The sequence below is a fragment of the Noviherbaspirillum sp. Root189 genome, from assembly GCF_001428545.1.
Taxonomy (GTDB): Bacteria; Pseudomonadota; Gammaproteobacteria; order Burkholderiales; family Burkholderiaceae_D; genus Noviherbaspirillum.
Genome location: NZ_LMHZ01000010.1, coordinates 1 through 114,893, shown reverse-complemented (window position 1 = coordinate 114,893; position 114,893 = coordinate 1). Strand labels below are relative to the sequence as shown.

Genomic DNA, 114,893 nt, shown 5'->3' with positions numbered 1-114,893 from the left:
CGCATCACCACCACCGGCGTGGTGTTGGATGAACGCGCCAGTCCAAAGCCATCCGCATATTCGACCCGCAAGCCATCGATGGTGACGATCTGCTCGGCATCCGGAAACTTCGCGTCCTGCTGCAGTTTGGCAATCAGTGCGACGTTCTCGCCCTCTTCCAGGTGCAGATGCAACTCCGGCGTACTGCTCGCCTGCGGCAAGGCATTGAGCTGTGCCGATGGATCGCGCATGCGCGACAACAGTTCCAGCAGTCGTGCGCCGGCGTACAAGCCATCGTCAAAGCCGTACCAGCGGTCCTTGAAGAACACATGCCCGCTCATCTCGCCGCCCAGCGGTGCGCCGGTTTCGCGCAGCTTGGCCTTGACCAGCGAATGACCGGTCTTCCACATCARCGGCACGCCGCCATGCTGCCTGACCCACGGCCCGATGTGGCGCGTGCATTTGACGTCGTACAGGATTTCCTTGCCCGGATGCCGGGTCAGCACATCCTGCGCAAACAGCATCAGCTGGCGGTCCGGATAAATRATCTGGCCATCCTTGGTCACCACGCCGAGGCGGTCGCCGTCACCGTCGAAGGCCAGGCCGATTTCGGCATCGGTCTCRTTGAGGCAGCGGATCAGGTCTTGCAGGTTTTCCGGATGGGCCGGATCGGGATGGTGGTTGGGGAARTTGCCGTCGACTTCGCAAAACARTTCGAYGACCTCACAGCCCATCTTGCGGTACAGCTCGGGCGCGAAAGCACCGGCCACGCCGTTGCCGCAATCGACGGCRATCTTCATCGGGCGCGAGACCTTGACGTCGCCGACGATGCGTTCGAGGTAGGCATCCTTGATGTCGTGGGTGGTGTAGCTGCCGTTGCCCTGGGCAAAGTCGCCCTTGACGATGGCCTGGTACAAGCCCTGGATCGCGTCGCCGTAGATGGCTTCACCRCCGAGCACCATCTTGAAGCCGTTGTAGTCGGGCGGATTGTGGCTGCCGGTGACCATGATGCCGGACTGGGCGTCGAGCACGTGGGTGGCAAAGTACAGCATCGGGGTGGCGACCACGCCGAGGTCGATCACATTGATGCCGGCGCGTTGCAGGCCCGAGGCCAATGCGGCCGACAGTTCAGGNGGTGGCAAAGTACAGCATCGGGGTGGCGACCACGCCGAGGTCGATCACATTGATGCCGGCGCGTTGCAGGCCCGAGGCCAATGCGGCCGACAGTTCAGGGCCGGACAGGCGGCCGTCGCGGCCGATGACCACGGTTTGTTCGCCTTTGCGGGCTGCAGCGGTGCCAAATGCCTGGCCGATCCCGGCGGCAACATCCGCGTCGAGTGTTTTGCCCACGATCCCACGGATGTCGTAGGCCTTGAAGATGCTTTGAGAAAGAGAAGCCATAATAAACAGAGCCACAAAAACATAGAACTATACGGAAGACCGGCCGATGCTGCAGACGCTGCGTTCGCCTGAGGTGCGTTCGTCCGGAATGCTTTCGGCCGGACTGGCTGGTCTACTTGTCACGCCGGTTGCGTTGTGACTTTTTTTTTCTGCGAACAATCATCCAGCGCGGCGACCGGAAACGCACAATACGCGCATACAGCCAGACGTAGCTGACAATGAAAAGCATGCATAGCGACATCAATGCCCAGGTATGACGCCATAACAGCGTCGCCGGAATCACTGCCATCAGGGACAGTAGCCACAGATAGGGGGAGGTCATGGCGTTGCGCAAGTTCAATGCGCGCGCATCGCGCCGGCCCACGGCCCACAACACCACGCGACGGAAAATCAGGCTGTGCAGGTGGATGCCATCTGGCGTTCCGGGCGACTGGCCGCGCAGGAAGAGCCGGCGGTATGCGGAAAACAGGGTCTCGAATACCGGATAAATCAGCAGCAGCACCGCATACCAGGTCGACACCTCCGGATTGCGCATGACCAGCAGTACCGACAGTTCGCCCAGCATGAATCCAAGGAAATACGCGCCACCGTCGCCCAGGAAAATCAGCCCGGCCGGATAGTTCCAGACCAGGAAGCCGGCTGCCGCACCAGCCACGACCAGCGCCGCCACGACGATGAAAGTATCGTTGACCTGCAGCGCGACATAGCCAAGCGACAGCAGCATGCAGATGCTGACGACAGTGGCCAGGCCATTGAAGCCGTCGATGATATTGATGGCATTGGCAATCCCTGCGACGGCCAGCACCGTCAGCGGCAAGGCGATCCAGATATAGTTCAGCGACCAGACCGAATCGATCCAGTCTATCCGCTCGATGCGCGCATTGAGTAGGTAAAAGCCCATGACCGCAGCCACCATGGTCATCAGCAACCGGCGCGCGGGACTGACCCTTTTGGTGAAATCCTCGATGATGCCGCCGGCGAAGGCGACGGTCGAACAAAGCAGAATCAGCAGGATGCCCTTGCCGATATCCGGCGTGCGCAGCATGGCGATACCTGCTGCGATCACCACCGCCAGGAAGATGGCCGCGCCGCCAATGCGCGGCACGGCGCGGGCGTGCACCTTTTGTACGCCGTCGAGGTCGTTGTCGAGCGCCGATCCATGCAGCCGGGCCTGCTTGATGATGAAGAGCGTCAGAAAGGCGGAAACAATGAAACTGATGAGAAAAGACGACATGAAAGATTAACAATGGCTGCACAGGCCGACGCTCTCAGACCAGATATTCATGGCATGGAAGACGGCGTTGCTTAGCCGGGGCGAAAGAAGGTGACAGTCTAAATTATTGCCATACGTTTATCACCTGATTTGGGAATTTTTTACTAATCTTTCATGGACTTATCTGATTATCAACTCGGTGGCGAGGACGACGCAAGACCTCGTTCCGGTCTTGCGGAGAAAGGAATTGCATCCAGCCAAGACCCAAGCCTGTGAGGATGGCGACCATGCAGACGACGGCACGCCATGGCCACGGCAGCATGGGGTGGGAACATAGTCCCGCTGCAATGACCAGGGTCATGCCGGCCAGCAAGGAAGGAACGGCGGGACGAAGCCCTGTCCGCCCGGCACAGGAAAGTAAGAGCAAGCAGTCGACCGTTACCCGCACCGTCCACAACGCTGCCGCGCCGACGATGCCGTTGGTGACGGCGGCGACATACAAACCGGCTGCATACAAGGGTAATTCGATCAGATGGATACGGGCGGTCAGGTTCGAGCGTCCGGTCGCCTGCAGCCAGGCAAACGGCAGAGTGGCAATGGCATTGACGAAGATGCCGACTGCAACGATTTCCACCACACGATAGCCATTGATTGCGAAGTCTTCGCCCAGCCATAAGCGCAGGCCGTCATAGGCGCCGGCAGCAGCCAGCGCGCACAGCGGAAGCATGAGTGCGGCCGCCACACGGATGCCTCTTTCGTAGAGCCCGGTCAGCGCCGCCTCGCTCCGTGCGTCAAGCTTGCCGGCGAACTTGGGAAACAGCACGCCCGTCAGCGCAGCGGGAATCACGAGGGTACGCAGCATCACCTCCTGCGAGGTGACATACCAGGCGACCGCTTTTGGCGGCAGCAAGGCAGCGAGGACGAAGCGATCCGAGTACACCATCAGCGGGCCGATGATATTGGACACGGTGATCCATCCGCCTTCCTGAAAGAAAATCCGCATGCTGGATGGGCGGGCCGCCCCCAGCAGAATGCCCGGTTCGGCGCGCAGACTGGCGAGTGCATGGGCGAGCAAGGCCAGCACGCGTCCGATGACGATTGCCGCGATCAGGCTATCCAGCGTCGGCGAGACCAGCGCTGCCACGGCCGGCGCGGCATAGGTCCATGCACCGAACACAGTGCGCAGCAAGTTGACCCGCGCGAAACGGTGCACGCCCTCCAGCGCGCCGCGCAACCAGTTGGTCGCCAGTGTGACGGGAATGCTCCACGCGATCCACACCCACCCGGCGGTAATTTCACGACCCAGGTTATCCGGCGGCAGGTAAGGCTGGAACAGCGGACGCAACAGCCACAGCACCGCTCCGATAGCCAGCAGTCCGGGAAGCGCCCGCCACCAGAAAAAGCCACGCAGGATCGTCAGTTCTTCAGCCAGGTTTCCCTGGTCGGCCGCATTGGCGACGCGTCGCGTTACGACACGGCTGAGACCGAAATCGAGAAAGCTGAAGTAGCCGACCAGCGCCCAGACGATGCCGAGCGCGCCGAGGCGCTCCACGCCAGCCGCATGCGCAATCACCGGCACCGATACCAGCGCAACCACCATGGGAAGCACGTGCCCAAGCAGGTTGAAGGCAAAGAAGCGCAGGGTGTGCATGAAGAAGACAGCTCAGGCCACGATGGCCGATGGCGTGACGACCTGATCGTAAAACGCGAGCGAGGTGCTGGTCATGTTTTCCCAGGTAAAGTGGCGGCTTTGTTCCAGTCCCCGAGCGGCGAGCGCCGCCCTCGCCTGCGGATCCGCCAGCAGCCCATCGATCGCCTCGGCAATTCGCGCCGGCTGATGCGGGTCAACCTGCAGGGCGCCGTCGCCCGCCACTTCGGGCATCGACGACAGGTTGCTGGTAATCGTCGCGACGCCGGCCGCCATGCCTTCCAGCACCGGAAGACCGAAACCTTCGTAAAAGGATACATAGGTGAACAGCAACGCGCCCTTCAGCAGCGCATGCTTTTCGGCTTCATTGATGTAGCCGGTCAGCACGATACGTTCGCGTAAGGGCGATGCCTGCACATAGTGCAGCAGCGTGTCGTAATCCCATCCAAGCTTGCCGGCAATGACCAGCTTGACGGCAGGATGGCGCGCGGCGATGCTTTCAAAAGCTTTGACCAAGCCCAGGATATTTTTACGTGGTTCGATCGTGCCCACATACAGGATGTACTGGTCGATCGCGAAGCGCTGTCGCAATCCGTTTAGCAGTGCCGGGTCGGGCGGACTGGCGAGACGTGCCGGATCGGTGCCGAGCGGAATGATCTCTTCCGGTACCCGGCTGGATGGGAAGTAACGATGAAAGTCCTTTTTCGTCGATGCCGAAATGAAGAGCAAGCCATCGGCGCGCGGCAGGTGACGGATAAAGAACTGGAAGAACTTGCGCTTGACCGGCACATGCAGTTCCGGAAACAGGAAGAACGACATGTCGCAGACGGTCACGATGCGCTTGAAGCGACCGAAGGATAACAAGGGAAAACTGTAGTGCAGCGAATGAACCGCGTCGATGCCTCTGGCAAGCGCATAAGCCGGAATCAATAGCTGTTCGAGCAGCACGCGAAAGGCGATGCGGCGAAACAAAGCCGCTTTCAGAGGCAGCACGACCACAGCGGGAATGGCACGCGTCTCGGCCAGCAATTCGCTGTCATCGTCCTGCACCAGGAAATAGAGTTGCCGGTTGCCCGCCATGCTTTGCAGTCGGCGCACGTAGTTCACCGCATAGATGCCGACACCGGTTCGCTGCAGCGGCAATTGGGTGAGGTCGATCAGCACCTTTTTCATGGTCGCGCCCGGCTCAGGGTTTGCGGTCGAGCAGCGAACCCGATGCGGCCGGGAGTTCGGCACCGTGCTGCAAGTTGTTCAGCGCACGGCGGTTGACCGCAACGCGTTCCGCATCGAACAACCAGCCCCACTTGCCAAAGTACTGGACCGCGGAACGAATATGCCTCAGCAGCAACGCGCTGTTCTTGTACGAACCCTTCTGGTAGGCATGGGTGATCGACACGCCAGGGAAGTACACGGTACGGGCAACGCGGCCGACACGACGCGACAGGTCCACATCTTCGAGGTACATGAAGAAGCGCTCGTCGAAGCCGCCGACCTGCTTCAGCACTGAACTGCGCAAAAACATGAAGCAACCGGACAGCGCCGGTACTTCCATGACGCGGTCATAATCGCCGCCTCGCATTTCATAGTGTTCAAGCCTTCCGCTCAGCCGGTACAGCCCCGGCAGGAAGCGTCGCACTGTGAGATCGACCGGATGCGGCAGCAACTTGCATAGATGCTGGCGGCTGCCGTCGGGATAACGGATGTCAGGCATGATAAGGCCGATATCCCGGTGCTGTTCCATGTAAGCAGACAGGGCAGGCAAGACTTCGGGGCCGAACGAGATATCCGGATTCAATACGACGTGGTAGTCGACACCCTGCTCCAGCGCGGCGGCAATCGCAAGATTGTGTGCCACGCCAAAGCCGGGATTGTCCGGGCGATGGATATAGTGGGCGCCGAATTCCTGCGCGACAGCGGCAAGCTGGTCGTTACCTGAATTATCGACGAGGTACAGCGCAATATCCATCGGCGTCGACGCGACGCTGCGCAGCACCTCGGCAATCTGCTCGGGGTCGTTGTGGTAACTGACGACGGCACAACTAAGGCGCATGATGCTGACTCGCTTGCAAAAACAATCTCGGGACTCGTGTTATCGGCATGAAGTTTTGCCGTCGTTCAGGCAAGCACCTTACGGTAAATAGCCAGTGTTTCCAACGCAAATTTGCGCCAGGTAAAACTTTCGGCACGCTGGCGGCCTGCCGTGCTCAGACGCGCATGCAAGGCATCGTCTTCAATCAGCGATCGCATGTGCGTGGCGATCCTGCCATCATCAAGCGGTTCAACCAGCAGGCCGGCGTCGCCCACCACTTCGGGCAGCGATGCTCGGTTCGATGCAATGACCGGCACACCGCAGGCCATCGCTTCCAGCGGCGGCAAACCAAAACCTTCATACAGCGACGGGTACACGAACAAGCGTGCGCCGGAATACAGGGCCGGCAGATCGGCCTGTGCGACGTAACCTGGCAAGCGCACTTCGCCGCGCTGAATCATGTGTTTCAGACTGTCGGAAAAGCGTTCCATTCCCCAGCCGTTCATACCGACGATGACCAGAGGATAACGCTGTCGCACCGCGTCGGGCAACTGGGCATAGGCGGCGATCACGGTGGACAGGTTCTTGCGCGGCTCCAGGGTGCCGACTGCCAGCAGATATTGACCGGGTTGCAGGTCAAACTGCTGCAGCACTGCTGCACAATGGACCGGCGCCACCGGCTGGAATTCAGGCGACACGCCAAGCAGGACCGTCGTCACCCTCTCCGGCACCACGCCGTAGTAGTCGATCACTTCACGTCGCACAAATTCGGAATCGACCATGATGTGACTGGCGCGATTCATCACCGAAGGCATCACCCGGTTCATTTCGCGCACCCGGTCTTCCGGATGCGTCTCCGGATGGCGGATCCAGGAAATGTCATGCACGGTGACCACCGTCGGTCCCTTGAAGCGGAAAGCCAGGTAAGCCGGTTCATGGTACAGCGTGATGCCATTAGCCTTCACCCCCGCAGAAAACCGTGTCTGCTTGAGAAAACGCGCAATCACATGCGGGCGCGGCAACAGTCGCTTGATCGCATTGTTGACCTGACGGACTGCCGCCGGCGCCGCCGTACGCACCCTGGTATCCCAGGAAGTGCCGTAGAACAGCCATGGCTGCTGCGGCATCAGTTGCTGCATTTCGGCAATCAAGCGGTACGTGTACTGACCGACACCAGTCAACGGTCCCAGCAAAGGCACGGCGTTGATGCCCAGTCGCACACCAGCGAACGTGTCCGTGTGAAGCTGCTCCCGGGCAGGGAGCGCTTGCTCGTCCCGGAACGGCGCGCCGGTTTTGTCACACAGGGTATGCACGCTTATTGTCCAATGCCAGCCGCATACATCCAGCGTAAGGTCTCTTGCAAAGGGATGGGGTTGAGGTCGGGAACGATGCTGCGCAGCTTGTCGGGCGATCCGACCAGGGTCTTTACTTCGGACTGCCGCACGAAGGCAGGATTGACCCGAACTTCGATTTGATAGCCGGCGATGTCCTGCATCATCTCGATGATGGATCGCAGCGAATAAGGCTGGCCGGTGCAAACATTGACGGTTTCGCCGGCGCAATCGTTTTCCAGCAAGCCGTGGTAGGCATGCGCCACCATGCGCACGTCGGAAAAATCCCGCTCCACGTCGAGGTTGCCGAGTTCGATGACCGATGCATTGCTGGCAAAATGCGAGACGATCTTGGGCACCAGGAAATTCGGCTGCTGGCCGACGCCGGTGTAATTGAACGGACGCGAAATCACGATGGGCAAACGATCGGACCAGGTCCGCACCAGGTGTTCCATCGCCAGTTTGCTGGCCGCGTAATGATTGACCGGTTGCGGCGGCTGCGTTTCGGCGATCACGCCCGCAGTCGCGTTGCCATATACATTCGCACTGCTGGCGACCAGCACGCGCTTGACCGGCGCACCGGTATCGCTAATGGCTTGCAGCAGGTTCATGGTGCCGATGACATTGACCCGGTAGAACGCATCGGCATCAGCATGGGCGACGAAGCTGATCGCCGCCAGGTGCACCAGAAAATCCGGGCGCACCTTGTCGATCACGCGCCGGCAATCATCCAGCGAGGTGATGTCGAGTGTCGTTTCATGCGATCCGCGCGCGGCGCCAACCAGCGCGCCGCACACCGAATAGCCGGCCGCCTCCAGTTCCGCCCGGACGTACTTGCCGGTGAAACCGTTGGCGCCGGTGAGCAGCACGCGGCCGCGATGGCCGTCTGCTGCCTGATCCTGATTAGAAGGAGAACCCACGCTCGTTTCTCCGCAAGTCGGCCTGTACCATCATCTGGCACAACTGCTCCAGCGTTGTTTGCGGTTCCCAGCCCAGCTTCTGCTTGGCCTTCTCGGGATTGCCGATCAGCAGATCGACTTCCGCGGGACGATAAAACTTCGGATTCACACGAACCATGATCTTGCCGCTGGAGGCATCGACCGCGGTTTCATTCTCGCCCGAGCCACGCCATTCGAGCTGCATGTCAGCCGCCTTGAATGCCATGGTGACGAAATCGCGTACGGTCTCGGTACGGTTGGTGGCCAGCACGAAAGTATCCGGCTCATCGGCCTGCAGCATGCGCCACATGCCTTCCACGTATTCCTTCGCATAGCCCCAGTCGCGCTTGGCGTCCATGTTGCCGAGTTCAAGCACGTCCTGTTTGCCGAGACGGATCTTGGCGACGGTGTCCGTGATCTTGCGGGTCACGAATTCGCGGCCGCGCAGTGGGGATTCATGGTTGAACAGGATGCCGCTGCAGCCGAAGATATCGTAGGACTCGCGGTAGTTGATGGTGATCCAGTGCGCGTACAGCTTGGCGACGCCGTACGGGCTGCGTGGATAGAAAGGCGTGCTTTCGATCTGCGGAATCGCTTGGACCTTGCCGAACATTTCCGAGGTGGATGCCTGGTAGAAACGCACCTTCGGATTGACGATACGGATGGCTTCGAGCAGGTTAAGCGGGCCGATACCGGTGATCTCGGCTGTGGTGGCCGGCTGGTCGAAGGAGACGCCGACGAAGCTCTGTGCGGCGAGGTTGTACACCTCGGTGGCGCCGGTTGACTGCAGCAGGCGGATGCTGGCACTGAGGTCAGTCAGGTCGTATTCGACGAGGTGCAGTTTGGGATGCTTTTCGATGCCCAGTTCTTCAATACGCCAGAAATTGACCGAACTGGTGCGGCGATAGGTGCCGTAGACGGTATAGCCCTTGTTGAGCAGAAGTTCGGCGAGATAAGCGCCATCCTGTCCGGTGATACCGGTGACGATTGCGGTAGATGGTGTAGTCATTGTTAAGCTTTATAAGGTCTGGAAATGAAAAGGGAATACCAACTCAGGTCGGCAAATCTGCTCGTCATTGCATTTTAGAAACAGTACTCGGAGCATCTGCACAAATTAATCGAGTTCAATGTTGTCGGTGATAACGGAAATCAAAGTTGCTTCAGAATTGACGCAGCAGTTTCATTCCATGAGGTTGTTTTGTACCGGCTCTTGATGGCATGCACCTTTGCTTCCAGCGCAGCCGGGTCGGTCGAGTAGGTCTTGATCTTATCAGCCCAGCCCAGCACGTCCCATGGCTCCAGATACTCAAGGATATCACCGGCGATTTCCGGAATCGACCCCGCATTGGATGTCAGACAGAATTTTCCATGCGTCAGGCTCTCTGCGACCGGTAAGCCCCAACCTTCATACAGCGACGGGTACACGGTGAATGCGCAGCTTTCGTAGAGCAAGTCCAGGTCGGCGTCCGTGACGCGGTTGAGCACGATGATCTTGTCGCGCACCCGTTTGTCTTGCTGGATGGTAAAAATGAAGTCGTTGACGCGCCATCCCGGCATGCCGACAAACACCAGTTTCGGCAGGTCGGTCACGCCCTGCTCGATCAGGCGTACATAGGCGTTGTACAGCACCTGGTGGTTCTTGCGGATTTCAATGGTCGACACCATCAGAATGAAATGCTCCTGCGCGACGCGCTTGACCGCATCCGAATGCTGCTGTTCGTGGATGACCGGCAGCATGTCGCCCAGGCGCACGACCGACATGTTGGGCACAGGCGTGCCCAGCTCGACCAGCAGCTTGCGCAGATCCTTGCGCGTGCATTCCGAAATGCAGAAGATGTGGTCGGCAATCCATGCCATGTTCGAAAAATAATGCGCAAAGAACTGGTCCGCGCCTTCCGAATAGAAGTGCGGGAACAGCACCGGAATGATGTCGTAGGCAACGCAGTTGATGCGGAAGCCGATTTCCTTCTTCAGGCGATACAGGAACTCGATCTTGTTGTGATCCCAGTCCAAGCCCATGGTCAGGTAGGTATCGGACTTGCGGATATTGGCCTTCGGATAGCTGGACGGCTCGTTCGCGACGCCCGCATTCGACTGCAGCGCCGGGGCAATGGCGTCCGGCGTCTTCCATTCACGGTAGGCGTACGCGGCGATGCGGCGCATCTTCATCAGTTTGGCCTTTGCCGCGAGCTGCTGGCGCACCGGCAAGGCGGAAACGCACTTGCGAGCGATACGGCGCAATACCTGTTCGCTGCGACGGGCAAAACCGACTTCGCCCGAGGCTGCCGCAACCGGGGCGGCGACCGGCGTCACTGTCGGCGCATCGGACCACACGCGGTTGAGGATGCGCCAGACTTCGTCCAGCGGCAATTCATAGTAGGACAGCGTGCGCTGATCGAAAATGCAGGCACGCATCCGGCCCGGCACCATATTGAGCAGCGCGCGGCAGCACTCCTGCTCCATGCGCACGATGCCCACCGCCGGCCGGGTCCAGTTGAACGAGGTCGTGAAATCGAACCAGATGGTTGGCTCAGTCTGAGTGGACGCGGCGTTAGCGAGCATTGCAATCTTTCAGAACAACTTTGGAAATTTCCTTCAGGGTGTTTTCCCACAACAGGCTTTCGCGCCTGCTGCGGCTGTCTTCACTAACCTTGTTGGGCGGAAGGCTGAGCAACGACACGAGGCGGCTCCTGAATGCCTGCGGGTCATCTTCGATGAAGACGCCGGCTTCATTGGCAAAATGTTCGAAGCCGCGGAAAGCGGTCGAAGTGCCGAGCACATAGGCCCCCGTCACCAGGGCTTCGGCGGTCTTGATGTTGGAGCCGCCGCCGGTCGTGATCGGCAGCACGAAGACTTGCGTAAACTTGCGCAGCGCCGCAACGCCGATGTTATCCACCGGTCCGAACAGGATGCTGCGCGAGCGGTTGATGCTGATCCACTTGTTGAATTCCTCGGAACGTTCGATGAGCTGACACACGCCTCCGGCCACAACCATTTTGCGATCGGGCGGCAGGAAGGCCAGCGAATTGCCGAGCAGCGAAAAGAAACCGACCGCATTGGGCAGGTGGGCGCTGCTGATGTAGGTGGCGAAGGGTTCCTTCGGCACGATCGCGCGCCAGCCTTCGACCGACTGCGGATCGACATCCAGCTTGCCGACGCCATTGGGCAGCAGCACCACATCGTCGCGCCCGCCAAGTTCCTGCAGTTTGACGCGATCCTGCTCGGACACGGCAAAAGTAATGTGCGCGCTGCGCACCAGTTCGATTTCGATCTGGCGAATGCTGTCGCTGATGAGGCTGACATAGTCCTGCGGCGCCTTGATCTTGTGCAGCACTTCTTCCTTCATCTCGTATTCGATGTTCTGCGACGAGAAGATGACGCGCGGCGCAGTGCCTGCTGCTTCCGATGGTTGAGACGCAAGGATTTTTTTTACGACCGGCCAGAAATACGGCTGCTCCAGCTGCACATAGTCGTAGCCGCCGGTACGGATTTTCGACGCGAGCTTGTCGTAAATGACCGGATCTTGTGCGACGTGCAGCGCCGACAGGTAGTCGTAGACTGCGTAGTCGAATTCCTTGTTGATAGTGACGGCCAGGCTGCCCGGCAGCGGAATGTCGGTGCTTTCGTAGTACTGGTAGCCGCCTTCCTGGAAAAACGACACCAGGTCGACCTCGATCCCTGCTCTTGCGTATTCCTGCTTGATGTGGAATGTCCGAAGCTGTCCGCCATGGCGTGGCTCGACGATCGGATAGTTCGCCAGCATCAGTATTTTTATCTTCTTCATCGTATCCCGATTGATCTTGTACGAGCCTGAATCTCAGTCTGAGTCACAGCCTGAATCAAAGCCCCTATCAATTCAATACTGCTCCCTGCCTGCCTTGGCCGGCAAGCCTCTCTGTCCTGCACACTATGTGCTGCTATTTTGTTGCTATTTGTGTTGCCATCTTCGCGGCAACGTGCGCAGCGCCCGAACCGGGCCGCGCGATGCTGATTTGCGGGTTGAGCCATGTGCAGCCGACGAACTCCGGCTTGCTCAGGTTGGTCACCGAAAAGACCAGTGCCAGATCGCGCCATTCATAATTATGGACGAGGTGCGTATCTGTACTTTCCAGTGCGGTCGCAATCGAATAGGTGCCCGGTCCCAGGTCCAGCGGGAACTCGACACGGTATGTGATCACTTCGCCCGCCTCGACTTCATGCAACGGCTGCTTCGTCAGATCGGTATTGGTCCCGTAAATCTCCTGGCCCAGCCTGTCCTTGATCATGAAGCCCAGCACCAGGCGCGGAATCGCGGCATGGATCCTGACCTTGATCTGCAGCGCCACCGGCACGCCAACATCGAACAGTTCCTGCGGTTCGCCACGCTCATTGAGCAGGGCAATATCCATGACGGTTGCCTCGCCGGTCCCGGAAACCGTCTGCACCTTGCCATCCGCGAGTATCTGCTGCTTCAGGTTCAGGTTGGCGTTTTCCCGCTCCGCCAGCCGGGCGTTATAGTAATCCATCACCTCTTCCGGCGCACCTTCCTTTACCAGCCGTCCGCCGTCGAGCAGGATGGCCCGATCACAGATCGACTGGATCGCATTCTTGTCGTGCGAGACGATCAGCAGCGTGGTGCCAGCCTTGCTGTACGAGCGGATCCGGTCAAAGCTCTTGTGCTGGAAATACGCATCGCCGACCGACAGGGCTTCGTCAACGATCAGCACATCCGGCCGCTTGGCGGTGGCGACGCTGAAGGCAAGCCGCATCTGCATGCCGCTTGAATACGTGCGTACCGGCTGATCGATGTAGTCGCCGATTTCGGCAAACGCCTCGATGTCCGGCATCAGCCGGGCAATTTCCTCGACGCTCAGGCCGAGCAACTGGCCCGACATGAAGACGTTCTGCCTGCCGGTAAAATCAGGATGGAAGCCCATGCCGAGCTCCAGCAGCGCAGCCACCCGTCCGGTGATTTCAACGCTGCCGGTAGTAGGCTGCGTGGTCCCGGTAATCATCTTGAGCAGCGTGCTCTTGCCGGCGCCGTTGATACCGATGATGCCGACCGCCTCACCCTGCTCCAGGTTGAAGCTGACCTCGCGCATTACCCATTTCAGGCGATGCCGTGGCCCGCCGAACGGAAACACCCATTCTACGAGGCGCGACCAGTGATTGTGGTATTGCTTGTAAGCCTTACCAAGGTTTGAAACGCTTATCCGGCCCATCAGAGTTCATCCACGATTTCGCCGACGCGCTTGCGGAACAGGCGCATGCCGACAATACACAGTATCGCCGCCAGTACCGCAGGTATCAGCAGCGAGCCCCACTCGGGCCATTGTCCATGCACCAGGATTTGATGGTAGGCGCTGACGAGAGGCGCCATCGGATTCAGGTTCAGGTAGGGACGCACTGCGTCCGGCAAAATGGATTCCGGATAAACCACGGGCGTAAACCAGAACCAGAACTGCAGCAAAACGGCGAAAAACTGACCTACATCACGAAAAAAAACATTCAGTACGCCGACAATGATACCAAGGCCAATTGCGAACGCGATCTGGATCGCAAGCACAGGAAAAATGGCGACGAAACTGATCCCTGGAAAAGTGCCGGAAAACAGCAGGAACAGCACGAACAGGCTGAAAATGATCGTAAAGTTGATTCCGGCATTGAGCAGCACGATGATCGGCAGGCAGATGCGGGGAAAGCTGATCTTCTTGATCAGGTTGGCATGTTCGAGAAAGACGTTTTGCGCCCGGCTGACAATTTCGGCAAACAATCCCCAGGTGAGGATGCCCGCGCACAGGTAGATACTGTACGCGAAGCCGTTATCGACACCCGGCAGGCGGGTCCGCATGACCTGGGAAAAGATGACCGTGTACACCACGATCATCGCCAGCGGATTCAGAACCGTCCATGCTGCGCCCAACAGCGAATTGCGGTAACGCGACTGAAACTCCCGCTTGACGCTGCCCGATATGAAGCCGCGATAGCTCCATATCGAACGCAACATGCTTACTGCCATTATTGAACCCTGCCGTATATATCTTCAAAACGGACGATGTCATCCTCGCCCAGATAGGAGCCGCATTGTACCTCGATCAGGGCCAGTTCCGTGTCGCCGACGTTGGTCAGGCGATGCTTGTTGCCAGCCGGGATATAGGTGGACTGGTTGGCTTCCAGCGTGACGGTCTGTTCGCCATTGATGACTTCGGCCTTGCCGGACACCACGACCCAGTGTTCGCTGCGGTGGTGATGCATCTGCAGCGACAGGGAAGCACCCGGCTTGACCGCGATGCGCTTGATCTTGAATCCCGGCGCATCCTGCAGCACCGTGTAAGTACCCCAGGGACGAGCGACCGTGCGGTGGTTCTTGTGCGCTTCATGGCCGCTGGCCTTGAGGCGGTTGACCACTTCCTTCACTTCCTGGCTGCGCGACTTGTCGGCCACCAGCAGCGCGTCGGGCGTATCGATCACCAGCAGGTTGTCGAGGCCGATCACCGCGACCAGGCGATCGGTGGTCTGGATATGGGTATTGCGGCTGTCGATGACGATGGTCTGGCAATCATTATTGGTATTGCCCTGCGCGTCCGCCGGGATGGCTTCCGCCACGGCTTTCCAGGCGCCGATGTCGCTCCAGTCGAAATCGCCGGGGATGACAGCGAGGTTCTTCGCCTTTTCCATCACCGCGTAGTCGATCGAAATGTTTTCCAGCGCAGTGAAGCCGGCGGGCAGTTCCATCTTGTCGCCGTCCGGTTTGGTGCTGTTCCAGACTTCGCGCGCCGATTCAAGCAATGCCGGGTTGTAGGTCGCAAATGCCTCGAGGATGGTGCTGGCCTTGAAACAGAACATGCCGCTGTTCCACACGAAGTTGCCTTCGGCCAGCATGCGGGCTGCATTCACGGCGTCCGGTTTCTCGACGAAGCGCTGAACGACCTGTGCGTGTTCGCTGACCTTGTTGCCCATTTCGATGTAACCGAAGCCGGTTTCCGGGCCGGTCGGCTTGACGCCGAACAGCACGAGAAAACCATCCTTCGCGAGGTTTTCCGCATGCCGTACCGAGGTGTAGAAGGATGGCGTGTCCTTGATCAGGTGATCGGCCGGCATCACCAGCATGCAGGCATCGGGTTTCTGCTGGACCGCCCACAGCGCGGCAAGCGCAATCGCCGGCGCGGTATTGCGGCCGGACGGCTCAAGCATGTACTGCGGCTTGACCTGCTGGTCCGCCAGCTCATCCTTGGACAGAAAATAATAATCCCGGTTGGTGACAATCAGCGGCGGGGTATTGCCCGATACTTCGAGCGCGCGCTCATGCGTCTGCGTGAGAAGACTCTTGCCGCCGCCGATACGCATGAAAGGCTTTGGATGCGCTTCGCGCGAAACAGGCCACAGTCGGGTGCCGGCGCCGCCGGAAAGAATAATGGGGATCAGCATAGTTTTTTTCTCACAGTGTTAATTCGTTGAGGCTGACGACAGAACCGGTAATTGAAATTCAACGCCATCCGGCATCGCCATAAATCATTCCAGGCACAGTTTCAGCGCCTCGTCCCATGCGGGCAAACGGCAGAACCGCTCCGTCAGCAGCTTGCAGCACAGCACTGAATTTGCGGGCCGTTTTGCGGGTAGCGGATACTCGTGCGTACTGATCGGCGTGACCATTGGCTTTTTATTTAATGACCAGTGCGCAACAATAGTCTGGGCAAAACCGTGCCAACTGGTTTGACCTTGCGCAGCAAGATGATAGACACCGCTGTTTTGGCGCCACAGGTCATGATCCAACCCACCTTTGCCGCCGGCAGTCTGTAGGTTTGCCACAACAAGGGCGCTCGTGTCCGCGATGGTACGACACCATGTCGGCGCTCCGTGTTGATCTGCGACAATACGGAGCTCTTCCCGCTCCTGCGCCAGTCGCCGCACGGTCAGCAGGAAATTCTTGCCGCGCATCCCGTACACCCAGCTGGTCCGCAAAATCAGGTGCGGTATGCCGCTGGCCTGCACGGCTTGTTCGCCGGCCAGCTTGGTGCGGCCATAGACATTGGCAGGCGACGGCAAGTCATCCTCGCTGTACGGTCCGTCCTTGGAACCATCGAACACATAATCGGTTGAATAATGGACCATGGCGGCGCCCAGCTTGCGCGCTTCGTCGGCCATCACACCAGGGGCCTCGCCATTGATGCGCATTGCCAGTTCCGGTTCCTTCTCGGCCTGATCGACGGCCGTGTAGGCAGCCGGATTGACGATCAGGTCGGGCCGCTGCGCCCGCACGACATCGCGCACCTGGCCGAGGTCGGACAAGTCCAGTTGACTGCGGTCCAGCGCGATCACCGTTCCCAGAGCTTGCAGGCTGCGCTCGAGCTCGTAGCCAACCTGGCCGGTCCTCCCTGTCAGCAGGATCTTCATGGATATACCTCGGCATCCAGCAGCAGACTGCCGTGACGGTCCTTCTCGGACAATACCGGGGCAACCTCAATCGGCCATTCGACAGCAATCGACGGATCGTCCCAGGCGATGCAACGCTCGTATTCCCTGGCCCAGTAATCGGTGGTTTTATACAAAAATTCGGCGGATTCGCTAAGGGTCAGAAACCCATGCGCGAAGCCGGCCGGGACCCACATCTGCACCCTGTTTTCCGCAGACAGCAGCGCTCCCACCCATTGCCCAAAGGTGGGTGAGCTGCGCCGAATATCGACGGCCACGTCGAATACTTCACCCGCAACCACGCGCACCAGCTTGCCCTGTGCCTGGCTGATCTGGTAATGCAGGCCGCGCAACACATTGCGCGCGGAACGAGAGTGGTTATCCTGCACGAAGCGTACCGACTGGCCGCCATTGACCAGCGCGGCAAACGCGCGTTCGTTGTAGCTCTCGAAAAAGAATCCGCGCTCGTCGCCGAAGCAAGCCGGCTCAATGAGCTTCACATCAGGAATAGCTGTCGAAATCACACGCATGGTCAGAACACCTTGTCGTTAAGAATATGCATCAGGTATTCGCCATAACTGCTCTTGCGAAGCGGCTGTGCGAGCGCTTCCAGTTGCGCGGGGCTGATGTAGCCCTTGCGAAACGCGATTTCTTCGGGACAAGCGACTTTCAGGCCCTGCCGCTTTTCCATGGTCGCAATGAACTGCGCGGCATCGAGCAGCGATTCATGCGTGCCGGTGTCGAGCCAGGCCATGCCGCGCCCCATGACTTCCACGTTCAGCTGACCGAGATCGAGATAAGCCTGGTTGACATCGGTGATCTCGAGTTCACCACGCGCCGAAGGCCGGATGCCGGCCGCAATATCACAGACCTGGTTATCGTAGAAATACAGTCCCGTCACCGCGTAATTCGATTTCGGCAGCTTGGGTTTTTCGACGATGCTGACCGCGCGACCGGCACCGTCGAACTCCACCACACCATAGCGTTCCGGGTCTTGCACGTGATACGCGAACACCGTCGCGCCTTGCACCTGCGCGGCGGCTTTGCGCAACTGTTCGTCGAAGGCATGGCCGTAATAGAGGTTGTCGCCCAGAATCAGCGCAGACTGCGCATTGCCGATGAATTGACGTCCGATAATGAACGCCTGTGCCAGACCTTCGGGCGCGGCTTGGACCGCATACTCGAAATTGATGCCCCACTGGCTGCCATCACCCAGCAGTTCCTGGAAGCGCGGCGTATCGGCCGGCGTTGAAATGATAAGGATCTCGCGTATCCCTGCCAGCATCAGGGTGCTGAGCGGATAATAGATCATGGGCTTGTCGTACACCGGCAGCAGCTGCTTGGAGGCTGCCAATGTGACCGGGTAGAGGCGCGTGCCGGAGCCGCCGGCCAGGATGATGCCTTTGCGTGCCGTCGTCATGCGCGCACTCCTTCCCCGTCAACTGTCTCGGCAACCCGGGATGCTTGATGCAGGTAAGCGCCGGACAGGACATTCTGCAACCAGTCGCCGTTGTCGAGATACCACCGCACCGTCTTGCGAATGCCGCTGTCGAAGGTTTCCGCCGGTTTCCAGTTCAGTTCACGCTCGATGCGGCCGGCGTCAATGGCATAGCGCCGATCATGTCCTGGCCGGTCTGCGACAAAGGTAATCTGGTCACGGTAGCTGGCAGGCTTTGCTGCGAGCTGGTCGAGGATGTCGCACAGCGTATGCACCACCTCAAGATTGGTTTTCTCGTTCCAGCCGCCGATGTTGTAGGTTTCACCCGTGACACCCGCTGCCAGCACGCGACAGATCGCGGCGCAGTGATCGCCGACATATAACCAGTCGCGCACGTTGGCGCCATCGCCATAGACCGGCAGCGGCTTGCCGGCCAATGCATTGGCGATCATCAATGGAATCAGCTTTTCCGGGAACTGGTAGGGACCGTAATTGTTCGAACAGTTGGTCGTCAGCGTCGGCAAGCCATAGGTGTGGTGGTATGCGCGCACCAGGTGGTCCGATGCGGCCTTCGATGCGGAATACGGACTGTTGGGCGCATACGCGTCCGTTTCGCGGAAAGCCGGGTCGGCCGGACCAAGCGAGCCATAGACTTCATCGGTCGACACGTGCAGGAAACGGAAACTGTCGCGCTGCGGGGCCGGAAGTGCGGCATGATAGGCGCGCGCGGCTTCGAGCAAGGTGAAGGTGCCGTTGATATTGGTGTTGATGAAATCCGCCGGACCATGGATGGAACGGTCGACGTGGCTTTCTGCGGCAAAGTGAAGGATCGCCCGGGGCTGATATTGCTGCAACAGGCCCGACACCAGACTTGCATCACCGATATCGCCTTTGACAAAGATGTGACGAGGGTCCTGCCGTACGGACAGCAGGTTATTGAGATTACCGGCATATGTCAGCTTATCGAGGTTGACGAGAGGTTCGTCACTCGATGCCAGCCAGTCAATTACAAAGTTGGAGCCGATGAAGCCGGCACCACCCGTCACTAAAATCATGCAGAATCCCGGAAGTGGGTGAATTTGAGTAAACCCATGATTTTACTTGAATTTAATTATTAAAATCGTATTTGGGCAGCGGGTATTTAAACAGGATTCGCTCGTTACTTGGGTAAGGGATTGTTACGACATCCCTCCTTTGCTCCACTTTTGACCGCTTTTTGCAGCCATGTGGCCAGTTGTGCGTGTGGTGCCTGTGGCGCATGTTGCACGCGGGAAGCAGACCGATTTCCCTATAATGCGAAGCCGAAGCACGACCAAAGTGTGGTCGTTCCCGCTCATTTTGCCAATCAAACAACAAAGTACTATGCCAACTTATGCAATCGGTGATCTTCAAGGATGCCGCCCCAAACTCACCGAACTGCTGGACAAGATCCGGATGTCCTGCCCGGACCCTCGCCTGATTTTCGTGGGCGACCTGGTTAACCGGGGTCCAAATTCACTCGAAACTCTACGCGAAGTACGTGCTCTCGGCGATACCACAAATGTGGTACTTGGCAACCATGACTTGCACCTGCTGGCGGTTGCCAACGGAATTCGTCCGCAGCATCGCTCGGACACACTGGACGATATCCTTGCCGCACCCGATCGCGATGAACTGCTGGACTGGCTGCGGCACCGCCCGCTTGCCATCCTCGAAAACAAGCACCTGATGGTGCATGCCGGCGTGCTGCCGCAATGGACCGCGGAACAAACCGTTGCCTTGTCACGCGAAGTGGAAGCCGTACTGCAGGGACCGGACTGGGTGGAATTTTTGCGCCAGATGTATGGCAACCAGCCGGCACGCTGGGACGACAGGCTCGACGGTGCGGACCGCTTGCGCTGCATCGTCAATGCGCTGACACGTATCCGATTCTGCGACGCCGAAGGTACGATGGATCTGACGACCTCCAAGGGGGCCGAAATCGAACTGCCGGGTTTCATGCGCTGGTTCGACGTCCCGGGCCGCAAGACGGAAGATGTGACGGTGGTTTTCGGACACTGGTCCACGTTGGGATTGATCATGCGGCCCGATGTCATCAGCCTTGATACCGGGTGCCTCTGGGGCGGCAAACTGAGCGCGGTCTGCCTGGACGACCGCAGCATAGTGCAGGTCGATTGCCCGCAATATCAGAAGCCGGGTTCGATTTAGAAGAATGTCCGGATGGATTCGATGCGCTTCCAACAAGCGCCGTCGGATTCCCTCTGCGCATTCATCTGATTGATCTACTAATACTTCTCCGTCTGGCCCAGCTCAACGGTCTCAGCCGAACTCCACTGCCGCAAGGCGCCGGCAACAGCACGATGCGCCAATTCGGCAATGTCACGTCGATGCGAACCCGGCGGTGTTTCAATCGGCGGCAGCATGGTCAGGTGTGCCGTCATGCCGCCGGACTTGAGGACGGTCACCATGCTTTGCACAAAGGTCATCTCGCCAATGAAGTTCGCTGCGGGATGCAGACGCCCTGCGCTGTCGGTGTAACGCACCGCATAGGGCTGCACCGGTACTTGCGCTTCAATCGCGGCCTCAAACAGGTTGGCATGAAAAGGCAACACCTGCCCTTGCGCCGATGTCGTCCCTTCGGGAAAAAAGGCAACGCGCTCGCCCGAATGCAGGCTGTTCACCAAGCCTTGATAGATTCTGCGCACATCACGCAATTTGCCGCGCGATATGAAGATCGTTCCGGTTTTTTCGCATAGCCACCCGATCAGCGGCCAGTCACGGATATCGGATTTGGCGACGAAGCGGCAAGGCTCCAGCGAATTGATGACGAAGATATCGAGCCAGGACACGTGATTGGACACAATCAACGCACGTGGCGCGGCGGTGACGGCATGCGGCTGCTCGATGATGACGCTGATTCCGGACAGGCGAACCAGCCTGGCGGACCAGCGCTTGATGCATACCTGGCGCCCGGCATGATCCAGAAAGGGGAACACGAACGCGCACGTGGCGAGCCCCTGGAACAGGTGCAACACCACGCGCAGCAAACGCAGACCGAGCATTCCGGCGGACCGTCAGCGACTGAACGCGATATGGCCACCAACGATGGTCGCCCTGACCTGGCCCGTCATTTCGTAACCAAGGAAAGGCGTGTGTTTGCCCTGACTGGCCAGCGCCTTTGCATCCACCTTCCAGCGCGCCGTGGGATCGAATATGCAGATATCCGCGGCACTGCCTACCGACAGCTTGCCGCAGGACAGTCCAACAACGCTGGCCGCATCCGAGGTCAGTTTTGCGATCGCACGCGATAACGGACGGTCTGATTTGTCGAGACATTCCTCAGCCCACTTCAGCGCCAGCGGCAGCAGCAACTCAAGCCCGGTTGCACCCGGCGATGCCTCGCCGAATGGCAACAGCTTTTCATCGTCGTCGACCGGTGTATGGTCGGAGCAGATGACATCGATGGTGCCGTCACGCAGCGCCTCGCGAATGGCGTCGCGGTCGCGTGTCGAGCGCAATGGCGGGGTCATGCGGGCATTCGAATCAAAGAATCCGATGTCCACATCGGTCAGGTGAATATGGTGCGCGCCAACGTCGCAGGTGACTGGCAAGCCTTCCTTCTTGGCCGCCCGCACGAGGTCGAGGCCGGAAGCCGAGGACATGCGGCACAGGTGAACGCGCGCGCCGGTGGCGCGCATCAGTTCGAAAATGGTGTGCAAGGCGATGGTTTCGGACATGACCGGCACGCCGGACAAGCCGAGGCGCGAAGCCACCGGTCCGCTGTGGGCAATGCCGCCGATGCTGAGGTGCGGGTCCTGGGGACGCAGCCATACCGTGTAATTGAAGGTTTTCGCGTACTGGAGCGCCCGGAGCAGCACGGTGGTATCGACAATCGGCTCTTCGGCCTGCGAAAAACCGATGCAGCCGGCTTCGGTCAGTTCCGCCATCTCGGTCAGCGAATGGCCTTTCAGGCCCATGGTCAGCGCACCGAGCGGGTAGACGTTCGCCTGGTTCAGGCTCTTGGCCCGGTACTTCAGCATTTCGACCAGGCCGGGCTCATCGAGTACCGGGTCGGTATCCGGCGGGCAGATCAGGCTGGTCACACCGCCCTGCATTGCCGCCTGCATTTCGGATTCGAGTGTGGCCTTGTATTCGTAGCCTGGTTCGCGCAAGCGTGCGCTCAGGTCGACGAGGCCGGGCGCCACGATCATGCCTGTCGCGTCGACGCTCTTGTCTGCGGTGAAGCCCTCAGGTGCCTGTCCAATCGCAGCAATCCTGCCGTTATCGATATAGACATCGTTTTGCGCGTCAATGCCGTTGGCCGGGTCGATCACGCGGCCATTCTTGATCTGGAGTTTCATGAATTAATTTCCTGCCAAAATACTCATCACCGCCATGCGCACCGCAATGCCGAAGGTCACCTGCGGCAGGATCACGGCCTGCGCGCCATCGGCAACCGCCGAGTCGATTTCCACACCACGATTCATGGGACCCGGGTGCATCACGATGGCGTCCGGCTTGGCAAGCGCGAGACGCTCCGGAGTCAGTCCGTAGCTCTTGAAGAATTCCTGTGCGGAGGGCAGCAATGCGCCAGTCATGCGTTCGTTCTGCAGGCGCAGCATGATGATGACATCGACACCTTTCAAACCTTCATTCATGTCGGTGAACACCCGCACACCGAGCTGCTCGAGCCCGCCCGGCAGCAAGGTGCGCGGACCGATGGCACGCACTTCCGGTACGCCCAGCGTGGTCAATGCATGAATGTCGGAACGAGCGACGCGGCTGTGCAGGATATCGCCGACGATCGCCACCGTCAGGTTGGTGAAATCCTGTTTGTAATGGCGGATGGTGTACATGTCGAGCAAGCCCTGCGTCGGATGCGCATGGCGTCCGTCGCCGGCATTGACCACATGTACATGCGGCTGATTGGTGTCGATCAGGTGCTTGGCAATCAGGTAAGGCGCGCCGGACTGCGCATGGCGCACGACGAACATGTCGGCATGCATCGCGGCAAGGTTGTCGATGGTATCGAGCAGCGATTCGCCCTTGCTGGTGCTGGATGCCGAGATATTGAGATTGATGACGTCGGCGGACAGGCGCTTGGATGCAATCTCGAACGTCGTGCGGGTGCGCGTCGAATTTTCGAAGAAGAGGTTGAAGACACTCTTGCCCCGCATCAGCGGCACCTTCTTGACTTCGCGGTCGCTGATGCTGACGAACGACGACGCGGTATCGAGAATATGGTTGACGACTGCTTTCGGCAGGCCTTCAATGGTGAGCAGGTGCTGCAGCTCGCCGTGTTTATTCAATTGCGGGTTATGCATGGTCCACCGTCAGGGAAAACCGGCCGTCGTCGTCGCGGCCTAATACGAGTTGCTGGTCAGAAGTCAGGGTTACGGTTTGCGCGACAAAATCAGCTGCAATCGGCAGCTCGCGCCCACCGCGATCGACCAGCGCGGCAAGGCGGATGCGCGCTGGACGTCCGTAGTCGAACAGTTCATTGATCGCGGCGCGCGTGGTGCGCCCCGTGTAAAGCACATCGTCGACCAGGAGAATGGTCGCGCCTTCTACCTCAAACGGGATCTGGGTCGGTTTGACCTCGGCATGCAAGCCCTTCTCCGCATAATCGTCGCGATAAAAGGAGACATCGATGAAACCAAGGCGACCTTGCCCCTCAAGATTCAGTTCCGTCGCAAGGCGTTCGGCGAGCCATGCGCCGCCGGAGTAGATGCCCACGATGGCGACATTGTCGGCGTCGCCCAGGCCGGCTTTGACACTTTCAGCCAATTGCCGGTACAGGGCTTCCGCGTCGAGATTAAGATTCGGCATATTCGTCAAAGTATTGTTGCAAAATGATTGCGGCAGCGGCATCGTCGATCACGTCTCCACGACGCTGCGATAGGACGGCGGAAGAGTAACGCTCATCCACAAGCACGACGGGAAGGCCGAAGCGGCCATGAAGTTGATTGGCGAAACGGCGGCAGCGCGCCGTCATCTCATGCTCGGTGCCGTCGGGATGCGTCGGCAGTCCGACCACGCAGCGTTGCGGTTGCCACTCCCGGATAAGCGCTTCGATGTCGGCAAACCTGGCGTCGTTGGTGGCGGACGTGATGACAGTCAGCGGCTGCCCTTGCTGAAGCAAGGTATTGCCGATGGCAACACCGATCCGCTTGAGGCCGAAATCAAACGCCAGTACCGTTTCCACAGTCAGGCATGCCCCATGTCGCCGGTCAGCATCATGGGATCGATGCCAAGCAATTTCATGGCAGCGAAGAAACGTTGTTCCACCGGAAGGTCAAAGATGATATGGGAGTCGGCGCGGACCGTCAGCCAGCCGTTGCGCGCAATTTCCTCTTCCAGCTGCCCGGCGCTCCAGCCGCAGCAACCCAAGCTGACTAGCAGGCGGCGCGGGCCGTCACCGGAGGCGACCGCTTCCAATACATCTTTCGACGTCGTCAGCGCGATCTCTTCGTTGACCGGCAACATCGATGAAAATCCGCCGTGCGGCGAATGCAGTACAAAGCCGCGTTCCACCTGGACCGGTCCACCAAACATGACCGGCTTCTTGTCTACCGAAGCAGCACCGAGTGCATATTCAGGATCGAGTTCAATGCGCTCCAGCAGCACGTCCATGGTCATGTCGGTCGGCTTGTTGATGATCACCCCGAGCGCGCCATTATCGTTATGCTCGCACAAGTAGACGACCGTGCCGCCAAACACTGGATCGAGCATGGAAGGCATTGCGATCAGGAAATGGTCAGCAAGATTGAGCCCGGTATCGGCGCCTGTTTCGGGCGCATCCGAAAATTCGGCCGCGCTCCGGGCAGCCCGGGCTCTGGAGGACGATATGCGTGCTTTACTGGGTTTCACCATGATGCGCATTTTACCAGTTTTGCCGTATGCTCCATCCCGGTCGGTCCTCAAAAATCTTCCCCTGTACGATCAAAGGTCTGCAATGCAAGAGTTCAACAAGTCTCTGGTATGGTTTCGCCGCGACCTGCGCAGCTTCGATCACGCGGCGCTCTATCATGCACTGAAGCAAAGCCGCAGCGTCTATTGCGCTTTCATTTTTGACAAGGACATTCTGGACTCGTTGCCCCGGCAGGACCGACGGGTAGGCTTCATTCACGCCAGTATCGTCGAACTGGACACCGAACTGCGTCTTCTTGGCGGCCACCTGATCGTACGGCATGCCCCTGCTGCACAGGACATCCTTGCACTGGCTAAGGAATTGCAGGTTGATGCGGTGTTTGCCAACCATGACTATGAACCGGCTGCGGTGGCGCGGGATGCCGCTGTCGCCCACGCGCTGGAGCGCGACGGAAAGGTTTTGCGTACTTACAAGGATCAGGTGATATTTGAAAAAGATGAGGTGCTGACCTTGTCCGCAAAACCATTCTCGGTCTTTACACCGTACAAGAATGCGTGGCTAAAGAGATTGCATGCAGCCGATGATGGTTTTTACCTGAAGGCCTATCCGGTCGAAACGTATGCCTCCCGGCTGGCACCACCCGATAAGCATGCGCGGCCGGAGACGCCATCGCTGGCGAAGCTCGGTTTCGCACCGGTCGATCTTGCGCAATTCGGCATTCCACCCGGCATGTCGGGCGGTGCAGAGTTGTTTGCAGAATTTCGGGACAAGCTGGGCTATTACGATGAAGCCCGGAACTTCCCCGCAGTCGAAGGCACTTCGTATCTTTCGGTGCATTTGCGTTTTGGGACGGTGTCGGTACGCGGGCTCGCCAGACAAGCGGTGGACGCGATGCGACAACCCGGCACTGGCAACGGCGCGGCCACCTGGCTATCGGAACTGATCTGGCGGGACTTCTATTTCATGATCCTGCATCATCATCCACGAGTGGCGGAGCGATCGTTCAAACCGGAATACGACGCTATTCGCTGGGAAGACGGTGAAGCGGGCGAGGAACTGTTCCACGCATGGTGCGAGGGCCGCACCGGATATCCGCTGGTGGACGCGGCCATGCTCCAACTGAACCGAACCGGTTTCATGCACAACCGTCTGCGCATGGTCACGGCCTGCTTTCTGATCAAGGATCTGGGCATAGACTGGCGCCGTGGCGAGCGCTATTTTGCGGAGCAGCTGAATGACTATGACATGTCGGCCAACAACGGCGGCTGGCAGTGGGCATCGTCGTCGGGCTGCGACGCCCAGCCGTACTTCCGTATTTTCAATCCAGTTACCCAATCAGAAAAATTCGATGCGCAGGGCAAGTTCATCCGGCGTTACCTGCCGCAGCTCTCACGTGTCCCGGACAAGTGGATCCATGCCCCATGGCTCGCACCCACGGCGGTCTTGCGTGACGCCGGCCTGGTTCTTGGTACCGATTACCCTTTCCCTCTCGTGCAGCACGACGAAGCGCGGCAACGCACATTGCAGCGGTATGCGGTTGTGAAGAAAGTGAAGACTGAGCTTACTCCGATAGAAGAAGACGAGTGAAGGCGTTGCGACCTATGCTGTTTAGTTGCATCGCTGATCAGCGGGCGCCACGCCGCACCTGGCATGTTGAAAGGTGCGCCAAACAAAAAGGCCCGCATAAATGCGGGCCTTTCTTCACTTGCACCAAGCAGCACGGTTACAGGTGGCGCTTATACCAATCCCAACCCATCACGCACCATGAGATCGTGTCTTTTTCCGCCTGCCGGCGTTGCACTCGTCGTCAATAGCCCGCTATTGACTCCTCCTGCGCCTTGCCAGTCAAAAAAATCCATCGATCTCATTCGTTACGTTATAGGTTGGGATTGGTATTACCTCAGGAAACTGTCACATCCTTCTTCACAAAACCCGCGATCAGTCCAAGCAACTGGTCTTCCTGATAGGGCTTGCCGAGATACTCATTGACACCAAGTTCCAGCGCATAGTTACGATGCTTGCCCGCAGTACGCGAGGTGATCATGATGATAGGAACATGCCGGGTGCGTTCGTCGCCGCGCACATTGCGTGTCAGGTCGAAACCATCCATGCGCGGCATTTCGATGTCGACCAGCATGACATCCGGCGTGATCGACTGCAGGTGCTCGAGCGCATCCACGCCATCCTTTGCCAGCACGACCTGATACCCTTCGCGGGTCAGCAGGCGCTGCGTGACACGACGCACCGTGAGGGAGTCGTCGACCACCATCACAATGTTTTGCGTACGCAAGCCCTGTACCGGTCCACTCTTGGGCGATGACGGTTCGTGTGCGGACATTTCCGCAACCGCACCCATCGCTTCAGGAACGTCGGTCGCCATGATGCGCGGCGCGCGGATGTTTTCCAGCGCCGCACGCTGTGCCAGCGGAACCGGATTGAGGATCAGTACGATGTCGCCGGAACCGAGCACGGTTGCGCCCGCGATGCCGATCATGCGTGATAGCTGGGGACCGATGTTCTTGACCACGACCTCGCGGTTACCCATGATTTCATCGACGTGCACTGCGACCCGGTCATTGCCGCTCTTGAGGATCAACAAGGGTGAATAGTGCTGCGACACGGGCGATGCCTGCTTATTACCGAGCAGCGAGGACAGGTAATGCATCGGCACGCGCTGACCCTGCCAGATAACAGCGCCTTCGTTATAGGCGGCAGCCAATGCATTGGTCTTGAGTTGCTGTACCTGTTCGACCAGTCCCGATGGCAGGGCATACGTGAGGCCACCGGTCGAGATCAGTACTACCTGTGTTACCGCCAGTGTCAGCGGCAGGCGGATCGTGAACTGCGTGCCTTTGCCAGGTTCGGTCCAGGTGGTCACCCGTCCGCCCAGCGCAGCCGCTTCCGAGCGCACAACGTCCATACCTACACCACGTCCGGCGAGTTCGGTGATTTCTTCGGCGGTCGAAAAGCCGGGATGGAAGATCAGGTCGGTCACTTCGTCATCTGACAAGGGCGCCTCGTTGGTCAGCAAGCCGATCCGCTGAGCCTTGTCGCGAATACGACCGACGTTGAGTCCCTGGCCGTCATCCGAGAACTGGATCACGACTTCATTACCTTCCTGGCGCACTTCCACCAGCAGTTCGCCGGTTTCGTTCTTGCCCGCAGCGCGGCGTGCGTCGCGTGTTTCCACGCCGTGCACGATCGCATTGCGCAACAGGTGTTCGAACGGGCCGGTCATCTTTTCGAGAACGCCGCGATCGATTTCAACGGCACTGCCGCGGATGTCGAGGTTGACGCGCTTGTCGACTTCCTTGGCGGCCTGGCGGGTAACGCGGAACAGACGCTCCGAAATGCTGGCGAACTGCACCATGCGCACACGCATCAGGTCCTGCTGCAGGTCGCGTGTCAGGCGTGCCTGGATCGACAGGTCGCCAACGGCGCTGTCGAGCGTGCGGCTAAGGTTCTGGTGCACCGAGCCGACGTCATTGACGCTCTCGGCCATCATGCGGGTCAGTTCCTGCAGGCGCGTGAAGCGGTCGAACTCCAGCGGATCGAATTCGCGATCGCCGGAAAGGGCCATGCGCGAGGTAATCTGGGTTTCCGCCTGCATTTCGATTTCACGCAGCTGATCGCGCAAACGGCTGACGTTGTCGGTCAGTTCCGACAGCGATTGCTTCAAGGTCCCGACTTCCGTTTCGAGCTTGGAACGCGAGATCGATACTTCACCGGCCTGATTCACAAGGCGGTCGAGAATATCGGCCCGTACACGGACCAGCGGAGCGGGAACCGCAGCGGATGGTGCGACGGCCCGGTTTGCCAGCGGTGCAGGCATCGCCGGATTGACGGACGGAACCGGCATCAGTGGCGAAAGCACGACCGGACCAGAACTGGCGGCATGTGCCGCAGCAACCGGCGTCATGTCTCCGACGGGCGCCTCGGCCACCTGTGTAGCGGCAGGTGCTGCGGCAGAGGGATTCTGCAGCAGTTCGAACATATGCTGTGCCTGGTCGTAGCGGATCAGCAGGTCTTCCAGCGCAAGCGGCTCGGGAGTACCCAGATGCATGATGTTCTCAATGCGGGTCTCCATATCGTGCAGGTGCTGGCCGAGGTTCATCGCACCGGCCATGCGTGCACTGCCCTTCAGCGTATGCAACAGGCGCAGCACCGACTGCGGCGCGGCGATGCTGCTGCCCTGCTCCTGCCAGCCGCGCAATGCGGTACCCATCTGCGGGAACATGTCGCGACCTTCTTCCAGGAAAACTGGCAAGAGGTCGGCATCCAGTTCATCACGAATGGCGAGCGATGGATCGGCTGCCAACTCCGATTCGGCGCTGGTGCCTGCCAGCGACGCAACGGGCTGAGCGGCTGCGGCCAGTATCAACACGTCCTGCGTTGCCGCAGGCTGCATATCAACTACGCTGTCAATGACGTGATCAAGTTCGGGAATCAGCGCGCTGTCGCTGTCCTCCAGCGCCGAAATATCTGCAAAGGCGTCCGCATGCGGCAATTCGAGTTCAGCGACAGGAAGCACATCGGGGGATGTGGACGGCAGATCCTGCGTGTCCGACAGTTCAGCCATCTGTGAGCGCAGCTCGATATCGCGCCGCAGGTTGTCCAGGACGCGCACATAATGCGGTTCGTCCGCCGGCATGTCGCCGAGAGCAAACTGTTGCAGCATGGCTTTGAGTCGCTCGATAGTCTGCTCAAGCGTGTCGTATTCGTGCAATTGCAGGTGCACCGGGCGGCGCATCAGGAATTGCAAGACCTTTTCCAGCGCGTGGGCGACTTCATGCAACGACATGAAGCCAACGGTCGCGGAGCTTCCCGCGAGCGAGTGTGCGGCGTGGACCGACTGCACGCTGACTTCACGGTCCGGCTCATGGCGCCATTCGGAAATATCGTGCGCGAGAACGCGGACCAGCTCATCGGTTTCGGCCAGATAGATGTTGTGCAGCGGCACGCTGATTTCGAGGTCGCCGATACGCTTGACGTTATCGTTGACGCGTACTTCGGGCGCATGCATGGTCGGAAATTCGATGACCTCGGCAATGGCCGGTGTCGCTGGGGGCGGAGCCAGATGCGCTGTCTCAGTCTGCTCGTCCACGGCTTCCAACTCTGACAGGACGACAGCTTCGGACATGAGGTCTTGTTGAGCGAATTCGTCTTCGGATAACAGTTGTACGTCGGCAAGCAGGTCGGTATCGGCGTTCTCTTGCGTCAGCGCTTCAACGGCTTCACTGACTTCACTGGCTTTGTCGGCCTCAGTGATTTCATCGACCTTGATGGTGTCAACCTCACTTACTGGTTCAACGAAGTCAGCCACAGCTGCCGGTCCCGGCGCTTCAGCAATATCACCAATATCCGCGCTGTTTGCATTACCCGTATCCATGTCCAGCGCTGGCAAGTTATCGCTAGCCGACAGTTCATTCGCCGAAGCGATCAACTCATCCCTGCTGCCCGGCACGGCGAACATCGCCATATCGGCATCGGACATTGGCAGTTCTTCAACCAGTGGCAGGTCGGAAGGCACGACGACTTCTTCCGCTTGCGCATCTGAGACCGATGCTTCCCCAGACTCCTGCTGATGGATCTCGGGCAAGGGTGGAAGATCGAATTCAGATACGAAGGGGACAGGCGTTGCCGCGGCAGCCTGTTCAGCCGCAGGCGTTTCGCTTGCGGCTTCTTCTTCGTAGACGAACTGGCCGCCTGCCTTGACGCGTTCAGCTGCCCGTACCAGGGCATCCGGCGTTCGGTTGGAACGACCAGTTTGCGTGAGATCCTGAACCCAGTCGCCCAACACGACTACCGCCTTGTCGAGCAGTGCATACAGTTCATGGTCGCCGCCGCGCGATTCTGACAGGCGTAGGTTCAATACCTGCTCGATGCTCCACGCCGCTTCGCCGAACGCTACAAGACCGACCATACGGCCGCTGCCCTTGAGGGTATGGAAGGAGCGCCTCAGGGTCGTCAGGTGTTCCTGGTTGTGCGGCTGGTTGCGCGAGTCCGGCAAGGTTTGCAATACCGTGCCGAGAACCTCTTCCGCTTCGAGCAGAAAGATTTCCAGCAGTTCGGCATCGATTGCCTCGTCGCTTGTCGGGGCAACCATGGGTGGCAATACCTCCACCGCTTGCACCGCCGGTACCGTGGCGGTGATGATCTCTGCCAGCGCCTCGCTGGAGGACGAAAAATCTGCCCGCTGCAGGATGTCAATACCGGCTTGTGCACGATCATTTGCTTCAGGATTGTCGACCAGCGTCGCATCCTGACGAATCTTTTCCAGCGATTCCTTCAGCTGTTCCTGGAGCGCATGGTTATCCGGCTGGGCACTGAGGGACATTGCCAGTTCTGCCGATTGTTGCTGATGAAAAGCGAGTTCGTCTTCGACAGTCTGTACGGACGCTACGGCGGCGGGCGAGGCGGATTCAGCGGCAATTTCCGTCTCGCCCGCGCTGAAATCCGTCACGACCGGCTCATTGATTTCCGGGTCGCCGGTGCCGCCCGGTTCGATCAGGTTTGCACGAAACAGGCCCTGTCCTTCGTCGAACGAGAAACGGTCCTTTGCACTATCGGGCTGATGCTGCAGGGTTTCAATGAAGAAGCTGAGTGCGCCGACGTTCTGGGCAACATGCTGGAAGTCCTCGACGGCTGGCGTGCCTTCGTCGGATACCAGGAAATTCTGCACGGTCTTGCGGGTGTGCTGGATGGTGCGCATTGCGTCATCCTGGTCAAGGACCGCCATGGCGCCTTCGATCTGGTGCAGAACGTGGTCGAGCTGCCCAAGTGCATTGCGCTGCGCGGGGTCGCGGAAGTATTCATCCAGCATCTTCTCGACCTGACGCAGACTGTTCTGCATTTCACCGGCCAGCGCGGTCATGGTCTGGCGCTGCTGCGCCTCGCGTGACATATCGTCCAGCCAGGGCATAGCCTGTGCGGGTTGGTCGCCAGTGACGACCGCCAGCAGACGGGCCGTCATGGCGTCCGCCCGTTCCGTGAAATTCTCTGGCAGGCGACCGATCTGGTTCAGCGAGTTTTCTATGAACAGCAGGCTGGTTGCCATTTCGAGGCCGAGAATATCGCCCGGCTTCGCATGGGCAGCATGACGTGCAATGCCTTTGAGCTCACGCAGCAACTTTGTGAGCGGCGGAGAATTGAGCCGCGATCCGGCCTCGGCCAGCACACGCATTTCATGTTCGAACGATTCAGCAACACTGGCGTCACCGCCGACGATGCGATTCCACATAGTTTTGGCCTGGGACAGGCGGTCCTTGGCCAGCGCAAGCGCGTCGCCGTCGATCTGACCATAACGCTTGCGGTCGTAGTCCTCGGGAACGAGGCCGTCGAGCTGGTAGACGCGACGAATTTCGCGTGCACGCGGCGAAGGATCTTTGGCCTTGGCGATAAAGAACAAGGCATCCCGCAACAGCCGTTCGGCAATACTCGACGATCCCTGGCAGAGCCGGCGAATTTGCAGGTTGATGCGCGCAAACAGCTGCTTGACGTAAATTTCGTTTTCGATCTGGCCGCCGGCAACCGCTTCCGTCAGGCCATGCATGACCCACCAGAATGCCCGGATCTGCTGATTGGTTTGCAGACTTTCTATTTCACCGACGATATCGCGCATGACCGCCGCATTGGCCAGTTCGGCATCGCGGTCGCTGCTCTTCAGGAACGGCAGCAATGCCTTTTCGAAGCGCTGGCGCAATCCGACGTAACGGGCAGGCTTGACCTCCTCAACCGAGGCCGGCACCGGCATCTTCGGGCGCACCGCCAGATTGGGGAAGAACAAGTCGGCCGGATGGATCCGCTCGGCGCCACGTACTTCCAGCAATGCACGGTAATACGGGAACAACCGGACCGGCTGGTGAGACATGCCGGCCAGCAGTTCATCGAGATACTCGGTCAGGGCCTGATAACCGGTCGCGATGGCTTGCGCAAGCTCGGCGCTCAGGGTCAGCTGTCCGGCATCGACCCGATCAAGCAGATCTTCGACGGTTTCAGTGATGATCGCAACGCCGTCGACGTCAACAATCTGCAGCGCGCCATGCGCCTGGTGCAGATAGCTCTTCGCATGACGAATCGCGGTCGCTTGCGTTTCGGCGTCTTGCGTGACGGCTTCCTGGACAGAGGTCTTCGAGCGGTTAAGGGATTCTCGGATTTCCCCCATTACCCAGGAAAGCGGGCCGGTGTCGAAGGTCTCGCGAGCACCGTGCGATGAGGTGGAAGATGGGGTGGTCATGACTGCCTCGCGGGGTCAAAAGGCAGCGCACCAGACCGGTGCGCTGCCTGGTATAACGGTAGAACTACAGGGACCGCGTACGGACGCGGCCCGTGACGTCTGGTTCGGCGTCAAGTGATCACGCGGTCACCCGGAAGCGGGATACCGAGTTCTTGAGCTCTTCGGCCAGCTTGGACAGTTCGCGAATTGACTGCGCGGTCTGCTGGGTACCCTGTTGCGTCTGCTCGGTTACCGTCAGGATGTTCTGGATGTTTTGAGCAACGCCGTTGGCCGAGGTCGCCTGCTGTTCGGTCGCTGCGGAAATGCTCTGGATCAGGTCCGCGAGGCGATTCGACACGCTACGGATTTCAGACAGCGCCGCACCGGCCGCGTCGGAGAGTTTGGCTCCTTCAACGACACCCTGTGTGGATTTTTCCATCGCGGCGACCGCATCGTGGGTATCGGTCTGAATCGTACGCACCAGCGCGCCGATCTGCTTGGTCGCCTCGCCGGAACGTTCCGCGAGGCGCTGCACCTCTTCCGCAACCACCGAGAAGCCGCGGCCTGCTTCACCTGCCGAAGCCGCCTGGATCGCCGCATTCAGCGCCAGCACGTTGGTCTGTTCGGTAATGTCGGAAATCAGTTCGGTGATTTCGCCAATCTCTTGCGAGGATTCGCCGAGGCGCTTGATTCGCTTGGACGTTTCCTGGATCTGTTCACGAATTTCGTTCATGCCCTTGATTGCGTCTTCCACCGCCCTGGCGCCTTCCTCCGCAGCGGACACTGACTGGCGGGCAACTTCGGCGGATTCATTCGCGGACTTGGAGACGTCGGTAATCTGCACCGCCATTTCGAGTACCGCCTGGCCGGTTTCCTGAATCTCGCGCGACTGTTTCTGCGACGCGTCCATCAGGCCATTGGAAATTTCCTGCGCCGTGTTCGATGCGGCGGTAACCTGTTCCGCAGTCTTGGTAACCCGGCCTACCAGGCCACGCAGTTCTTCCACCGTGTAGTTAACCGAGTCGGCGATCGCACCGGTGATGTCTTCCGACACGGTAGCCTGCACGGTCAAGTCGCCGTCCGCCACTTCCTGCAATTCGTTCATCAGACGGAGAATCGCAGCCTGATTCTGATCATTGGCGCGCTTGGCTTCATCTTCCTGACGCATCGCCTGCAGACGCTGCTCGTCCGCTTCCTGGCGACGCTGGTCAGCCTCCTTGGTACGGTTGCGGCTGTCCTGCAACAGGACCAGCGCAATACCGACCGCGGCAAGCAACGCACCGGCGGCGCTGGCCATCATCAGCCATGCCGACCAGTGCTGGGAATCTTCCTCTGCGCGGTAGGCTTTCTGCAGGTTGGTGATGCGTTGCTTGAGCGTCTCGTTTTCCGCAAAAATCAACTGTTCGGATTGTTTTGCGGCAATGAAGTTTTGCAGGTTGCCGAGAATGCTTGCCACCGACTGCTGGTATTCCGCAAAGGTTTTCTGCAGTTCGAGCAGTTTTTCGCGGGTGTCTTGATCCGTGGTCGCGGTCAGGCGCAGCACCTCGCTGCCGTTCAGGAAGCCTTCGGTAATGTCGCGGAAAGTATTGGTGTCCTTGCCGAGCAAGAACGCCGTTTCCGGGTTCACACCTTCCGATGTCAGGAATTCATTGGCGCTTCGGCCGAGACGCTGCGTCAGCATCACCAACTGGCCGGCAGCGGAAATTTCACGTGGAGATGCGCCGCCCTGGGCTTTCAGCGTCGCGATCTGCTCGGTCAGCTCCAGCAGGACTGGGGAAAGCGTGTTGAGCTTTTGCAGTGTGGTACCGAAGCCGGTCAGCTCTTTCTTGAGCTTGAGAATCGTGTCCGAGGCTTTGTCGGAATTGATCCAGATCTTCTGCGTTTCCTTGAGGATCGCTTCCATCTGCGCATCCGGTGTCGCAATGTCACGGCCCTGATAGTCACCGCCATTGAGCAGCACGTTCAGGTCACGGTTGAATTCCTTGCGGCTTTCCGCGAGCTGCTTGAACGCTTCCAGGTTACCCTGAATCGCATTCGGTGCTGCCTTACCGATACGCTGCGAGTGCATCAGCGCGTCACCGGCGATTTGCGTCTGGGTCGAAGCCAGCGAGGAGTGGCTGTTATTGACCCAGACGAAGCCGGCACCCATCACCAGCGATGCGCCCAGCATGCCGAGCAGGATGCGGACCTGCTGCTGCAGCGGCAGGTTGCCGATCAGCGGCAGGCGGATATCGCCGCCTTTTTCGAGCGCATCGCCGAGGAACGTCGCATTCAGGTTACGCTGCGGATCGGCAGCCGGCGCTGCAGCAACTTGAGGTGCGGCAGCGCGCGTTGCCGCCTCGGTGACTTTGGTGACGGTATCGCCGCCCAAAGATTGCTCGGGAGTGTCGAGAACGACTGCGTCGCCCGCAACATTGGCTTCCTCAGCAAATGCTTCTTTTTTATCGTTAGCCAAGAACGGTAATTTAAACGCCATTACTGAGTCTCCTCGTGATTCTATTTACGGTATGTGCGGCAAAGGAACCGGGCGGTTCAGATACCGACTTGCAGGAACTGCGGATCCTGCACAATTAAAGATAAGTTGAGTTCGGTCCAGACCTGGGAGTCGCGGTCGGCATAGCGCCGCGCAACCCATGGGGTATTGCCGGCATGGCCAGTGTCGTCCGTATCGTCCTGCTGGACTTCCATTTCGGCGACATTGCGCAAGCCCATTACGCGCGACACCAGTAATCCGCTATTGAAGGACAAGGATGGTCCAAATGCCACGATCCTGCTTTCCTTGTCTACCGGAGTTGCAGGCATGCCGCAGAATCGTGCAAGGTCAATGACGCTGATCAGGTTACCCCGGATATTGGTGAGGCCGAGGAACCAGTCCTGGGTAAGGGGCACCTGGGTGATGGCGCCCACGGATACGATTTCACCGGCTTCCTGCAGGTTGATCAGCCAGCGGCTCTGCCCGATCATCACGCCGAGCTGGCTGGACTGCGCTTGCGTCCCTGTACTGGCGGCCTGCATGCGCTCGACGAGCTGCGCCTGGAACTCGCGCAGGCGGTTTCTGCGGGCGCCGCTGTCCTTCTCTTTCACGGCGATGGATCCGGGATCCAGGGATGGCGGGCTCATGATGGGATCAGCCGAGCGCAGCGATCTTCGACAACAGCTCCTGGGGATCGACCGGCTTCACGATGTAGTCGCGTGCACCCTGGCGCAAACCCCAGATGCGGTCAGTTTCCTGACCCTTGCTGGTGCAGATGATGATCGGCACTTCCTGGGTTTCCGGATCGCGCGAAATCGCACGGGTAATCTGGAAGCCATTCTGGCCGGGCATCACCACGTCCATCAGGATGAGTTGCGGTTTGTCGGCCTTGACCTTGAGGAGTGCCTCTTCCCCGTTTTCGGCAGTAGAGACGGAAAAACCATTCTTGATCAGAATGTCCGTCAGGAAGTAACGCTCTGTCGGAGAGTCATCGACAACGAGGATTTTTTGAATGGGCATCTTGAACCTTTACAGCAAAAAAATCACCGGGGAACGGCTTGAACGGCTTGGGCGGCGTGCTCGCGCACGGTCTTGAGCAGGCTGTCCTTGGTAAATGGTTTAGTGAGATAGGCATCGGAACCGACCATGGCGCCGCGCGCACGATCAAATAAGCCGTCCTTGGAAGACAGCATGATGACCGGTGTTGAATGAAACTTCGCGCTCTTCTTGATCAGGGCGCAGGTTTGATAACCATCCAGACGCGGCATCAGAATGTCGCAGAAAATCAGGGCGGGCCGATGATCGTTCATCTTCGCCAGTGCATCGAACCCATCGTCGGCAAGCACGACCTGATAGCCTGCCTGGCCGAGAAAGATTTCAGCTGACCGACGGATTGTGCTGCTATCGTCGATCACCATAATCTTGAGACTGCCGTTATCCAAAGATGTTGTCATGACGTAATCTCATTTGCCTTCGTGCAATATACGATTCAACTGTAACAAAAAGCAAGATGCTTTAATACAAGTATCGAATTGACGCAGATCAACCTAATATTTCTGCGGAAAAATTTTGGACACTTGTGTCGATCTTAGCATTGCCGTGAAGAATGATGCACGAACGTTGCAATTTTTGCAACACGCTCTTTCTGCAAGTGTCTTTAAATTGCCACCATCTCGAAGTCTTCCTTGCGGGCGCCGCATTCCGGGCAGGTCCAGTTGATCGGCACATCGGCCCATCGGGTGCCGGGAGCAATGCCTTCGTCCGGCAAACCGGCTTCCTCGTCGTAGATCCAGCCGCAGATCAGGCACATCCAGGTTTTGAATTCTTCGTTCGGCAATGTAGCGGTATTACTCACAGTTGACTGCCCTTCAATCAAGTAAAATGCAAAGTCGGATATCTTAATCTACCAGCCGTGCAAAACCAAACTTCTCCCCTGATTCTGACCTTCGGCGCAACGGACCCGGTCGGCGCTGTTGGTATCCAGGCCGATCTGGCAGCCTTCGCGGCAATGGGTTGTCATGGTTTGTCTGTCATCACCTCCATCCTGATCGCCGACACGGCGCGCATTGAAGACATTCAAGTGATCGATGCCGACTGGGTTGCCGACCAGGCCCGCGTGATCCTTGAAGACATGCCGGTGGCGGCGCTCAAGGTTGGCGCGGTAGCAAGCATCGAGAACGTGTCGGTCATCGCCGAGATCGTTTCCGATTACCCGGACATTCCACTGATCCTTGACCCCTTCCTGTCCGCGATGCCGGACCAGGGACAGGACAGCGAGGACATGCTGATCGCAATTCGCGAACTGCTGATCCCGCAAACAACCTTGTTCGTGGCGTCGGCCGTTGAACTATCCCGCCTGGCTGAAACATGGCGCGAACCTTCCAGTGACGACATGCTTGCCGTTGATGCGATGCGCATCATCGAAATGGGATGCGAATACTTATTGGTGACGGGAACGCCGGGCGATGTACATGCGATCAACAACACGCTGTTCGATGAATCGGGTGCGGTGCGCAACGATGCATGGCCACGGCTACCCGGGTCGTTCAGCGGCGCCGGCAGCACCTTGTCGGCAACCATGGCAGCGATGCTTTCCAGTGGCGTCGATGCACCCGAAGCCGCCTTCGAGGCACAGGAATTCACCCATGCCGCGCTGACCAACGCCCATCGCCTTGGCATGGGCAAACTGGTTCCGGATCGCTACTTCTGGGCACGCGAACAAGATGAAGACCCTACTCAATAACCCTCTTTCTTTTCTCGTATGACTTCCAGGAACGAAACCCTTTTTACCCGCGCGCAGTCCAGCACACCGGGCGGCGTCAATTCACCCGTTCGCGCATTCCGATCAGTCGGCGGCACGCCGCGTTTCATCACGCGTGCGGATGGCCCCTACTTCTGGGATGCCGATGACAAGCGCTATATCGATTACATTGGATCATGGGGTCCGGCGATTGTCGGACACGCACATCCGGAGGTAATCCGGGCCGTGCAGGAAGCCGCCGCCCGCGGCCTCAGCTTTGGCGCGCCGACCGAAGGCGAGATCGAGATGGCGGAAGAAATCTGCCGCATCCTGCCATCGGTTGAGCAGGTACGCCTGGTCTCCAGCGGTACTGAAGCGGCGATGAGCGCCTTACGTCTCGCACGCGGCGCCACCGGCCGCGACAAGATCGTCAAATTTGAAGGTTGCTATCATGGCCATGCCGATTCCCTGCTGGTCAAGGCAGGCAGCGGCTTGCTCACTTTCGGCAATCCGACCTCGGCCGGCGTGCCGGAAGACTTCGCCAAGCATACGCTGGTGCTCGACTACAACAATCCGCAGCAGCTCGAAGAAGTATTTCAACAGTTGGGCGATCAGATTGCCTGCGTGATCGTCGAGCCGGTTGCCGGCAACATGAACCTGGTGCGAGCCACACCGGAATTCCTGCAAGCCATGCGCCGCCTCTGCACACAGCATGGCGCAGTCCTGATTTTTGATGAAGTGATGTGCGGCTTCCGCGTCGGTCTGACCGGTGCGCAAGGCATGTATGGCATCGCGCCGGACCTGACGGTATTGGGCAAGGTGATCGGTGGCGGCTTGCCGGTGGCGGCCTTCGGCGGCCGTAAGGATCTGATGAAGTTTCTGGCGCCGCTGGGACCGGTTTATCAGGCTGGCACGCTGTCGGGCAATCCGGTTGCGGTCGCTGCCGGCATGGCTACCCTGAAGCTGATTCAGCAACCCGGATTCTATGAAACGCTGGCATCCCAGACGGACAAGCTCGCACGCGGCCTGACGAAAGTGGCGAGGGCAAATGGCGTGAGCTTCTGCGCGGATTCGGTGGGCGGCATGTTCGGCCTGTACTTCGGCGACAAGGTGCCGGGCAGTTTCGCTGAAATCATGACGTGCGACAAGGAGAAGTTCAATATCTTCTTCCACGCGATGCTCGACCTCGGCGTGTATCTTGCACCGTCCGCATTCGAAGCGGGATTTGTATCGGCGGCGCACGGCGACGACATCATTGATGCAACACTGACCGCAGCCGGCAAGGCATTCGCGTCGCTGGGTTGAACCTATCCGTCCGTGTTTGATGCGCCTTGGGGTGCTCAGCCAAATCAGCCAAATGACCTCGATGCGCCACTATCCCGATGCAGGCCTGGGATAGTGGCGTCATAGCCACCTTCAGTTGAGCCAGCCGCGCCGGCGGAAATACAGGAAGGGCGCAACCGCACTGCCTATCATCAGGGTCAGCGCGAACGGATAGCCAAGATCCCAGTTCAGTTCCGGCAGGAGGCGGAAGTTCATGCCGTAGATACTTGCAATGAGCGTCGGCGGCAGGAAGGCCACGCTCGCCACCGAAAAGATCTTGATAATCTTGTTCTGGTTAATGTTAATGAAACCGACGGTTGCATCCATCAGGAAGTTGATCTTATCGAACAGGAACGCGGTGTGGCCGTCGAGTGATTCGATATCGCGAAGAATCTGACGCGCCTCTTCAAATTGTTCCGCGTTGAGCAGTCGTCCACGCATCAGAAAGCTGACCGCGCGGCGGGTATCCATCATGTTGCGGCGGATACGTCCGTTCAAGTCCTCTTCCTGGGCAATCGCATTCAGTGCGCCTGCGGCGTCCTGGTCGGTCAGTTCCTTTTGCAGTACGCGGCGGCTGACTTCTTCCAGGCTTTGGTAAATACCTTCCAGCGCGTCCGCGGAATATTCCGCATCGGTTGCATACAGGTCGAGCAGGACATCCTTGTAGTCACCAATGGAGCCGGGGCGCGAACGGGCGCGCATGCGAACCAGACGGAAAACCGGCAGGTCGTCGGTGTGGACGGAAAACAGCATATTGCGTGCGAGGATGAACGCAACCGTCACGACGCGCGATGGCCCGTCGTCCTCTTCAAGCAGGAAATCGGTACGCAGGTGCAGGTCACCATTTTCCGCCTCGTAATAACGCGCAGATGCTTCAATGTCCTTTACCTCATCTTCGCCAGGCAGTGTCACGCCGTAGATGCTTTTCACCCACGCGCGCTCGTCATCATTTGGATCGGTCAGGTCAACCCAGACCGGTGCAGCATTTTCCAGGTCGTGCCTGGTTTCAATGTTGACCTGGTTCAGGCGTCCGTTCTGCAAGACGAATACATTAATCATGTGCTCTCCCGGCCATGGCCTTTGTATAGGTCACGGCCGCCTGCGAAAGAGTTCCGCAGGCAGATTGATTTTTCAGGGAACGCGGCCACGGGATTGGCCTGGACGCGTCCGCCCACCAGAGTATGGCGAGAAGACGCTTGCCGATGCTGGGTAGAGCGTTATCTCGCCGGTCGACTGTGTGTCGACGGTTGACTGTGTGTACTAGGACTACCCAAGACGGGTCTCCGGAAACGAAAACTTCGCAAGTGTACTGAGATAGGCGACGGCAGGCAAGCGGGTTTGTGTGCCGCCTGCACACTTTCTGCGGAGTCGGTCAGCCGACAGGAAATTCGTGGATACATGCTTGCTCCACTGGCCACTCGTGCAACCCGGCTTGGCTCGCCGGTGCCCTATAAACAGGGGTTTCGACACGCCTTCTTTGCAATGCCGCATCCTGAGGTCGGCCTATTTCAATGCGGCGGCCATTTTTCACCTGTCAGGCGCCTTTCTGCCAGCCTCCATGGAACCATGAGCAAGAATTTTTCACTTATCAGGTAATTCGTTCGCTTACGTAATACCGATCCCAAGCTGTAACGTGACAAATGAGATCGATGGACTTTTTTGACCGGCAAGGCGCAGGATGCAGAACTGCCTGACCCACATGGCGTTGGACGCAAATTTACTGGAGAAAGCAGCATGAACGCCATCGATGATTTTTTATTGGGCGACAGCGCCTTGCACGCACGTCTCTGCGTGATGACCGAAGTGCTTGGCCAGTTCGTGTCGTGCGCGCCGCGTTCCCTGACTCTTGACCAGTTGAAGCGACAGACCCGCATGCCGATCAGGGACTTGCTGAAACTGTGCGCGACGCTGTGCCGCGAACAGGTATTGCGTCGGCATCCCGAACAGCCGCAATGCTGGGCGCTGGCCTGCGAGACCAGTAAACTAACGCTGGAAGATGCGTTCCGTTGCGTCGTGTCCGAGCAACTGGAGTGCGCCCGCGCCGCGAAACGCCGCCCATTGGCAGCGCAGCCACTGGCCGATACCGTCCATCGCGAAGTCGACATGCTGGTCATGCAGGCCACGATGGGAATCAATCAGAGCGTGTTCCAGCACCTGCGACAGTTTTCGCTCGACCGCCTGAAGGTGACAACAGCCGGGACGTTTCCTTCGCGGAGCGCCAGTTATGGTGCGCCGCGTGGGTGGCCGCCGACCCGGCTGTCTTTTTCCTGAGTCTACTGTTGCTACCGATGTTCAAAGCGAACCGAGATCGTCGCGGTAGAACGCTATGAAGCGGCGCACCGTGGCCAGGACAGGCCGTCCCGCGGGATATTTCTGCGCCTGACCCTCATGGGCATGAACATGCTCAGGGAAGTTCTGCGGCCCCCATGCGCCGCAAGATCAGGTTGGTACGACGGGAAAGATAAGTGGAGTTGCGATTCTTGTCATAGAAGCGCGGTTTCGGCAACATCACGGCAAGCCGTGCCGCCTGCGCTGGTCCCAGGGCGGCGGCCGATACGCCATAGTAATGCTGGGCAGCGGCTTCCGCGCCGAACACGCCCACCCCCCACTCGACCACATTCAGATAGATTTCGAAGATACGTTCCTTGTCCATCATGGATTCGAGCATGTAAGTGATGATCACTTCCTGCCCTTTGCGCAGATAGCTACGCTCTCCGGAAAGAAAAAGATTTTTCGCAAGCTGCTGGGTGATGGTCGATCCACCAGCGATCACCTTGCCCTTCCTGGTATTTCTTTCGTAGGCTTTTTGCATCGCCTGCCAGTCGACACCTTCGTGCCCGGAAAAATTCGAATCTTCGGCAGCGATGATGGCGCGCTTGAGATGATTTGATATGCGGTTGTACGGCACCCAGGTATGCTTGAGCTGGGCCTTGGGGTCCTTTTCACGTAGCACGGAAAGCTGCCGGCTCATGAAGCTGGTGGAACCGGGATTGTGGTCGACCCACCACCAGATCTGCACAAAAAAATACAGCTGCAAGACAAGGACGAGCGCTATCGGCGCGACGATCAGCCACAACAACAACTTGCGCAAGCGTTTCATCATGCTTATAGCCGGGAACGCAATGCCGCGAATACAGACGCCGTGGCGGGACGCACGCCACGCCAGAGCATGAAGGACTCGGCCGCCTGCTCAACCAGCATGCCCAAGCCATCGCGCGTCGATGCGCCGTGGCGGGACGCGAACTGCATGAATACCGTCGGCTCCTTCCCATACATCATGTCGTAGGCGAGCGAGTCAGCACCGAACACCTCGGCGGCAACAGGCGGCAAGTCGGCGGACAGGCTGGCGGAGGTAGCATTGATGACCACGTCAAAGGGTTCATGCAATGCCCCGAAGTTGCTCGCGGACACCCTTCCCTTCGCTGCGAACTGCGCAACCAGTTCTTCCGCTTTCGACACTGTGCGATTGGCAATGACAAGTCGTTCCGGCGACTCTGCCAGGATGGGAAGAATGACACCGCGCGCCGCGCCTCCGGCACCGAGCAACAGGACCCGGCGGCCACGCAAGGCGATCCCCGCATTGACAACAATATCGGTAACCAGACCGACCCCATCGGTGTTGTCACCGATGATGCGGTCGCCATCGAACTTCAGGGTATTCACGGCACCGGCAGCCTGCGCACGTTCCGTGAGGGAGGTCGCAAGCGCATGTGCGTCCAGCTTGAACGGCACGGTGACGTTCGCGCCCTTGAAGCCCTGCCCGATCAATCCGTGAACGCTTGCTGCAAAGGCATTGACCGGCGCGAGTATGCGCTCGTACACCATGTGCTGCGCGGTTTGCCGGGCAAATTCCGCATGGATGTCCGGGGACTTGCTATGCGCGATCGGGTTGCCGATCACACCGTAACGCTCTGGCGACAGGCTCAACTGCTTCCTCCCTGCAGATTGGCTTCGAGTTCGTTGTCACGCGTGAACTTGAAACGCGTCGTCATTACCCAGACATCGTCCTTGTCGCTCGATCGCATGTTCTTGGCAAATGCACCGAACGGCGCCGAGCGGCGCACGATGCGGCGCGCCGCTTCATCGAGCGAAGGATTGCCGGACGAGCGCTCGACTGTCACGCCTTCATCCTTGTCCTTTGCATAAATGCTGCCGTCCTGGAAGATGGAAATCGACAGCGTCAACTCGCCATACAGCTTGCGGCCATCCTTTTGCGGAAAGTTGGTGGTGCCCAGCTTTTCGATTTTCTGGCGCACGCTGTTGAAGTACATCGCATAGCCGACCTCACGCGTGCTCGGCGAGATAAAGGTTTTTTTCGGACGCTTGTTTTCATCTTCGATGCGCTTGGCAATCTCGGCTTCACGCCGCAGGATTTCCTTGGCGCTTTCGCTGGCATCGGCGGCATCGGGACGTGTCGGGTTGACTTGCGGCTTGTTGTGTTCCTTGGTCGGTGCAGTGGCAAGCGGCGATTTCTTGTTCATCTGGGCCAGCATGCGCTGCTGGCGTTCCAGTTCTTCAATGCGCTTTTGCATGGTCTTCATGCCATCGCCGTCTTCGCTGCGACGCATGTCGGGCAGCGGTGACTTCGAACGCCCGGCCTCGGCATTGCCGCCGCCATCCAGGTTGGCCTGGGCAAGCGCCTCTGCCTTGACTGGCTTGCGGTCATGCTTGGCATTGACGAGGATGACTTCGAGGCCCGGGTCCGCCGGTTTGAACTTGAAGGAATCCGGCGCAGCAAACCGCACTGCCAGCAGCGCGCCGTGCACCAGCACCGATGCCGCAATGGCAATCGTCAGGGTACGGTTATCAGGTAATAGTAGCTTCACGCGGCAGGAAACGAGCGGTTGTAGAAGCCTAGGATTTTACGATAAAGCCCGGTCTTGTTTGCCGGACTTTTTCACTCGGAAACAGACTCGGCCCCTGCTTCGGTCTCGGTTGTAGCGATTTCGTCATCGGGCGCCTCGACTTCTTCGGCCTCCTCGGGTGAACCTGTTGCCATTTCGAGCAGACGCGCTTCGATGGTGAGCTCGACTTCATCCCAGCGAATCAGTTCGAGCCGGACCTGCGTGCCGCGTGCGGCTTGCGGCATGCCCGGCAGACGGATGATTAATGGAATATCAACCAGACGCAGCACTTCATCTTTCAGCACCACGGCTTCGACATGGCGGAGGTTCTCCTGGGCGAGCCAGCGCAGGCACCAGTAGCGTTCCATATTGCCCTGGAAATCCGCATACGCGCCATAGGCCGCGTCGAACGCGGAGACCACGGCGAACAGGTCGGCGTCCTTGGGCTTGAACTGCGCGGCCAGAGGCGCGGTAACGCCGTGCTCGACACACGCGAGAATCTGCCACTGGTTGACGAGGTCCGTGTAGCGGCGTAGCGGCGACGTGCTCCATGCATACTGGTCGACGCCAAGTCCCTGGTGCGGCGCCGCGTGGGTCACCATGCGCACCTGCATTTTTGCTGCCCATCCGCCGCTGCCGCCACCCTGAGCGCGATAAATGCCGGGCACGCCATGGTCGTGCATCAGCTTGCCCCAGGTGCTGTTGGCAAAAATCATCAGCTCCGCGACAATCTTGTCGAGTGGTGCACCACGTTTGCGGCGCACGATGCTGACGACATCGTCAACAACATAAAAATTGAAATCGACACGATTGGTTTGCTCGGGCTTCAGGCCAAATCCTTCACGTTTGACCATGCGGCTTTTTTCCAACACTTGAGCCCATTGCCATAGCAAAGCGATATCGTCCTTGTGCGCATAGTCGCCGCTGCCATCGGCAAGTGTTTCCTCGGTCACCAGTGCGTCGAGATCGTTGTGACGCAAGTTGGCGGCAATCGGCACCGCTTCGGCCTTGGTCTCGGTGGATAGTACCGACCAGTCGCTCGTATCAAGAGTTGCATACAAGGACAGTGCGGGGCAGGTGCGGCCTTCGCCCAGCGTAAATGCTTCAACCAGTTCATCGGGCAGCATGGTGATCTTGTCGCCCGGCATATAAACAGTCGACAGGCGCTGGCGTGCGATTGCATCAATGGCGTCATTGCGCTTGATGCCTAGGCCCGGCGCGGCGATGTGAATGCCGACACGGATTCTGCCATCGCCGAGCGGCACGATGGAGAAGGCATCGTCAATCTCGGTGGTGGTCACATCGTCAATCGAGAAGGCGCGGACATCGGCCACCGGAAGTGCCGGCACCTGCGGCAAGGTAATGGCTGGAAAACCGGTCCCCTTCGGAAAGTATTCATGCAAAAAGCGCGTCAGGTGCAACTGCTTCGGCGATGGAATGCCACCGACCGTCAGCATCAGGCGCTGCGGAGAAGTGCGCAATTCCGAGCATGCTGCTTCCAGCGCCTTGTATTCGATGCTGTTCTTGTCCGGCTTGAACAAGAGTTGCATGACGATAGGCTTGAACGCCTCGGGCAAGCGATTGGCCTTCAGTTCTTCCACGTATTGCGCCTGCATCAGCGCTTGCTGCTTTTTCTTTTCGATACCGGCAAGCGCCGCTTTCAATGACTCTTCCGGCGCCGCCTTGTAACGCCCTTTGCCCTTCTTGTAAAAATAGACAGGCGCATGATGCAAGCGTAGCAACAGGCCGGCTGCTTCGTGCGGTTTGGGGTCATGGCCAAAATATTCCGTCCCGAGTTCCGCGAATCCGAACTCTTCCTGTCCAGCCACTTCCCACAGGAAATCAAGGTCGATGTCATCCGCCACTGTCTTCGCATCAGTCAATAATTGCGCCGGCTCGGGCGAGGAAAATTGAAACAGCACATCGCGTGATTTGACCTTGGTGCGTTTGCCGGTCTGCATTTCAACCTGATATGCCTCACCTTGCTGGGAAAGGACTGCGCCGGCCTTGAAATCGCCGGACTCTTCAAAGAATAGATTCATGGATGCTTCGCTTTTCAGCGTGTTGATTCGTTAAGCCGCGCGCCTGGGCGCGAATGCGACGTGAGGTCGGACAGTGCGGGTAGGAATAACTCCGTGACCAGCAATACGCCCTTCTTTCTTTGATACAAGCAGCGTCGTGCGAACAGCGGCGCCGTGAATTCCTTGCCAATTGCCATGCCTGCCCTGCGTGCCAGCGGGTGCTGCAGATGCAGGCGCGCGTATTGCAATGTCCCCTGCACAACACGCGGATCACCGAACAATGTTGTTCCCAGCGAACGATTGCCGAGTGTGCCGAAAAAAGGCCAGTCTGCCGCCGTTGCGCCTGTCGGTACTATGGTATGCCCAAACACGACTGGCAGTTCATCGCATCGCAGCAGCACTTCCCGCTCTTGCACCCTGGCCTGACGAGGCAGCCCGATCATGCGGAACTCGTCAGAGAGACACCTGGACTGCTCCTGGCGCAAACGCTCGACCCGAAACTGGCGGCTATGCAAAGTCAGCTTGCGTGTGAGCGAACCGTTGTCCGACAGCCAGTCACGCATGACAGGCGATGGAAAAACACCATTCACATGCGTGCACCAGCGCGCATGTTTTACCTTGAGCGGCGTCACTGACGGTTTCCTGTCTCAATGCCGCAAAAGGCCAGTACCTCGTCCTGATATTTGGCAAAATCGGAGATGCCATGATCGCTGCCCTCGATGACGATTTGCCGGGACGCGGGATAGTGAGCAACCATTTCGCGCCAGTCAAGGACTTCATCACCGGTCGCAGCGACCAGCAGGTAACGTTCAGGATGCGTCACCTTCGATACCTTCAGTGCTTTCAGCTCGTCGATATATTCACGCTTGAATTCGAAAGGTTCGTCGGAATGGTAAGCCGTCATCACACCGACATACTTTTCCAGATCGCGCGGCGGCGTAATCGCCGGATTGAGCAACACCGCCCTGCATCCCAACCGCTCTGCAAGATAGGTCGCATAGTAGCCGCCGAGCGATGATCCGATCAGCGTCAGAGACTGGGATGTTTCCTTGCTCGCAATGTCCTCCGCCAGGGCAATCGCTTCACGCGGGGATGCCGGCAGCTGGGGGCACTGGTACGCGGATGCATGCCCAAGCTCTGTCATCCGCTGCTGCAGCATGCGCGCCTTGAATGACAGCGGCGACGACCGGAAACCGTGCAGGTACAGGATCATTGCGCGAGGGCGTCGAGAATTTTTTGATGCACGCCGCCGAAACCGCCATTGCTCATGACCAGCACATGATCACCGGGGCGCGCAGCCCGGGTGATGGCTTGCACCAGCGTATCGAGCTCGTCATAAGTAGAGGCATTCCGGCCTAGTGGCGCCAGCGCTTCGGACAGGTTCCAGCCAAGCGCATCCTTGCCTGCCTTTGCGCCGTAGCCGAACACCAGGTCAGCATCGGTCAGGCTGCCGGGCAAGGCTTCCTTCATCGTGCCAAGCTTCATGGTATTGGAACGCGGCTCAAGCACCGCGAGGATGCGTGCATTGCCGACTTTCTTGCGCAGGCCTGCTACCGTGGTGGCTATCGCGGTCGGATGGTGGGCGAAATCGTCGTAGACCGTGATGTCCGTGACAGTGCCGCGCACTTCCATGCGTCGTTTGACGTTCTCGAATTTCTGCAATGCCTCGATGGCCACCGCCGGCGTCACGCCGACATGCCGGGCTGCGGCAATCGATGCCAGCGCGTTCATGCGGTTGTGTTCGCCGGTCAACGACCAGTTCACGGTTCCCTGCAGGGCGCCATTGAAGATCACATCAAAACTGTCATCCTCATGGGTTTTCAGCGCCCAGCCTGCAGCGCCCTCTATGACATTCGTGGCATCCGTACCGAACCATTCCTTGTCGCTCCAGCATCCGCGCGCGACGACGCGGCGCAGCGATTCTTCACGGCCGTTGACGATCAGGCGGCCGACACCGGGCACGGTGCGAACCAGATGGTGGAACTGGGTTTCGATGGCGCCCAGATCCGGAAAAATATCCGCGTGATCATATTCCAGGTTGTTCAGCACCGCGGTTTTGGTCCGGTAGTGCACGAACTTGCTGCGCTTGTCGAAGAAGGCCGTGTCGTATTCATCGGCTTCGATAACAAAAAATGACGACTCCTTGCCCTTGCCGGACAGGCGCGCCGAAATGCCGAAGTTCATTGGCACGCCACCGATCAGGAATCCAGGATCGTAACCGGCATCTTCCAGTATCCACGCCAGCATGGATGACGTCGTGGTTTTGCCGTGCGTACCGGCGACCGACAACACCCATTTATTGCGCAGGATATGTTCTCCTATCCATTGCGGACCCGAAACATAGGCCAAACCCCGGTTCAGGATCTCTTCCATCAGGGGATTGCCACGCGACACCACGTTGCCGATAACAAAAAGATCCGGCTGCAGATTGACCTGATCAGGCGCGAAACCTTCGATGAGTTCAATTCCCTGGGCCTGTAGCTGGGTACTCATCGGCGGGTAGACGTTGGCGTCGCAACCGGTAACCTTGTGGCCGGCTTCTTTTGCCAGCACCGCGAGTCCGCCCATGAAGGTGCCGCAGATGCCGAGAATGTGGATATGCATTGTGCTGTTTCAAATGAAAGAGAGATCTGACCGGTCTGCCTGGAGAAAGGTCCAACTTCTATCGGTCCAATCAGGCAGGATTCGGCGAATCCGGAATTTTACCTGACCGGCGACCGCCTGCCTTAGGGAGTATCATCGACACCATGAGCAATTTCACAAGCAATATCGACATGCTGCGTGCGGAAATCGCCGCCGCAGCCGCCCGCCTGATCGCCGAAGACGGCGCAGATTATGGAACGGCCAAGCGAAAGGCTGCCAAACAAGTCCTTGGAAATACCAAGGTGCGCGGCGAATACATGCCCGACAACGCCCAGATCGAAGATGAAGTACGTCTATATAACGAGTTGTTCTTTGCCGACACCCAGCCAGAACGTTTATTGCATTTGCGCAAACTCGCTCTGCGCCTCATGACCGATCTGGCCGGTTTCTCGCCATATCTGACCGGGGCTGTGCTCAACGGCACGGCAGGCGAGCACTCGGACATTCATTTGCAGCTTTTTGCGGAAAGCGCCAAAGATGTCGAAATCTTCCTGATCAACAAAAATGTGGATTTTGAAGTTTCCGAGACGCCGCACTTCAAGGGACGCGGGGAACCCGTCGAAACGGTCAGCTTTATGTGGCACAACGAGGGAGTGCATCTCAGCCTATACGAGACCGATGATTTGCGTGGCGCAATAAAAGTGTCGTCTGACGGTAGAATAACGCGCGCCGATACCGAATCGGTGCGTGCGCTGATCGCAGAAAGCGAAGAGGAATGAAGAAAAATATAGCTCTGTTTGCCGTAGTTGCCGTCTTGTTTGCCGGAATTGGTGTGTATTTGGGCGTTCGGCAAACCTCGCCGGCACCTGCCGAAGCATCTGCCGTCGATGCTCTGCTCGCCGAATCAATGGCCGATGCATCCGGAAAAACGCAAGCGCTGTCGCAGTGGAAGGGAAGGCCGCTGGTCATCAATTTCTGGGCAACCTGGTGCGCGCCCTGTGTTGAAGAAATGCCGGAACTGTCTGCGTTGCAAAGCGAACTCGATACTGGCAAAAAAGCACAGATTTTAGGCATCGGAATTGATTCCCCAGCCAATATCGCGCAATTTGTCTCCAAATACCAGATTACTTATCCAATCTATGTGGGGGGCATGGGCGGTAGCGAATTGTCCCGAAAGCTGGGCAATCAGGCTGGCGGGCTGCCGTTTACGGTGCTGGTGAGCAGTGACGGCCAAGTGAAAAAGACTTACCTCGGGCGTCTGAAAATGGATGAATTGCGCAAGGATCTTGAACAGTTGTAGTGTTTACCTGATCTTTTTCCTTGCCAATCAGCATCATTTGGCGGCAAAATGCGCCATCCTCGTCAAACGGAGTCAGAACTCCCATGGCAAAAAAGCTTCTTCTGGTCAATGGCCCGAACCTGAATCTGCTGGGCACACGTGAACCAGAAGTCTATGGATCGACCACGCTTGCTGATGTCGAGCAAGCGGCAACCGCACAAGCTGCGGCTGCCGGTGCCGTTCTTACCTGCTTTCAAAGTAACCATGAGGGCGAGCTGATCGACCGCATTCACGCCGCACGTTCCGAAGGCGTGGACTGCATCGTCATTAATCCGGGCGGCCTCACACACACCAGTGTGTCGCTGCGCGATGCGCTGGCTGGCGTCGCCATCCCATTCATTGAAGTGCATATCTCTAATATTCACAGGCGTGAAGAATTCCGTCACCACTCTTATCTGTCAGCAGTCGCCGTCGGCGTGATCTGTGGTCTGGGTGTCGACGGCTATCGTGCCGCAATCGATTTCGCACTCAAAAAGCTTTAATTTTCTCTATCTCGCCGCGAACACTTATAATCGTGGCGGCTCCAATTGCAATAAAAATACTATTCTGAGGGATTTCATATGGATCTACGAAAACTCAAGACGCTGATCGACCTCGTCGCCGAATCAGACATCGCCGAGCTCGAAGTCACCGAGGGCGAAAGCAAAGTCCGTATCGTCAAATCCTCCGGAGCACCGCAAAGCCAGGTCGTCATGATGCAGCCGCAGTCGATGCCGCAGCAGACGCTGTCGGCCCCTGCTCCCGCCGCAGCGTCGGCCACAGCAGGCATACCGGCTGCTGCACCGGAACCGGAAGGCCATATTGTCAAGTCGCCGATGGTTGGCACCTTCTATCGTGCATCCGCTCCCGGCAACCCTGCTTTCGTTGAAGTCGGCGCCACCGTCAAGGAAGGCGATACCCTCTGCATCATCGAAGCAATGAAGCTGCTCAATGAAATCGACGCCGACGCTTCCGGCGTGATCAAGCAAATCCTGGTTGAGAATGGCCAGCCGGTGGAATTCGGCCAGCCCCTGTTTGTGATCGGTTAAGCGTTTCGCGGCCGGCTCTCGCTTGCCGGCCACACCACTAGACAGCTCCTGCACGCAAACCAACGCATCACAACGTAACTCAACCGCCATGTTCGAAAAAATTCTTATCGCCAATCGTGGTGAAATCGCGCTGCGCATTCAGCGTGCATGCCGCGAAATGGGCATCAAGACCGTTGTCGTCCACTCCGAGGCCGACCGCGAAGCCAAGTACGTCAAGTTGGCCGACGAATCGGTCTGTATCGGTCCGGCGCCATCATCGCTGAGCTATCTGAATATGCCGGCGATCATCAGCGCAGCGGAAGTGACCGACGCTGAAGCAATTCACCCCGGCTATGGATTTCTGTCCGAGAACGCCGACTTTGCCGAGCGTGTCGAAAAATCCGGTTTCGTGTTCATCGGCCCCCGCCCGGAATCGATTCGCCTGATGGGCGACAAGGTCTCCGCCAAGCAAGCCATGATCAAGACCGGCGTACCGTGCGTTCCGGGTTCGGAAGGCGCATTGCCGGAAGACCCGAAGGAAATCATCCGTATCGCGCGCAAGATCGGTTATCCGGTCATCATCAAGGCCGCCGGTGGCGGTGGCGGGCGCGGCATGCGTGTCGTGCATACCGAAGCTGCGCTCCTCAACGCGGTCACCATGACCAAGAGCGAAGCCGGCGCAGCCTTCGGCAATCCCGAAGTCTATATGGAGAAATACCTGGAAAATCCGCGTCACGTGGAAATCCAGATCCTCGCTGATGAATTCAAGAACGCCATCTGGCTGGGCGAACGCGACTGCTCGATGCAACGCCGACACCAGAAAGTGATCGAAGAAGCACCGGCACCCGGTATTCCGCGCAAGCTGATCGAACGCATCGGCGACCGCTGTGCGGAAGCTTGCCGCAAGATCGGTTATCGCGGTGCGGGTACATTTGAATTCCTGTATGAAAACGGCGAGTTTTATTTCATTGAAATGAATACTCGTATCCAGGTGGAACATCCGGTCACAGAAATGATTACCGGCGTCGACCTGGTGCAGGAGCAGATCCGTGTTGCCGCAGGTGAAAAGCTGCGTTTTCGCCAGCGTGATATTGAACTGTCCGGCCATGCGATCGAGTGCCGCATCAATGCGGAAGACCCGTTCAAGTTCACCCCGTCGCCAGGTAAAATCGTTTCATGGCATGCCCCCGGTGGCCCGGGCATTCGCGTCGATTCGCATGCTTATGCCGGTTATTTCGTGCCGCCGACCTATGATTCCATGGTGGGCAAGGTGATCGCCTATGGCGCCACCCGCGAACAAGCGATCCGTCGCATGCAGATCGCCCTGTCCGAAATGGTGGTCGAAGGCATACAGACCAACATTCCGCTGCACCGCGAACTGATGGTGGACGCACGCTTCTTTGAAGGCGGCACCAACATCCATTATCTGGAACAGAAACTGGCTGCGAAGCCCGATTTGCCCAAGGCGCTGGCCAAGGGTGGGAAGTAAACAAGGAAGACCATGAGCTGGACTGAAATCGTCATCGAAGTTGCACGCGACCATGCGGAGGCGCTGTCCGATGCATTGATGGAAGCGGGTGCGCTTTCGGTGTCGGTGGAAGACGCTGATGAAGGCACGGAAGCCGAACGTCCGCTGTTCGGCGAGCCCGGCATGGAGCCGACCGAAGCCGCCTGGGAACACAGCCGCGTCGTTGCACTGGCTGATGAAGAGGCCGACCACGCGGCGATCGTGGTGGCCGCCGCAGCAGCTTGCGGCGTCACGCCGGTACCGCAATTTACCTTGCGTCCGGTTGCGGAACAGGATTGGGTCAGGCTGACCCAATCGCAGTTCGATCCCATCCATATTGGCAAGAATATCTGGGTCGTACCCAGTTGGCACGATGCACCGGACCCGAACGGACTGGTACTGGAACTGGATCCCGGCCTGGCGTTCGGCACCGGCAGTCACCCCACTACGCGCCTGTGCATGGAGTGGCTTGAAGCGCATCCGCCGCAAGGTTCGACTGTGCTTGACTACGGCTGCGGATCCGGCATCCTGGCCATGGTGGCCAAAAAACTGGGTGCGGCGGAAGTGGTCGGCGTGGACATCGATCCGCAGGCGATCGAGTCCGCGCGCTACAACAGTGAACGTAATCACTGCGACATCGATTATTACGTGCCTGAGGAGTTTGCCGGTGCAGCGCATCCGCAAACCTATGGCGTGGTTGTCGCCAACATCCTTTCCAGTCCGCTGAAACTGATGGCACCGATGCTGTCATCACGCGTCGCTCCTGCTGGCATGCTGGTGTTGTCCGGCATCCTGACCCGGCAGTCTGACGAAGTCGCTGCCGCCTACGCGCCCTTCATCAAGATGGCAGTATGGGCTGAACATGACGGCTGGGTTGTCTTGGCTGGCCAGTCTGCCGCCAAACCCTAAAAAGCAATGGCCCTCGCAACCCAGTGTCCGCATTGCCATACGACATTCCGGGTCGCGCATGACCAACTTAAACTGCGGGCCGGACTGGTCCGCTGTGGCTCCTGCAAGCAGATTTTCAATGGCATAGAAAACCTGCTCCGGCCGGAAGAGCTTGCTGCTGGTGGAACTGATGGTGCTGCCACGCTTGCATCGACGCAAGCGCCTGCGGGTACGCCTTTTCCATTGTCCGAAACGCCCTCCGGTACTACGGTTCCAGTTTCCCCTGCCTCGACTGGTTCAGAAGGACCGCCCACTTCAGTTGCCAGCGTGCCATCCTCCGACGCGGGGAAACAAGTCATGCCGGATCATTCTGCGACTGGCTCCGGTACAGGCGAATACACCGAAGCGGATGCATCCGCTTCCGCCACAACCGACACGACGGGCGCTGCAAGACAGAAAGACGATCCCTTGTTGCGCATGACGCTGATGGACATTGCGCATGTGCCACGCAAACCTTCCGCCGATGAGCCTGCCGATAGCAATCGAAAAAGCGGCACCGGAGATGATTTTGTGGAACAGGCCATCGACGACCTGCAGACGCGGCCGTGGCGGCGCAAACCCGATGCGTCAGTGGAAACCGGAGGCGATGCGCTCGATCAGGCGGATGCGGCCGACTATGAGGAACCGGGGTTTGTGCGACAGGCGCGGCGCCGCGAAACAATCGGCCGGGCGCTGACCATATTCATGGGTACGGCTTCGGCCTTGCTGCTCGGCGTGCTGATTGCGCAGGCGGCTTACATATTCCGCAACCAGATCGCCGCCCGCCTTCCACAGGCACAACCTGTACTCGCGGCCGCCTGCGAGCGTAGCGGATGTCAGGTCGGCTTGCCGGCGCAGATTGATTCGGTCTCAATCGAGTCAAGCGAATTGCAAACGCTGGCACCGGATTCGAATACTTTCAGCCTGACAGTGCTGCTTCGCAATCATAGTCTGGTTGCCCAGGCATGGCCGAGCATCGAACTGACTCTCAACGATGCGAGCGAAAAACCGCTCGCGCGCCGGGTATTCATGCCACGCGAGTATCTCGTATCAAGCAAGGAGCTGGAACGTGGTTTCGCCGCCAGTTCCGAACAGCCGCTGAAACTGTATTTTGAATTGTCGCAGCTCAAGGCCGCAGGCTACCGGGTCTACCTGTTCTACCCTTAATGCCAATGCCAACCCATAACGCACGATTGGTATAAGACTGCGGTCCATTTTCCATTCCATTGAGATCACCCACCATGACATCCCTTATCTGCGGCTCCCTCGCTTTTGACTCCATCATGCTGTTTGGCGGGCGCTTTTCCGAAGCACTGCTGGCGGACCAGCTGCACAAGATCAACGTATCCTTCCTGGTCCCGGAAATGCGCAAAGAGTTTGGCGGCTGCGCTGGCAATATCGGCTACAACCTCAAGCTGCTGGGTGGTGACCCGCTGATCATGGCCACCGTCGGCCAGGATGCGTCCCCCTATCTGGAGCGTCTGGATCGCCTGCAAATTTCACGCCGCTGTATCCGCATGATCGACGACGCCTATACGGCCCAGGCATTCATCACGACCGACGCCGGCGGTAACCAGATCACCGCCTTCCATCCCGGCGCGATGACGCGGTCGCATGAGAACAAGGTCGCCGACGCGGGCGCGGTCAAGCTGGCGATTGTCGCGCCGGACGGCCGCGACGGTATGCTGCAGCATGCGAAGGATTGCGCCGACCTGAACATCCCGCTGATTTTCGATCCTGGTCAAGGTTTACCAATGTTTAACGGTGCTGACCTGAAACAGTTCATTGAACTGGCTACTTATGTGGCGGTCAATGATTATGAAGCGGAACTATTGACGGAGCGTACCGGACTCTCGTTCGAGCAGATCGCCCAGCGCCTGTCAGCGCTGATCGTGACACGTGGCGAATTGGGTGCGGAGATCTTCACCGACGGCAAGCGCATCGACATTCCGTGCGTGCCGGCCGAGCAAATTGTCGACCCGACCGGCTGTGGCGATGCTTTCAGGGCTGGCCTGATGTACGGGCTGACGAATGACATGGATTGGGAAACCACCGGTCGCCTGGCCAGCTTGATGGGGTCGATCAAGATCGCTTATCAGGGGGGCCAGAATCACATTCCGGCCCGTGTCGCCATCGAAGAACAGTTCCAGAAGGCATTCGGTTATCGCTTTGCGTAAATCGAGATCCGCGTCGGGCTCGTGGCTTCCTGTTGCAGTCACGTAGCGGAATGCTCTCGGGTAGTGCAAGCGAGTGTTGTGTTGGAGACGGCATGCGTAATAATGGAAGAATATTGGTGTTCCTGTTGACGAGCATTGCGCTTGTCGGCTGCGCCTCGCCTCCTCCGACTTCAACTATGGTTTCTTCTACTCAAGGCAGCTTTCTGGTACAGAACGCTCAAGTCACAGAAGTAAAGGATGTCGTCCTGCGCGACGGCCACAACTCGGGTGTTGGCTCCTTTGTCGGCAGTATTCTGGGTGGCGTCGCCGGAAGCCGTATAGGTAGCGGCACCGGCAGCGCGATTGCAGGAATCGGCGGTGCGGTTGCCGGCGGCATGGCGGGCCAGCACGCTGAACAGTCGAGTTCCGGCCGCAGCAGCACCGAGGTCACGGTGCGCCTCGACAATGGCGAGCTGCGTACTTTTGCGGTGACCTCCAACGAGAGCTTTCGTGTTGGAGAGATCGTGAAAGTAACGACCAACAATGGGCAAGTGCGACTGACCCACTAACCGCGCGGCGACAATGCGTAAGCAGTCTTCGTCCTTGCGGATACGGCTGCGACGTATGCCGGATATCAAACGTTTCCGTTTTTCAGCATACCGCCATGCCGCGTCATTAGCGCGATGGCTTCTTTTTGGATGACCGCAGCCGCATCATGCCAATGTGAGCAGACGCTGCACTTCCTCTGGCGTTACGCCGGCAAGTTCCACAATCTTGCGTCGGCTGGTGTGTCCATGCGTGATCGTGACGCGACTTTTTGGGCAGCCCAGCGTGTCGGCGAGATGCTTCACCAGCGCGTCATTTGCCTTGCCCTCGATCGGCTGCGCTTGCAACCGGATCTTCAGGGCATCATCATGTACGCCGACGACTTCGCTTTTCCTCGCATTGGGCTGAACCTGCACGGTGATACGCACCCCGCCGGGTATCGGGGCCCACCACTCTTTCATCAGGCAAGCGAAGTGATGAGGGTGGTAACCAGCATCAAGGCGATACGCAGCAGGATCAGCGCAACCAGTGGACTGAGATCGACGTTGCCGATCAACGGTACCACGCGACGCAGCGGGCGCAGCAAGGGGTCGTTGAGCGCGCGGATGAAGGGCGCCAGGGGTGCATGCGGATTGACCCAGCTAAATACGGCTTCGATGATCAACAGACCCATGAAGCCATAGAAGATCCACTCAAAGAACCGCATGAGTGACAGCACGACCAGGAATTCGACCGCGAAACGCGAGACGATTGCGAGATCGATTGCGACAGCCAGGACGATGACAAGAATGGCGCCGATCAGGCTGGCCCAGTCGTAGCCGCCGACACCAGGGAGAACACGGCGCATGGGCCGCACGAACCAGTCTGTTAGTTGAAAAATGAATTGGCCCAACGTATTTGGTGGGCGTACGCGCACCACCTGCATCCAGAATCGGAGCAGAAAAACGCCACCCAAGATGCCTGCAATGGCATCGACAATCAAAGTAAGAATGCTAGTCAGCACTATCTGGTCTCCACATGAAAAAAGCCCGTTGTGCGGCCGAGGGCCACGCAACGGGCATTTTGCCTGAACTTAATCAGGCCTGCGAGCAAGCTCAGCTATTACGGACGTGTGCCGGTCGGAAACGGCCATGCCGCTGCCGGATTCAACACAGTTTTTACCGCAGGTGCAGCGGCAGGCTTGGCAGCGGATTTCTTCGCAGCGGCCTTTTTCGGAGCAGCCTTCTTGGGTGCTGCAGCTTTTTTCGCAGCAGGCTTGGCAGCGGCTTTCTTGGGAGCTGCAGCTTTCTTGGCTACCGGCTTCTTCGCTGCCGCTTTCTTAGGAGCTGCTTTCTTAGGAGCTGCTGCCTTCTTGGCTACGGTCTTTTTCGCTGCTGCTTTCTTAGGAGCTGCAGCTTTCTTGGCTACCGGCTTCTTCGCTGCTGCTTTCTTAGGAGCTGCAGCTTTCTTGGCTACAGTCTTTTTCGCTGCTGCTTTCTTAGGAGCTGCTGCCTTCTTGGCTACTGGCTTCTTCGCTGCTGCTTTCTTAGGAGTTGCAGCTTTCTTGGCTACCGGCTTCTTCGCTGCTGCTTTCTTAGGAGCTGCTGCCTTCTTGGCTACCGGCTTCTTCGCTGCTGCGGCCTTCTTAGGAGCTGCTGCTTTCTTGGCTGCAGGCTTCTTTGCTGCTGCCGGCTTCTTTGCCGAGGCTGCTTTTTTCGCAGCCGCTTTCTTTGCTGTTGCCATTTGTTTCTCCTTCACGTGATGGAAAATTCAAACTACGAGGTTGTAAACCCGCCTGCCCCATCGCGATGGGTCATGCGGATTATTCATCGGCGCAAGCAAGCTTCTGCTTGCGCTAATGAATTCGGCACCAGCTGAACTGCTGCATCACCTCACTCATGCAGCACTTCAGCCTTTTTCAGCTACGCCTCTCTTCTGAAAATCACGCCGCGCGTCGGTCGTGACGGAGGACTTCTATCGCGCGCAAAGGGCGTCGCGATTGCCGTAGCCAAAAAAAACGCCGGCAACAAAGCCGGCGCAGGAATACTCTTTCACAAAAACCAACAGGTTTTTCAGGGAAAAAGCCGCCTTTCCCGACAGCGTCGGGTTCAGCGGCGATAACAGAGATGATCTGGTCGTTCGTCTACTGTTCATTAACTTAGGTGATAGTCCTTCAGGTTTTCAGTCACCGGCCACCTCATGGTCTTATTCCGGTCAACTGCTTTGTCTCCAACGCCCGCTCATTTCGAAACGGGCTTATTCATCCTGTTCTTGCTTATTCCCAGTTCAGTGCACCACCGGTCTGGTATTCGATCACACGAGTCTCGAAGAAGTTGCGTTCTTTCTTCAGGTCGATCATCTCGCTCATCCACGGGAAAGGATTTTCTTCCTGCGGGAACATCGGATCAAGGCCGATCTGTTGCGCGCGACGATTTGCGATGAATCGCAGGTACCCTTTAAACATCGGCGCATTTAAACCTAGCACTCCACGCGGCATTGTATCCTCTGCGTAGCGATATTCCAACTCCACCGCGCGCAAAAACAACGATTTAATCTCTTCACGGAATTCTGCAGTCCACAAATGCGGATTCTCGAGCTTGATTGTATTGATCAGATCGATCCCGAAGTTGCAGTGCATCGACTCATCGCGCAGGATGTATTGATACTGCTCAGCTGCACCCATCATCTTGTTCTGACGGCCGAGTGCAAGGATCTGCGTGAAGCCGACATAGAAGAACAAGCCTTCCATCAGGCACGCAAACACGATCAGCGAACGCAGCAGCGTCTGGTCTGCTTCGACGGTACCGGTCTTGAATTCCGGATTGGTAAGCACGTCGATGAAGGGAATCAGGAATTCATCCTTGTCGCGGATCGATGCAACTTCGTGGTACGCATTGAAGATCTCGCCTTCATCCAGGCCCAGCGATTCCACGATGTACTGATAGGCGTGGGTATGAATTGCCTCTTCGAATGCCTGGCGCAGCAGGTACTGGCGGCACTCGGGCGCCGTGATGTGGCGGTAAGTGCCCAGCACGATGTTGTTGGCGGCCAGCGAATCGGCAGTGACGAAGAAACCGAGATTGCGCTTGACCAGGCGACGCTCGTCCTCGGTCAGGCCGTTTGGGTTCTTCCACAGCTCGATGTCGCGCTGCATGTTGATTTCTTGCGGCATCCAGTGGTTGGCGCAGCCGGCCAGGTATTTGTCCCATGCCCATTTGTATTTGAACGGAACGAGCTGGTTGACGTCGGTCTGGCCGTTGATGATGCGCTTGTCTGCCGCGTTCACGCGACGCGATTCCTCGGCAGCGGTTGGCTTGGCGACCAGGGCCGGATTCATCGGGGTATTGGTGAGCTGCGCATTCATTTGCGCATTGGGGGACAGCGCATGCGATGCCGACGAGGACGCCGGCGCCAGCGCCGGTTGCGGAGCCTGAGCGGGTCTTGCGACTGGAGTTACTTCGTCATCCCAACTAAGCATGGTCGATCTTCCTTACAGGTATTGTAGTTGTACTTGCGTGTTGTTCAAGCGCGGTTTTTGCGCGGCACTTTCAAGCCGGCGGCGATCCGTGGTCGCCAACCGGCTTTTGCTTCGGGTCTTCAGGTCCCGAATGTTACTGGCAGGCTTCGCATTCTTCAAAGCCCGGGTCGCCCGGACGCAGCATGCAAGCAGGACCTGCGAGCTCTTCGGTCGCCGCGGAAGCTGTCGCGACCGGTGCAGAAGACATGCCGCTGTTCATGCTGCCGCTAGCGGAGACTGCATTCAACGCACCGGCCTTGGTGGTCGACTTTTCGGCGTGTGTCGCGCCGATGGTGCGCAGGTAGTACGTGGTCTTCAGGCCGCGCAACCATGCCAGCTTGTAGGTTTCGTCGAGTTTCTTGCCCGAGGCGCCGGCCATGTAGATGTTCAGCGATTGCGCCTGGTCAATCCATTTCTGGCGACGCGATGCGGCTTCGACCAGCCACTTTGGCTCAGCCTCGAATGCGGTTGCGTAGATTTCACGCAGGTCTTGCGGAATGCGGTCGATCTTGGCCAGGCTGCCGTCGAAGTACTTGAGATCGGCAACCATCACTTCATCCCACAGGCCGCGCGCCTTCAGGTCGCGCACCAGGTGTTCGTTGATCTCGGTAAATTCGCCGGACAGATTCGACTTCACGTACAGGTTCTGATAGGTCGGCTCGATGCAGGCAGACACGTCGATGATGTTCGAGATCGTTGCGGTCGGCGCGATGGCAACGCAGTTCGAATTGCGCATCCCGTGTTCCTTGATGCGTGCGCGCAGCGATGCCCAGTCCATGGTCTCGGTGGTGTCGACTTCGAGGTACCCGCCGCGTTCTTCGGCCAGCAGCTTCAGGGAGTCCTGCGGCAGGATGCCACGATCCCACAACGAACCACGGTAGGAACTGTAACGGCCGCGCTCTTCCGCCAATTCGGTCGATGCCCAGTAAGCGTAGTAGCAGACGGCTTCCATCGAACGGTCGGCGAATTCGACCGCATCCATCGAGGCGTACGGAATGCGCATCATGTGGAGGCAATCCTGGAAACCCATGATGCCCATGCCGACCGGACGGTGACGCAGGTTGGAATCACGCGCCTTCTTGACTGCGTAATAGTTGATATCGATCACGTTATCCAGCATGCGCATCGCGGTGCGGATGGTCTTTTGCAGCTTGACGTGGTCCAGCTTGCCGTCCTTCATGTGGGCCGGCATGTTGACCGAACCGAGGTTACAGACCGCGATTTCGGACTCGTTGGTGTTGAGCGTGATCTCGGTGCACAGGTTGGAGCTGTGAACGACGCCGACATGCTGCTGCGGGGAACGGATGTTGCACGGATCCTTGAATGTGATCCATGGGTGGCCAGTCTCGAACAGCATGGACAGCATCTTGCGCCACAGGTCGAGCGCCTGAATCTTCTTGAACAACTTCAGTTCGCCGCGGGCAGCCTTGGCTTCGTAGCCGTTGTAGGCTTCTTCAAAGGCTTTGCCGAACTTTTCATGCAGGTCAGGCACATCGGACGGCGAGAACAGTGTCCACTCGCCCTTTTCCATCACGCGCTTCATGAACAGGTCGGGAATCCAGTTCGCGGTGTTCATGTCGTGTGTACGGCGGCGATCATCGCCAGTGTTCTTGCGCAGATCGAGGAATTCCTCGATATCCATGTGCCAGGTTTCCAGGTAGGCACAGACTGCGCCCTTGCGCTTTCCGCCCTGGTTGACGGCGACGGCGGTGTCGTTCACGACTTTCAGGAAAGGAACCACGCCCTGCGACTTGCCGTTGGTACCCTTGATATGGGCGCCAAGCGCACGTACCGGCGTCCAGTCATTGCCCAGGCCGCCGGCGAATTTAGCCAGCAGCGCGTTTTCCTTGATGGCTTCGTAGATGCCGTCGAGATCATCGGCAACCGTGGTCAGGTAGCAGGACGACAGCTGCGAACGCTGCGTACCGGAATTGAACAGGGTTGGTGTCGAGCTCATGAAATCGAAGGACGACAGCAGGTTGTAGAACTCGATCGCGCGGGCTTCGCGGTTGATCTCGTTGAGCGCCAGGCCCATCGCGACACGCATGTAGAAAGCCTGCGGCATTTCGATGCGGGTGCCTTCGATATGCAGGAAGTAGCGGTCGTACAGGGTCTGCAGGCCAAGGTAGCCAAACTGCAGGTCGCGGTCGGGTTGCAGCGCATCAGCCAGTTTCTTCAGGTCGAACTGCGCCAGCTTGGTGTCGAGCAGGTCGGCTTCGATACCCTTCTTGATGTATTTCGGGAAGTATTCGAGGTAATGTGCAGCGGCATCGGCTTGTGCAACTTCCTGACCGAACACTTCCTTACGGATGGTGTGCATGAGCAGGCGAGCGGTGACGCGGCTATAGGCCGGGTCCTTTTCCATCAGCGCGCGGGCAGCCAGGATGGCGGACTTGTGCAGCTCTTCGACCGGCACGCCGTCGTACAGGTTCTTGACCGTTTCGGCCAGGATCGCTTCCGCGTCAACATGCTTTTCGAGGCCGACGCAGGCAGCGGTGATCAGGTCGCGGACCTGGTTAAGGTCGAGCGGACGACGCTGACCATCTTCGGTGACATGCAATTGTGGCGCATCGGTCGGCTTTGCGGCTTGCTGCTGCGCACGTTCTTCCATGCGCTTGGCGCGGTACAGCACGTAGGCACGGGCCACATCATGTTCGCCCGAACGCATCAGCGCCAGTTCAACCTGGTCCTGCACGTCTTCGATATGGAAGGTGCCGCCTGCCGGCTGGCGGCGCACCAATGCCGAGACCACGCCGTTCGTCAGCTGCTCGACCAGTTCACGCACGCGCGCCGATGCCGCGCCCTGCCCGCCGTTCACGGCGAGGAAAGCCTTGGTCATGGCGATCGAAATCTTTGACGGCTCGAAGCCAACGACCGCACCATTGCGGCGAATGACTTTGTAGTCGCCGAGATTGACATTCATGTTGGCTACGGAAGCGGAGGTAGGAGCGTGCGGAGGGATCAGGCCGAATTCGGCGGTGGATTTTTGATTGACTTCTTGATTTGCGAGCATCTTGCCTCCTGACGTAACGCGACAGCCGTGCAGCTGTTTGGTTATTAATTTAGAACACTCCGTGCGGGCAGCGTTCACGTATTCGTGCAAACCGTGCTTTTATGGCGCGAACGGGTCTCTGCCCGACATCTGGCATCGTTCCGCACGGTGTGCATTTCAAGGGGAGAGCTGTTCGCGGCCCACCCACTACATAACAACTATTACGCTGATGAACTACTTGAACAGCCCTGTAAGGGACTCACAGCAACCATTAGAGCAACTACTATATCTAGTGGTTCCCGCTGCGATTGAGACTAATTCTAGTGGCAGGCCTAGGATGTTGCAATATCTTTTTTATGGGACGGACAACAAATTTCCTGCGTAAACAGGGTTGACTTTTCCTCTTATCAAGCGGGAAAGCGCAGATTCGATTGTGTGATGGAAACGCACTTGTTTCGAATCAAGGACTTGCGGAAACGGTCCCAGTCGAAGTGCGGCCCGGGATCGGTTTTACGTCCGGGCGCAATATGTTCATGTCCCGCCACGTCGGTGAGCGGATAACGGGCCTTGAGCGCAGAGGTCAGGTCAGCCAGCGCATCGTACTGCGCATCTTCGAAGGGATCGAAGTCCGTGCCCTCCAGTTCTATTCCAATCGACAAGTCGTTGCAGCGCTCACGGCCGCAAAAGCTGGACGCGCCGGCATGCCATGCACGGTCGTTCGCCGACACGAATTGCATGACATGACCGTCGCGCCGGATCAGGAAGTGTGCCGATACCTTCAGCGCCCGTAATTGATCGAAGTACGGATGGGCATCGCAGTCGAGCCGGTTACCGAACAGATCGGCGATATAGGGTCCGCCAAACTGATTCGGCGGCAGGCTGATATTGTGGATGACGAGCAGATCCACCACGGTATCGGGTGCTCGTGGATCGAAGTTGGGTGAAGGCTGGCGCTCCACACCGGAAGACCAGCCGCCGGCATCAATCTGGAATCGGTTCATGATTCGGGTTCGTGGATGGACAGGCGCTGCATGCGATAGCGGAGCTGGCGAAAGCTGATGCCCAGAAGTTCGGCGGCCTGGGTCCGGTTGAAATGCGTTTTGGCGAGCGCACGGCAGATCACTTCACGCTCGACCTGGTCGAGATAGTCGGGAAGCGATGCCGGTAAGTCGTTGCCGGATTGGGCTGCACACACATCCTCGTTGATCCGCTCTGTGGTGTCGGCCACCTCCATGTTCGGCTCCACCGGCACCGGCAACGGTGCCAGTGCCGGTGGAATCAAGACAGGTTCGGGCTGTACCGACAAAGACGCGGCGGCTGTGGCCGGGCGCACGCCGGCTGAAGCTCCCGGACCGGTCTGCTTCAGTGCCAGGTCTTCCACCTCAATGACACTGTCGTTCGCAAATGCCATCGCCCGTTCCAGCACGTTCTCGAGTTCGCGCACATTGCCGGGAAATGAATAGGCACGCAAGGCATCCAGTGCGGCGGAACTCAATACCCCAGGCGTACCGCCAAGTGCCAGGCGCGCGAGAATGGCATCGGAGAGCAGACCGATATCGTCGAGCCGTTCACGCAATGGCGGCAAGCGCAGTTCGATGACATTGAGCCGGTAAAACAAGTCCTGACGGAATCTTCCCTGCTCCACGCATTCGGCCAGGTTCTGGTGCGTCGCGCTGATGATACGCACGTCGACCGGCTCTTCGACCGTCGCGCCGACCTTGCGCACCCGGCGTTCCTGGATGGCGCGCAGCAGTTTTACCTGCATGGCGAGTGGCAGGTCGGCGACTTCGTCGAGCATCAGCGTGCCGCCGTTCGCGGCCTGGAAAAAACCGTCGCGATCGTCGGTTGCACCCGTAAAGGCACCCTTGCGATAGCCAAAGAACTCGGCTTCCATCAGCGCTTCCGGAATCGCGCCGCAATTGACGGCGATGAAAGGCTTGTCGGCCCGGGCACTGTGCGCATGGATATCGCGTGCCGCCAGTTCCTTGCCGCTGCCCGATTCGCCGGTAATCGCCACCGGCGCCATGCTGCGCGCAAGGCGCACAATCTGCGCGCGCAAGTCACGCATGACGGCGGATTGGCCGACCAGACAGGAATCGCCCCCCGTGGTGGTGGCGCCCGATGCAGAGCCACCGGCCTCGGTCGTATGGATCCGCAACGCCGACCGCACCATCTGGCGCAACTGGTCGAGCGCGACCGGCTTGGTCAGATAGTCGAACGCACCCGCCTTTAAAGCGGACACGGCATTATCCGTGCTGCCGAAAGCAGTGATCACGGCAATCGGTGTGTTCTTATATAGAGAGGTGACTTCGCGCACCAGTTCAATGCCCAGTCCATCGGGCAGGCGCATATCGGTCAGGACCAGGGCATACTCGGTTTGCTGCAAAAGCTGGCGTGCCGCGTCCAGGCAATCGGCGCAATCGACATCCAGGCCCATTTTAATCAGCGTGATCTCCAGCAGTTCACGCAGGTCAGCTTCATCGTCGACGACCAGGATACGGGGTGCTGTCATGAATAATACTCACATCAATCATCGATGTGCCAGGCGCTGTGCCCGGCACGTTATACGGCAAAGGTAATCACAAAACGTCCGCTCGGCTCGTCGCGGCCATCACCGGAAAGGTCCATCCGGTATTCATAGTCGAGCATCGCGCCATTGTTGAGGCACAGTTCGCGGGCGACATATAGCCCCAGCCCGGTTCCCTTGCTGGATGTAGTGTAAAACGGTTCGAACAGATGTGCCCTCACTTCAGGCGTGATAGCCGGCCCATCGTCCTGCACATGCAACTCGAGGCGTTCGGGGGTCGGCGACACTGCCAGCAGACGTATACTGCCAGGCCTTCCGCTGGCGTAGCGCAATGCGTTGGTTAACAGATTCATGACTACCTCGCGCAAATGCAGCGGGTCGAACCGCACCTGGGCATTGTCCATCCGGCCGACGGCAATCATGTCGGGCGTAAGTTTGTGGGTTTCCCGCAGTTCGAGCACCGCTTCCGACAGGAAGGGTGTCAACTGCAGCGGCTCGGCCTGCGTATGCGCCTTACGCGACAGTTTCAGAATGTCTTCAATCATGCGATTCAGTCGGATCACATTGTCGCTGACGATATTGAGCAGGCGCTTTTCGGTCGGCTGGACCAGGTCTTCGCTCAGCAGCGAAGCCGCATGGGAAATGGCCGACAGGGGATTCCTTACTTCGTGAGCGATGCTCGCGGTCAGACGGCCCATCGACGCCAGTTTGAGTTGCTGCGCCTGGTTTTCGATTTCGCTGACGTCCTGCAGGAAAATCACGGTACGGTCATTGCTGAGACCGGCACTCTTCACCGAAGCAAAGCGCAATTTCAGATGCGTGTGCAGGTCGCGTCGACGATCGCGCGTCGTCATTGGTCGCGTCACTCCCATATCGTCGCCAGGCTTCACCCTGACATAGGTGGAGGATTCGCTATCTTCTGTGTGGCCAACTGCGGCTTGCTGCCATGCAAAGAAGGCCTCGGCGATCGGTGTCAGGGTCTCGCGGTCGGTCAGTTTGTAGCGTGGTTGACCATATGCAACCGACATGCCCAGCATGCGTTCGGCAGCGGGATTACCGGCAAAAACTTCGGTGTCGTCGCCCACCACGAGAATCCCATCGTTCATGTCCGCAATCACCAGGCGATTGATTGCCTCCTGCAATTGCAGGTCCCGGCCTCGCTGTGTTGCCAGGTCTTCCTGCTTGATTAGCTTGGCTGCGAGGCGGTTGATGACAAAGATTGCGGCGAAAAATGCAGCGCCGTAGAGGCCTGCCTGCGACGGCGAGGTATCCGCCATTGAGTACAGCAACTGGTACAGGCTTTCGCCCAGCAGGATCAGCGTGACGATGGAGACAAAGAACAGCGCCAGTACCAGCGGTGCCAGGACCGCCGCGCCAGACAACGGAAACAGATAAAGAATCGCCAGGCCGCTGCGCGCACCGCCGGCGGCAATGTACAAAATCGAAATCGCACTAATGTCGACCACCAGTTGCGCCAGTAGTTGCAGCATGAAGCGCCGCTGTACATAGGTGGAGAGGGATCCGAAACCCAAGGCGAGCACGAGATAAAGCAGGCAGGTTTGCCATTCGGCATAGCCATTGCTGCCCTGCGACTCGCGGAATGCGTTGATGCTGAAATAGGCAAGCAGCACCAGCGTGATCACAACACGCGTCGCACAAAAGGTTTGCAGGGTGCGCCAGAAGGTTTCGCGGCTTTCCCGCCGCTGCAGTACGGTGTCCATCATCGGCTCGCCGACAGGCGTGTTGCCATTGCCCGCAAGTCAACGACCGGCATGTCGCAACCGGTGTTCTTCGCTGCAAAAAATCATGCCGTGCGGTCCGGCCAGCGCTTCGGATGCCGGCAGGTGGAGGCCGCATTCCGCGCACTGTAGCATTGGCTGCGGTTCAGGGAGCGCCTCACGTCCCGTTCCTGTGCCTTGCCGCGCGTCGCGCACGGTGCCGCTGACCTTTTTTTCGCGCAGGATCCACATCACGACCAGGGCAATAATTACCGCCCAAAGCAGAAACTTCATGCCAGGCTCCGATGCAACACCACTTCCAGGACGAAGCGGCTACCGACATACGCAAGCAAAAGGGTCGCAAATCCAGTCAGGGTAAAGCGCAAGGCCATCTTGCCGCGCCACCCGCGCCAGAACCGGCCGGCGAGCAGCAATCCAAACAGTATCCAAGACAACAGGGTGAAAATGGTCTTGTGATCCCACTTGATCGGTATGCCGAACAGTTGTTCTGAAAACACAATACCGGACAGGACCGTCATGGTCAGCAGCGTGAAACCGAAGGCGATCATGCGGAACAGGATTTTCTCCATGGTCAGGAGCGCTGGCAGCCGGTCGATGGCGCGCGCCAGCCAGCGACCGCGCGCTTCGCCGGGCGATGCATGCAGTTGCGCCTCCTGCAATGCCATCAGTACCGCATGGAAGGCGGCGATGGTCAGCGAGCTATACGCAAGAATGGCAATCGCGACGTGCCACGGAAACAGTGATGATTTGCCCTCGAGAGGAATCAGGCTGCCCGGAAACAGGCCGGGCAGGATGACGGCAACTGCGGCGGTGGGCAGCACCATTACGCGCAGGCTATCGAGCGAGAAGTTACGATTCTCGAGCCAGTACGCGGCGACGGAAATCCAGAGCGTGGCGGACAGTACGAAGGCAAACCCGATGCGCAGCGATCCGGGTTGGACCATGTCAGCCCAGAGCGCACCGCCATGCAGTAGCCAGCCGACCGCAGTCCCGGCGGAAATGGCAATCCGTTGCCGGGAAGGCAAAACGGCGCAAGTCGCGTAGAGCAGCGCTGCCAATACAAAAAAGGTGATGTGCATCGCGCAAGGACGGTTATGGAGAGATTCCTGAGTTTACACCATGTCCGGCCGTCGACCCGGCAAGCTGGTGCGTCGCTTACGCTACTGTCGCAAGCGTGCGCCAGTCTGCCCAAGGTGTCATGTTATTTGTCATGCTATTTGTCATGCTATTTGTCATGTTACTTTCTCATCGACCGCCCTTCCGGCCGGCAGCTGATATTTTTTTAGTTTGTCATACAAGGTCTTTTTCGGCACACCAAGATGGTCGGCGGTTGCCGCGACGTTGCCGTCATGGGCAGCCAGCGCATCGGCGATCAGCGTGCGTTCATAGGCGTCGACCTGCTGCGGGAGTGTATTCGCCATCATCGTCGCCGGCTCTGCCAGGGCACCGGGCTGATCGAGCACGCCGAGCACCATGCGGTCGGCGAAATTACGTAACTCCCGGACATTGCCGGGCCAGTCCCGCGCTTTCCATTGGGTGATCTGTGCGTGGGTCCAGGCTGGCGCCGGACGCTGGTAGCGAATCGCCGCCCCCTGCACGAAATGGGCAAGCAGCGGCGGAATGTCGTCACGCCGGTCGACCAGGCGTGGCAGGTCGATGCTCACGACACCGATACGGTAGTACAGGTCTTCCCTGAACTTTCCCTGAGCGCTCAACTCGAGCAGGTTGGTCTTGCTGGCTGCGATGACCCGACAATCGATGCTGATCGGATCGTTTCCGCCGAGCCGTTCCAGCTTGCGCTCCTGCAGCACTCGCAACAGCTTGACCTGCAGCGCCAGCGGCATCGTTTCTATTTCATCGAGAAATACCGTGCCGCCATTGGCATGCTCAAGCTTGCCGATGCGCCGCTTCTGCGCGCTGGTGAATGCGCCAGCCTCATGTCCGAAAATTTCGCTTTCGAACATCGTCTCGGGCAAGGCGCCACAATTAAGCGCGACAAAAGGACCCTTGCGTCCGCTGACTGCGTGCAAATGGCGGGCAACGACTTCCTTTCCGGAACCGGTCTGGCCATTGATCAGAACATCGGCGGCGGTCGGTCCGACTGCACGGATCAGCATGCGCACACGTTCGATCGCCGCCGACTCTCCGATCAGCGCAGGCATGTCGGGATGGGATGCCCATGCCGCTTTGAGGCGCTGGTTTTCCAGCACGAGACGACGCTTTTCCTGGGCGCGCCGTACTGTTTCCACCAGCCGTTCTGCGGCAAAGGGTTTTTCGATGAAGTCATAGGCGCCGGCACGCATGGCCTCAACCGCCATGTCGACATCGCCATGACCGGTGACAACGATCACGGGCAAATCCGCATCGGCGGCTACGGTTTCCGACAACAGATCGAGTCCGGATTTGCCGGGCAGGCGGACGTCCGTCACCACGACTCCGGGAAAGCCGGGCTGCAATAAGCTCTGTGCCCGCTCGGCGCTTTCGCAGGCCTGTACCTGGAAGCCACCGAGTTCCAGCGTCTGGGTAGTCGCCAGGCGCACCGCTTGTTCATCTTCAATCAGTATGACTTCGTGCATGGGCAAGTGCTCCTCCGTGTTCATGATGCTGATCGGCCGCCAGCGGCAACCTGACCGTAAATTCGGCGCCGCCTTCGGGCAGATTGTGTGCGCTTAGTTGACCATTCATTGCCTGCACGATGGAAGAGGAAATGGCGAGACCAAGGCCGAGACCTTTACCGGAAGGCTTAGTGGTAAAGAAAGGCTCGAACAGATGCTGTGCGACATCTTCCGGGATGCCGGGACCAGAGTCGCGGATCCGCACCAGCGCATCCTTTTCCTGGCGGTCGAGCGACACGACAACCTTGCGCTGCTCTGCGTTTTCCACCGCATCGAGCGCATTGCGCAACAGATTGATCAGCACCTGTTCGGTACGTACCGCGTCTCCCAGCACCGCCGCCGAGACATCGATGTCCATGTCGAGCCGTACGCCATGACGACGGAATTCGCTTTCGAGCAGCATGGCCGATGCGCGAATCGATTGCGCCAGATCGACCGTCGACACTGCGGCGGCCGTGTCGTGACTCTTGCGGGCAAAGCCCTTGAGTTGCCCGATGATGGCGCCCATGCGTGCGCTGGCCGAGCTGATATGCCCGAGATTTTCGGCTGCCTTGTCGGCTTGTCCGCGGGTCAGGAACGTCACGGCATTGTCGGCGAAGGCCCGGATCGCTGCCAATGGCTGATTCAGCTCATGCGTGACGCCGGCTGCCATCTGGCCGAGCATGGCAAGCTTGCCTGCCTGTACCAGCTCGTTCTGGGTCGAACGCAGCAGATGTTCGGCTTCCTGCAGCTTGGCGTAGCGGGATTCAAGATGCTGGTTCGCCTGCAGCAATTCCTGGGTACGTTGGGCAATTTTTCTGTCCAGCTCCTCCGCCGCCTGCTGCAAGGCTTTGCGCGACTGCTGCCGTTCTTCAAGCCGACGGCGGCGCTGATGGACTGCCCAATAGCCAATTGCGGTCGCTGCCAGCACCAGGAAGGCGCCGAGCGCGGACAGCAGGGCTGCGCGATTGATCCTTGCCTGTGCGGGAAACATCATCAACTGCCATCCCAGCCGGCCGACAGGTTTGCTGACATGGTCGCCGAATCCGGCTCGCACGCTTCTGGGCAGGGATGCAATCGGGTAGATGGTTTGGGCCGCGTATTGCAGGGTGCCGGCCAGATGCCTTTGTGCCGGCTCGTCGAGCGGCGTCATGCTGTGATAGCGCCAGTCCGGGCGGTTGCTCAAAAAGACTACCCCGCTGCGATCCGCAAGGGCTATCGGCTCTTCGCTGCTGCGCCAAGTCTGCTCGAGTTCCGACAGGCCAATCTTCACTGCGATTACGCCGACTGGCGCTGCCAACCGGTGCATGCTATTGGCATAGACCGGTTGTGCGATGAAATATCCGGGCTCGCCTGTGGCGTTCCCGATACCATAAAAGCGCCCCGCTCTTCCGGCGGCCGCGTCGCGAAAATACGGTCTGAATGCGAAATTTCTTCCGACAAAGGTGAGCGCCTCGTCCCAGTTGCTCGCCGCGAGGGTATTGCCCTCCCGGTCCAACAGATAAATGGCGCTGACTTTAGCCTGTTGCTGGATCAGCTTGAGCGTGAGGTTGAGCCGATGGATCGCGCTGCGGTCGGCAGGCTGCAACAAGACCTGCACCACATCCGGATTCACTCCCAACGTAAATGGCAGGGTTTCATAACGCTCAAGCACCGATTCCAGATCGAGCGCGATGATCTGCAATTGCCGGTCGCCGGCGGCGTGAATGTCGTTACGGGCCTTGCTTGCGCCGAGCAGGTACACCGACGTGACAATCAGACAGGCGCTAACGATTACCAGAAAGAGTATTGCCTTTTGCTTGGCCGTATTCATGTGTTCGTCTTGTCGGCAGTCGTCCAGATTGAATTCGACGGCCTTGCCGTCGCGTGTTGCAGACCCCATATTACCCTTGTGTAAGGCGCGCGGCATGGCTGTGCCTGGTGTGTTCGGTAGTACCTGTCGTACTAACGCAGACTTTATGCCATCCGAAGCAATACCGGCGAGAGAGGGCTGATTTCTTTCGACGGCAGTGCAATCCCCGGCTTGAAGCGCAAAGTCAGGTACTCCCGGCTTATCTATTGGGCGGTTTGCCGGACAGTGCTGCTTGTTTGATGCGGTATGCCGCACAGGCACAACGCAGGACGCCATGGCACACGGTATGGCGAAGTTTGCATTCAGGCATTTCCAGCTTGTGCCGCAGGCCTTGACAACACCGGACCAAAGAGCGCCATCAGGTAAAATGGTGGCTTCCACGCTGCTGTTTCCATTCTTGCAGCGACCTTCCATTTCCAGAAATATCCAGAGATACCCTAACCCATGCTCGATAATCTCACCCAACGGCTAGCCAAAGTCGTGAAAACGATGCGCGGTGAAGCGCGTCTGACTGAATCGAATACCGCGGAAATGCTACGCGAAGTACGGCTTGCCCTGCTTGAGGCGGACGTCGCCCTGCCTGCGGTCCGCGAATTCATCGCCCGCGTGAAAGAAAAAGCCGTCGGCGAGGAAGTCGTCGGCTCTCTGACACCGGGCCAGGCGCTGGTCGGCGTGGTACAGCGCGAACTGGCGTCCATCATGGGCGCCGATCTCGGTCCCGATGCATCGCAGCTCAACTTTGCCACCCAGCCGCCGGCGGTCATCCTGATGGCCGGCCTGCAGGGTGCAGGTAAGACGACCACCGTCGGTAAGCTTGCAAAATTTCTCAAGGAACAGAAAAAGAAAAAGGTCCTGACGGTCTCTGCCGACGTGTACCGCCCTGCCGCGATTGGCCAGCTGGAGACAGTGACCGGACAGGTCGGCGCGGACTTTTTTCCGTCCAAGCCAACCGACAAGCCGGTCGACATCGCGCTCGCCGCACTCGACTATGCAAAGAAGCACTACCACGACGTCCTGATCGTCGACACCGCCGGCCGCCTCGGTATCGACGAAGCGATGATGCAGGAAATCGCGGCACTGCACACTGCGCTCAAGCCGATCGAAACCCTGTTCGTGGTCGACGCGATGCTCGGCCAGGACGCCATCAATACCGCCAAAGCCTTCAACGATACCCTGCCCCTGACCGGTGTGGTACTCACCAAACTTGACGGCGATGCCCGAGGCGGCGCCGCGCTGTCGGTGCGCCATATCACTGGCAAGCCGGTGAAGTTTGCGGGCGTGGCGGAAAAACTGGACGGCCTCGAAGCCTTCGACCCCAACCGCATGGCCAACCGAATTCTCGGCATGGGCGATATCCTGGCGCTGGTGGAAGAGGCCAAGAAAGGCGTCGATGTTGCCGCGGCTAAAGACCTGGCGGACAAGATCAAGGGCGGCGGCAAATTCGACCTGAACGATTTCAAGTCCCAGATCAGCCAGATGAAGAAGATGGGTGGACTGTCCAGCCTGCTCGATAAGCTGCCGGCCCAATTCCAGCAGGCGGCGGGAAATGCCGACATGGACCAAGCCGAAAAGCAGGTACGCCGGATGGAAGGCATCATCAATTCGATGACCCCGCAGGAACGTGCCAAACCCGACCTGATCAAAGCATCGCGCAAGCGCCGGATTGCCGCCGGCGCGGGCGTCCAGGTCCAGGAAGTCAACCGCATGCTCGCCCAGTTCGAGCAAATGCAGTCGATGATGAAAAAGCTCAAGGGCGGCGGCATGATGAAAATGATGCGCGGCATGAAAGGCATGCTGCCCGGCGGAATGCGTTAAGTCGCTTTCGCGATTGTCCTGGAAGCCGGCGACCAAGCCGGCTTTTTTTCGCCCTGTCTGCACGGTGGTGCGTGCGCCTTGCAGAATGCCATAGCGTCTGGCGGGCCCAAGCACCCCTTACCGCCGTAGCCGCGTTGACCGAGTTTGCGTTCCTACGGCCAGTCTGTCTCTGGCGACTCCCCATTCACGACGGCCGATTCAAGCCCAATGGCTTATAGCGTGGCTTGCATCCAACGCGCACAGACGTAGGTTAGTAGCGCGCCGCGCTGTGAAAACGGCTCTGTCAGAGGGGAGACGACGCATCCAAACGGTGAAAGCCGCCTTACCAAATCGGTGATCAAGCGCGGGACATAAGGCCTGCCGGACAGCCGTATTCGTCGTGCGGATGTATCGTCGCGGCCTTGCCCTTACACCCCCTACCCCTCGGAGAGCCGCGCCCAGCGCGGCTCTCCGGCCTATCGACGTTTTTCGCGCCACGTCGATATGGCCTCACCAAGCGGTGCACTGCGGCGCCTTCCTCGCACGCTTCACTGCATCATGACTGTGCCATGCCCCTTTCACATAAGGTCGATATCGCATTTTCTCCTATGAAGATCGCGTCTCGCGCACTCCAAAAAATCATATGAAAACGATCAAAAAACACTTGCATACCTTGAAAAACCGCACCACTATTAGCGTTGCGTGATATGACGCAATTTCCCAACACACTTTGTGAAGGAGGCTTGAAGATGGCAACAGCCAAAAAACCCGCGGCCAAGGCAGCCGCCAAGAAGCCCGCTGCGAAGAAAGCCGCAGCAAAACCTGCAGCAAAAAAGGCCGCTCCGGCAAAGAAAGCAGCTCCTGCAAAAAAAGCAGCAGCCAAGCCGGTAGCAAAGAAAGCAGCAGCAAAACCCGCAGCCAAGAAAGCCGCTCCGGCAAAGAAAGCAGCTCCTGCGAAAAAGGCAGCAGCCAAGCCGGTAGCAAAGAAAGCAGCAGCAAAACCGAAGGCCGCACGCAAGCCGAATGCAGCGTTCATGAAGCCGATGACGCCATCCGCTACCTTGGGTGCAGTGATTGGTGCCAATCCGCTGCCGCGTACTGAAGTCACCAAGAAGGTTTGGGACTACATCAAGAAGAACAAGCTGCAAGATGATGCCAACAAGCGCATGATCAATGCGGATGACAAGCTGAAAGCTGTGTTTGGCGGGAAGAAGCAAGTGTCGATGTTCGAAATGACGAAACTCATTTCCAATCACCTGCAATAATCTCTCTTTCCAGAGGCCAAACAAAAACGCCCGCATCGCGCGGGCGTTTTTGTTTTTACAGCTGAAAATACCGCTGAATAAGCCATGAGCCGGACGGTCGGCTCTTCACATCGGCCTTGCCTGACCGAAGCAGGACGAACGCGCTCCAAGGACTTACTGTTTGAATTCCCAATTCTTCCATGCCGCCAGTACGGCATTCGGATACTCCGGCTTGCCCCGACTACCGTTGTAACGGCCGAGCGCCAGATAGAGGTCGCCGCGTTCAATGTCGAGGTAAAGCCGCAGGATGGAGCAGCCGTAGCGGAGGTTGGTCTGCATGTGGAACAGCTTTTTGCGATCGCCGTCACCGATGACACGAGTCCAGAATGGCATGACTTGCATATAACCGTGTGCGCCTACCGGCGACACGGCATATTTCCGGAAGGCGGATTCGACCTGGATCAGGCCGAGAACCATGGCAGGATCAAGGCCGGCCCGCTTGGCCTCATACCACGCTGTCTGCAGAAATTCACGCCGGATCTGCATGTCAGGCATGCGCTTCTTCAGCCGCTCGGACATTTCACCCAACCAGTGCAGGTATTTGATGCGCTCCTGGATATCCGGAAATTCAGTCCTGGGGGGACGGGTGTCGCTGATGGACCGTGCCAGCGCCAGCCGGACCGAGTCGGCCAGCGCTTCTTCCTTCTGGTTGCCGGCACGGGCGTCAGCAGCTATCCACAGCGCCAGGGCGACTGCCAGCAGGCGCAAGTAAAATTGCGTCACGTCGAGGCTATCCTCACGCGCTGAGACGCGCCTGAACGAAAGCGAGCATCTCGGCTGCAGGCACCGGGGTCGCAGCAGCATCGCGGCGCCCCTGGTATTCAAGCTTGCCTTCCTTGAGTCCGCGCTCGCCGACCACCACGCGATGCGGCACGCCGATCAATTCCCAATCGGCGAGCATGACACCCGGACGTTCGCCACGGTCATCGAGAATGACATCAACGCCGGCAGCAAGCATGGCCTCATACAGCTTGTCAGTCTCGGCCTTCACGGCTTCACTGCGGTCGTAACCCATCGGGCACAGGACGACTGCGAACGGCGCGATTGAGGCCGGCCAGATGATGCCCTTGTCGTCAAAATTCTGCTCGATTGCCGCGCCCAGAATGCGTGTGACACCAATGCCGTAGCAGCCCATCTGCATGAACTGCGGCTTGCCGGTTTCATCCAGGTAGGTCGCGTTCATGTCTTTCGAATACCGGGTGCCGAGCTGAAATACGTGACCAACCTCGATCCCGCGCTGGATCGCGAGCACACCCTTGCCGTCCGGAGACGGGTCTCCCTCCACCACGTTGCGCAAGTCGGCTACGACAGGCTCAGGAATATCACGTCCCCAATTCACGCCGGTATAGTGGAAATCTTCTTCGTTGGCACCGCAAACGAAGTCGGCCATGGCGACGACCGTCCGATCGGCAACAAGCTTTATCGGTTTTTTGGGGCCTATGGGTCCAAGGTATCCAGGCTTGGTGCCGAACCATTCCAGGATTTCAGCTTCGCTGGCGAACCGATAATTGGTCAGGCCGGGAATCTTGCTGGCCTTGACCTCATTAAGCTCATGGTCGCCGCGTAGCAATAACAGCCAGACTTCCTTGTCGGCGTCTTCCTTTTCGACGGTCAGTACGATGGACTTTACCGTCTGCGATAAAGGCAGGTTCAGCAACTCGGCAACATGTTCACATTTTGCCTTGCCCGGTGTCGGTGTCTTCACAAGCGGCTGTGTGGCCGCAGCGCGCGGAGCTAAAGGTGCGACGGCTTCAGCTGCTTCCATATTGGCCGCATAGTCGGACTGCGGGCAATAAACGAGAGCATCTTCGCCGGTATCGGCAATCACGTGGAACTCATGCGAACCGGAACCGCCGATCGCGCCATTATCGGCGGCGACCGCACGGAACTGCAGCCCGAAGCGATCGAAGATACGGACATAGGCGTCGTACATGATCTTGTAAGAATTCTGCATTCCTTCAACATCCCGGTCGAACGAATATGCATCCTTCATTGTGAATTCGCGACCACGCATCAGGCCGAAGCGCGGGCGGCGTTCATCGCGGAACTTGGTCTGGATATGGTAGAAGTTGATCGGCAACTGGCGATAGGACTTGATATCCATGCGGACAACATCGGTGACGACTTCTTCGGAAGTCGGCTGGATTGCATAGTCGCGGCCATGGCGATCCTTGACGCGCATCAGTTCCGGCCCCATCTTGTCCCAGCGGCCGGTTTCCTGCCAAAGCTCTGCGGGTTGAACAACCGGCATCAGCATCTCGATGGCACCGGCCCGGTTCATTTCTTCGCGCACGATGTTTTCCACCTTGCGGATCACGCGCAAACCCATGGGCATATAGGTATAGATGCCAGAGCCGAGACGTTTGATCATCCCGGCGCGCATCATGAGTTTATGGCTGATGATTTCGGCGTCCGATGGAGCTTCTTTAAGGGTAGAAATAAAAAATCGTGATGCGCGCATGACGGTGAATTCTTTTTAAAAAGAGAGGGTTATAATCAACTCAATTTTAAAGGATTAGCTGGCTGATGCATCCATTACCGACATATTTGATTCACGCTGCCACCCGAAAGCGGGGGGGGCATGATGCCTGCGCTATCCGGCGCATGCAAAATTTGTAACGATGAGGGTGATCTAGCCGCAGAAAGTTTTGAGGTGCAACATGCTGGACCGTGAAGGCTTTCGCCCGAACGTCGGCATTATCCTCCTGAACACCCATAACGAGGTGTGGTGGGGAAAAAGGGTGCGCGAACATTCGTGGCAGTTTCCGCAAGGCGGCATCAAGTTCGGAGAGACACCCGAACAGGCGATGTTCCGCGAACTGGAGGAAGAAGTCGGCCTGAAGGCTGAACATGTAAAAATCATCGGACGTACGCGCGACTGGCTGCGCTACGAAGTTCCCGACCGCTTTATTAAAAGGGAAATCCGTGGTCATTACCGTGGACAGAAGCAGATCTGGTTCTTGTTGCGCATGGTGGGCCGTGATTGTGATATCAACTTGCGCGGTACCGATCATCCGGAATTCGATGCATGGCGCTGGCATGATTACTGGGTGCCGCTGGACGTTGTCATCGAGTTCAAGCGCGAGGTGTACCAAAAGGCATTGCAGGAACTATCACGCTTCCTGACCCGGCCTTCTCATGGTGTAGGTGGACAACGCCACGGTGCAAGATACCTGAGGCAGAACCATGCTGCGCGTCAGACGGGTGAAACACAACCTCCCGCCGCCAAGCCGAAGCAGGAATAATCGGTTCTTTGCCTTTACGCTCAAATTAATGGTGAGCCATGCTGAAGAAATCGGCATGGCTCAAAGAAAGGATATTGCCATGCCCGCAGGAGTCATCCGTGCAGCTGCGTTGTGCGCACTCGTGCTAGCCGCCGCTGCCGTTCAGGCGCAATCGCGTTTCGAAGAAGATTTCAACGATGAAGACAAACCGTGGCAGGAAATTGCGGTCCAGCTCCCGCCTGCGCCAAAGCAAGAAAACCTGTTGCCGTTTTTCTCCAGTCCATCACAATCATTCGCCATTGATTCGACTTCCGTCTCGGTCGGTACCGACGGGGTGGTTCGCTATGTACTGGTGGCGTTGAGCACTGGCGGTGCCAGAAATGTCAGCTACGAAGGTATCCGTTGTGCGGCGTTCGAACACAAGTTGTATGCGTTTGGTCAACAGGATGGCTCCTGGTCACGCTCGCGACGCGATCAGTGGGAGCGTATCTCAGGTAATAGCGTCAACCGGCACCATGCCGTGTTGGCAAAAGACTATTTTTGTGAGCAGCTGATGGTTGCCGGCAATGCTAGGCAGATGGTTGACCGTATTCGGGAGAAAAAGCCGATGACGTCAGAAAATTACCGCTGACCGGCTTCGCTTAACAAATCGACACGGCAAAGCTTGGCAAGGCGCTTTGCGCAGGCTTGTTACAACAGCACCATGTTATCCCGATGCACAAGTTCCGGCTCTTCGACGAAGCCGAGAATGGACAGGATTTCAGTCGATGGCCTCCGCATGATGCGACGGGCCTCGGAACTTGCATAATTGCTCATGCCGCGCGCTACCGGGCGTCCGTTTTCATCGATACACGTAATCACGTCCCCTCGTCCGAAGTCGCCTGCGACTTCGATGACACCGATAGGCAACAGTGACTTGCCTTCCGCAGTGAGCTTCTGAACCGCACCTGCATCCAATACCACTTTACCTGCGGTCTGCAGGTGATCCGCCATCCATTGCTTGCGAGCGGTCAGTTGCGCTGTCTGCGCTGTTAACTGGGTACCGATTGCTTCGCCGGTAGCAAGCCTGGTCAATACCTGCTCTTCCCTGCCCCAGGCAATCACCGTATGTGCGCCCGACGTTGCTGCACGCTTGGCAGCGAGAATCTTGGTCAGCATGCCGCCACGGCCAATACCGGTTCCGGCCCCGCCCGCCATTGCTTCCAGCGTGGGATCTCCAGCTTTCGCTTCATGGACGAATTCAGCGGCGGGATTTCTGCGTGGATCGGCCGTGTACAAGCCTTTCTGGTCCGTGAGAATGACAAGTGCATCACCTTCGATCAGGTTGGCTACCAGGGCGCCAAGGGTATCGTTGTCCCCGAACTTGATTTCATCGGTAACCACCGTATCGTTTTCATTAATGATAGGGATGACCCCGAATCGCAGCAGCGTGAACAACGTGGAGCGCGCATTCAGGTAACGCTCGCGGTCGGCAAGATCGGCATGCGTAAGCAGTACCTGCGCGGTACGCAAATTATGATGCCGAAAACTGGTTTCGTAGATCTGTGCCAGGCCCATTTGCCCGACGGCGGCACAGGCTTGCAATTCATGCACGCCGGTCGGCCGCTTCTCAAATCCCAGACGTTGCATGCCTTCGGCAATCGCACCTGAACTGACCAATACCACTTCCTTGCCAAGTGCCCGCAACTGCGCGATCTGCTCGGCCCACTTGGCAATCGCGCTACTGTCTAGGCCCTTGCCGTCATTGGTGACCAGCGACGAGCCGACTTTGATGATGATGCGTTTGGCTTTTTGAATAACTGAATTCATAGTAGGTGACGACAGCGCAGACAGCGGAGATGACGGACACGCCGAATACGTGAACGTCTCCCGTCGCCCGGCGCATCAGCCAACGCTGGCCAATGCAGCGGCCAGCGAAACAGACTCTATTCTATGACTTTAAAGCGTGGATCGTCCGGATCAATTGACGCGATGCCTCGCGCTTCTTCGACCATCTGCGTTTCTTCCGCACGATGTTCTTGCTGTCGCTGCTCTGCAAGGTATTCATAAATGGCGATGATCAAATCTTCACAGCCTTCACGTGTGAGTGCCGAAATTTCGAATACCGGGCCTTTCCAGCCAAAGCGCTTGATGAAATCCTTGACGCGTTTTTTGCGATCGTCTTCGGGCACCATGTCGAGCTTGTTCAGCACCAGCCAACGCGGCTTCTCATACAAGGATTCATCGTACTTCTTCAGTTCCTTGACGATGGCCTTCGCCTCCTTGACCGGATCGACGGTATCTTCGAATGGGGCCACGTCGACAATATGCAGCAGCAGACGTGTGCGCTGCAAATGCCGCAGGAACTGATGGCCAAGACCGGCGCCTTCCGCCGCGCCTTCGATCAAGCCTGGAATATCGGCAATGACGAAGCTCTTTTCGTGGCTGACGCGCACCACACCCAGATTTGGATGCAGGGTCGTGAACGGATAGTCGGCGATCTTGGGACGGGCATTCGACACCGCGGTAATGAAGGTCGATTTGCCGGCATTCGGCATACCGAGCAGACCGATATCGGCCAGCACCTTCAGCTCCAGCTTGAGCTCGCGATGTTCGCCTTCCTTGCCGTCAGTCTTCTGTCGTGGTGCACGGTTGGTCGAGGTCTTGAAATGAATATTGCCCCAGCCACCCTCGCCACCTTTTGCCAGCAAGACTACTTGTCCGTGGTCGGTCAGGTCGGCGATGATTTCGCCGCTATTGAAATCGCTGATTTGCGTACCGACCGGCATGCGCAGCATGACGTCGTCCGCGCCCTTGCCATAGCAATCGGAACCGCGACCATTCTCGCCATTCTTCGCCCTGTGCAGCTTGGAATACCGGTAGTCGACCAGCGTATTGATATTGCGATCCGCGATCGCCCAGATGCTGCCGCCCTTGCCGCCGTCGCCGCCGTCGGGTCCACCGAATGGCCGGAATTTTTCTCGGCAAAACGACGCGACGCCGTTACCGCCGTCCCCAGCAATGACTTCAATTTTTGCTTCGTCGATAAACTTCATAATTGCCGCCAAAAATACCCATAAAAACTAAAAAGGCCCTACCGTCGGCAGAGCCTTTTTATCGAAGGCTTTCGCCTTTGCTTGTGTTGTTGCAGGGTCGGCGATTACGCCGGCACTACCATCACGGTGTGGCGCTGCAGTGCGCCCTTGGTGGTGAACTGCACCTTGCCGTCGATCAGCGCGAACAGGGTGTGGTCCTTGCCCATGCCGACGTTTTCACCAGCATGCACGCGTGTGCCGCGCTGACGAATGATGATGCCGCCTGCATTGATGCTTTGGCCGCCGTAGACTTTGACGCCCAGTCGTTTCGACTCGGAATCGCGACCGTTGCGCGTGGTGCCGCCGCCTTTTTTGTGTGCCATTTAAGACTCCTTGGTATCCGGTTAGCTCGATGTTCGCTTGAATCAGGCGTTGATCGAGACGATTTGCAATTCGGTGTAATTTTGACGATGCCCTTGACGCTTCTGGTAGTGCTTGCGGCGGCGCATCTTGAAAATTTTGACCTTATCGTGGCGACCGTGCGCCACTACCGTAGCCTGGACCTTGGCACCTTCAACCAGCGGCGCACCGAATTTAATGGTGTCACCAGCGCCCACTGCGAGCACTTGATCAAGGGTGATTTCGGAACCAATGTCTGCCGGTATCTGTTCTACTTTAAGTTTTTCGCCAGCAGCAACTTTATACTGTTTGCCACCGGTTTTTATGACCGCGTACATGTGAAACCTCATCAAATATATGTAAATGAACTATTCTTTTTTCCGCTCCTGCCCTGTCAATCCGGTTGGATTCGGGAAAACCCCTGATTATACATAGACTTAGAACATGCGTCAAAAGACGTTTTCGGAAGTGCCGGACGGATATCATCAACGCCGTGACGATAAAAGCAATGCTGGCGAGTCCCTCTTGTCATCGTATAATTCCGCAAATTCACGCTTCCGCAGGTTTTATCTTGTCTGCCGCTCCACAACCCGCTACCCAAAACAGCATCATCGAACCGATTTCCGCCGACATGGAAGCCGTTAACACGGTCATCCGCCGGCAACTTCATTCTGAAGTACCTTTGGTCAACCAGATTGCGGAGTACATCATCAGTGCCGGCGGCAAGCGCATCCGGCCGGTACTCGTCCTGCTGGTTGCAAATGCTTTCGGGTATCGTGGTTCACATCATCATGACCTCGCGGCGGTGGTGGAATTTATCCATACCGCCACCCTGCTGCATGACGACGTGGTTGACGAATCGTCAATGCGGCGCGGGCGTGAAACAGCGAATGCGATGTTCGGCAATGCTGCCTCAGTGCTGGTTGGAGACTTCGTCTATTCCCGGGCATTTCAGATCATGGTTGCCGTTGGCAATATGCGGGTCATGCAAATCCTGGCCGATGCGACGAATGTGATCGCAGAAGGCGAAGTGCTGCAGCTGCTGAACATGCACGACCCGGACGTCACCGAAGAACGCTATCTGCAGGTTATCCGCTCCAAGACCGCCAAGCTGTTCGAAGCAGCGGCACAGCTTGGCGCCCTGATCGCTGGCGCCAGTGAGACCGAAATCGATGCTGCCGCAGAGTATGGACGCTCCGTCGGTACGGCATTTCAACTGATCGACGATGTGCTTGATTACAGTGGGAATGCCGATGACATCGGCAAGAATGTGGGCGATGACCTGCGAGAAGGCAAGCCTACCCTGCCGCTGATTTATCTCATGCAACATGGCACCGATGAGCAGCGCCACCTGGTGCGTGCCTGCATACAAAACGGTGATGAGCAGCACTTTGACGAAATCCTGTCCGCGATCATAAATTCCGGCGCACTTGATTACACAAAACGGCAAGCCGAGAATGCGGCGAAACGCGCAGCGGACGCAATCGCAGCGCTCGGGAATAGCAAATTCAAGGATTCCCTGCTACAATTATGCGCTTTCGCGGTCGACCGTAACCACTAGGCGAATCCGCCTGTGAGTGTTTCGTCGCTACTGCAAGCGGGGTGTAGCTTAGCCTGGTAGAGCGCTACGTTCGGGACGTAGAGGCCGGAGGTTCGAATCCTCTCACCCCGACCAATTCTTTTATGGTTCGGAATGCTTCGGAATGCTTCGGACAGTTAGCCAGCATCATGGCTGTCCCGAATAACCTCTTCCATCCTTTCTCACGGTGACCCTTTGGATGCCGTTCCCTTATGGGCCCAAGTACTTGGGCTTGTCTTACTCCTCCTTCTATCTGGTTTTTTTTCGATTTCTGAAACGGCGATGATGGCCTTGAGCCGCTATCGCATGCGGCATCTCGCCTCGACCGGAAACCGGCGCGCCACCCTGGTCCTCCAGTTACTGGAGGAAACGGAACGTCTGCTCGGCGTCATCCTTCTCGGCAATAACCTGATCAACTCGGCCGCCTCGGCACTGGCTGCAGCCTTTGCCATCTATTATTTCGGCCAAAGCAAATATGCGCTCGCTGTCGCATCGACCGGAGTTTCGTTCGCCATCATTATCTTTGCTGAAATTACGCCAAAGGTGATCGGCGCGGCGCATCCGGAACGGATTGCCATGCTCGTCGCCCCGGTCTTGCGATTTCTCATGGTCATCATGAATCCGCTGGTATGGCTGACCAACCTGATCGTTGGCTTCCTGCTCCGCATACTGCGAGTAGAGCAAAGAAGTACAGATACGGCCGTGTCAACAGAAGAATTGCGTTCAATCGTCATGGAAAGCGGGCACTTCATTCCGCGAAAACATAAGAGCATCCTGCTCAATCTGTTTGCACTTGAAGACCTGTCGGTCGAGGACGTCATGACACCGCGTGCCCAGATCGAAGCCCTGAACATTGCGATGCCAGTCGAGGAAATTCTGCACCAGCTGACGACGTGCTACCACAATAAGTTGCCGGTCTACGAAGGCGAAATCAATCGCGTCATTGGCATTCTTCACGTGCGTAAGGCGATTGCATTACTTGATCAGGAAGACGAACTCAATGCCGAGCATTTCCGCCAACTGCTGACGCCACCCTATTTCATTCCCGAAGACACGGGCGTCTTCACGCAACTCCAGTATTTTCAGGAAAATCATGAGCGCCTGGGCATCATCGTCGATGAGTACGGCGAGGTTCAGGGCTTGGTGACGCTGGAAGACATCATCGAGGAGATGATCGGAGAATTCACTACTTCCATGCCGGGCGCTGCACGGGCTGAAGGCTTTTGCTGGGATGCCAAGGGCGAATGCCTGGTCGAAGGAACGACCACGCTGCGCGACATTAACAAACATCTTGGGCTGACGCTGCCCGTCGACGGCCCCAAGACACTCAATGGCCTGCTGCTGGAGGAATTGCGCGACATTCCAGAGGCACTGGTCAGTCTGAAGATCGCCGACTGCATCGTCGAAATCGTGCAGGTTCAGAACCAGTCCATCAAGGTCGTCAAGCTGATCAAATTCTGACGTCGGCACCTGCCGCACCTGCTGGGCGCGACATCTGTTTCCCGGAAGTGACACACACAAGACACACTTGGCACCATCTTGATGTCACTTTGGCACAATACCTTTACAAATTAGATGCCTGTAGGCATCATCTAATGCAACTTGGACGATTCTGACCTCAACACGGCTCAATAACATACATGGCGGCGGTACTTCCCAATCAGCCCACAAGTGCGGCCCTTCCCAGCCTTGCCCGTGCTTTGGTACAGGCAGGCAAGCTCACTGCACAGCAGGCTGACGCCCTGAACAAACAGGCGACAGCAGAGAAAGTGCCATTCATCGATGTGCTGATCGATAGCGGCAGCATCGACGCGCGCGCTCTTGCCTCGTTTTGTTCCGATACGTTTGGTTATCCTCTGGTCGACTTTTCAGTTTTCAACCTGAACTACCTGCCAGCGAACGTCATCGACATCAAGCTGGTGCAGAAACAGCGTGTGGTCGCGCTCGCCAAGCGAGGCAACAAGCTATCGGTCGCCATTTCGGACCCGACCAATACCCACATTCTCGACCAGATCAAGTTCCAGACCGAGCTGACCGTCGAACCGGTGATTGTTGAACATCGGGCGCTGGTACAGCTGATCGACAAACTGGGCAAAAGCACCGAAGAAAACCTGAGCGACCTGATCGGTGATGATCTCGATATCGACCTGACCGATGAAGAAGTCGCCGCAGCCGCCTCGAGCGAAGCCCAAAGCGCGGATATCGACGATGCGCCGGTGGTCAAGTTCCTGCAAAAGATTTTGCTGGATGCGATCAATATGGGCGCATCCGATCTCCATTTCGAACCGTTCGAAAAGTTTTACCGTATTCGTTTTCGCGTCGATGGCGTATTGAAAGAAATTGCGCAACCACCGCTGGCAATCAAGGAAAAGCTGGCATCGCGCATCAAGGTGATTTCCAAGCTCGATATCTCTGAAAAGCGCGTGCCGCAAGATGGCCGCATGAAGCTGGTCGTGTCAAAGAACCGGGCGATCGATTTCCGTGTCAGCACACTGCCCACGCTCTTCGGCGAAAAGATCGTCATGCGTATCCTTGATCCCAGCCAGGCGCAGATGGGCATTGAGGCCTTGGGTTACGATCCGGATCAGAAGGAGCTGCTGCTCAAGGCGATCGAGCGCCCGTACGGCATGGTGCTGGTCACCGGGCCGACCGGCTCCGGCAAGACCGTCTCGCTGTACACCTGTCTCAACATCCTGAACAAACCGGGAATCAACATCTCGACCGCCGAGGATCCGGCTGAAATCAACCTGCCCGGCGTCAACCAGGTCAACGTCAATGACCGCGCGGGCCTGACCTTTGCTGCGGCACTGAAGGCTTTCCTGCGCCAGGATCCCGACATCATCATGGTGGGCGAGATTCGCGACCTGGATACCGCAGACATTGCCATCAAGGCAGCACAGACGGGTCACATGGTGTTTTCCACTCTGCACACCAACGATGCGCCGTCGACACTGACCCGCCTGATGAACATGGGCGTGGCGCCCTTCAATATCGCCTCCTCGGTCATCATGATTACCGCACAGCGCCTTGCACGGCGTCTGTGCACCTGCAAGCAACCGGTATCGATTCCGGATGAAGCTCTCCTGGAAGCCGGATTCAAGGAAGATGAACTTGACGGCACATGGATGCCGTACAAGCCTGTCGGCTGCGAACGATGCAGCGGCAGCGGCTACAAGGGCCGGGTGGGCATTTATCAGATCATGCCGATTTCCGAAGAGATCGAGCGCATTATTCTGGCTCACGGCACCGCATTGGAAATCGAAGAACAATCCCGCCGCGACGGTGTGAAGACACTGCGTGAATCAGGTCTGGTCAAGGTCAAGCAGGGCCTGACCAGCCTGGAAGAAGTACTCGGCTGCACCAACGAATAGTAAGGGGAAACGTATGGCAACCAGTGCCAGTAAAGGTGCGATGGCGACCGCCGTCAAGGAAACAGTCTATCTCTGGGAAGGCAAGGACAAGGCCGGCAAGGTCATCAAGGGCGAGTTACGCGCGGGCAGCGAAACCATCGTCAACGTGACACTGCGCCGCCAAGGCATTCTGGTCACCAAGCTCAAGAAGAAAACCTTCCGCAGCGGGAAGAAGATCAGCGACAAGGACATTACTCTGTTCACGCGTCAGCTCGCCACCATGATGAAGGCGGGGGTGCCGCTGCTGCAGTCCTTCGATATCGTCGGCAAGGGACATTCCAACCCCTCGGTGGCGAAGCTGATCCAGGATATCCGTACCGATATCGAAACTGGCAGCAGCCTGAACCAGGCGTTCCGCAAGTTTCCGCTGTATTTCGACAACCTGTTCTGTAACCTGGTCGCCGCAGGCGAGCAGGCGGGTATTCTTGAGGACCTGCTGACGCGGCTTGCGATCTACAAGGAAAAAACACAGGCCATCAAGGGCAAGATCAAATCGGCACTCTTCTATCCGATTTCCATCCTGGTGGTCGCCTTCGTGGTGACCTCGGTGATCATGATCTGGGTGGTCCCGGCGTTCAAGGAAGTGTTCAAAAGCTTTGGTGCGGACTTGCCGGCGCCAACCTTGTTTGTGATGGCAATTTCCGATTTCTTCGTCAGTTACTGGTACATTATTTTTGGCGGCCTGTTCTCCGGGCTGTACCTGTTCTTTCAATCGTGGCGGCGGTCCCAGAAGGTGCAGCGTTTCATGGACAAGGTCCTGCTGCAGGCGCCGATTTTCGGCGCGGTGATTCGCAAGGCGACAATTGCACGCTGGACGCGAACGCTGGCGACAATGTTTGCGGCCGGTGTTCCATTAGTCGAGTCGCTGGACTCGGTTGGCGGCGCATCGGGCAATACCATTTATATGGATGCCACTAAAAAGATTCAGACGGAAGTCAGTACCGGTACCAGCCTGACCGCTGCAATGCAGAACTCAAATGTCTTTCCGAATATGGTGACCCAGATGGTGTCCATTGGCGAGGAGTCCGGTGCGCTTGACCAAATGCTCGGCAAAGTGGCGGATTTCTATGAAGCCGAGGTGGATGAGGCCGTCGCATCGTTGTCCAGTTTGATGGAACCGCTCATCATGGCCATTCTTGGCGTGCTGATTGGCGGCCTGGTTATTGCGATGTACCTGCCAATCTTTAAACTGGGCGCAGTCGTCTGACCCACGATACCGCATGACTTCTCTTGAAACTCCTTCCGCCGCAAAGCCGAAGGAGTTTTTGTTTGGCATACGTGAATCGGGAATGGACCAGAGGCGCCTGGACATATAGGAAGCATTGCTGCTAGTTCACTTTCGCGCCTTATGTTTTAATATGCGCTCGCTTCGCGTAGACCACAACGCACACATTGCGGCGAGTGGCCGACGGTAGTACTTCATTAACCCTGTATCAATTAAATCATCAAAGCACATCATTCAGAAACCATTGCAAAGCGCTGGTTTTGGTGTGCAGCATAGCGAGGTAGGCTGAATGTTGTTTGACCCGTATCTTTTCGCGCCACCTGGCAGCCTGCTTCCAACCATATTGGCAGGCGTATTCGGCTTGCTGATCGGTAGTTTCCTCAACGTCGTGATTCATCGCCTGCCCAAGATGATGCAGCGTGAGTCCGATAACTATGTCGCGCATGAAAGCGGCAAGCCCTTGCCGCATACCGATCGCTACAACTTGATGGTGCCGCGTTCCTGCTGCCCGCATTGTGGCCACCAGATCACGGCTCTCGAAAACATCCCCGTGATCAGCTATCTGGTTCTGCGCGGTAAATGCAGGGGGTGCAAGGCGCCGATATCGGCACGTTACCCGATCGTTGAACTGCTGACAGGCACCTTGTCCGCCTTTCTGGTCTGGCGGTTCGGCAGCGGCGTGGCGGGACTCGCCACTTTGTTATTCGCTTACCTCCTGATCGCAATGACCTTTATCGACGCGGATACGCAGTTGCTGCCTGATGACCTGACGCTGCCGCTGCTTTGGTGTGGCCTCCTGATCAATTTGAATGGTGTATTTGTTCCGCTCAATGAAGCCGTGATTGGCGCCGCGGCCGGCTACCTGGTGCTGTGGGCCGTGTATTGGCTATTCAAACTGGCGACCGGCAAGGAAGGGATGGGATATGGCGACTTCAAGCTTCTCGGCGCGCTGGGTGCCTGGCTGGGCTGGAAAATGCTGCCGAGCATCATTCTGCTGTCCTCCCTGGTCGGCGCAGTCGTCGGTATTTCGCTGATCGCCTTTGCACGGCATGGTCGCAATAACCCGATTCCCTTTGGCCCTTATCTCGCGGCAGCAGGAGTGATCGCTCTGCTGTATGGCAAACCGCTGGCCGAGGCATACCTCGGTTTTCCGGTTTAACATGACGGGTATGGAACCAATCCCGAAACGCAGATTTTCGGTCGGCCTGACCGGCGGCATCGGCAGCGGCAAGACGACCGTTGCCGACATGCTGGCCGCACGTGGCGCTGCCGTCGTCGATACCGACCTGATAGCGCATCAATTAACGATGCCAGGCGGTTTGGCCATTCCCGAGATTCATGCACAGTTCGGTGCCGCTTTCCTGACTCCCGACGGTGCCATGAATCGTGCACGAATGCGAGAGTACGTCTTTGCCGAACCTGACGCCAAAGTACGACTGGAAGCCATACTCCACCCGCTGATCCGCATCGAAACCGAGCGCGCCGCCGCGGAAGCGCAGGGTGTCTACCTGATCTTTGTCGTACCCTTGCTGGTAGAGTCGCGTGGCTGGAAGGATCGCGTATCACGGGTATTGGTCGTTGATTGCCAGGAGGTTACGCAGGTAAGACGTGTCATGAGCCGAAGTGGCCTTACGGAGCCTCAGGTACACGCCATTATGGCGGCCCAGGTATCTCGTGAGGAGCGCCTGGCGGCGGCTGACGACGTGATCGACAACGATGGCGAGGCATCCGCGCTGATACCTCAGGTTGAACAGCTGCACGCACGGTATTTGGCTCTGGCGACCGCTTCCTGATCGAAGGGGTTGCGACTCGATGGATTTACCATTGAAGCGACACGTTTCGTTACGATTCATTTGACATGCAGGATTTGTAATTTTTCATGGCTTCGTTCAGAATCACGTAAATGTTTCCAGCCCACCTTTCCACCAAAGGGACGTCACTTTGATCATCTACGAATACCCTTTCAACGAGCGTATTCGCACACTGCTGCGGCTGGAGGACCTGTATGAGAAGTTCGTTTTTTTTCTCCATCAGGAACATGCCCTGCAGCACCATGTCGCGTTGTCGACCATCTTTGAAATGCTGGAAGTTGCCGGACGGGCGGATCTGAAGTCCGACTTGCTGCAGGAACTCGAACGGCAAAAACAGACTCTTTTAGGATTTAAGTCCAATCCAAACGTTCTTTCCGAGCGGCTGGATGAAGTGCTATCCGACATCGACCGCAGTAGCACGGCGCTGATGGCAGCTCAGGGCAGGACCGGACAAAACGTACGGGAGAATGAATGGCTGATGAGCATTCGCGGAAGAACCATCATTCCCGGTGGCGCCTGCGAATTCGACCTCCCCTCGTATTTTGCGTGGCAGCATCGTACGCCTCAGCAGCGTTATGACGATATTTCGCACTGGTTCGCACCATTAGCCCCACTGTTCGATGCGATCGGCGTTGTCCTGAAGCTGCTGCGTGAATCTGGTCGCACCGTGAACACCGTAGCCCAAGCGGGTAGCTATCAGCAAATGCTGCAAGGAAAGGTATATCAGATGCTTCGCCTGACCATTGATGGAGCACTGGGTGCGATTCCGGAAATATCGGCCAACAAGTACATGTTGTGGGTCCGCTTTACTTCGCAGGATGGCGATATGAAGCCAAAGTCCTTCGAGAGTGACGTCCCCTTTGAATTAACACTTTGCAATTTTTGAGGTAAACGATGACGACCGTAGTAGATTGCCCGACGTGCGGCAAAAAGGTCGAATGGAACGACAAAAACAAGTACCGCCCATTTTGCTCCGAGCGCTGCAAGCAGATCGACCTGGGTGCCTGGGCGGAAGAGAAATACACCATTCCTGCGGTAAATCCACCTGAAGATCTGGACGACGACACGTCGGCTCATTAACGCGGCTTCCGAACGGGATGGCTCTTTCCTATCGTTGTAGGGAGCGGTTGACTTACTCCGGCCACTTCGCTTTCGCATCATGGGCACCATTGATGCCGCTATTCAAATCGATCGGCCGAACACAGTGCCAATACCGGCCTCAGCCGGCATGGCACTGTCGCCCGCTCAAAAATCAATCCCCTCGATGACCCGGAATGCCGTACTTGCGCAACTTGTTCGCGATCATGGAGTGCGACGTCTTGAGCCGCTGAGCGAGCTTGCGGCTCGACGGGAATTGTGGATACAACTTCTGCAATAGCATGCGTTCGAAACCTGCCATCGAATGCTCCCAATCCTCCGCCGGTACAACGTCCCCAGTCAAGCCCATCAAGCCCAACTTGCTGTGCGGGTCCGGGAGGTCCAGGTCCGAGACATCCAGCATACGTTTGTCCGTCATGGTGATTGCCCGGAACACCACGTTCTGCAGCTGACGGACATTGCCCGGCCAGCTATTGGCAACCAGCGCCGCGCACGCCTGGGGATTGAGCCGACAAATCGGCTTTTGCGCCTGCGTGCAGGCGCGTTCAATGAAATGCCGTGCAAGCAGCAGGATGTCGTCCGGGCGTTCCCGAAGTGCGGGCATTTCTAATTGCAGTACGTTGAGACGGTAAAACAGATCTTCCCGAAACGCGCCTTCAGCCACCATCTTGCGTAGATTGCGGTGTGTCGCGCTGATGATGCGCACATTGACCTTGATCTCGCGATCGCTGCCGATTCGGCGGAATTTCCCGTCGTTCAGGAAACGCAGCAATTTGGCCTGCAAATACAGAGACATTTCGCCGATTTCATCGAGGAAAACGCTGCCCCCTTCCGCCATCTCGATCAATCCGGGCTTACCACCTCGTTCAGCACCCGTAAAGGCACCCGACATATAGCCGAACAGCTCGCTTTCCGCGAGACTTTCCGGCAACGCAGCGCAATTGAGCGCAAGGAATGGCGCGTTGGCACGCGGGCTGGCGGCATGGCAGGCTTGCGCAACCAACTCTTTGCCGGTCCCGGTTTCTCCGGTAATAAGCAAGGGCGCGTCGACCGTTGCCACGCGGGCGCCGCGCGCCTTGAGTGCACGGATTGCTTCGGACTCTCCAATGATGGAGTCAAAGCCTCCACCCGCATGCTGGAGGGCATGCAGACGACCGCCGAGGCGGCGTGGGGCATGCAGAGTAATCACGCCGCCGACAGTCTGGCCGAGGCTGGAGTCGACGGGTTCTGATACAGGGGTCGCCTCTAGCAGAAAAGGCTCGCCGTGTAGCCGCACTTCACGTGCGAGGGCATTGAACTTTCCGTTCACAAGTTCGGCATGCAGGGATGCTTCACCGAACAGAGCTTGCAACGTCCTGCCGTGCAAGTCATTTTCAGGCAGATGGGCAACGGCGGCTGCAGCGGCATTGGCAGCGACAATACTGCCACTGGCATCTACTGCCATTACCGGATCGGCCATCACCGCCATCAAGGTATCGAGGTGAAGTCGCCTGCGCGCGCCCGGCAACACGTCAACCACATCGACACCCCCGACACCGGCCACCTGCATGAAATCTTCACGCAGAGGTGGTAACAGATCCGGCGTCAGCTCCGGGATGTCGATAAAGACGTCTGATGAGTCGACTTCTACAGCCACTACATTCATATTGCGTCTGGCCAGAACAGCGAGAATTTCATGTGCGATGCCGACGCGGTCGGCGAACTGGACGTCTATCCGCATAATCTCCCGTTTCAATATTTCAGGTGTGTGCGCCACCCTGAAGGTGACGGACTGAGAATTTACTTTATCCCCTCGCTTCGGATGCGACAATAGTCACATCCGAAGTTTGGCTACAGCGGCTCCGGGATATAGTCGCGTGACTTTGACTTCAACATCTGGAAAGACCCCCCTGTCGATACCGCCTTGAGCTTGCCAAGATCAAACGACTGCAGATGCTGGAATACGACTTGATTGATTGCCATTGTGGCCTGCATTAGCAACAGGTCAACGCCGGCACGTGCAGGGGAATGGGTATCGTCTGACGAATCTTTTGGCCCTTCCGTTTTCTTCGTTGTTGCAGCATCGGGACGTGCAATCGAAACACTGCGAAAGACATCGGCCAGCGTGACCCTGCCTGGCGCCGCGGGGCAACTCCAGGCATCCTTGATCTTGTCGTCGGGATAAACCAGTCCACATACCTGCATGGTGCCCAGCAAGGTCCGGACACTTCGTGCCGTTTGTCCGGATGCCTCGGCAAGCGCCGCGGCGGTCATCGAGCGGGGATGCGCCATTACAAGGCGCGCCAGTACATCGATCGCCATGGAAAATCGTGTATGCAGCAAGGCGTCACCGAAAAGGAATTCCTGCACTGATGAGGGCTGCTCCGCGCCATGCGGGCTCATGCGCGCACCTCTTGCGGAACGCCGAAGGTACGGTTTGCACGGCTGTAGCGATTCATGAAAAGCCCTTCCGTATCGATCTCCGGAAGCCTTCCGGAAACGAGGTCGGCCAGCAGGCGGCCAGAGCCACACGCCATCGTCCATCCCAAGGTGCCATGCCCGGTGTTCAGGAAAAGATTGCCATACGGGGTTGGACCAACCACCGGTGTACCGTCCGGTGTCATGGGCCGCAAGCCCGCCCAGAACTCTGCGCGGCTCACATCGCCACCCAGCGGAAACAGATCGGTAACAGAATGCTCCAGCGTTTCACGCCTTGCTTTGCGCAGCGTAAGGTCATAACCGGCAATCTCTGCGGTACCGCCAACGCGTATGCGATCACCGAGACGTGTAATCGCTACCTTGTAGGTTTCATCCATGATGGTCGACTCTGGCGCGCCGGCAGCGTTCTCGATGGGTACGGTAATTGAATATCCCTTGATTGGGTAGACCGGAATGCGAATGCCAATGTCGCGCAAAAGCAGCGGAGAGTAACTTCCCAGCGCGAGCACATAGCTATCAGCCCGCAGTTCGCCAGTGGAGGTCTTGATCGAGGTGATCTTGCGGCCATCGGCAATCAATTTCTCTATTTTAACGTTGTACTTGAACACCACACCCGCTTGTTCGGCCAACTCTGCCAGACGCTGCGTAAACTTGAAGCAGTCGCCGGTTTCATCGTTCGGCAAGCGTAAGGCGCCAACGAACTTTCCTTTTACGTGTGCAAGGGCTGGTTCGACACCGATGCAACCGGCCGGATCGAGGACTTCGTAAGGCACGCCATATTGCTGCAGAACGGCAATGTCCTGTGCCGACGCATCGAGCTGCTTCTGCGTGCGGAATAGTTGCAAAGTGCCTTGTGTCCGATGGTCATAACTGATGCCGGTAGCGGCCCGCAATTCGATCAGGCAGTCGCGACTGTATTCCGCAAGCCTTACCATGCGGCCCTTGTTGGTTTCATAGCGGGAGGTAGTGCAATTTGCCAGCATCTGGAACACCCAACGCCACATGTCACGGTCGACACTGGGTTGGATTACGAGCGGGCTATGGCGCATCAACAGCCATTTGAGCGCCTTGACCGGAATGCCAGGCGCGGCCCACGGTGCGGAATATCCGGGAGAGACTTCGCCCGCATTGGCAAAGCTTGTTTCCAGCGCGGCGGCCGGCTGACGGTCCACGACCGTAACTTCATGCCCGGCCTGCGCCAGGTAATACGCGGATGCGGTGCCTATAACGCCGCTACCTAAAATAATGATCTTCACGATGTCTCCTTCGAAATCCGATTGGTGTAACGATTCAAATGCTCAGCTCTTTGACTGGCAGGTATGTGCTGATAGTGGCTGTCTGCACCTGTGCACCGATGTACTGGCGGTGGTAGCGGTGACCGAGGCTGGTCAGAATTTCATAGGCAATGGTGTCGGCTTGCGCGGCTACTGCATCGACCGGCTGATGCGGGCCGATGAAATCGACCAGTGCACCGGATTGCAGCAAAGCCGGAGACAAGCCTGTTACGTCGATTGCGCAGGTGTCCATTGAAACCTTGCCAACAATAGGTGCCGTGGTGTCGCCGATAACGACCGAACCGCGATTGCTGAATGCACGGAGCCAGCCATCGGCATAGCCGATCGCAACAGTGGCAATCGCGCGCGGCCCCTGGGCGTGGTAGCTTATTCCGTAGCCGACGCCGGTGCCTGCAGCGATATCGCGGGTTTGAATAATCCTTCCCTGCAGACGAACTACCGGCATCATCGGGTTGGCAGCGCCACATACCGGCGCAATGCCGTACAGTGCTGCTCCGGGACGTACCAGGTCGAATTGATAGTCGGGACCGAGAAAAATGCCGGAGGAGTTGGCAAAGCTTGCAGGGCAAGCCGGGAACGCCTTGCGCAATGCCGTGAACGCGGAGAGCTGCCGATGATTCATTGGATGATCGGTCTGTTCGGCACAAGCGAGATGACTCATCAGATACTGCAGCTCGATACCACGCAGCTTGTCGGGGTTGGCAAGCAGCTCCTTGACTTCCGCTGTGCCCAACCCAAGCCTGGACATTCCGGTATCAACTTGCAGAATGCCACGAACAGAATGATTCAAGGTAGCTGCGGTACGGCGCCAACCGTCAATCTGCGTGACACTGTTGAGGACCGGGATCAGCCGATGGTGGACAAATTCCATCTCGGCACCGACAGGCGGTCCGTGGAGCACATAGATCTGAGCCGTTTCGGGCAAGTACGGACGAAGGGCGAGTGCCTCATCGAGGTGAGCAACAAAAAATTGGGTACAGCCTGCAGCGGAAAGCGCCGGAGCTACATGGTCGGCACCGAGACCGTAGGCATTTGCCTTCAGTACTGCGGCACACTGCGCGCGCCCGGACCGCTGCCGGAGGATCCGGTAGTTTTCCTGAATTGCCCCCAGATCAATACTGAGTACCGCGCCCGCATGCTGGGACCTTGCGCCCATTCGTCTGCTCCAGTGTGCGGAAGAAGCAAAAGGCTTCTCCATCTGGACGTTCATTCAGCAACATGCGTGCCAAATGGCAAACAACAATGAAATCAAGGACTTAAGTTTACAAATAATAAACTTGAAATTAGTAGCTGTATGTTATTGTGTACACATTCTCATATTAAGACATTTTTGTATTTAAAATCAATGACTTATATTTGTGTAATAAAATGTTTACACTGTACACAAATTAATACACAACGAGTCTTGCGGCAGTAGCCACCATGCAATAGATAAAATCTTGTGTTTAGTACAGAGAGTACAGAGTCTTGACCGAATTAAAGCTGTCATTAAGCCGGATAACGCAGCCTATCCAGCCACTCGATCAAGGGGATCGTTGCCGGAAGCAGAGGTTCGACACCGACGGTCCCTTGCCATGCGAACGCCTGGTCTTCCAGGCTTTGCGGCTCGCCTTCCCAATCGCGGCTGATGTAGAAGTGCAGGCGGACATGGGCATGCGGATAGACATGCTCAACTCCACACCAGGGGTCTGCCGATAATACTTGAACGCCAAGTTCTTCCCGCAGTTCACGCTTGAGCGCGTCCAGGATGGCTTCGCCTGGCTCCACTTTACCTCCCGGAAACTCCCAATAACCAGCATAGGGTTTCCCGTGGGGGCGCTGTCCAAGCAAGACATCGCCGTTCGGCTTCATGAGGATGCCAACGGCGACATCAATGGGAGAAGCAGTGTTTGTGGACATACAGATGACTTCAGTGATTGATCTTGCCGGCGTGGTCCTTGGCGAACTGCCAGGCGACCCGCCCTGACCTTGAGCCACGCTGCAGCGCCCAGCGTAATGCATCGCCTCTTGCTTCTTCGATCTGCTGGCCGTTGCAGCCAAAGTGCCGCAACCAATGCGCGACGATATCCAGGAAATCGTCCTGCTTGAATGGATAAAAGGAGACCCAGAGACCGAATCGTTCGGACAGGGAAATTTTTTCTTCCACCGTTTCACCCGGATGCAGATCGCCATCCTCGGTATGCACATAGGTAGCATTGTCCGAAACGCGCTCCGGCAACAGGTGGCGGCGATTGGATGTCGCATAGATCAGCACATTGTCGGACTGCGCGGCGATGCTGCCATCCAGCGCCACCTTCAATGCCTTGTAGCCGCTCTCGCCTTCCTCGAAGGAAAGATCGTCACAAAAAATCACGAAGCGCTCATTGCGTCCGGCCACCAGATCAACAATATCCGGCAGATCGCCGAGATCGTCTTTATCCACTTCGATCAGCCGCAAGCCTTGTGCCGCGTACTGATTGAGGCAGGCTTTGATCAGCGACGATTTGCCGGTACCGCGTGCGCCGGTGAGCAGCACGTTATTGGCTGGACGGCCTTCAACAAATTGTCGCGTGTTCTGTTCGATCTGCGACTTCTGCTGTTCGATGTTGTGCAGGTCTGAAAGTGCAATCGGCGCGATATGGGCAACTGGCTGCAGGTAGCCGCTTCCGTCCTTTCCGCCACGCTTACGCCAACGGAAAGCAGTAGCAGCGCTCCAGTCAGGAGTGAAACTTGCCGGAGGCAGAACGGCTTCGAGGCGCGCAAGCAAGGCTTCCGCCCGCGTCAGAAATTGATCAAGCTGTGTCATGTCAGGAACGATAGTCGGCGTTGATGCTTACATAGTCATGCGACAGGTCGCAGGTCCAGATGGTTGCTGCGGCGGTGCCGCGTGCAAGCTGAACACGGATGGTGATCTCGCTTTGCTTCATGACACGCTGCCCGTCTTCTTCCTTGTAGTCGGGATTGCGTCCGCCGTTCTTGGCAACCAGCACATCGTCCAGGTATAAGTTCAGCTTGCTGACATCGAGGTCATTGATACCGGCATAACCGATCGCAGCCAGGATGCGGCCGAGGTTCGGGTCCGACGCATAAAACGCTGTTTTGACGAGCGGAGAATGGCCGATCGAATAAGCAATCTGGCGGCACTCATCAACATTCGCGCCCTCTTCCACCGTGATCGTCATGAACTTGGTTGCACCTTCACCATCGCGCACAATCATCTGCGCCAGTTCCTGCGAAATTGCCGTCACTGCCGCGGACAGTTCGGTGTACGCAGGGGTATTGGCATCATTCACTTCGAGCTGACCAGCGCCGGTCGCAATCAGCATGAAGGAGTCGTTGGTCGATGTATCGCCGTCGATCGTAATGCAATTGAAGGACTGGTCGGCGGCTTCCTTTACCATGCGCTCCAGAAGCGGCTGCGCGACCTTGGCATCGATCGCCAGGAAGCCGAGCATGGTTGCCATATTCGGCTTGATCATACCTGCGCCCTTGCTGATGCCGGTCATGGTCACGCTCTTGCCATCGATTGTCACGGTACGCGAGGCCGCCTTCGGCTGCGTATCGGTAGTCATGATGGCTTCAGCGGCGTTGTACCAGTTGTCCGCCTGAAGGTTGGCAATTGCCTGCGGCATGCCTGCCTTGATCCGATCGACCGGTAATTGCTCGAGAATGACACCAGTGGAAAACGGAAGAATTTGCGATGCATCGCAAGCCAGCAATTCAGCAAGCGCGGCACAAGTTGCATTGGCATTCGCCAGACCGGTGTCACCTGTGCCCGCATTGGCATTGCCGGTATTGATGATCAGTGCGCGAATCGGCGCACCACCCTGATTGAGCTTGCCGAGATGCGTCTTGCAGATCTGTACCGGTGCTGCACAAAAACGGTTCTTGGTGAAGACACCGGCAACGCTCGCGGTCGGGGCCAGCTTCAGCACCAGCAAATCCTTGCGGTTGGCTTTTCGCACGCCGGCCTCGGCATGGCCGAGCTCGATGCCGGCGACGGGTTTCAAATTGGCGGGAACAGGAAGCGGAAGATTGACGGCCATGGCGGTGTTGCTCGTAGGACGGTTGGAGAAGAGCGATATTGTAAACGGTTCGTGCGGCAGATGCCCCACGGCGGGATCCTGCCAAGGCAACTACCTCCGCCAAATAAACTCCATCAGCGATCGCCTGCAGAAAAAAGAAAGGGCAGGTTACCCTGCCCTTTTTTCACGACATGACTTCATGTCTGTCTTGCGACCTACTGCTGATTACGACTTAGGCCAGTTTGCCATGACATTGTTTGTACTTCTTGCCGCTGCCGCAAGGGCAAGGATCGTTGCGACCGACCTTCGGCAGACCGTCGGCGACAGACTGCCGACGGGCATCGTTCGCGGTCGCAACCGGCGCGAGCAATTCTTCGGGTGCTGCGTCCGGATTGAAGTCTGCATGCTGGAAGTGCAGGTTTTCGACCTGGGAATGTGACAGCTCTTCTTCAGCCGCGTCGATTTCCTCACGAGACTGAATGCGCACTGTCATCACAATGCGTACGACCTCGTTCTTGATCAGGTCCAGCATCTGACCAAACAGTTCAAAGGCCTCGCGCTTGTATTCCTGCTTCGGGTTCTTCTGCGCATAGCCGCGCAGATGGATGCCTTGACGCAGGTGGTCGAGTGCGGCCAGGTGTTCGCGCCAGTGCGTGTCGATGCTCTGCAGCATCACACTGCGCTCGAAGCCGGCAAACGCGTCCTTGCCAATCACATCCACCTTCGCGGTGTAAGCGTCGTTGGCAGCCTTGATCACACGTTCGAGCAAATCTTCGTCGGTAAGATCAGGTTCGGCTTCCAGCATCGTCGAAAGCGGCACGTCGAGTTGCCATTCGCCGGACAGCGCCGCCTCCAGGCCCTTGATGTCCCACTGTTCTTCCATCGATTCGGCCGGCACGAAGCTGCGGAAAAGATCCGTGAACACCCCTTGCCGCAAAGAGGCAACCAACTCAGAGACGTCCTGCGACTCGAGCAGCTCATTACGCTGCTGATAGATTACCTTGCGCTGGTCATTGGCAACGTCGTCGTATTCGAGCAATTGCTTACGGATGTCGAAGTTGCGGGCTTCAACCTTGCGCTGTGCAGACTCGATGGAACGCGAGACGATACCGGCTTCAATCGGCTCGCCTTCCGGCATCTTGAGACGGTCCATGATCGCGCGCACGCGGTCGCCGGCAAAGATGCGCAGCAAGGGGTCATCAAGCGAGAGGTAGAAGCGCGAGGAACCCGGGTCGCCCTGACGCCCTGAACGTCCACGCAGCTGATTGTCCACGCGACGGGATTCATGACGCTCGGTACCGATGATATGCAAGCCGCCAACCGATACCACATGGTCGTGCAGGGACTGCCATTCATCGCGCAGCGTCTTCGCCTGCGCCTGCTTGTCGGCATCGCTCAGGTTAGGGTCGGCTTCAATGATCTGGATCTGCTTTTCGACATTGCCGCCGAGGACGATGTCAGTACCGCGACCGGCCATGTTGGTGGCGATGGTGATCATCTTCGGACGACCGGCCTGCGCAACGATTTCCGCTTCACGCGCATGCTGTTTGGCGTTCAGGACGTTGTGCGGCAGCTTTGCCTTATTGAGGATGCCGGACAGCAGTTCGGAGTTCTCAATCGAGGTGGTACCGACCAGCACCGGCTGTCCACGCTCATAGCAGTCCTGGATATCCGTGAGCATCGCGTTGTATTTTTCCTGCGCGCTCTTGTACACCTGGTCCTGACGGTCCTTGCGCTGGCTCGGACGGTTAGGCGGAATCACGACGGTTTCGAGGCCGTAGATTTCCTGGAACTCGTAGGCTTCGGTATCTGCCGTACCTGTCATGCCGGCCAGCTTGCCGTACATGCGGAAATAATTCTGGAAGGTGATCGAGGCCAGCGTCTGGTTCTCGTTCTGGATCTTGACGCGCTCTTTGGCCTCGACTGCCTGATGCAGGCCATCGGACCAGCGACGCCCGGTCATCAGGCGGCCGGTAAATTCGTCGACGATGATGACTTCGCCGTTCTGCACCACATAGTGCTGGTCCTTGTGGTACAGCGTATGCGCGCGCAAGGCCGCATACAGATGGTGGATCAGGGTGATGTTGGCCGGATCGTAGAGCGACGCACCTTCGGGCAGCAGGCCCATGCCGGTCAGGATCTGCTCTGCCTTTTCATGGCCGGCCTCGGTCAACAGCACCTGGTGCGCTTTCTCGTCCTTGGTATAGTCGCCGGGCACTTCGATCTTGCCCTTGCCATCCGGTGTCTCTTCGCCAATTTGCAGCGTCAGCATTGGCGGTACGTCGTTCATACGAACATACATGTCGGTATGATCTTCGGCCTGGCCGGAAATGATCAGTGGCGTACGTGCTTCATCGATGAGGATCGAGTCCACTTCATCAACGATGGCGAAATTCAGGCTGCGCTGCACGCGGTCACCGGTGTCATACACCATGTTATCGCGCAGGTAGTCAAAGCCGAATTCATTGTTGGTGCCGTAAGTGATGTCGGCGGCATAGGCACCCTGCTTGGTGTCGTGTGCCATCTGCGACAGGTTGACGCCGGTGGTCAGGCCCAACCAGCCGTACAGGCGTCCCATCCATTCCGCATCGCGCTGGGCGAGATAGTCATTGACCGTCACCACGTGCACGCCCTTGCCGGACAAGGCATTCAGGTAGGCGGCCAGCGTGGCCATCAGCGTCTTGCCTTCGCCCGTACCCATTTCGGCAATCTTGCCGTAGTGGAGAACCATGCCGCCGATCAGCTGGACGTCGAAGTGGCGCATTTTCAGCACCCGCTTGCTGGCCTCGCGGCACACCGCGAAGGCTTCTGGCAGGATGTCGTCCAGAGAAGTGCCTTTGGCAATACGATCCTTGAACTCGGGCGTCTTGGCCTGCAACTCGGCATCCGAGAGCTTTTCCATGGCCGGCTCGATCGCATTGATCTCGCGAACGGTCTTTTGGTACTGTTTGATCAGCCGCTGGTTGCGACTGCCGAAAATCTGGGTCAGTAATGACATGCTTGGATTCTGAAAATGGTTCCGCAGGTGCGACGTTGGCACTGGCGTTTTCCGGACTAGGCTAAATTGCGGATTCTATCATGCGGCTCGGCCGAAGCCGCTTGACGCAAAATCAGCGCGCACTGTTTTAGCCGGTAAATATCTCAGTCAACGGACTAAGTGGGGCCTGGTCATCAGGAAACAATACCCGGCATTCTGGAACACTACAAATATTGCAACAAGTTATTTGGCAGCCAGGTTGGCAAGCCTTCCCTGATCGGCACCCGCCGCCAGGAATTTATGCGGATCCTGCTGCACGCCTTTGACCAGCACTTCAAAATGCAGGTGGGCACCGGTCGAACGTCCTGTCGAGCCGATATCGGCGACATGTTGTCCGCGCTTGACAATATCTCCCACTTTAGCCAGCAAGCGGGAAGCATGCGCATAGCGGCTAACAATATTGTTGCCATGATCGATCTCGAGCATGTTGCCGAACTGGTGGTGATATTCGGCGGCAATTACCACACCGCCTGCAGCGGCAACGATGGCCGTGCCGGGCACGGCAGCAAAATCAATACCTTCATGAAAAGTATTGCGCCCGGTAAAAGGGTCGAGGCGCCAGCCAAATCCCGATGCGTTATAGCTTACGTTCACCGGCTGGATGGTCGGCAACAGTTTGGATTTGATTTTTTGACTCATAAGCGTGGTTTCCACCACATTCATATAGTCAGCGCGGTGTTCCACATCTTTTGCCGTGGCATCCAGCAATCGTTGAAAATCAACCATGCTGATTGGCTGGTCCTTGATGCTGGAAGGCTCCGCGCCACCGCGCCCCGGCAATTCCTTGAAATTGAACTCCTGCGGCTTGACGCCTGCCAATCCTTGAACACGTTCGCCCAAGGCATCCAGGCGCATCAATTGAGCCTGCATTTCACCCAGCTTCATCGCCATTGCGGTCAGGCTTTCCTTTACATACCTGTCCTTCTTGTTTGCGTCTTCCTGGTTAGCGGAGGCCAAGGCTTCCTTGACCATCGGAATATTCAATTCGGTCGCGTGACGAAAGGTCAGATAATAGAGAAGGCAAGCGGCCATGATGACGGCCAGTATGAATCCGAGCGCTGCCAGAAGCAGATGCCAGTGTGTAAGCGTGACCGACCTGGCATTGAAGCGGGGGTGCAACAGGATAATTTGCATTACGTCTCCTGCGATTCGTCCATCGTGGATGAGGTGTGATAAGGTTTGAGCATGATCCGCTCGCCCTCATTTCTCTCTTATGGTCCAGGTACGCGGCCTGGACGCAGCCCTGCGAAAAAGTCTGCTCAGGGCATTACCGACTACCTGCGTGCCAACGACAAAATGGCTGCGCTGTTGCCGGCGATTACTCGGATGGCCGCCCTGCAGCAGGACTGCACGGCGATTCTTCCCGCGATATTTGACGCCTGTTCGGTGATCCAGTTCGAATCCGGACAACTTGTTTTTTCAACACCGAACGCCGCACTCGCCGCCAAACTCAAGCAACAGTTGCCTAAACTTCAAGAAGCACTATTGCAACGGGGTTGGCAGGTTAACGCAATACGCCTTAAAGTGCAAGTTAGAAAGATTGTTGAAAAAGCAAAACCTGTAAAGCAAATCAGCCTGCCTGTACAGGCAGTTTCAGCGCTTGCTTCGCTGACGGAATCGCTCGACGATTCACCGCGTAACGAGGCACTTAAAGCAGCGTTAAGTGCGATGGTCAACCGACATCGGAGCGGCCGCTAATTGGCATCCCGGCCTGGCGTCGAAGCGGATTCCACATTGGTGTAGTGGTGGTGTAGTGGTGCCGCAAATTGTTTCTCCGCATCCCAATTGGGAACCGACGCTAGTTGAACGCCCATTCCTGCCTGGTCTGGCGAGCGTAGGCATGCGGTGCAGCGGCATCAGAGTCGAACGTGACGATGTCGTACGCCTCAGGGTGTGCCAGCAGTTCGCGCAATAGCAGGTTATTCAGGGTGTGGCCAGACTTGTGTGCGACATAACTGGCCAACAATGGATGGCCGACCAGGTACAAATCGCCGATCGCGTCGAGAATCTTGTGGCGCACAAACTCATTGTCATAGCGCAGGCCATCGGCATTCAGGATCCGGTATTCGTCCATCACGATCGCGTTTTCCAGCGAACCGCCGCGGGCCAGGCCCATGCCACGCAAGGTTTCAACATCCTGCATGAAGCCGAAGGTACGCGCGCGCGCGATCTCTTTTACATAGGATTCAATAGCAAAATCGACTTCGGCGGTCTGCCCTGTGGCATCTACCGCGGGATGATTGAATTCGATGAAAAACTTGAGACGGAATCCGTCATACGGTTCGAGACGCGCCCACTTTTCTTGCGCGCCCTGGCCCTCGCGAACTTCGACTGGCTTTTTAACCCGGATGAATTTCTTGGGGACGTTCTGTTCCTGCAAACCGGCCTGCTGCAGCAGGAAAACGAAGGATGCGGCCGAGCCGTCCATGATGGGAATTTCTTCGGCGGTCACATCGACGTAGAGATTGTCGATGCCAAGTCCCGCGCAGGCGGACATCAGGTGCTCCACCGTCGATACGCGCGCACCGTCGCTGTCGAGGACCGAGGCCATGCGGGTATCACCTACCCCGGTTGCGCTTGCCGGAAGGTCAACAGGAGGATCGAGGTCGACGCGGCGGAAGACGATGCCGGTATCCGGCGCTGCCGGGCGCAACGTAAGTTCGACCTTGGTGCCGGAATGGAGTCCGACGCCAATGGTTTTTACAAGCTGTTTGACGGTACGTTGTTTGAGCATTGTGGAAGTATAGCAACTAACCCATGGGTCAATTGTTTAGAGATGTAACCATTGTTGGGGTTACACCACGCTATTTCCACCTTGGTCATTATCCAACGTCAGCGTTTTCCTTCCATTGGGCAAGCGGTCAGCATCACTCCAGCCACTGCTGGGAGCGCTGCACCGCGCGTCGCCACTGATGCATTCTTTGCACGCGTTCATCCTGTGACATCTGTGGTTCAAAACGCTTTTCAACTTGCCATTGCGCGGCGATCTCTTCCTGTGATTGCCAGTATCCAACTGCCAGTCCTGCCAGATAAGCGGCACCCAACGCAGTGGTCTCGGTCACCATCGGACGCACCACGGGAACCCCAAGAATATCTGCCTGGAACTGCATTAGCAGATCGTTGCGCGCGGCACCGCCGTCAACACGCAGTTCCGTTAACTGGATTGCCGCATCACGCTGCATCGCTTCCAGTACATCGGCGCTCTGGTAGGCGATACCAGCCAGTGTTGCGCGTGCGATATGCGCACTGGTGGTACCGCGGCTGATGCCCACAATCGTGCCGCGCGCATAGGCGTCCCAGTACGGCGCACCCAGACCGGCAAATGCCGGCACAAAAAACACGCCCCCCGTGTCCGGCACGCTTTGCGCCAATGCTTCAACTTCCGCCGAAGTCTTGATGATGCCAAGACCGTCGCGCAGCCACTGCACTGCTGCACCAGCGTTGAAGACACTGCCTTCCAGCATGTAATCGGTTTGTTGTCCGAGGGTCCAACCCACCGTTGTCAGCAAGTTATTGTGCGAGGTGATTGCCTGCTTGCCGGTATTCATCAGCATGAAACAACCGGTGCCATAGGTGTTCTTCGCCATGCCCGGCTGATGGCAAGCCTGGCCAAAAGTAGCGGCTTGCTGGTCGCCCGCAATGCCGGCAATCGGAATTTCCCTGCCCAGCAGTTCAGCTGCGCAGTTCCCGACAATGCCGCTGCCCGGCACGACTTGCGGCAGCAGGCTCGCCGGTATATCGAGCAGCGCAAGCAGTTCTTCATCCCACTGCATACGATGGATATTGAACAGCAAGGTGCGCGAGGCATTGCTGGTATCGACGACATGCTTGCCGCAGAGCTTGAAGATCAGCCATGAATCGATGGTGCCGAATGCCAGTTCACCATGTTCCGCACGTCGCCGCGCACCGGGCACATTGTCGAGCAGCCATTTGAGTTTGGTGCCGGAGAAATAGGCATCGAGCACCAGCCCCGTCTTTTGCTGGAAGATGGGTTCCTTGCCTTGTTCGCGCAAGGCGTCGCACAGTGCCGCGGTGCGATGATCCTGCCAGACGATTGCATTGGCGACGGGTTCGCCGGTAGCACGATCCCACAGTACGACCGTCTCGCGCTGGTTGGTGATGCCGATGGCGGCAATATCCGTGGCAGCAACGCCGGTGTCCTTCAGTACTTGCTGCGCCACCGTGAGCTGGCTGCTCCAGATTTCATTGGCGTCATGTTCGACCCAGCCGGACTGGGGAAAGATCTGCCTGAATTCCTGTTGGGCGATGCCGTGCAAACGGCCGCCATGATCGAACAGAATGGCGCGCGAACTGGTCGTGCCCTGGTCGAGGGCGAGTATGTATTGGGTCACCGTGGAACCTCCATCACTAAACCGGGTACGAATGCCGGATACGAATGCACACCCGGACCCAAACGGTCCGGGTTAAAAAAAGCGCGGCAAGCGCCGCGCCTTTCCTGAAGTGCATGATATTACTTCACGCGTCCTTCTTTCCATGCCTGCAGCAACTTGTCGTAGGCAATCGTCTCACCCTTCGGCTTTTCGTTCGCCAGCTTCTTCCACGGTGCGCCGGTATCGGACAGATACTTGTTTGGATCACCCTTGGCATTGAGCTTCGGTGCGCAAGCCTTCATGCCGGCACGCTGCAGACGCGCCATCACCTGATCCATTTCCTCGGCCAGGTTATCCATCGCCGCCTGTGGAGTCTTTTCGCCGGTGACTGCGGTAGCGACGTTTTTCCACCAGAGCTGTGCGAGCTTTGGATAATCCGGAACGTTGGTGCCGGTCGGTGTCCATGCCACGCGTGCCGGGCTGCGATAGAACTCGATCAGGCCGCCGTACTTCGCTGCGTTCTTGGTGAAGTACTCGTGACGGATGTCGGAGTCGCGCACAAAGGTCACGCCGACAATGGATTTCTTCAGCGAGGTGGTCTTTGCATTCACGAACTGCGCATACAGCCATGCTGCGGCCTTGCGGTCATCCGGCGTCGACTTGAAGAAGGTCCATGAACCGACGTCCTGATAACCATTCTGCATGCCGTCTTTCCAGTACGGGCCATGCGGGCCGGGCGCCATGCGCCACTTCGGTGTGCCGTCCTGGTTGATCACGGCGGCGGCCTTGGTCATGGGCGCGGTGAACGCGGTGTACCAGAAAATCTGCTGGGCGATTTCGCCTTGTCCCGGTACCGGACCGGCCTCGGAGAAGGTCATGCCGTTGGCTTGCGGCGGGGCGTACTTCTTCATCCAGTCGACATACTTGGTCAGTGCATAGACGGCTGCCGGCGAGTTGGTTGCACCGCCACGCGACACGGACGCGCCAACCGGCGTGCACTTGTCGTCTGCGACGCGGATGCCCCACTCGTCGACCGGCAAGCCGTTCGGAATTCCCTTGTCGGCGGTACCGGCCATCGACAACCACGCATCGGTAAAGCGCCAGCCGAGCGACGGGTCTTTCTTGCCGTAGTCCATGTGACCGTAAATCTTCTTGCCGTCGATTTCCTTCACGTCATTGGTGAAGAAGTTGGCGATGTCTTCATAGGCGGACCAGTTGACCGGCACGCCGAGATCATAGCCATACTTGGCCTTGAATTTGTCCTTCAGGTCCTTGCGCTCGAACAGATCGGCGCGGAACCAGTACAGGTTGGCAAACTGCTGGTCGGGCAACTGGTACAGCTTGCCATCCGGTGCGGTGGTGAAGCTGGTACCGATGAAATCCTTGATATCAAGATTCGGGTTGGTGAAGTCCTTGCCCTTGCCTGCCATATAGTCGGACAGCGGCTCGATCGCACCATAGCGATAGTGGGTGCCGATCAGATCGGAGTCGGAAATCCAGCCGTCGTAAATGCTCTTGCCGGACTGCATGGATGTCTGCAGCTTTTCGACTACGTCACCTTCCTGGATCAAGTCGTGGTTGACGGCAATGCCGGTGATTTCGGCAAAGGCCTTGGCCAGTGTCTTGGATTCATAGACGTGGGTATCGATGGTTTCCGATACCACGCTGATTTCCTTGACGCCTTTGGCTTTCAACTTGTCTGCCGCGGCGATAAACCATTTCATCTCATCGAGCTGTTGCTGCTTGCTCAATGTGGATGGCTGGAATTCCTGGTCCACCCATTTTTCGGCGGCCTTCATGTCGGCCCAGGATGCGCCTGAGGCAAGCATTGCCGCAGCCGCTAATGCTGTCAGTTTCAGTCTCATATCTCCACCTTTTTATGCCTTTCCCTGGACAGAAGCACAGGATGGCGGGAAAGGTACCCATCCTGTGCCGCGGCGTGGGTCACCCCCAGCGCATCACAATCACCAGCACAACGAATCCGATTACCGCGCCAATCCATTGATCGAGTTCTGTAAAGCCGGCCCACGCAAGGTTGACATAGGCGGCAGTGAGCAAGCCAATGAACAAGCGGTCGCCGCGCGTCGTGCTGATCGGCAGAAAACCCTTGCGCTCCACGGTAGGCGAACGCACCTGCCAGAGAGTCATGCCGAACAGCATCAATACGATGGCAGTAAAGAAGATGGCAACGGGCGGTGTCCACGCCATCCATGCAAACGTGTTTTCCATCTCACACCCTTCCCATGGCAAAGCCCTTGGCGATGTAATGCCGGACGAACCAGATCACCAGCGCGCCAGGCACGATTGTCAATACGCCCGCTGCGGCAAGCACGCCCCAGTCCATGCCGGCCGCCGACACGGTCCGCGTCATGGTGGCCGAGATCGGCTTTGCGTTCACCGAGGTCAGCGTACGTGCCAGCAGTAATTCGACCCAACTGAACATGAAGCAAAAGAATGCCGTCACACCGACACCCGACTTGATCATCGGCAGGAATATCTTCACGAAGAATTTCGGGAAGCTGTATCCATCGATGTAAGCGGTTTCGTCGATCTCCTTCGGGATGCCGGACATGAAGCCTTCCAGGATCCATACCGCCAGCGGCACATTGAATACCATGTGCGCCAACGCGACTGCCAGATGCGTGTCCATCAGTCCTACCGTTGAATACAACTGAAAGAACGGCAGAAGAAACACCGCAGGCGGTGTCATCCGGTTGGTCAGCAGCCAGAAAAAAAGGTGCTTGTCGCCGAGGAAGGAGTAACGTGAAAACGCATACGCCGCAGGCAAGGCAACCAGTACCGACAACACCATATTGATCGCGACATAAATGATCGAATTGATGTAACCGTCATACCATGACGGGTCGGTAAAGATTGTCTTGAAGTTGTCGAAGGTCAGGTTGTTCGGCCACATCGTCAACGCGCCAATGATTTCTTCATTGGTTTTCAACGACATGTTGAGCATCCAGTAGATCGGCAACAGCGACAGCAGCAGGTAGATTATGAGGATGGGTGCCGTCAGGCGTTTGCTCATCATTTTTGATCTCCCGTTCCAACGCGCTGCATCCAGTTGTAGAGCACGAAGCAGAACAGCAGGATGATCAGGAAATAGATCAGTGAAAACGCCGCTGCCGGTCCAAGATCGAACTGTCCAACCGCCTTCTGCGTCAGGTATTGCGACAGGAAAGTCGTCGCATTGCCAGGTCCGCCGCCAGTCAGTACGAATGGCTCGGTATAGATCATGAAGCTATCCATGAAGCGCAGCAGCACGGCGATCATCAGCACATTGCGCAGTTTGGGCAACTGTATGAAACGGAACACCGCCCACCGCGAAGCGCCATCGATGCGCGCCGCCTGGTAATACGCATCCGGAATGGCACGCAAACCTGCGTAGCACAACAGAACCACCAGCGGCGTCCAGTGCCATATATCCATGACCAGAACGGTGACCCAGGCATCGACGGAATCGCCGGTGTAGTTGTAGTCCACGCCAAGGCTGTTGATGCCATAGCCCAGTAAGCCGATGTCGCCGCGACCGAAGATCTGCCAGATGGTGCCGACAACGTTCCAGGGAATCAGCAGCGGCAAGGCGATCAGCACCAGGGACATCGAGGCTTTCCATCCTTGCGCGGGCATCGCGAGCGCGATCAGGATGCCAAGCGGAATTTGTATTGCCAGCACTGACAGCGAAAACAGCATCTGGCGATACAGTGCGCCATGCAGTTCCTCGTCGCGCATCACCAGCCTGAACCATTCGGTGCCCACGAATACTTTTTGCGTCGGGCTCAGAATGTCCTGTACCGAGTAATTGACGATCGTCATTAATGGCAGGATCGCAGAAAACGCGACACAGAGGATCACGGGCAAAATCAGGAACCACGCGCGGTTGTTATAGGTTTTCATGTCATGCCACCCGCTTGTCGTTGACGTAGTAAAGAGTGCGAGCTATCGGCAGGTGCAGCCAGACCTTGTCGCCTGCTTTTGCGCTCAGGTGGCGCAGTTTGGCAAACACGGTATGGGCACCAACCTGGAACTCGCCAAGGCAGTGTGTGCCGAGATTGCGCACCGCTGTGACGGTCGCGGCGGCGGTGCCCGGCTGTGCATCGAACATCGGCTCGACAAACTCCGGGCGAATGCCCAGAGTGATCTTGCCGTCGGCGCCTTGCAGTACCGACGCAGCGGCAGGTGCAAGCGGAATGGCGCTGCCGTCGATATGCGCAAGGCCATCGCGAACGGAGCATGGCAGCAGGTTCATGCCGGGATTGCCGATGAAGTAGCCGACGAAGGTATGCGCCGGTTCTTCGAACAACTCCTGGGCACTGCCCGCCTGCACCACCTCTCCCTCGGTCATGACAACCACCTTGTCGGCGAACGTGAGCGCTTCCACCTGGTCATGCGTGACATAAATCAGCGATAACTTGAGTTCGTGGTGGATTTCCTTGAGTTTGCGGCGCAATAGCCACTTCAGGTGCGGATCGATCACCGTCAATGGCTCGTCGAACAGTACCGCGGCGACGTCTGGGCGGACCAGGCCGCGGCCAAGGGAAATCTTTTGCTTCGCATCGACCGATAGGCCGCTGGCGCGGTGCTTGAGATCAGGCGTCAGTTCCAGCATGTCGCCGATCTGATGCACGCGCTTGTTGATGTCCGCGGTTTTCCAGCCGCGGTTGCGCAAGGGAAAAGCGAGGTTGTCGAACACCGTCATGGTGTCGTAAATCACTGGAAACTGAAACACCTGGGCAATATTGCGCGCCTCGGGGGGCAGCTCGGTGACATCCTTGCCATCGAACAAGACACGTCCGTGCGACGGATGCACCAGCCCGGAAATGATATTGAGCAGCGTGGTCTTGCCGCAACCGGAAGGGCCCAGCAGCGCGTATGCGCCGCCATCGTTCCATTGCATATCCATTGGGCGCAAGGCGTAATCGCTCGGCTGCGAGGGATTCGGCTTGTAGGCATGCGCCAGTTCCTTGAGTTCTATGCGGGCCATGCTTATGCTCCTGCCGGAAGGTGGGTTGGCGCAAATAACAGCGCACCATCCTCTGCGAAGAGGAACAAGTCCCCGGGGCGGCAGTACATGCTGCAATGCGACCCGATTTCAAGGTCATGCACGCCGGGCAGTTGCGCGACCAGTGCTATCGGTCCGCGATGCACGTGTATATAGGTTTCCGATCCGCTGATCTCAGACAGGTCGACCTGCGCATCGATGGCAACGTCGTCAGGGTAGCGTGCGGCCAGCCGAAGACTGTGTGCACGCAAGCCGAGCCTCACTTGTTTGTGGCCGGACGCCCTTTGCAATTGCTCCGGATTAAGATGAATGGCGAGGTCGCCGTCGAGATGTGCGGTTCCATCGCCGTTGATGCTGGCCGACATCAGGTTGATCGGTGGATCGCTGAAAGTCCGTGCGGCCTGGATCGAAATCGGTGCATTGAACACATCAACCGTTGGTCCGCTCTGCAGCAACCTGCCCTCATGTAGCACAGCAACGTGGCCACCCAGCTGCAGTGCTTCCAGCGGTTCGGTCGTCGCATAAACGACCGTGGTACGGCCTTCGGAAAACAATTCGGTGAGTTCGCGGCGCAGTTCTTCGCGCAGCTTGTAGTCAAGGTTGACCAGCGGCTCGTCAAGCAGCAACAATCCGGCGTCCTTGATCAGCGCGCGTGCCAGCGCCGTGCGCTGCTGCTGGCCGCCAGAGAGTTCAGCCGGCGAACGCTGAAGGTAAGGCGTGATATGCAGGCGTTCCGCCATGTCATGCACACGCTTCTTGATTTCGGCTTCGGGTACCCGCTTGATGCGCAGCGGCGATGCGATATTCTCGAACACCGTGAACGATGGATAGTTAATGAATTGCTGGTACACCATCGCCAGGTCGCGATGGCGGACGGATACGCCGGTGACGTCCCTGCCGTCGGCGATCACATGGCCGGTAGTCGGGCGATCGAGCCCCGCCATCAGCCGCATAAGGGTCGTCTTGCCGGCCCGGGTTGTTCCGAGCAGGACATTGATGGTCCCTGGTATCAGCGAAAACGACAACGGATAGATGTGATCTTCCGCGCCATATTTCTTGCTGACGTTTTCCAATGCTAGAAGCACGCTGTCTTCCTCCTAAAAATCCCTGTGCGCCGTTGTTATCGCCGTTGTTATGTTTATGGCGCAGTTTGCCGGGCTATTCCTCAATCTATGCGACTGCCCGACCGGTATGCATCCAGGCGTCGAGCTTTGCTTCCGTGCCTGCGGGTACATGCAGGCCGAGCTTTGAACGACGCCAGAGGATGTCGGCGGCCGTGACCGCCCATTCATGCTCCATCAGATAATTGACTTCCGCGACATACAACCCGGGTGCGATTTCTCCGCCCATGTCGCCTATATGTGTGCGCCCCGATAGCAGGACATGGGTGCGTGTGCCATAGGCACGGGCGTAACGCGCGACCAGCGGCGCCGGCAGCCATGCATAGTTCATTTGCAATTCCCGCACGAAGCGGTCGAATTCCAGCACTGCGCGATTGTTCGGCTTGCTGCCGAACAAGTCGCCGCCGGGCATGCAAGCGTCAGCGGTCCATGCACCTTTTTGTACGGAAAGTTTAGGAGCGATCATGTCGACCGCTTCTTCGGCCAGCTTGCGAAAGGTAGTGATCTTGCCGCCAAACACGGATAGCAGTGGTGCCCCATCCTCATCGAGTTCGAAGCGGTAATCACGCGTCACAGCCGACGCGCTCGCGGCTTCGTCTTCTACCAGTGGACGCACACCGGAATAGGTCCACACCACGTCCTGCGGCGTAATGCCTTTTTTGAAGTAGCGATTGGCCAGTTCACACAGGTAAGAAATCTCCTGCTGGTCGATTTCGACCTTGTTCATGTCGCCCTGATAATCGATGTCCGTGGTTCCTACCAGCGTGAAATCCTGCTCATAGGGAATGGCGAAGACGATACGGCTGTCCGGATGCTGAAAGATGTACGCATACGGATGGTCGAACAGGCGCTTGACGACGATATGGCTGCCCTTGATCAGTCGCAGCGACTTGGCTGACGGTCGCTGCGCCGCAGTCTGCAGGAAGTGGGCGGTCCAGGGACCTGCCGCGTTGACCAGGCATTTCGCCCTGGCGTTGATCGTGGAACCGTCAGCCGTCCGCAGTTGCGCTATCCAACGGTCGCCTTGTCGTTGTGCGGATTCGCAGCGGGTGCGGGTAAAAATCTTCGCGCCTTTTTCAGCAGCGTCGACCGCATTCAGTACAACCAGGCGCGCGTCCTCGACCCAGCCATCCGAATAGACGAAGCCGCGCGTGAATGTCGGCTTGAGCGGCTCGCCCGCAGCATGCTTGCGCAGATCGATGCCTTGGGAGCCTGGCAGGATTTCCCGCTTTGCCAGGCTATCGTAAAGAAACAGGCCGGTGCGAATCATCCAGCCCGGCCGCTGCCCTTTATCGTGCGGCATGACAAAGCGCAGCGGCCACATGATGTGCGGCGCGGAGCGCAACAACACTTCGCGTTCGATCAGCGCCTTGCGTACTAGGTTGAATTCGTAATACTCAAGATAGCGCAAGCCCCCATGGATCAGCTTGGTCGACGCCGACGAGGTATGCGCGGCGAGATCATCTTTTTCGCACAAGACCACGGACAATCCACGACCCGCCGCATCACGGGCGATACCGGCACCATTGATGCCGCCGCCCACGATAAGCAGGTCGCAATCCAGTATGTGCGGGCTATTTTCCATGCGGTAATCGCCTTCGAAGTGTATTCTCGGTAAGATGACTGTGCGTAAGATACGACAATGTTCGAACTCAAATCAACAGAAATTTTGATTTTATTTTTTCGTTTGTGTTCGTTTACAATCAGCTTAGAGGTTTCGCAATTGTTTACCGGAGATAACGAATGACTCTTAATCCACGTCAAAGGCGCTTGCTTGAAGTGGTCAGGCAGCGGGTGACGATGTCGGTCGAGGAGCTCGCGCAAGAACTGGATGTGACACCGCAGACGGTGCGGCGCGATGTGAAGCAAATGGAAGAAGCGAAACTGCTGGCGCGGTATCACGGTGGCGTGGGACTACCATCGTCAGTGGAGAACATCGACTACAGCCAGCGGCAGGTGATGAATATCGATGCCAAGCGGCGCATCGCGGGCGCGGTGGCCAAGCAGGTGCCGCCGGGATGTTCCTTGCTGATCAATATCGGGACGACGACCGAGGAAGTGGCGCGGGCCCTTTCCCATCATCATGGTTTGCACGTGGTGACCAACAATCTGAATGTCGCGGCGATTCTTGCTGACAATCCGCAGTGTGAAGTGATCATTGCCGGCGGCGTGGTGCGTGGGCGTGACCGAGGGATTGTGGGCGAGGCGACGATTGATTTTATCCGGCAGTTCAAGGTGGATATCGGGATTATCGGGATTTCGAGTATCGAGGCGGATGGGACTCTGCGCGACTTCGATCCGCGTGAGGTGAAGGTGGCGCAGGCGATTATCGAGCAGTCGCGGGAGGTGTGGCTGGTGGCGGATCGGGATAAGTTTGGGCGGCAGGCGTTGGTGAGGATGGCGAGTTTGTCGCAGATTGATATGTTGTTTACGGATGCGCGGCCGCCGGAGGCGTTGGCGAAGGTGTTGAAGGAGGCGCAGGTGAAGGTGGTGGTGGCGCCTTGAGGGGTGTTGGGGTGTTGGGGTGTTGGGGTGTTGGGGTGTTGGGGTGTTGGGGTGTTGGGGTGTTGGGTTTTTTCTTCGGTGATTCTGGGCTGTTTGTTCTTCGTGGATGCTAGCCGGGACTGGCCCCGGCGGGCCACTCACTTTCTTTGCTTCGCCAAAGAAAGTGAGCAAAGAAAGGCGACCCCGGTTCAGCCGCCCTTCGGGTTCCCAAAAGAGC

Annotated in this window: 101 protein-coding genes, 1 tRNA gene and 5 pseudogenes; 31 read left to right on the top strand and 76 right to left on the bottom strand. The window is 57.8% G+C overall.

Annotation, left to right across the window (positions count from 1 at the left end; translation table 11 throughout):
• The 18 genes and pseudogenes from ASE07_RS07410 to rfbB form a co-directional block, all read right to left on the bottom strand.
• A pseudogene (locus tag ASE07_RS07410) lies at positions 1-1,112 on the bottom strand (phosphomannomutase/phosphoglucomutase); the annotation flags it as partial.
• A gap of 1 nt (position 1,113) precedes the next feature.
• A pseudogene (locus ASE07_RS29610) lies at positions 1,114-1,380 on the bottom strand (phosphomannomutase/phosphoglucomutase); the annotation flags it as partial.
• 112 nt (positions 1,381-1,492) lie between these two features.
• Positions 1,493-2,614, bottom strand: coding sequence for an MraY family glycosyltransferase (locus tag ASE07_RS07405; RefSeq protein ID WP_057290178.1), 1,122 nt, complete (start codon positions 2,612-2,614; stop codon positions 1,493-1,495).
• Between the two features lie 151 nt (positions 2,615-2,765).
• Positions 2,766-4,244, bottom strand: a complete 1,479-nt coding sequence (locus tag ASE07_RS07400; protein WP_057290177.1) for a flippase — start codon at positions 4,242-4,244, stop codon at positions 2,766-2,768.
• 12 nt (positions 4,245-4,256) lie between these two features.
• Positions 4,257-5,414, bottom strand: a complete 1,158-nt coding sequence (locus ASE07_RS07395) for a glycosyltransferase family 4 protein (protein ID WP_057290176.1) — start codon at positions 5,412-5,414, stop codon at positions 4,257-4,259.
• 13 nt (positions 5,415-5,427) lie between these two features.
• Positions 5,428-6,291, bottom strand: coding sequence for a glycosyltransferase family 2 protein (locus ASE07_RS07390; RefSeq protein ID WP_057290175.1), 864 nt, complete (start codon positions 6,289-6,291; stop codon positions 5,428-5,430).
• A 65-nt stretch (positions 6,292-6,356) separates the two neighbouring features.
• A complete protein-coding gene (locus tag ASE07_RS07385) occupies positions 6,357-7,583 on the bottom strand; it encodes a glycosyltransferase family 4 protein (protein ID WP_082583996.1) in 1,227 nt (408 codons plus the stop codon).
• 2 nt (positions 7,584-7,585) lie between these two features.
• A complete protein-coding gene (locus ASE07_RS07380) occupies positions 7,586-8,521 on the bottom strand; it encodes a GDP-mannose 4,6-dehydratase (protein ID WP_057290174.1) in 936 nt (311 codons plus the stop codon).
• On the bottom strand, positions 8,505-9,548 hold the full coding sequence (gene gmd, locus ASE07_RS07375; RefSeq protein WP_057290173.1) for a GDP-mannose 4,6-dehydratase: 1,044 nt from the start codon (positions 9,546-9,548) through the stop codon (positions 8,505-8,507). The genes ASE07_RS07380 and gmd overlap by 17 nt, the downstream gene beginning before the upstream one ends.
• Before the next feature lie 140 nt (positions 9,549-9,688).
• Positions 9,689-11,101 (bottom strand): glycosyltransferase family 4 protein, encoded by a 1,413-nt coding sequence (locus tag ASE07_RS07370; RefSeq protein WP_057290172.1) that lies wholly within the window; start codon positions 11,099-11,101, stop codon positions 9,689-9,691.
• Positions 11,091-12,323, bottom strand: coding sequence for a glycosyltransferase family 1 protein (locus ASE07_RS07365; protein WP_057290171.1), 1,233 nt, complete (start codon positions 12,321-12,323; stop codon positions 11,091-11,093). The genes ASE07_RS07370 and ASE07_RS07365 overlap by 11 nt, the downstream gene beginning before the upstream one ends.
• A 133-nt stretch (positions 12,324-12,456) precedes the next feature.
• A complete protein-coding gene (locus tag ASE07_RS07360) occupies positions 12,457-13,740 on the bottom strand; it encodes an ABC transporter ATP-binding protein (protein ID WP_057290170.1) in 1,284 nt (427 codons plus the stop codon).
• Positions 13,740-14,525, bottom strand: coding sequence for an ABC transporter permease (locus ASE07_RS07355; RefSeq protein ID WP_200960896.1), 786 nt, complete (start codon positions 14,523-14,525; stop codon positions 13,740-13,742). The genes ASE07_RS07360 and ASE07_RS07355 overlap by 1 nt, the downstream gene beginning before the upstream one ends.
• Before the next feature lie 11 nt (positions 14,526-14,536).
• Positions 14,537-15,946: a mannose-1-phosphate guanylyltransferase/mannose-6-phosphate isomerase gene (locus ASE07_RS07350; RefSeq protein ID WP_057290168.1), complete on the bottom strand. Its 1,410-nt coding sequence runs from the start codon at positions 15,944-15,946 to the stop codon at positions 14,537-14,539.
• An 84-nt stretch (positions 15,947-16,030) separates the two neighbouring features.
• The gene (gene rfbD / locus ASE07_RS07345) at positions 16,031-16,912 is read right to left on the bottom strand and encodes a dTDP-4-dehydrorhamnose reductase (RefSeq protein ID WP_057290167.1); all 882 of its coding nucleotides are present in this window, start codon (positions 16,910-16,912) and stop codon (positions 16,031-16,033) included.
• Entirely contained in the window at positions 16,909-17,466 is a 558-nt protein-coding gene (gene rfbC, locus ASE07_RS07340; RefSeq protein WP_200960898.1) for a dTDP-4-dehydrorhamnose 3,5-epimerase, read from the bottom strand. The genes rfbD and rfbC overlap by 4 nt, the downstream gene beginning before the upstream one ends.
• Positions 17,463-18,350, bottom strand: coding sequence for a glucose-1-phosphate thymidylyltransferase RfbA (gene rfbA / locus ASE07_RS07335; RefSeq protein WP_057290165.1), 888 nt, complete (start codon positions 18,348-18,350; stop codon positions 17,463-17,465). Before rfbA ends, rfbC begins: the two co-directional genes overlap by 4 nt.
• A complete protein-coding gene (gene rfbB / locus ASE07_RS07330) occupies positions 18,347-19,423 on the bottom strand; it encodes a dTDP-glucose 4,6-dehydratase (RefSeq protein WP_057290164.1) in 1,077 nt (358 codons plus the stop codon). The genes rfbA and rfbB overlap by 4 nt, the downstream gene beginning before the upstream one ends.
• A gap of 307 nt (positions 19,424-19,730) precedes the next feature.
• Between rfbB and ASE07_RS07325 the strand changes: the two genes are divergently transcribed.
• Positions 19,731-20,555 (top strand): symmetrical bis(5'-nucleosyl)-tetraphosphatase, encoded by an 825-nt coding sequence (locus ASE07_RS07325; protein WP_057290163.1) that lies wholly within the window; start codon positions 19,731-19,733, stop codon positions 20,553-20,555.
• 77 nt (positions 20,556-20,632) lie between these two features.
• Here ASE07_RS07325 and ASE07_RS07320 read toward each other — a convergent pair whose 3' ends face one another.
• Genes ASE07_RS07320 through ASE07_RS07295 form a run of 6 tightly spaced genes read right to left on the bottom strand, consistent with a single transcriptional unit; the run spans position 20,633 to position 25,220 of the window.
• Complete coding sequence (locus tag ASE07_RS07320) at positions 20,633-21,409, bottom strand: lysophospholipid acyltransferase family protein (protein ID WP_057290162.1); 777 nt, start codon at positions 21,407-21,409, stop codon at positions 20,633-20,635.
• A gap of 12 nt (positions 21,410-21,421) precedes the next feature.
• Entirely contained in the window at positions 21,422-22,708 is a 1,287-nt protein-coding gene (locus ASE07_RS07315) for a dihydroorotase (protein ID WP_057290161.1), read from the bottom strand.
• A 3-nt stretch (positions 22,709-22,711) separates the two neighbouring features.
• Positions 22,712-23,671 carry an aspartate carbamoyltransferase catalytic subunit gene (locus ASE07_RS07310; protein WP_057290160.1) on the bottom strand — a complete coding sequence of 320 codons (960 nt, stop codon included), beginning with the start codon at positions 23,669-23,671 and terminating at the stop codon, positions 22,712-22,714.
• Positions 23,664-24,176 (bottom strand): bifunctional pyr operon transcriptional regulator/uracil phosphoribosyltransferase PyrR, encoded by a 513-nt coding sequence (gene pyrR, locus ASE07_RS07305; RefSeq protein WP_200960895.1) that lies wholly within the window; start codon positions 24,174-24,176, stop codon positions 23,664-23,666. The genes ASE07_RS07310 and pyrR overlap by 8 nt, the downstream gene beginning before the upstream one ends.
• Complete coding sequence (gene ruvX / locus ASE07_RS07300; RefSeq protein WP_057290158.1) at positions 24,163-24,552, bottom strand: Holliday junction resolvase RuvX; 390 nt, start codon at positions 24,550-24,552, stop codon at positions 24,163-24,165. Before ruvX ends, pyrR begins: the two co-directional genes overlap by 14 nt.
• A gap of 2 nt (positions 24,553-24,554) precedes the next feature.
• Positions 24,555-25,220: a YqgE/AlgH family protein gene (locus tag ASE07_RS07295; RefSeq protein WP_082583998.1), complete on the bottom strand. Its 666-nt coding sequence runs from the start codon at positions 25,218-25,220 to the stop codon at positions 24,555-24,557.
• Between the two features lie 82 nt (positions 25,221-25,302).
• Here ASE07_RS07295 and ASE07_RS07290 point away from each other — a divergent pair, with 82 nt between their 5' ends.
• Positions 25,303-26,805, top strand: a complete 1,503-nt coding sequence (locus tag ASE07_RS07290) for a cryptochrome/photolyase family protein (RefSeq protein WP_057290184.1) — start codon at positions 25,303-25,305, stop codon at positions 26,803-26,805.
• Positions 26,806-27,118: 313 nt separating this feature from the next.
• Here ASE07_RS07290 and ASE07_RS29605 read toward each other — a convergent pair whose 3' ends face one another.
• The 6 genes from ASE07_RS29605 to ASE07_RS07260 form a co-directional block, all read right to left on the bottom strand.
• Positions 27,119-33,454 carry a hybrid sensor histidine kinase/response regulator gene (locus ASE07_RS29605; RefSeq protein WP_235548374.1) on the bottom strand — a complete coding sequence of 2,112 codons (6,336 nt, stop codon included), beginning with the start codon at positions 33,452-33,454 and terminating at the stop codon, positions 27,119-27,121.
• Between the two features lie 118 nt (positions 33,455-33,572).
• Positions 33,573-35,909, bottom strand: coding sequence for a methyl-accepting chemotaxis protein (locus ASE07_RS07280; protein ID WP_057290156.1), 2,337 nt, complete (start codon positions 35,907-35,909; stop codon positions 33,573-33,575).
• Between the two features lie 56 nt (positions 35,910-35,965).
• Complete coding sequence (locus ASE07_RS07275) at positions 35,966-36,553, bottom strand: chemotaxis protein CheW (RefSeq protein WP_057290155.1); 588 nt, start codon at positions 36,551-36,553, stop codon at positions 35,966-35,968.
• Between the two features lie 7 nt (positions 36,554-36,560).
• On the bottom strand, positions 36,561-36,926 hold the full coding sequence (locus ASE07_RS07270) for a response regulator transcription factor (protein ID WP_057290154.1): 366 nt from the start codon (positions 36,924-36,926) through the stop codon (positions 36,561-36,563).
• A 23-nt stretch (positions 36,927-36,949) separates the two neighbouring features.
• A complete protein-coding gene (locus tag ASE07_RS07265; protein ID WP_057290153.1) occupies positions 36,950-37,360 on the bottom strand; it encodes a response regulator in 411 nt (136 codons plus the stop codon).
• A 203-nt stretch (positions 37,361-37,563) separates the two neighbouring features.
• On the bottom strand, positions 37,564-37,716 hold the full coding sequence (locus ASE07_RS07260; RefSeq protein WP_119767731.1) for a rubredoxin: 153 nt from the start codon (positions 37,714-37,716) through the stop codon (positions 37,564-37,566).
• A 102-nt stretch (positions 37,717-37,818) separates the two neighbouring features.
• On the opposite strand from ASE07_RS07260, the gene thiD reads away from it, so the two are divergent.
• Both thiD and hemL read left to right on the top strand, forming a co-directional pair.
• The gene (gene thiD / locus ASE07_RS07255) at positions 37,819-38,649 is read left to right on the top strand and encodes a bifunctional hydroxymethylpyrimidine kinase/phosphomethylpyrimidine kinase (protein ID WP_057290151.1); all 831 of its coding nucleotides are present in this window, start codon (positions 37,819-37,821) and stop codon (positions 38,647-38,649) included.
• Positions 38,650-38,667: 18 nt separating this feature from the next.
• Complete coding sequence (hemL, locus tag ASE07_RS07250) at positions 38,668-39,951, top strand: glutamate-1-semialdehyde 2,1-aminomutase (protein WP_057290150.1); 1,284 nt, start codon at positions 38,668-38,670, stop codon at positions 39,949-39,951.
• A gap of 111 nt (positions 39,952-40,062) precedes the next feature.
• On the opposite strand, the gene corA is transcribed toward hemL, so the two are convergent.
• Positions 40,063-41,028, bottom strand: coding sequence for a magnesium/cobalt transporter CorA (corA, locus tag ASE07_RS07245; RefSeq protein ID WP_057290149.1), 966 nt, complete (start codon positions 41,026-41,028; stop codon positions 40,063-40,065).
• Positions 41,029-41,703: 675 nt separating this feature from the next.
• Between corA and ASE07_RS07240 the strand changes: the two genes are divergently transcribed.
• Positions 41,704-42,240, top strand: coding sequence for a hypothetical protein (locus ASE07_RS07240; RefSeq protein WP_156396451.1), 537 nt, complete (start codon positions 41,704-41,706; stop codon positions 42,238-42,240).
• A gap of 133 nt (positions 42,241-42,373) precedes the next feature.
• On the opposite strand, the gene mtgA is transcribed toward ASE07_RS07240, so the two are convergent.
• From mtgA to mpl, 7 genes are all read right to left on the bottom strand, one after another.
• On the bottom strand, positions 42,374-43,069 hold the full coding sequence (gene mtgA / locus ASE07_RS07235) for a monofunctional biosynthetic peptidoglycan transglycosylase (protein WP_057290182.1): 696 nt from the start codon (positions 43,067-43,069) through the stop codon (positions 42,374-42,376).
• A 5-nt stretch (positions 43,070-43,074) separates the two neighbouring features.
• Positions 43,075-43,896, bottom strand: a complete 822-nt coding sequence (aroE, locus tag ASE07_RS07230; RefSeq protein WP_057290147.1) for a shikimate dehydrogenase — start codon at positions 43,894-43,896, stop codon at positions 43,075-43,077.
• A complete protein-coding gene (locus tag ASE07_RS07225) occupies positions 43,893-44,795 on the bottom strand; it encodes an energy transducer TonB (protein WP_057290146.1) in 903 nt (300 codons plus the stop codon). Before ASE07_RS07225 ends, aroE begins: the two co-directional genes overlap by 4 nt.
• Before the next feature lie 71 nt (positions 44,796-44,866).
• The gene (locus tag ASE07_RS07220) at positions 44,867-46,855 is read right to left on the bottom strand and encodes a ribonuclease catalytic domain-containing protein (RefSeq protein WP_057290145.1); all 1,989 of its coding nucleotides are present in this window, start codon (positions 46,853-46,855) and stop codon (positions 44,867-44,869) included.
• Between the two features lie 14 nt (positions 46,856-46,869).
• On the bottom strand, positions 46,870-47,466 hold the full coding sequence (locus tag ASE07_RS07215; RefSeq protein ID WP_057290144.1) for a chorismate--pyruvate lyase family protein: 597 nt from the start codon (positions 47,464-47,466) through the stop codon (positions 46,870-46,872).
• Positions 47,463-48,047, bottom strand: coding sequence for a YqiA/YcfP family alpha/beta fold hydrolase (locus ASE07_RS07210; RefSeq protein WP_057290143.1), 585 nt, complete (start codon positions 48,045-48,047; stop codon positions 47,463-47,465). The genes ASE07_RS07215 and ASE07_RS07210 overlap by 4 nt, the downstream gene beginning before the upstream one ends.
• Complete coding sequence (gene mpl / locus ASE07_RS07205; protein ID WP_057290142.1) at positions 48,044-49,438, bottom strand: UDP-N-acetylmuramate:L-alanyl-gamma-D-glutamyl-meso-diaminopimelate ligase; 1,395 nt, start codon at positions 49,436-49,438, stop codon at positions 48,044-48,046. The genes ASE07_RS07210 and mpl overlap by 4 nt, the downstream gene beginning before the upstream one ends.
• A gap of 170 nt (positions 49,439-49,608) precedes the next feature.
• Here mpl and ASE07_RS07200 point away from each other — a divergent pair, with 170 nt between their 5' ends.
• The 10 genes and pseudogenes from ASE07_RS07200 (at position 49,609) to ASE07_RS07160 (ending at position 56,922) form a co-directional block, all read left to right on the top strand.
• Positions 49,609-50,196 (top strand): hypothetical protein, encoded by a 588-nt coding sequence (locus ASE07_RS07200; protein WP_235548373.1) that lies wholly within the window; start codon positions 49,609-49,611, stop codon positions 50,194-50,196.
• Complete coding sequence (locus ASE07_RS07195) at positions 50,193-50,717, top strand: TlpA family protein disulfide reductase (protein WP_057290140.1); 525 nt, start codon at positions 50,193-50,195, stop codon at positions 50,715-50,717. The genes ASE07_RS07200 and ASE07_RS07195 overlap by 4 nt, the downstream gene beginning before the upstream one ends.
• A gap of 83 nt (positions 50,718-50,800) precedes the next feature.
• Positions 50,801-51,238: a type II 3-dehydroquinate dehydratase gene (aroQ, locus tag ASE07_RS07190; RefSeq protein ID WP_057290139.1), complete on the top strand. Its 438-nt coding sequence runs from the start codon at positions 50,801-50,803 to the stop codon at positions 51,236-51,238.
• 78 nt (positions 51,239-51,316) lie between these two features.
• Positions 51,317-51,784, top strand: coding sequence for an acetyl-CoA carboxylase biotin carboxyl carrier protein (gene accB / locus ASE07_RS07185; RefSeq protein WP_057290138.1), 468 nt, complete (start codon positions 51,317-51,319; stop codon positions 51,782-51,784).
• Positions 51,785-51,872: 88 nt separating this feature from the next.
• Positions 51,873-53,252 (top strand): acetyl-CoA carboxylase biotin carboxylase subunit, encoded by a 1,380-nt coding sequence (gene accC / locus ASE07_RS07180; protein WP_057290137.1) that lies wholly within the window; start codon positions 51,873-51,875, stop codon positions 53,250-53,252.
• Positions 53,253-53,264: 12 nt separating this feature from the next.
• Entirely contained in the window at positions 53,265-54,179 is a 915-nt protein-coding gene (prmA, locus tag ASE07_RS07175; protein ID WP_057290136.1) for a 50S ribosomal protein L11 methyltransferase, read from the top strand.
• Positions 54,180-54,185: 6 nt separating this feature from the next.
• A pseudogene (locus ASE07_RS30630) lies at positions 54,186-54,251 on the top strand (zinc-ribbon domain-containing protein); the annotation flags it as partial.
• A 264-nt stretch (positions 54,252-54,515) separates the two neighbouring features.
• Entirely contained in the window at positions 54,516-55,364 is an 849-nt protein-coding gene (locus ASE07_RS07170) for a DUF3426 domain-containing protein (RefSeq protein ID WP_162256863.1), read from the top strand.
• 74 nt (positions 55,365-55,438) lie between these two features.
• Positions 55,439-56,374, top strand: a complete 936-nt coding sequence (locus tag ASE07_RS07165; RefSeq protein WP_057290134.1) for a carbohydrate kinase family protein — start codon at positions 55,439-55,441, stop codon at positions 56,372-56,374.
• A 176-nt stretch (positions 56,375-56,550) separates the two neighbouring features.
• Positions 56,551-56,922 (top strand): glycine zipper 2TM domain-containing protein, encoded by a 372-nt coding sequence (locus ASE07_RS07160; protein ID WP_162256864.1) that lies wholly within the window; start codon positions 56,551-56,553, stop codon positions 56,920-56,922.
• Positions 56,923-57,066: 144 nt separating this feature from the next.
• On the opposite strand, the gene ASE07_RS07155 is transcribed toward ASE07_RS07160, so the two are convergent.
• From ASE07_RS07155 to ASE07_RS30625, 9 genes and pseudogenes are all read right to left on the bottom strand, one after another.
• The gene (locus ASE07_RS07155) at positions 57,067-57,360 is read right to left on the bottom strand and encodes a DUF167 domain-containing protein (RefSeq protein WP_057290132.1); all 294 of its coding nucleotides are present in this window, start codon (positions 57,358-57,360) and stop codon (positions 57,067-57,069) included.
• The gene (locus ASE07_RS07150; RefSeq protein WP_057290131.1) at positions 57,360-57,902 is read right to left on the bottom strand and encodes a YggT family protein; all 543 of its coding nucleotides are present in this window, start codon (positions 57,900-57,902) and stop codon (positions 57,360-57,362) included. The genes ASE07_RS07155 and ASE07_RS07150 overlap by 1 nt, the downstream gene beginning before the upstream one ends.
• A gap of 98 nt (positions 57,903-58,000) precedes the next feature.
• On the bottom strand, positions 58,001-58,621 hold the full coding sequence (locus ASE07_RS07145; protein ID WP_057290130.1) for a histone H1-like DNA-binding protein: 621 nt from the start codon (positions 58,619-58,621) through the stop codon (positions 58,001-58,003).
• Between the two features lie 532 nt (positions 58,622-59,153).
• The gene (locus ASE07_RS07140; protein WP_057290129.1) at positions 59,154-60,356 is read right to left on the bottom strand and encodes a ribonucleotide-diphosphate reductase subunit beta; all 1,203 of its coding nucleotides are present in this window, start codon (positions 60,354-60,356) and stop codon (positions 59,154-59,156) included.
• 133 nt (positions 60,357-60,489) lie between these two features.
• On the bottom strand, positions 60,490-63,318 hold the full coding sequence (locus ASE07_RS07135; protein ID WP_442946055.1) for a ribonucleoside-diphosphate reductase subunit alpha: 2,829 nt from the start codon (positions 63,316-63,318) through the stop codon (positions 60,490-60,492).
• A 476-nt stretch (positions 63,319-63,794) separates the two neighbouring features.
• Positions 63,795-64,388 (bottom strand): 1,6-anhydro-N-acetylmuramyl-L-alanine amidase AmpD, encoded by a 594-nt coding sequence (ampD, locus tag ASE07_RS07130; protein WP_057290127.1) that lies wholly within the window; start codon positions 64,386-64,388, stop codon positions 63,795-63,797.
• Positions 64,385-65,455, bottom strand: a complete 1,071-nt coding sequence (locus tag ASE07_RS07125; RefSeq protein ID WP_156396453.1) for a sigma-54-dependent transcriptional regulator — start codon at positions 65,453-65,455, stop codon at positions 64,385-64,387. The genes ampD and ASE07_RS07125 overlap by 4 nt, the downstream gene beginning before the upstream one ends.
• Before the next feature lie 10 nt (positions 65,456-65,465).
• Positions 65,466-65,576: pseudogene (locus ASE07_RS28675) on the bottom strand.
• 35 nt (positions 65,577-65,611) lie between these two features.
• Positions 65,612-65,824: pseudogene (locus ASE07_RS30625) on the bottom strand (response regulator); the annotation flags it as partial.
• Here ASE07_RS30625 and ASE07_RS29600 point away from each other — a divergent pair.
• Positions 65,765-65,905: a hypothetical protein gene (locus ASE07_RS29600; protein ID WP_235548372.1), complete on the top strand. Its 141-nt coding sequence runs from the start codon at positions 65,765-65,767 to the stop codon at positions 65,903-65,905. The pseudogene ASE07_RS30625 and the gene ASE07_RS29600 sit on opposite strands and share 60 nt — an antisense overlap.
• A gap of 44 nt (positions 65,906-65,949) precedes the next feature.
• Here ASE07_RS29600 and ASE07_RS07120 read toward each other — a convergent pair whose 3' ends face one another.
• The 5 genes from ASE07_RS07120 to ASE07_RS07100 form a co-directional block, all read right to left on the bottom strand.
• A complete protein-coding gene (locus ASE07_RS07120) occupies positions 65,950-67,638 on the bottom strand; it encodes a two-component system sensor histidine kinase NtrB (protein WP_156396447.1) in 1,689 nt (562 codons plus the stop codon).
• A gap of 36 nt (positions 67,639-67,674) precedes the next feature.
• On the bottom strand, positions 67,675-67,926 hold the full coding sequence (locus ASE07_RS07115) for a PP0621 family protein (RefSeq protein WP_057290125.1): 252 nt from the start codon (positions 67,924-67,926) through the stop codon (positions 67,675-67,677).
• Positions 67,923-68,732, bottom strand: a complete 810-nt coding sequence (locus ASE07_RS07110) for a cytochrome C assembly family protein (protein WP_057290124.1) — start codon at positions 68,730-68,732, stop codon at positions 67,923-67,925. Before ASE07_RS07110 ends, ASE07_RS07115 begins: the two co-directional genes overlap by 4 nt.
• 153 nt (positions 68,733-68,885) lie before the next feature.
• Complete coding sequence (locus tag ASE07_RS07105) at positions 68,886-70,229, bottom strand: sigma-54-dependent transcriptional regulator (RefSeq protein ID WP_235548371.1); 1,344 nt, start codon at positions 70,227-70,229, stop codon at positions 68,886-68,888.
• Positions 70,207-72,060: a sensor histidine kinase gene (locus ASE07_RS07100; protein ID WP_057290180.1), complete on the bottom strand. Its 1,854-nt coding sequence runs from the start codon at positions 72,058-72,060 to the stop codon at positions 70,207-70,209. The genes ASE07_RS07105 and ASE07_RS07100 overlap by 23 nt, the downstream gene beginning before the upstream one ends.
• A 483-nt stretch (positions 72,061-72,543) precedes the next feature.
• On the opposite strand from ASE07_RS07100, the gene ffh reads away from it, so the two are divergent.
• Both ffh and ASE07_RS07090 read left to right on the top strand, forming a co-directional pair.
• Entirely contained in the window at positions 72,544-73,914 is a 1,371-nt protein-coding gene (ffh, locus tag ASE07_RS07095) for a signal recognition particle protein (protein WP_057290122.1), read from the top strand.
• 728 nt (positions 73,915-74,642) lie between these two features.
• Positions 74,643-75,158: an SWIB/MDM2 domain-containing protein gene (locus tag ASE07_RS07090; protein WP_057290121.1), complete on the top strand. Its 516-nt coding sequence runs from the start codon at positions 74,643-74,645 to the stop codon at positions 75,156-75,158.
• Between the two features lie 153 nt (positions 75,159-75,311).
• On the opposite strand, the gene ASE07_RS07085 is transcribed toward ASE07_RS07090, so the two are convergent.
• Together ASE07_RS07085 and ASE07_RS07080 are read right to left on the bottom strand one after the other, a co-directional pair.
• Positions 75,312-75,920 carry a lytic transglycosylase domain-containing protein gene (locus ASE07_RS07085; RefSeq protein ID WP_057290120.1) on the bottom strand — a complete coding sequence of 203 codons (609 nt, stop codon included), beginning with the start codon at positions 75,918-75,920 and terminating at the stop codon, positions 75,312-75,314.
• Between the two features lie 13 nt (positions 75,921-75,933).
• Positions 75,934-77,658 carry a proline--tRNA ligase gene (locus ASE07_RS07080; RefSeq protein ID WP_057290119.1) on the bottom strand — a complete coding sequence of 575 codons (1,725 nt, stop codon included), beginning with the start codon at positions 77,656-77,658 and terminating at the stop codon, positions 75,934-75,936.
• Between the two features lie 199 nt (positions 77,659-77,857).
• Between ASE07_RS07080 and ASE07_RS07075 the strand changes: the two genes are divergently transcribed.
• Together ASE07_RS07075 and ASE07_RS07070 are read left to right on the top strand one after the other, a co-directional pair.
• A complete protein-coding gene (locus ASE07_RS07075; protein ID WP_057290118.1) occupies positions 77,858-78,442 on the top strand; it encodes an RNA pyrophosphohydrolase in 585 nt (194 codons plus the stop codon).
• A gap of 55 nt (positions 78,443-78,497) precedes the next feature.
• Positions 78,498-79,052, top strand: coding sequence for a CNP1-like family protein (locus ASE07_RS07070; RefSeq protein WP_235548369.1), 555 nt, complete (start codon positions 78,498-78,500; stop codon positions 79,050-79,052).
• A gap of 59 nt (positions 79,053-79,111) precedes the next feature.
• Here the strand turns inward: ASE07_RS07070 and proB are convergent, their stop codons facing one another.
• The 4 genes from proB to rplU form a co-directional block, all read right to left on the bottom strand.
• Complete coding sequence (gene proB / locus ASE07_RS07065) at positions 79,112-80,230, bottom strand: glutamate 5-kinase (protein ID WP_057290117.1); 1,119 nt, start codon at positions 80,228-80,230, stop codon at positions 79,112-79,114.
• 116 nt (positions 80,231-80,346) lie between these two features.
• Complete coding sequence (gene obgE, locus ASE07_RS07060) at positions 80,347-81,456, bottom strand: GTPase ObgE (protein ID WP_057290116.1); 1,110 nt, start codon at positions 81,454-81,456, stop codon at positions 80,347-80,349.
• 104 nt (positions 81,457-81,560) lie between these two features.
• A complete protein-coding gene (rpmA, locus tag ASE07_RS07055) occupies positions 81,561-81,818 on the bottom strand; it encodes a 50S ribosomal protein L27 (protein WP_057290115.1) in 258 nt (85 codons plus the stop codon).
• A gap of 42 nt (positions 81,819-81,860) precedes the next feature.
• Entirely contained in the window at positions 81,861-82,172 is a 312-nt protein-coding gene (rplU, locus tag ASE07_RS07050; RefSeq protein ID WP_057290114.1) for a 50S ribosomal protein L21, read from the bottom strand.
• Between the two features lie 233 nt (positions 82,173-82,405).
• On the opposite strand from rplU, the gene ispB reads away from it, so the two are divergent.
• The 9 genes from ispB (at position 82,406) to yacG (ending at position 90,939) form a co-directional block, all read left to right on the top strand.
• Entirely contained in the window at positions 82,406-83,395 is a 990-nt protein-coding gene (gene ispB / locus ASE07_RS07045) for an octaprenyl diphosphate synthase (protein WP_057290113.1), read from the top strand.
• 37 nt (positions 83,396-83,432) lie between these two features.
• Positions 83,433-83,509: transfer RNA gene (locus tag ASE07_RS07040), tRNA-Pro, on the top strand.
• Positions 83,510-83,608: 99 nt separating this feature from the next.
• Complete coding sequence (locus tag ASE07_RS07035) at positions 83,609-84,874, top strand: HlyC/CorC family transporter (RefSeq protein WP_057290112.1); 1,266 nt, start codon at positions 83,609-83,611, stop codon at positions 84,872-84,874.
• Positions 84,875-85,053: 179 nt separating this feature from the next.
• The gene (pilB, locus tag ASE07_RS07030) at positions 85,054-86,784 is read left to right on the top strand and encodes a type IV-A pilus assembly ATPase PilB (RefSeq protein WP_057290111.1); all 1,731 of its coding nucleotides are present in this window, start codon (positions 85,054-85,056) and stop codon (positions 86,782-86,784) included.
• A 13-nt stretch (positions 86,785-86,797) separates the two neighbouring features.
• Complete coding sequence (locus ASE07_RS07025; RefSeq protein WP_057290110.1) at positions 86,798-88,030, top strand: type II secretion system F family protein; 1,233 nt, start codon at positions 86,798-86,800, stop codon at positions 88,028-88,030.
• Positions 88,031-88,337: 307 nt separating this feature from the next.
• Positions 88,338-89,207: a prepilin peptidase gene (locus tag ASE07_RS07020; protein WP_057290109.1), complete on the top strand. Its 870-nt coding sequence runs from the start codon at positions 88,338-88,340 to the stop codon at positions 89,205-89,207.
• Positions 89,208-89,217: 10 nt separating this feature from the next.
• The gene (coaE, locus tag ASE07_RS07015) at positions 89,218-89,841 is read left to right on the top strand and encodes a dephospho-CoA kinase (RefSeq protein ID WP_156396446.1); all 624 of its coding nucleotides are present in this window, start codon (positions 89,218-89,220) and stop codon (positions 89,839-89,841) included.
• Positions 89,842-89,989: 148 nt separating this feature from the next.
• Positions 89,990-90,745, top strand: a complete 756-nt coding sequence (gene zapD, locus ASE07_RS07010) for a cell division protein ZapD (protein ID WP_057290107.1) — start codon at positions 89,990-89,992, stop codon at positions 90,743-90,745.
• 8 nt (positions 90,746-90,753) lie between these two features.
• Entirely contained in the window at positions 90,754-90,939 is a 186-nt protein-coding gene (gene yacG, locus ASE07_RS07005; protein ID WP_057290106.1) for a DNA gyrase inhibitor YacG, read from the top strand.
• A 172-nt stretch (positions 90,940-91,111) separates the two neighbouring features.
• Here the strand turns inward: yacG and ASE07_RS07000 are convergent, their stop codons facing one another.
• From ASE07_RS07000 to ASE07_RS06960, 9 genes are all read right to left on the bottom strand, one after another.
• On the bottom strand, positions 91,112-92,677 hold the full coding sequence (locus ASE07_RS07000) for a sigma 54-interacting transcriptional regulator (protein ID WP_057290105.1): 1,566 nt from the start codon (positions 92,675-92,677) through the stop codon (positions 91,112-91,114).
• A gap of 110 nt (positions 92,678-92,787) precedes the next feature.
• Positions 92,788-93,339, bottom strand: coding sequence for a helix-turn-helix domain-containing protein (locus ASE07_RS06995; RefSeq protein WP_057290104.1), 552 nt, complete (start codon positions 93,337-93,339; stop codon positions 92,788-92,790).
• Positions 93,336-94,631, bottom strand: a complete 1,296-nt coding sequence (locus tag ASE07_RS06990; protein ID WP_057290103.1) for a D-amino acid dehydrogenase — start codon at positions 94,629-94,631, stop codon at positions 93,336-93,338. The genes ASE07_RS06995 and ASE07_RS06990 overlap by 4 nt, the downstream gene beginning before the upstream one ends.
• A gap of 34 nt (positions 94,632-94,665) precedes the next feature.
• Positions 94,666-95,826, bottom strand: a complete 1,161-nt coding sequence (gene alr, locus ASE07_RS06985; protein ID WP_057290102.1) for an alanine racemase — start codon at positions 95,824-95,826, stop codon at positions 94,666-94,668.
• Positions 95,827-96,158: 332 nt separating this feature from the next.
• Positions 96,159-96,569 carry an NUDIX domain-containing protein gene (locus tag ASE07_RS06980; RefSeq protein WP_057290101.1) on the bottom strand — a complete coding sequence of 137 codons (411 nt, stop codon included), beginning with the start codon at positions 96,567-96,569 and terminating at the stop codon, positions 96,159-96,161.
• Between the two features lie 10 nt (positions 96,570-96,579).
• A complete protein-coding gene (locus ASE07_RS06975) occupies positions 96,580-97,455 on the bottom strand; it encodes an ATP-binding protein (protein ID WP_057290100.1) in 876 nt (291 codons plus the stop codon).
• Between the two features lies 1 nt (position 97,456).
• Positions 97,457-98,695 carry a bifunctional glutamate N-acetyltransferase/amino-acid acetyltransferase ArgJ gene (argJ, locus tag ASE07_RS06970; RefSeq protein WP_057290099.1) on the bottom strand — a complete coding sequence of 413 codons (1,239 nt, stop codon included), beginning with the start codon at positions 98,693-98,695 and terminating at the stop codon, positions 97,457-97,459.
• A gap of 211 nt (positions 98,696-98,906) precedes the next feature.
• The gene (gene secA, locus ASE07_RS06965) at positions 98,907-101,672 is read right to left on the bottom strand and encodes a preprotein translocase subunit SecA (protein WP_057290098.1); all 2,766 of its coding nucleotides are present in this window, start codon (positions 101,670-101,672) and stop codon (positions 98,907-98,909) included.
• A gap of 222 nt (positions 101,673-101,894) precedes the next feature.
• On the bottom strand, positions 101,895-102,845 hold the full coding sequence (locus ASE07_RS06960) for a M23 family metallopeptidase (protein ID WP_057290097.1): 951 nt from the start codon (positions 102,843-102,845) through the stop codon (positions 101,895-101,897).
• Positions 102,846-102,896: 51 nt separating this feature from the next.
• On the opposite strand from ASE07_RS06960, the gene ASE07_RS06955 reads away from it, so the two are divergent.
• Positions 102,897-103,409: a DciA family protein gene (locus ASE07_RS06955; RefSeq protein ID WP_057290096.1), complete on the top strand. Its 513-nt coding sequence runs from the start codon at positions 102,897-102,899 to the stop codon at positions 103,407-103,409.
• A gap of 100 nt (positions 103,410-103,509) precedes the next feature.
• Here ASE07_RS06955 and lpxC read toward each other — a convergent pair whose 3' ends face one another.
• The 9 genes from lpxC to glpD form a co-directional block, all read right to left on the bottom strand.
• Positions 103,510-104,445, bottom strand: coding sequence for a UDP-3-O-acyl-N-acetylglucosamine deacetylase (gene lpxC, locus ASE07_RS06950; RefSeq protein ID WP_057290095.1), 936 nt, complete (start codon positions 104,443-104,445; stop codon positions 103,510-103,512).
• Positions 104,446-104,578: 133 nt separating this feature from the next.
• The gene (gene glpK, locus ASE07_RS06945; RefSeq protein WP_057290094.1) at positions 104,579-106,063 is read right to left on the bottom strand and encodes a glycerol kinase GlpK; all 1,485 of its coding nucleotides are present in this window, start codon (positions 106,061-106,063) and stop codon (positions 104,579-104,581) included.
• 119 nt (positions 106,064-106,182) lie between these two features.
• Entirely contained in the window at positions 106,183-107,907 is a 1,725-nt protein-coding gene (locus ASE07_RS06940; protein ID WP_057290093.1) for an ABC transporter substrate-binding protein, read from the bottom strand.
• 79 nt (positions 107,908-107,986) lie between these two features.
• Positions 107,987-108,271, bottom strand: a complete 285-nt coding sequence (locus tag ASE07_RS06935) for a DUF2160 domain-containing protein (RefSeq protein ID WP_057290092.1) — start codon at positions 108,269-108,271, stop codon at positions 107,987-107,989.
• A 1-nt stretch (position 108,272) separates the two neighbouring features.
• A complete protein-coding gene (locus tag ASE07_RS06930; RefSeq protein WP_442946054.1) occupies positions 108,273-109,079 on the bottom strand; it encodes a carbohydrate ABC transporter permease in 807 nt (268 codons plus the stop codon).
• Complete coding sequence (locus ASE07_RS06925) at positions 109,076-109,945, bottom strand: carbohydrate ABC transporter permease (RefSeq protein ID WP_057290090.1); 870 nt, start codon at positions 109,943-109,945, stop codon at positions 109,076-109,078. Before ASE07_RS06925 ends, ASE07_RS06930 begins: the two co-directional genes overlap by 4 nt.
• Before the next feature lies 1 nt (position 109,946).
• Positions 109,947-111,032, bottom strand: coding sequence for an ABC transporter ATP-binding protein (locus ASE07_RS06920; protein WP_057290089.1), 1,086 nt, complete (start codon positions 111,030-111,032; stop codon positions 109,947-109,949).
• 2 nt (positions 111,033-111,034) lie between these two features.
• Positions 111,035-112,135: an ABC transporter ATP-binding protein gene (locus tag ASE07_RS06915; RefSeq protein WP_057290088.1), complete on the bottom strand. Its 1,101-nt coding sequence runs from the start codon at positions 112,133-112,135 to the stop codon at positions 111,035-111,037.
• 85 nt (positions 112,136-112,220) lie between these two features.
• Positions 112,221-113,756 carry a glycerol-3-phosphate dehydrogenase gene (gene glpD, locus ASE07_RS06910; protein ID WP_057290087.1) on the bottom strand — a complete coding sequence of 512 codons (1,536 nt, stop codon included), beginning with the start codon at positions 113,754-113,756 and terminating at the stop codon, positions 112,221-112,223.
• A gap of 158 nt (positions 113,757-113,914) precedes the next feature.
• Between glpD and ASE07_RS06905 the strand changes: the two genes are divergently transcribed.
• Positions 113,915-114,676 carry a DeoR/GlpR family DNA-binding transcription regulator gene (locus ASE07_RS06905; protein WP_057290086.1) on the top strand — a complete coding sequence of 254 codons (762 nt, stop codon included), beginning with the start codon at positions 113,915-113,917 and terminating at the stop codon, positions 114,674-114,676.
• Positions 114,677-114,893 lie beyond the last annotated feature (217 nt).

Excerpts from the sequence above, each read along its gene's own strand:
- ASE07_RS07405 (WP_057290178.1), bottom strand. The coding sequence starts at position 2,614 with ATGTCGTCTTTTCTCATCAGTTTCATTGTTTCCGCCTTTCTGACGCTC.
- ASE07_RS07400 (WP_057290177.1), bottom strand. The coding sequence starts at position 4,244 with ATGCACACCCTGCGCTTCTTTGCCTTCAACCTGCTTGGGCACGTGCTT.
- ASE07_RS07395 (WP_057290176.1), bottom strand. The coding sequence starts at position 5,414 with ATGAAAAAGGTGCTGATCGACCTCACCCAATTGCCGCTGCAGCGAACC.
- ASE07_RS07390 (WP_057290175.1), bottom strand. The coding sequence starts at position 6,291 with ATGCGCCTTAGTTGTGCCGTCGTCAGTTACCACAACGACCCCGAGCAG.
- gmd (WP_057290173.1), bottom strand. The coding sequence starts at position 9,548 with ATGACTACACCATCTACCGCAATCGTCACCGGTATCACCGGACAGGAT.
- ASE07_RS07370 (WP_057290172.1), bottom strand. The coding sequence starts at position 11,101 with ATGCTCGCTAACGCCGCGTCCACTCAGACTGAGCCAACCATCTGGTTC.
- ASE07_RS07365 (WP_057290171.1), bottom strand. The coding sequence starts at position 12,323 with ATGAAGAAGATAAAAATACTGATGCTGGCGAACTATCCGATCGTCGAG.
- ASE07_RS07360 (WP_057290170.1), bottom strand. The coding sequence starts at position 13,740 with ATGGGCCGGATAAGCGTTTCAAACCTTGGTAAGGCTTACAAGCAATAC.
- ASE07_RS07355 (WP_200960896.1), bottom strand. The coding sequence starts at position 14,525 with ATGTTGCGTTCGATATGGAGCTATCGCGGCTTCATATCGGGCAGCGTC.
- ASE07_RS07350 (WP_057290168.1), bottom strand. The coding sequence starts at position 15,946 with ATGCTGATCCCCATTATTCTTTCCGGCGGCGCCGGCACCCGACTGTGG.
- rfbD (WP_057290167.1), bottom strand. The coding sequence starts at position 16,912 with ATGAAGATCCTGCTGACAGGGAGGACCGGCCAGGTTGGCTACGAGCTC.
- rfbA (WP_057290165.1), bottom strand. The coding sequence starts at position 18,350 with ATGACGACGGCACGCAAAGGCATCATCCTGGCCGGCGGCTCCGGCACG.
- rfbB (WP_057290164.1), bottom strand. The coding sequence starts at position 19,423 with ATGATTTTAGTGACGGGTGGTGCCGGCTTCATCGGCTCCAACTTTGTA.
- ASE07_RS07325 (WP_057290163.1), top strand. The coding sequence starts at position 19,731 with ATGCCAACTTATGCAATCGGTGATCTTCAAGGATGCCGCCCCAAACTC.
- ASE07_RS07320 (WP_057290162.1), bottom strand. The coding sequence starts at position 21,409 with ATGCTCGGTCTGCGTTTGCTGCGCGTGGTGTTGCACCTGTTCCAGGGG.
- ASE07_RS07315 (WP_057290161.1), bottom strand. The coding sequence starts at position 22,708 with ATGAAACTCCAGATCAAGAATGGCCGCGTGATCGACCCGGCCAACGGC.
- ASE07_RS07310 (WP_057290160.1), bottom strand. The coding sequence starts at position 23,671 with ATGCATAACCCGCAATTGAATAAACACGGCGAGCTGCAGCACCTGCTC.
- pyrR (WP_200960895.1), bottom strand. The coding sequence starts at position 24,176 with ATGCCGAATCTTAATCTCGACGCGGAAGCCCTGTACCGGCAATTGGCT.
- ASE07_RS07295 (WP_082583998.1), bottom strand. The coding sequence starts at position 25,220 with ATGGTGAAACCCAGTAAAGCACGCATATCGTCCTCCAGAGCCCGGGCT.
- ASE07_RS07290 (WP_057290184.1), top strand. The coding sequence starts at position 25,303 with ATGCAAGAGTTCAACAAGTCTCTGGTATGGTTTCGCCGCGACCTGCGC.
- ASE07_RS29605 (WP_235548374.1), bottom strand. The coding sequence starts at position 33,454 with ATGACCACCCCATCTTCCACCTCATCGCACGGTGCTCGCGAGACCTTC.
- ASE07_RS07280 (WP_057290156.1), bottom strand. The coding sequence starts at position 35,909 with ATGGCGTTTAAATTACCGTTCTTGGCTAACGATAAAAAAGAAGCATTT.
- ASE07_RS07275 (WP_057290155.1), bottom strand. The coding sequence starts at position 36,553 with ATGAGCCCGCCATCCCTGGATCCCGGATCCATCGCCGTGAAAGAGAAG.
- ASE07_RS07270 (WP_057290154.1), bottom strand. The coding sequence starts at position 36,926 with ATGCCCATTCAAAAAATCCTCGTTGTCGATGACTCTCCGACAGAGCGT.
- ASE07_RS07265 (WP_057290153.1), bottom strand. The coding sequence starts at position 37,360 with ATGACAACATCTTTGGATAACGGCAGTCTCAAGATTATGGTGATCGAC.
- ASE07_RS07260 (WP_119767731.1), bottom strand. The coding sequence starts at position 37,716 with ATGTGCCTGATCTGCGGCTGGATCTACGACGAGGAAGCCGGTTTGCCG.
- hemL (WP_057290150.1), top strand. The coding sequence starts at position 38,668 with ATGACTTCCAGGAACGAAACCCTTTTTACCCGCGCGCAGTCCAGCACA.
- corA (WP_057290149.1), bottom strand. The coding sequence starts at position 41,028 with ATGATTAATGTATTCGTCTTGCAGAACGGACGCCTGAACCAGGTCAAC.
- ASE07_RS07240 (WP_156396451.1), top strand. The coding sequence starts at position 41,704 with ATGAACGCCATCGATGATTTTTTATTGGGCGACAGCGCCTTGCACGCA.
- mtgA (WP_057290182.1), bottom strand. The coding sequence starts at position 43,069 with ATGAAACGCTTGCGCAAGTTGTTGTTGTGGCTGATCGTCGCGCCGATA.
- ASE07_RS07220 (WP_057290145.1), bottom strand. The coding sequence starts at position 46,855 with ATGAATCTATTCTTTGAAGAGTCCGGCGATTTCAAGGCCGGCGCAGTC.
- ASE07_RS07210 (WP_057290143.1), bottom strand. The coding sequence starts at position 48,047 with ATGATCCTGTACCTGCACGGTTTCCGGTCGTCGCCGCTGTCATTCAAG.
- mpl (WP_057290142.1), bottom strand. The coding sequence starts at position 49,438 with ATGCATATCCACATTCTCGGCATCTGCGGCACCTTCATGGGCGGACTC.
- ASE07_RS07200 (WP_235548373.1), top strand. The coding sequence starts at position 49,609 with ATGCTGCGTGCGGAAATCGCCGCCGCAGCCGCCCGCCTGATCGCCGAA.
- ASE07_RS07195 (WP_057290140.1), top strand. The coding sequence starts at position 50,193 with ATGAAGAAAAATATAGCTCTGTTTGCCGTAGTTGCCGTCTTGTTTGCC.
- aroQ (WP_057290139.1), top strand. The coding sequence starts at position 50,801 with ATGGCAAAAAAGCTTCTTCTGGTCAATGGCCCGAACCTGAATCTGCTG.
- accB (WP_057290138.1), top strand. The coding sequence starts at position 51,317 with ATGGATCTACGAAAACTCAAGACGCTGATCGACCTCGTCGCCGAATCA.
- accC (WP_057290137.1), top strand. The coding sequence starts at position 51,873 with ATGTTCGAAAAAATTCTTATCGCCAATCGTGGTGAAATCGCGCTGCGC.
- prmA (WP_057290136.1), top strand. The coding sequence starts at position 53,265 with ATGAGCTGGACTGAAATCGTCATCGAAGTTGCACGCGACCATGCGGAG.
- ASE07_RS07170 (WP_162256863.1), top strand. The coding sequence starts at position 54,516 with ATGCCGGATCATTCTGCGACTGGCTCCGGTACAGGCGAATACACCGAA.
- ASE07_RS07165 (WP_057290134.1), top strand. The coding sequence starts at position 55,439 with ATGACATCCCTTATCTGCGGCTCCCTCGCTTTTGACTCCATCATGCTG.
- ASE07_RS07160 (WP_162256864.1), top strand. The coding sequence starts at position 56,551 with ATGGTTTCTTCTACTCAAGGCAGCTTTCTGGTACAGAACGCTCAAGTC.
- ASE07_RS07155 (WP_057290132.1), bottom strand. The coding sequence starts at position 57,360 with ATGAAAGAGTGGTGGGCCCCGATACCCGGCGGGGTGCGTATCACCGTG.
- ASE07_RS07145 (WP_057290130.1), bottom strand. The coding sequence starts at position 58,621 with ATGGCAACAGCAAAGAAAGCGGCTGCGAAAAAAGCAGCCTCGGCAAAG.
- ASE07_RS07140 (WP_057290129.1), bottom strand. The coding sequence starts at position 60,356 with ATGCTTAGTTGGGATGACGAAGTAACTCCAGTCGCAAGACCCGCTCAG.
- ASE07_RS07135 (WP_442946055.1), bottom strand. The coding sequence starts at position 63,318 with ATGAATGTCAATCTCGGCGACTACAAAGTCATTCGCCGCAATGGTGCG.
- ampD (WP_057290127.1), bottom strand. The coding sequence starts at position 64,388 with ATGAACCGATTCCAGATTGATGCCGGCGGCTGGTCTTCCGGTGTGGAG.
- ASE07_RS07125 (WP_156396453.1), bottom strand. The coding sequence starts at position 65,455 with ATGCGTGACTTGCGCGCGCAGATTGTGCGCCTTGCGCGCAGCATGGCG.
- ASE07_RS07120 (WP_156396447.1), bottom strand. The coding sequence starts at position 67,638 with ATGATGGACACCGTACTGCAGCGGCGGGAAAGCCGCGAAACCTTCTGG.
- ASE07_RS07115 (WP_057290125.1), bottom strand. The coding sequence starts at position 67,926 with ATGAAGTTTCTGCTTTGGGCGGTAATTATTGCCCTGGTCGTGATGTGG.
- ASE07_RS07110 (WP_057290124.1), bottom strand. The coding sequence starts at position 68,732 with ATGCACATCACCTTTTTTGTATTGGCAGCGCTGCTCTACGCGACTTGC.
- ASE07_RS07105 (WP_235548371.1), bottom strand. The coding sequence starts at position 70,229 with ATGCACGAAGTCATACTGATTGAAGATGAACAAGCGGTGCGCCTGGCG.
- ASE07_RS07100 (WP_057290180.1), bottom strand. The coding sequence starts at position 72,060 with ATGAATACGGCCAAGCAAAAGGCAATACTCTTTCTGGTAATCGTTAGC.
- ffh (WP_057290122.1), top strand. The coding sequence starts at position 72,544 with ATGCTCGATAATCTCACCCAACGGCTAGCCAAAGTCGTGAAAACGATG.
- ASE07_RS07090 (WP_057290121.1), top strand. The coding sequence starts at position 74,643 with ATGGCAACAGCCAAAAAACCCGCGGCCAAGGCAGCCGCCAAGAAGCCC.
- ASE07_RS07080 (WP_057290119.1), bottom strand. The coding sequence starts at position 77,658 with ATGCGCGCATCACGATTTTTTATTTCTACCCTTAAAGAAGCTCCATCG.
- ASE07_RS07075 (WP_057290118.1), top strand. The coding sequence starts at position 77,858 with ATGCTGGACCGTGAAGGCTTTCGCCCGAACGTCGGCATTATCCTCCTG.
- ASE07_RS07070 (WP_235548369.1), top strand. The coding sequence starts at position 78,498 with ATGGCTCAAAGAAAGGATATTGCCATGCCCGCAGGAGTCATCCGTGCA.
- proB (WP_057290117.1), bottom strand. The coding sequence starts at position 80,230 with ATGAATTCAGTTATTCAAAAAGCCAAACGCATCATCATCAAAGTCGGC.
- obgE (WP_057290116.1), bottom strand. The coding sequence starts at position 81,456 with ATGAAGTTTATCGACGAAGCAAAAATTGAAGTCATTGCTGGGGACGGC.
- rpmA (WP_057290115.1), bottom strand. The coding sequence starts at position 81,818 with ATGGCACACAAAAAAGGCGGCGGCACCACGCGCAACGGTCGCGATTCC.
- rplU (WP_057290114.1), bottom strand. The coding sequence starts at position 82,172 with ATGTACGCGGTCATAAAAACCGGTGGCAAACAGTATAAAGTTGCTGCT.
- pilB (WP_057290111.1), top strand. The coding sequence starts at position 85,054 with ATGGCGGCGGTACTTCCCAATCAGCCCACAAGTGCGGCCCTTCCCAGC.
- ASE07_RS07025 (WP_057290110.1), top strand. The coding sequence starts at position 86,798 with ATGGCAACCAGTGCCAGTAAAGGTGCGATGGCGACCGCCGTCAAGGAA.
- ASE07_RS07020 (WP_057290109.1), top strand. The coding sequence starts at position 88,338 with ATGTTGTTTGACCCGTATCTTTTCGCGCCACCTGGCAGCCTGCTTCCA.
- coaE (WP_156396446.1), top strand. The coding sequence starts at position 89,218 with ATGGAACCAATCCCGAAACGCAGATTTTCGGTCGGCCTGACCGGCGGC.
- yacG (WP_057290106.1), top strand. The coding sequence starts at position 90,754 with ATGACGACCGTAGTAGATTGCCCGACGTGCGGCAAAAAGGTCGAATGG.
- ASE07_RS07000 (WP_057290105.1), bottom strand. The coding sequence starts at position 92,677 with ATGCGGATAGACGTCCAGTTCGCCGACCGCGTCGGCATCGCACATGAA.
- ASE07_RS06995 (WP_057290104.1), bottom strand. The coding sequence starts at position 93,339 with ATGAGCCCGCATGGCGCGGAGCAGCCCTCATCAGTGCAGGAATTCCTT.
- alr (WP_057290102.1), bottom strand. The coding sequence starts at position 95,826 with ATGGGCGCAAGGTCCCAGCATGCGGGCGCGGTACTCAGTATTGATCTG.
- ASE07_RS06980 (WP_057290101.1), bottom strand. The coding sequence starts at position 96,569 with ATGTCCACAAACACTGCTTCTCCCATTGATGTCGCCGTTGGCATCCTC.
- ASE07_RS06975 (WP_057290100.1), bottom strand. The coding sequence starts at position 97,455 with ATGACACAGCTTGATCAATTTCTGACGCGGGCGGAAGCCTTGCTTGCG.
- argJ (WP_057290099.1), bottom strand. The coding sequence starts at position 98,695 with ATGGCCGTCAATCTTCCGCTTCCTGTTCCCGCCAATTTGAAACCCGTC.
- secA (WP_057290098.1), bottom strand. The coding sequence starts at position 101,672 with ATGTCATTACTGACCCAGATTTTCGGCAGTCGCAACCAGCGGCTGATC.
- ASE07_RS06960 (WP_057290097.1), bottom strand. The coding sequence starts at position 102,845 with ATGCAAATTATCCTGTTGCACCCCCGCTTCAATGCCAGGTCGGTCACG.
- ASE07_RS06955 (WP_057290096.1), top strand. The coding sequence starts at position 102,897 with ATGATCCGCTCGCCCTCATTTCTCTCTTATGGTCCAGGTACGCGGCCT.
- lpxC (WP_057290095.1), bottom strand. The coding sequence starts at position 104,445 with ATGCTCAAACAACGTACCGTCAAACAGCTTGTAAAAACCATTGGCGTC.
- ASE07_RS06940 (WP_057290093.1), bottom strand. The coding sequence starts at position 107,907 with ATGAGACTGAAACTGACAGCATTAGCGGCTGCGGCAATGCTTGCCTCA.
- ASE07_RS06935 (WP_057290092.1), bottom strand. The coding sequence starts at position 108,271 with ATGGAAAACACGTTTGCATGGATGGCGTGGACACCGCCCGTTGCCATC.
- ASE07_RS06930 (WP_442946054.1), bottom strand. The coding sequence starts at position 109,079 with ATGATGAGCAAACGCCTGACGGCACCCATCCTCATAATCTACCTGCTG.
- ASE07_RS06925 (WP_057290090.1), bottom strand. The coding sequence starts at position 109,945 with ATGAAAACCTATAACAACCGCGCGTGGTTCCTGATTTTGCCCGTGATC.
- ASE07_RS06920 (WP_057290089.1), bottom strand. The coding sequence starts at position 111,032 with ATGGCCCGCATAGAACTCAAGGAACTGGCGCATGCCTACAAGCCGAAT.
- glpD (WP_057290087.1), bottom strand. The coding sequence starts at position 113,756 with ATGGAAAATAGCCCGCACATACTGGATTGCGACCTGCTTATCGTGGGC.
- ASE07_RS06905 (WP_057290086.1), top strand. The coding sequence starts at position 113,915 with ATGACTCTTAATCCACGTCAAAGGCGCTTGCTTGAAGTGGTCAGGCAG.